Here is a 115,343-nt window from a genome sequence, read left to right as displayed (position 1 = left end):
GTACATTTTGCTATAGTACATGTCTTTTTCTTATTTCTTCAATTATTTCCTAGGCAATAATTGTCGATATTTGTAGTTATATGCACCAAAAAACGAACGATGCGTGATATCGTTCGTTTTTAATTTATACTTATTTATTTTATTAGTAAAATCGTTTGAAGCTAGAGAAATGCTTTTTCCAATATGAGTGATCTAGACTTACTACTTCTACTCCATTTGAACCAGCATGAATAAATTGATTATCCCCAATATAAATGCCTAAATGAGAAATACCTTCTTTATATGTTCCTTCAAAAAATACTAAATCGCCTACTTTAGGATTGTTTACATAGAATGAACGATCATAATATCCCGCACTGGAAAAACGACCGATTTTCTTTCCTGCTTGGTTATAGACATAATGTATGTATCCACTGCAATCAAAGCCTTCTGGTGTATTACCACCCCATACATAGCTTGTTCCAACTAAACTTTTTGCTACATCAATTAACTTCTTCACATCATAATCAACAGAAGATGGTTCTTCATTTACTGTATTATTTGAATTAGATGGTGGTGTTGTCGTAACAGAATTATTAGAAGTGACCTTTAATTTCTGTCCAACATAAATCATATCAGAACTTAAATTATTCCATTTCTTCAAATTAGCCACTGACACTTTATACTTTGAACCAATACGAGATAGTGTATCACCTGCTTTTACTGTATAGACAGTTGTGTTCGTTGTTTGCTCATTCGTTGATGGTGTTGTGGAATTAGTATTAGAACTTGTCGAATTATTTGTTGTATTACTAGTTGTAGATTGTTTTACCGTTAATACATTTCCCGGAAAAATTAATGTTGTCTCTAATTTATTCCATTTCATCAAGTCAGCTAGTGATACTTTATGTTTATAAGCAATTCCACTTAATGTATCGCCACTTTTTACAGTATATTTTGTCGATGTAGTCGTCGTTGTTGGTTTTTTATCACTAGTTTGCGTTGTTGGCTGTTTAGTTGAACTTGTCGAATTGTTAGAAGTCCGTTCTGTAATTAGTACTTGATTTGGATAAATAATATCTGATTTTAGTTTATTCATCTCTTTTAATACTTGTACACTTACATTATACTCTTGCGCTATTTTCCACAATGAATCTCCGCTTTTTACTTTATGTGTTGATGCAAAAGCGTCATCAGCAAACATAACAGATGAAGCAATCGCTGCTCCCAATGTAACAGACATCATTACTTTCTTGTTCGCCATTCTACTCCCACTCTCCTATTATTCTTTTATCATATTATTTAGTTTTTAAGAAAGCTTTCTAAACTAGGCTAGGACATTTAGCAGTCATTTTTGTTGCAATATGTACAATATTACCTTAAAAAACTTTCTTATAAACTCACATTTAGTCATATTATAATACTATATGGAGAAAAATGATAGATACATTGTGGTTATGTTGTAGAAATTTAACATTTCTTTTTTCTCACTTATCATGACTTACTATCAAATAACTTAATAGATTAATAGGAGAATGTATCATGCGTAGGACAAAAGAGTTCTTTAATACGAAAATAATCCAAACGATTCGAAGTTATTTATCGAATCGTTTGGATGTTGACTTTATTTCATATCGCCTATGATTTTGTCTATTGACTATGGAGCATGATGAACAATAGCTATAACAATTCAAAATATAAGCACTTACAAACATTGTAGAACTTCATAGAGCGAAGGTGCCCACTCCTATGGGGTCCTTTTTCCTGAAAATCCACTTTTTCAAGTGGTTTGTGCTGGGAAAAGTTAGCTGAAGGAAAGAAGAGTGGGCAAGCTGAAGCAGGGAATATACACATCATTCAATTCACAATGAATAATTAGAGTAGTGGCATATCATTTTTTCATTGCTAAACCATAAATACGGCATCATTTGCACTTTGTATGAAGAACAATAATTATATCTCTTCCACTTTTGCCTATTTACTTTTAGACGCATGATTAATACAAAATCTAGTCGTTGGTAATGCAAGCAAGCGTTCTTCATCAATTTCTTTTCCACACTCTACACAATAAGCATATGTACCTTCATCAATTGCTTCAAGTGCTCGATTGATTTCTTCTAACTCTTGTTCACGATAGGAATCTAATGTCAAATCGCGTTCCCTCTCATATAATTCTGTTCCAATATCTGCTGGATGATTATTAAATGGGGTTAATTCCCCGGCTTCTTCACTAAATACTTCCACTACTTCTTCTGTTTGTTGAATGATTTCTTGCTTTCTATCTTCAAGCATTTGTTGACATTTTTCGATTGTCTCTTTGTTCATTATTCTGCCTCCTTAGTTGATTACGGTACAATTGTCCGCAATTCACAAGATATCTTCGCACATACTTGATATCTACTTTATTTATACCCAATGTCATGATGATAAAACATCGCGATAAGCGGAGAAACAGAACATCGCATACGTACATCAACATATTACGTCTGTGTTTTACGATAAGCAGTTGCTGTCATATCCATTGTTTTCTTAAATGCTTTTGAAAATACGAGTGCATCTTTATAGCCACATGATTCAGCTATTTGTTCTACTGTAAGATTTGTTATTTTTAATAATTCAGAAGCTCTCGTCATCCGAAATTTTGTTAGATATTCTTGAATCGTCATCCCTGTTGATTGTTGGAAAATAGATGATAAATAACTTCGATTTAAATTGACATATGTCGCCATATCTTGAACCTTAATTGGCTGATGATAATGCAATTGAATAAAATCACATACTTTTTGCACATAGTCATTATCATTGGATATACTTTTATTCTCAATTGGCGTATTATTCTTTGCAATGGTAGAAAAAAATAGATAGAGCAATCCTTGTAATCGAAACTCGTCTGCTGTACTAATTGTTTGGCTTTTTAGCATATCTAATACAAGGTATTTTAGCTCTTCACCATTCTCTGTTTGAAAAAGTAATGTGTGTGCATCAATTCCAATGTCACGAAGGAATTGTTCGCATTTTTCTCCTGAAAACCCCACCCAAACATATGTCCATGGATTTTCTTGATCTGCTTCGTATCATGTTAGCACATTCGGTTTAATTAAAAATCCCATACCTTTTGTAATAGTTCGTTTTTAAAGATAAAAAAATAAAGCAGCTATTAACTAACTACTTTATTTACTACATTTACTCCACCTGTCACAGGGATGATACTACCTGTAATCATATCAGAATCTTCTTCACATAGAAATGTAATCAATCTAGCAATATCTTGACCACATCCCGGACGACCAATTGGTGTTTTTCCATCATCCATTTGACGCATCTCATCAATATCTAGTTCTTTTTTATCCCCAGTTATATCCCCAGGACTGACCATATTTGCTGTAATACCATATTCCGCTTCTTCTAATGCGATGGTTTTGGTTAATGACGCCAAGCCTACTTTAGCTGCTCCATATGCAGCACGATAGACCCAACCAGGGGAATGATCCGCATCTTGGAATCCATATGTAATAATTCGGCCAAACTTTTGTTTACGCATGACTGGTATCGTATGTTTCAAAAAGTGAAATACTGAACTTAAATTACCTTCTACCATCTCATACCATTCATCATCTGAATAATCAATTAATTTCTTTCTATCAAAAATGTATGGACCTGCATTGTTAATCAAATAATCAATCCGACCAAATTTGTTCATTGCTTCATTAAATATTTTTTGAATGTCTTCTTTTTTCGTTACGTCACCTTGAACAAACTGAACATGATCTGCATATTGTTGCCATTCTTCTTTCAACTCTACAATCTTATTTACATCACTTCGATAGTTCACTGTCACAGAGCAACCTTTCTTTAGAAATTCCTCTGTGACCTTTTTCCCTATCCCTTTTGAACCCGCTGTAACAATTGCATGTCTCAACTATTTCACCTTCTTTTTTTAGTATCTCATGCGATTTATCGATTTAATAATGTCAAAAATTCCATTCGAGCATCTGCTTGTTCTGTAAATATGCCTCTAACAGCTTTTGTTGTTGTTACGGCGTCTTTCTTTTGAATACCTCGCCCACACATACACATATGTTTTGCTTCTATGACAACCATCGTACCTTGTGGTTCTAATATTTCTTCCATTGCATCAGCAATTTGACTCGTTAAATTTTCTTGTACTTGAAACCTTTTGGCATAACCTTCTACAAGTCTTGCAATTTTAGATAATCCTGTTATTTTCTTGTCCGGAATATACCCAACATGTGCAACACCAAAGAAAGGAGCAAAATGATGTTCACATGTTGAATAAAATTCAATATCTTTCACTAAAACTAACTCACGATGCTTTACATCAAATTGTTTCATTAAATGTTCTTTTGGGTCTTCTCGATACCCCTCTGTGTACTCAAGAAATGCTTTTACAACTCGCTCTGGTGTTTCTTGTAATCCTTCTCGATCTGGGTCATCTCCACATAATTCAATTAGTTCACGTAACGCACGCATAACCTTATGTGCTTGTTCTGATTTACCTTGATCTTTATTTAAAAGAATCGATATTTTTTCATTTAATTTTGAATCACTTATCGTCATTATTCTTTAACCCCATTCCCATTTGTTGAGACTTCATGTAAAAAGTCTTTCTACATTCAATCAAATTAGTTTTTTTCTATTATTTTCTATCTTTATATTTTCATACTTCTTCTATATAAAATATATCTTGGTGTCTTATTATGATACTTATGTTAGCATTGAAATTAAAAAAATGCTAGTTAAAAGAACGAATATAATTTAATAATTATTATTGTTAAATAAGTGGTGAATAAAGAAAAGCCAGAATTCCCTAATCTTATAATAGGTGAATTCCGGCTTTTTATAATTATTGGGTTACATCATAACCTTGTTCTTCTATCGCTTCAACCATCGCATCAGAGGAAACAGCTTCTTCATTGTATGTTACTGTCACTGTTCCTTCTTCTAGACTAACTTCTGCCTTTGTCACACCTGATAATTCTTGTAGTGCTTCTTCCACAGACATTTTGCAATGCCCACAAGTCATCCCTTGTACATGTAATGTTTTTTCCATTATCATTCACTCCTCGTATATTATATTTAAAAGTTAATTTTAAAAAATAACTTTTCTCACTATTATAATTTTACTCGTTTTAAACGAAGTGCGTTTGTTACCACACTAACAGAACTGAGTGCCATCGCTGCACCTGCAATCCATGGCGCAAGTAGACCAAGTGCTGCAATTGGTATTCCGGCAGTGTTATAACCGAATGCCCAAAACAGATTTTGGCGAATATTCTTCATTGTCAACTGACTGATTTTAATTGCTTTCGGAATGAGTAACAATTCCCCACCAAGTATGGTCACATCTGCTGCTTCAATCGCTACTTCTGTTCCAGTTCCAATTGCAATTCCAATATCTGCAACAGCTAACGCAGGTGCATCATTAACACCATCACCAACCATAGCTACTTTCTTACCTGTTGCCTGGATTTCTTTTACTTTAGCAGCTTTTTCTTCAGGTAATACTTGGGCAATGACGTGGCGAATTCCAACTTGTTTCGCAATTGCATGTGCTGTTCTTTCATTGTCACCTGTTAGCATCACTACGTCTAATCCTGCATTTTCTAATTCTTTAATTGCTTTTGCTGCTGTTTCTTTTACCGTATCTGCAACAGCTACAATTCCACGATATTCTCCATTTATTGCTATTAACATCGCTGTCTTACCTTCTACTTCATATGCTACCATTTCTTCTTCTGCAGAACGAACATTTACATTTGATTCTTGCATTAATTTACGTGTCCCTACAAGAACATTATTATGATTAATCGTCGCTTTAATACCATGCCCTGGTATTGCTTCAAATGTGTCGACATTCTTCCATTCAATTGCTTGCTCCGTAGCATATGTTACGATTGCTTCTGCCAAAGGATGCTCTGAGCCTTTTTCTGCACTTGCCAGATATTGCAATGCTTCTGAATCTCCAGTAAAGTTTGTCACTTCTGGCTTCCCTTTTGTAATGGTGCCCGTTTTATCTAAGACAATTGCTTCTAATTGATGTGTTTTCTCCAAATGTTCTCCACCTTTAAACAAGATGCCATTTTCTGCAGCTTTCCCAGTTCCGACCATAATAGATGTCGGTGTAGCTAACCCAAGTGCACATGGACATGCAATCACAAGTACTGCAATAGAAGCAATTAACGCTTGTTCAAATTGACCTGGTGCAACAAATGCAATCCAAATGATAAACGTTAAAATACTGATTCCGACAACAATAGGAACAAAATATCCTGATATCACATCTGCTAATCGTTGGATTGGTGCTTTAGAACCTTGTGCTTCCTCTACAACCTTCACAATCGATGCTAATGCTGTATCTTTCCCTACTTTTACTGCTTCTATTTCAATGACACCATTCTTATTCAATGTGGAACCAATTACTGTATCTCCTTTGTCCTTTTCCATCGGGATGGATTCACCTGTAAGCATGGATTCATCTACAGAAGTTCTTCCTTTTGTTATCGTTCCATCCACAGGTATCTTTTCGCCTGGTTTTACGATAAGTGTATCCCCAACTGCCACATCTTCAATCGGAATCATGACTTCTTTTCCATCTCTCAAGACACGTGCTTCTTTCGCTTGCAATTGTAATAACGATGAAATGGCATTTGTTGTTTGACTTTTTGCTCTTGCTTCTAAATATTTACCAAATAGAATCAATGTGATAAGCACTGCACTTGTTTCAAAATATAAATGCGGCATATAAGATGGATTTCCTATTGTTTTAATTGCTTCATATACACTATAGAAATAAGCGGCACTTGTACCTAATGCAACAAGGACATCCATATTCGCTCCACCATTGCGAAGATTTTTATACGCCCCAACATAAAATTGCCATCCAATAATAAATTGTACAGGTGTAGCTAAAATAAATTGGAATAACGGATCCATAAAGATTGCCGGAATCGTTAACTGAAATAAATGCACGAACATAGTTACTAATAATGGTGCAGATAACAATGCCGAGATAATTAATTTCAATCGCATTTGTTTACGTTCTTTTTCTTTATGTGATTGTTTTTCAGTCGTATCAGCTTTTGGCTTTGCGTCATATCCTAATTTCTTGATTTTATTTATAAGATCGTCTGTTTGAATCATACTTGGATTAAATTCTATTTGGGCACTTTCCGTTGTTAAATTCACACTTGCCGTAGCAACACCTGCTTGCTTGTTCAGTACCTTCTCAATACGCGTGGAACAGGCTGCACATGTCATCCCAAACACATCGAGTTCCGCTTTTTCCGATATAACCCCATAACCTACTTTTTTGATTTTCTCAGTTATATCATCAATCGACGCTTTATCTGTATCGAACGCGACCGTTGCCTTTTCTGTAGTCAAATTCACTTGTGCGTCCACACCATCCATTTTGTTTAACACTTTCTCTACACGACTACTACAAGAAGCACATGTCATTCCAGTTACACCTAATGTTACTTTTTTTGTTGCACCCATTTATTCTCCTCCTTACTTATATCATCATTTACATGCATATAATTGAAAAAAGGCACCTACATATTTGTCTACTTTATTCTACCCACTAGCGAATGCCTATATAAAAAGTAGTTCAATTAAGTTTATGATTATACTATACCCATATATGGTATAATAGTCAAGAAAGAAAAATCCTTTTAGATAACTAAAAGGGGACAAACATTCATTTGACATGTATTTAGAACAATAAAATATAGAAAACACTACATCCCTTATTTGCCAAACTGCTTCATCACTTGCATTAATTCATCAATAATTTCTTCTCCATCACCTTGTTCCACTGCATGCTTTACACAGTGATTAATATGTCTTTCTGTAACAGAAAAACCTACATTCTTTAGCGCAGATTGAATTGCACTTATCTGAACTAAAATATCGACACAGTAACGATCTTCTTCGACCATTTTTTGAATACCTCGTACTTGACCTTCGATTCGTTTCAGACGATTCATGACTTTTTGTTTCTCATTTTCTGATCTAGGTTTAATTGGCTGTTCGTGTAAGAATTCTTCCACTAAACACACATCCCTTCTTATACTCATTATACTACACCCCCACAGGGTGTCTTCATACCCTCAATTTTACTGTTATATCAATATTTTTGAAAATAGTTGTACCAAATTTGTACCAAAATGATTTTATCTTTGAGGATTGTTTTAATAGTATAACATTAGATATTTCAAATGCCATATAAAAATGTCTCAAAATTATGAAGTTGACAAGCACGTAAAATTTCAGTATCTTCAATATAGGACATACTCAAAGAAGCAATCGCATGCTTTATTTAAAAAGCACTTATCACATTTGTGGTAGGCGCTTTTTAAATGCAAAAAAATAAGGAGCACTTTTCCACGGTGCTCCCCAAGTAATCAATATATAGTTTGCAATTATTACTAACGAATCACTGCACCTGTAGATGGTGCAACATAAATATTAACCTTACCAAAATCACTTGTTTCAATTGTTACGACATCTTTTTGTGGTTTTGCAATTACCTCGTAAGACAATCCACCAAACTTAGCAGGATTTAAAAACCCTTTTTCGTTACCTTTAACAGGTGTTTTATTCGTTGGGTAAACTCTCCAAGATGATGCACTTTTAGGCAAGTATAACGTTTGTTTATTGCTAACTTTGCCTTTAACCTTTAACTTTTGCCCTACACTAATCACATTTACATTTTTGATGTTGTTTAATGCAGCTAACTCTTTTACGGTGGAACCGAACCGATTAGCTATCTCTGACAACGTGTCTCCTGCCTTGACTGTGTATGTGCTTGCAGTTGAGATAGTTTTGTCTAAATAATTTAACGGATCTACTGCATTAGACTTTTGATAATTCCATTTACCTCTATGCAACTCTAAATGCAGATGTTGGCCACTTGATTGTCCTGTATTGCCCATCACACCTATTTGTTGCCCTTGCTTAACTGTTTGGCCAGTTAAATAAGCACGAGATCCACTACGCATATGCGCATAAACAGATTCCCATACTTGTCCATTAATTTTGTGTTCGACAAACACCACTTCACCGTAACTAGCAGATAAGTATGAGCGTGTTACTACACCATCTGCAATGGCATAGATTGGTCTAGCTCCCGCATCTGCAATGTCTACACCATTATGATTAGGTCTATGCTTCGTGCGAAATTTACTTGTTATACGTTTTGTATTTGTTGGCCATATAAATGTTGTCATTATTCTTCATCCTTTGTAAGCTGTTTATAAAACTGATTACCTAATACTGCTGCACCACTCACAAGTACACCTTGTAAAAATGCATCTACAGATAATCCAAGTAACAATAAAGCTAATACAACCCCAATTGCAGTTAATGCATAAGGGATTAACCAATCTTTAAAGCTAGGTGTATTTTTAAATAAATACCCTAAAAATAATAAAGCTGGCACAATGATTAATGCATCCTCAATTAAATATTGTCTGATTAATTCTTCCACTAGTCTCACCTCCTTTAAAATTTAGCTAAAAATAAAGCAATCAACCCGCCAATTAATCCTGTGATAATGGCAGATACGATTGCTTTTGTTATCATTCTTCTAATCCACTTGGTGTCCTCTTTAATGTCTGATAGAGATTCTTTTAATGCGCTGATTTCATTGTTTTGTGTCACGTCTGATAGTTGTAACATGTGGATATCATCTTTCATCTTATTACGATCCGATTTTAACTCTTGTATGTCCTGTTGTATGCCATTTTTCCACACATCCATGTCGTCCATCTCCTCTTCTGCTTTCATCTACTCGCACCCCCTGTTATCTATTTATAAGTAATAAAAAAGCACCCATAATGGATGCTAAGATACTAAAAATCTTTTATGTGCTTGTTTCTTTCTCTCTTCGGACACATGCGAATACACTAAAGTTGTACTTGGATTGTCATGTCCTAAGATATGTTGCACATCTGCTAATTCTGCGCCATTCTCCATCATGTGTGTTGCCATGGTGTGTCTAAATATATGTGGATGTATATTCTTCTTGATTGATGTTCTAGCACTAATCTTATTGATTAGCCTTTCAATGCTTCTGCCGGTGACTTTGTTGTAAGGGTGCCTGATGCTGCAGAAAACATATTCGCTATTACCTTTTCTTTCGTTGATGTACTTCTTTAGATGGTACATTGACTTAAATGTAAAATATACGACTCTTTCTTTATTACCTTTACCAATTATTTTTGCGCTATTTTCATTAAAATTAATATCTGTTATTTTCATATTAACTAACTCTGCTAATCGACAACCAGTAGCATATAATGTTTCAATCAATGCTCTTTCTCGATTATCAACACAGGATTCTCTTAAAATTTCCATTTCTTCTATACCTAATCCTTTTGGTAATCTTTTAGGCTGTTTAGGTGATTTTACTTTTGAAGCAGGATTTTTCAAAATAATCTCTTCATTCATCAACCATCCAAAGAATGTTTTTAATACAGACAACTTTTTGTCTATAGTTCCAGGAGACCATTCAGAATTGCTAGACAAGTATTTACGTATATCTACCGTATTAATTTGCACAGTAGCTTTCCTAAGAAATTTGTGGAACATGTTTAACTCAATCCAATATCCTTGTAGTGTTAGATTACTTAATCCTTCTAATCTTTTAGCATCAATGAACAGTTCAACTTTTTCTGGTAAATCCTCTTCTAATTCCAATTCTGTTTTTCTCTTGATATCGTAATTGCTTAAAATTTCTTCTAGTCGTAACATTAGTTTTGTCTCGTCCACGTCTTTTACAAGGATGCTTGCTACCGTCGATACTTCATTCATTAATTTTGAATTATCGTTCTGCATGTATACAACTCCTTTTTTGATACGATAAACGTATTGATATTTATAGTATAATATAATACGATAAACGTATCAATAGTAAAAAAGGAGGATTTTATGAGAATACGAATTAATTTAGATCACATATTGTCAAAAAAGAATATGTCTCAACACGAACTATCCAGATTAACGGGTATTAGACAAGCCTCAATCAATGAAATGTGCAGAAATCAAACTATCAGATTGCCGTTACCTAATCTAGCTAAAATTTGCGAAGTACTTAGTTGTGAAATATCGGATATATTAGAATTAGAAAAAGAGCAATCAGAATAATGTCTGGTTGCTTTTTTTACTTTACTTTTAAATTGTCACTATGTCGCAGTAGATTCCAAAGATGTATTAATTGTTATTGTCAATTATTTCTTCTTCATCCTTCTTCCTGTGTATTATTTTTCCGACAAATATTCCAACCAGAACCCAGTAGAATGAAGCTTGAATCGTTACAAGAAATACTTCGTGGGTTATACTCATAATTAAAAACCCACATGTGCTTAAGATCAAAAATAACGATTCTCCATAAAAGGATTTCATATTTTTGAAAGCAAAAATTAGTAACGATAAAATTATAAAAAGAAATAATGCAGAACCAATATAACCTAACTCTAAAATGTTTCTGATATATTGGCTGTCCGCCGAAAGGGTCAGCCCTCCTGTTATAGTTTGAACAAATCCTCTACCTTCCCCAAAAATTGCACCTATATCAGAACTAAAAGAAAGTAAATAATCCCATTTAGCGGTTCTTGTATTTGCCCCTTCATCCATTCTCCCTAACCTTTCAGAGATAGATGGTAAATAATCCTTAATAACTAAATAGATTAAAGGTGCTGCCATTAATGTGACGTACACCCAAATAAGAACTCTTCTTACAGACATTCTAAAAAGCATAAAGAATAAATAAACAACGTAAGTAAGAACAAATGCAAGGATTGCAGTCCTTGAAATTGTAGCAAAGAGCAATCCTGATGAAGACATGAACAAAATGAAGTAGAAAACTCTTCGTCGAAGGGTTTTTTCAGTGTTAATAAGATATAAAGAAAATATACTTATCAAAAAATAAACTCCACCCGTTTGGCTTGATGCTGTTACACTGACAAGTCCAATCCCATAATAACCAACACTAGCATCAAAAAGTAATTGATAAAATCCCCATCCCATTGATAACAGTATTAAGAACAAAAGTATATTTTTAAATTTCTTTCTAAACCATTTGTTTTTCATAACATACACAAAAGCGAAAAAATAAATGAAATACTGGACTTCTTTAATGAAATAAAACATGTAAATAAGGGATAAATTGTTCAATATAATATTTATAAGCGTTATAGACATCACATAAATACAGTATATAATTATCCATTTGTTTATAGGCGTTTGTATATTTTGTGATTCTTTAATAAACATAACTATCACAAGCATCGCTAAGCATATTACGATTGCATCATCTAATCTAACGCCAATACCAGCAACAGAGAATCCAGGAATTAAAAATAGACTTATCAGCAATAAGGTTACTAAAAACACCATTGTATTCTCGGTTTTTGTAATCATTAAAATAACTAAAAAAGCAGCTATTATAGTTAATATTGCTAAGAAAAAAAATGACGTTGAATAAATACTAGCAGATACTCCGATAGTAAGAGCAATTGCAACTAAGGCTATAATACCAATTATATTTATTCTACGTTGTCTAAAACTAAAAGAACTCAAATTTATATCCCTCCAAAGAAACCCAACTATATTACAATAATAAGTATAAAGTAACATAGAATGGACTTCAATAGAAAGATACAATATTTTACAAAGTTCTTTCTTTCGGAAATATGGTGATTTTTATTTCCTAGCCAAAAAAACTGCTATTGTAGCATCTGAATTCGGCTTACCACACTTATTCCCCCGCATAATACTCAACGGAAATTCTGTCCCTATCAACAATAGGAAAATGTGCTAGATTCAGTGTAGTCTAACGTTTTTACATGTTGAAGGATCAACTGTATCGGTGTCAATAATAGTTTTGTTTGTACTTAGTGCTCATTAATTAAATTCAAGTGAATTAATGATATTTCTTGAAATAACCTCATACCCAAGATCGTTAGGATGTAATCCATCTGTAGTATAAACAGTGGGTGAAATATTACCAAATATAGAATAGTTATCTATAAAATCAAGAGCATTTTCTTTCGCTAATCTATACACAACGTTTCTTGCATCTTGCATTGTGAAAGAAAAGGAAGCAGGATCTTCGTTTGCGACTGGATTGGCAACCATCATAATAACTTCCCCGAATGTTTCCAGTTCATTAACTAATGCTTTAAGGTTCTTTTTAAACTCATTCGACCCCTTTGCATAAGTCGTTTCAATCATTCTGTCATTTGAACCTAACTGACAAAAAATATAGTTGTCTTTACTAGTTACAGCAACACCATCACCGCTTGTATTTCCGGTCATATTGCGTTGTTTGTAGTAGATTGCTTTTGTTCCGATAATTCCTTGATTGGTGATCCTGATTGTTTTGTTGATAATAATTCCACCAATTCTCAATGATTGTACTCCTGTATAACTACTTTTTACAGTTTTAATTTGAACGGTTTTATTTCTAACATATGGAAAAGTATGTGTTCTTCGGTTATCATATCCCGCAACTATTCCATCTACGCCTGGTTGGGTAGTAAAAATACCTTGACTTACTCCGTCAACTATTACTTCATAACTCATGTGATTGTTTACAGAATCAATAGAAAGTGTAAATTCTTCACCAGTGAAAGGAAAACCAATTATAGCCTCGCCCATTACTCCCGATTCAATATTTGTTATAAGTTGCCAACCTGAAAGCGAACCAGATGAAGCTTGGGAAATCGTAGAGAATATTGTCCCTGTTTCTGAATAAGAAAAATCTCCAGCGTAAGGGTATAAAATATGCTGTTTTGAATATGTGGCTATCGCTTCCCCCGCTGTGGAATATTCCCAGTTACTTATATCTGGTGTAGCACCTCCCATGTATTTAGAACCGATATAACGCTTAAAGTTGTTTACAAAAGACAGAGAAGCGAAGTTGTCTCTTATATCAGATAACGTACCATCACGACCTGTATTATAATCAGCAGGATTTCCTGTTGCCCCTAACCCCCACACAATAGAATCACCAGGAAATACAACCCCTGTGAATTGTTCAAGTGGATTAGAAAGGGAATACTTTAGTTTTTCAAGTTGCCCACCGAAAATATATCGTTTTGGCACGAGTTGTTGAGTTAATCTATCTACCTCTGATTTTGACGATTTTTGTGCCAACTTCGACGTAATGTTATCCATTCTAGCGCCCAAATTAGCCTCTTCACCACGAGCAGTTGTTACTTCATTTTCAATAGCTGTAAGAGTAGGTGCATAATCTTGTTCGAGTTGATTTAACTTATTTTCTATTTCAGTGGATAGTAATCCTTCATCAAACGTTCCATCAATAATCCCTTGTGCTACTTCTCTTGACCATTCCGCAACTTCTGCTGTTGCTTCCATTGATTGAGCGATGGACTCTCGGACATTTTCGCCGTATATTTCATTTCTCACTTTATCTGCTAGTTGTTGTATGTTAGCTGGTACTGTCATCCTCGTCACTCCTTGTTGTCCATTTTTCCTTTACTTGTTCGGCTTTTTCTTTCACAATTGCTGCTTCTTCTGCTAATAACCTTGCTCTTGATTTATGGGTTTTCAAGTGCGCTCACCCTCTGTTCTAAATTGTCTAAATCGATAGCGTTAACTACTGTTATTAAGTCTAATTTAGCCTTTAAATCATCTAAATTAATGGCATTTAATACAGTGATTAAATCTAATTTAGATTTATCCTCTTTGGCCATTAATCCATCTGTAGTTATCGTTGCATTACTGTAATTTTGTAATCCATCTAATTTGGCTTTGTCTGTTGCGCTCATCAAACCATCTGTAGTTGGTGTCGCAACATTATAATCTGGTATAGTGTCTACTGCATCTGTTAAATCGCTAACTGCTTGATTAAGGTTAGCTATGGCATCTTCTAGTGCAGGTAGGTCTGCATCACTAATCGCTTGATTGACATCTTCGACTGCTTGGTCTACTGTGTCTAACTCTTGCTGTATGCTTGCTAATCGTTGTGATTGGCTATTAAGAGTATTACGTAAATTAACAATTTCAATTTCTTGTTTATTTGCGTCTGCTTGATAATCTGTTAATGTTTTAAATTTGTCTCCAAATGTTAAACTATCTCCTTCTGGTTTTAAAATATCGATGGTTTTGCCGACAATACGCAAGCGTTCATCAATATTCATTATTGGATTAATAATAGGATGGTCATTTCCTAACTGAAAAGACTCTGGGTCTAATCCAATTAAAAAAAGATCAGCAGCACTGATCTTGTGTTGATATAAAGCTATCTTTTGATTGTTAATCCAATCTTGTCCTCTTGTAAGTAGATTGTTAGGGTCAGTAATATCATCCCAAGTTTGAAAGCCGCCTTGATACCCAAATTCATCAATTAAATCTTGCCTGTCTATATAAGGTACTCCATTATTGACGGATTCAATTGTTAAACGTGCTTGTGCAGCATCAATAGCACCTTCTGTTTCTATCCTAGTTCCGAGTGGTGTCAACCTAGTAACAATACTAGTTGGATTTACACTTCTAGTGAGTGTTCTAAGGTTTTTCGCTATTTTAATTTCAGTTTGTTTTGATTCTCCAATACGTTCTACTAAATCAAGATAACTAACACCATTCTCTTTTCTTACTTGTAATTCCCCACCTAATCTATCAATCAATTCCTCTTCTATTGTGCTAAAAGTGTCTTTTTCAGGGCTTAAATAGCAATATAGATAGTTAGTGGAATTAGTTACCTCAATGACTCCTGGTTGATATTGTTTGTGTGCTTCTACTTGCGTATTATGATAATTTATTATGGATATCCAAAGTTCTTCAGGGGTGCCTTGAAACTCCAAATGCCGTTGTTGAGAGTCTTCTAGAAATGCTAATTCACCTTCACATACATAAGAAAATGTGTGTAAACCGTCACTATCCATATCTTCTTCAGGCTCTAACACTCTTCCTGCAAACTCGTATTTCTGCTCTTTTATATTAAATACATTAACCAATGTCTTTAATGGCTTCATTTTTCCATAAGCAGGATTATTCAAATGAAAAGTTAGATTAAATGCATCTACTTTGTTTATTTCCTTCTTAATTTTACCTTCCATCAACTTTAATCCATTTACTAGTGGGTTGTGTATGACAACTTCTTCTTGGTCATTGATGATTGTAACTCTATACATTAGATCAACTCCTTATAAAATTCAAAAGAGATAGATCCATTGCCATAGATAATTAGATGATTTTCGCCTGGCTTCAATATAAAATTATAATCTTTTGTTTCCCCTGCATTAAGATTGTAAGTAACACCATCTTTTTCAATCGTCATAGAACTTGATGATACTATATTAGGAATTACATCAGGTGTCCCAACGTTGTATAACGTTACCTCAATCTCTTCAACAACTTCAAAATCAACTGTTTGTGCAACATCTAAATCAAAATTGAATTCATCCCATATATCGTGACCTTCTTTAAGCTCTGAAATCATAAATGGGTATGCAGTAAACTCTACATTTAACACGCCTGTATCATAATCTTCCGAAAAAGAATTACTTCCTTCTACTTCAGCTAGAAAATAATAACCAGGATAAGCATCATCATACAACTTTTGCTTTCCGTTGCTATTCATCAACCAATTTATAATTTGTGTCTTTTTTGAATTCATAGGTTGTTTTCCTGATGCAGGCCTATATATATTAAATGAATATGATAATGTCCTTGGTTCATATGCTTGAGAACCATAGACTTCACTAAAATCATATTCGATATTGGAAAAAGGAACTGCTACTTTAATTTTCTTTTTATTTGGAATGCCTATTTCTTTACCTTTTCCCATAGTCACGCCGTAATCATAAAAAGAATGCTTTCCTAAATATTTAATTCCTAACATTAGGTAGCTAGCCTCCTTCCTGCATGTCTTACTGTTTTCCCATCATACTCTGATCTAGCTTCTGCAGTTTCTTTTGCTAATACTTTGTCATTTAAGATAATTTCTTTTCCTTCTCTTACTGCTTTAATCAGTTCAATCAATAGTTTTTCTAAAATTGATGTGTCAAATTTAATATTTTCTCGATCACTAATATAGCTACTATTATTATCATCCTTCATAATAGTATTTCTAGCGTTTGACTCAATACTTTCAAATTTAGGTACTTTAAGTAGCCTTTCCATTTTCCCTTGGATTCCTTCTTCGGAATGATCTATCGAATCCGCAATCGGCCCCTCGAAATCCAACTTATCCAAATCAGACAACGGACCAACCTTTGCAGGAGAGAATGGTAAGAAATCACGTACTTTACCTGCAACATTAGAAATCGTATCAGTAACCAAAGAAATAGAGTTCTTTACACCCTTAACCATTTGCTCAATTAATCCCTTACCAGCTTTGAGAAATGAACCGCCTAAACCAGTTATAAAAGATAAAATATTGTTAAAGGTATTCTTGATAGACGAAAATAATCCCGTTACCGTATTAGTAGCGCCTGTTTTCATGCTAGTAAAGAAATTAAGAATTTTCTTAATAAAATTTGATACAATATTGACCGCACTAGAACCTAAGTTCCTAAATATATTTATTGCGCCTGTACCTAAATTTCTAAATAAATTTACAGCCATAGATGCAAAGTTCTTGATTAATCCTAAACCTCTACCGATTAAAGTTAGATTGATGAAATTCCAAATAAACTCAAGTGCGCCTTTAAATATCTGCTTTATGCCTTCCCACATCTTAGAAAAATCGCCAGTAAAAAGGCCAGAGAAAACTTTAATTAATCCCATGATTATATTTAGTGCGCCATTGATTACACCTTTAATAGATTCCCATGCTACCTTTATGATTGCTAAGACAATCGGCATAATTACTTTGATGATATTTTCTATAAATTTAAAGGCATTTTGCACAGCTTGCATAATTTGTTGGCCGTTTTCTTGCCAAAATTGTTGCAATAATGCTAGTTTTTCTTGGATAAATGGTAAAACTAAAGATAAAATTTCTTGAATGATGGTAAAAATCGCACCGAATACAGTGGAAACAACGGATTGAATAGCACCGAATATATTTTTCGCACTATCAATTATTAGTTGACCATTTTCTTGCCAAAATAATAGCAATGCTTCAAAGAATGTTGCTATATACGGAAGGATAAAATTGACAAATTCTTGAATTGTAGATTGAATGTTTGTGAATATACTCTTCCAGTATTCTAAGATGAATCCTAAATAAACTTGAAATGATTCCCACAACAATTGTAATGTTTCTTGGTTGCTTTCGTAATAGGATCTAAACTTATCGTACAAGCCTTGTATACCATTTGCTAGATTGGAAATGACACCACTAATTTTGTCAAAAGCAAATGTAGTGACACTTTGGATGGTAGGCATTGCGCTTTCAAACCATGAAAACATGGTAGACAATATAGGCATCAAACTCATACCAATTTGCATGCCGAAAAACTTTACCTTTTCTGTCATTTGGTCATACATCATTCTAAATTCATTTGCTTTAACAAGGTCCTCATCACTAAAAACATTCGCATTGTCTTTGGCGTTCTTCATTGCTTCGGCACCTAAGTCTATTACAGGCGCTAAGTCTTTCCATGATCCACCAAATAAATCTGTACCCAAACGTGCTCTCTCTGTCTTATCTTCCACACCTGTTAAGGCTTCTGTGAGCACGTTCATTCTTTCATCGGCACTCATATTTTCGACTTCGTTAAAGGATAATCCTAATTTTTTTAACGCTTCATTTCCTTTGTTCGATTCTTCACTCATTGCATCTAAACTTTTTGTAAATTTAGCAGATGCATTTGCTACCGCATCTGTACTGGTACCAGCTTCTTCTGTTGCTTTTCTCCAACGTTGTATTTCTTCTGTTGTCATACCAGTAACTGCAGCAATGTCTAATAATTCATCTGCAGCTCGTCCTACTTTAAGTGCTAATGCGGTCATTCCAGTTGCAGCAACACCAGCTCCAGTAACAATTGCAGCTCCCCATTTAGCAGCTGTCTTGATTGTGCCTTTTAATCTATCGCCTAGATTTTTTGATTGCTTATCTGTTTTGGATAAACTACTTTGTGCTTCTTTGTCATCAATCAATATAGAGCCGAATAACTTAAATATTTGCACATGCTCACCTTCTTTCTATAAAAGGCCACTATTTAACCGATAGATCGGAGATGTGTGGATCACCTTACCTTTCTGGCGTGTCTATAAAACCTTTATCTTGTAAATATTTTGTTTCCGCCTCGAGCACTGCTTTCACATCGTTGTACGTTAGTTCTCTATTCTTGTTATTCACAATAATAAAATAAATTAAGTCATCTTCATCAATCTCTTCGTGCACAACAGGTTTTTCTTCTGGCATGCCGTCATATCTAATCATTTCAATCCTCCTGGCTTTAACTTATTGTATTGCTCACTGATAGTGCCACTTGATTCTTTTGCTTGCATAACAATAGTTGTTGCATTTAATCTTGCATAAAAATCTTCAAAAGAAATAAAGGTAGATTGGTCCATTTTAGGATATTTAGATAACCACATTTCCCATGCTTTATCCTTTTCTTTCTTTTTGTGCGCATCTGATATTAATTTGGTTATATGCACTATTTTTAAATTACGCACGTAACTAAAATCATAATAGCTATGCAATAAATATAAGGCTTCGCTGTAACCTCCTATTGCATAGCATCTTTGAAAAAAGTAGTTAATTCTTCGTTTGTAAAAATCGCCTTGAATGTTGCAATTGTTTTGAAAAATGATTGATTTCTTACAACTTCTAAATCCTTCTTTTCTGCAATTGCAATTACTTGAAAAATTTCCTCTTTTACATTTTTTGAATTTTTTAAAATATATTTAACTGCGTCTACTGCAGCATCTACTGCGTCTACCTTCTTCTTCTTTTTGTACTCTTCTTGTAACTTCTTTCTATAGTTGTCAAAGTCTAATTTTTCGTAGATTTCTACTGCGTATGGCAACATGTCAAATACTTGGTCATTTGTTAATTCCATTATTTTTCCCTCCTAAATAAAAAAGAGTAGCAAAATCGCTACTCTTATACTGCAGGTTCTAAGTCATATTCGATTACATACGTTGGTACTGTATCTAAATCATTTGGATCAAAATGAGCAGTGAAAGTAGTTTCAGGTACGATTTCGCTCTTGTCCTCAAATGCTGCAGATAATGCACCATCACCTAGAACATTTTCAATCACATACGCTACTGTATTTCCCGCATGTGTTTTTGTAATATACGCTAGATTGTTAATATAATCAGATTCTTGATAATCTGCGTTCGGTCTATATTTTTTATAATTTGGAGTATCTACTGCATCATTCTTCTCTTCAATCGTTCCTGGCATTACTTTTTTCAGTAAATCCAAGTCCAACTCTAATGCATTGGCTGTAATTTGGATAACCCATTCTGTTTTTCGCTTTAATCCTTTGGTGTGCTCCCCTTTGTCACCATCAAATCGGATTGGAGCATTTGTTGGTTCAACATTATAGTTTCCACCACCACGAGTTGCACCAAATGGGATTGATGCAGGATCATCCCAATCATCTGGATTAAAATTAAAGACTAATACACCTTCGCCTAGTTTTACTTTTTCTGGTTTTGGTACTGCAGGTCTTTGTATCATTACATTCCAACTCCCATCACTCTAATTTGATATAGTATTTGCCGTCTTCTTAATCGTTTGTCGGGATCACTGACAGGCACTCGCCTATCTCTATAAATGCTAAAAAACACACCATCAGATTGGTGTGTAGATCGGTGTAATCTGTTATCTATTTGCCCAATTAATGTTGCTAATGGGGTGGAGTCTCCATTGATAGGATTATGCCATCCATTTACTTCAAGCTCCATGTCTTCTAACGAGCCATCATCTATTGAGTCACCTAATACATAAACTATATATGGCTCATCAATGCCTACTGGCGCATTTTCGTAATAGATGTGAGTAGTGACATCGGACAAATATGCTTCGATTGTCTTTCTAATGACTAACTCACGAATCACTTCTGTCATCTCCACCCTCCTCATTAGGCTTAATCAAACTTAATGCTTTACTTTCATTTTCTACTGCAGATAAATATTGAGCTTGAATCTTTCTTATATCTGCAAGATTTTCCATAGTAGTTCCTTTGATGATAGATCTGTTAGGTTGGTTATTCGTTCCGAGTTCTTGACCTTCACCATACCAAGTTCTATGTTTCGAGCCGATTATTAAATCCGTTTCTTTTCGTCTACACCAATATTGAAATGCTGATAAAGGCCTTTTTGACCTGCGCATTCCTGGTTGTTTTTTGGCTTTCGGTAGCATTCTTCTCCTAAGCAATCTACCAGTATCTAACAATGCAGCTCTGCTCAATTCGTGGATGGTGTATTGTGCACGGTCTACTTTAGACACAATTTCAACACCATCTTTTTTAATTTTAACCGCTTTGGGTAGTGCCATTATCATCACTTACTTTTTTAGATTTAGATTGTGGCTTCTCCAAATACCCTTTTTTCTGTAATTCCTCAATCCGCTTTTTATCTAAACTTTCGTAAATGTCTTTGGTAGTATAATACCTATTTCGGTTTTTGCAAAGGAAGTTTTTAATTACTTTTGCCTGCATAAATAACACCTCTATCCTTGATTTGTTAGTCCTGTACATATTAATTCAATCTCTAAATCACCTGGGTCATATGTCCGCATGATTTTGTACATTACATCGTTAAATTTCAAATAATTTTCGCCTTTATATTCTCTTGACCATACAGTGAAACTCAATTCTGGTTTAAGATTATTTATATTGGCTTGATAAAACTCTGTTCGTGTAATAGATTTCTTTGTTGCAAACAATTTGCGTGGTGTAGATGTCGTTTGAATTGGATCACCATACTCATTTTTGGTAGTAAATACTTTATCAATTAGATAAATTACCTTGTCTCGTCTCACCATAGAATCACCCCGATGCTAATTGTATTGCTAACGTATTAAAAACAGGGGAGAACTTAATCTCCCCAGAACGTAAATCCCATAAATCTGTTACACCTATCGTGATTACTCCAATAACATCATCTGTCGTAAACGCCTCTTCTTTGACACCAGCCCCTTTTAAAAAAGCCTTCACAATCAAGATTTTTTGATCGATTATTTTTTCTAGATCTGGGTCTGTGTTATCTAAAGAAAAGTTTAATGCTTTTTTACACTCGTCCGTAAGATTCATTCGTAATCACCTTATTCTTTATTAGACTGCTGCTACTTTTTTGATTCTTGTGAATCCTTTGTACATAGAAACGTTACCACCAGTCCAAACAGCACCACGGAAAGCGATTTGACCTGAACGGAATTTAAAATCACGAGATTCTTCTACTTCGATTGGAGAGAAAATCGGCATTTCGTATGCTTGTACCATGCCATACGCCATGCAATACGTATCTGCAACTGTTCCATCAGCAGATAATGCTGGACATGCGCTATTAATAATGAATGGCACTTCAAAGCTATCATCTGATGAGATAGTGCCTTCATTTCCGTTTTTCTTAATTTTGTATAATTTTTTACCATCTGTACTGCGAACACTAGCAAATGCAGCAAGATCTTGTTTATTTAAAATTAAATATGCGCCGCCTTCAATGTCTTCGTCTCCACCAAACCCAAATACAATTTTGTCTAATGTATCTGCATCAATTTCACTGATTAAAATGTCACCTTCTGTAGGCATAACATTTGTAGGAGCATTAAAAATACCAGTAAGTGCATTTGCACCACCAGCACCTACAATGATTTGTTTCGTCACTTTCTTTCTAAGTGCTTTACCGATGTTAGTACGCACTAGAGATTGATAGTTTATATTAGGCAATTTAAGCGATTCATCTGTCATTTCCGCATATGCAGTAATTTTTGCTTTTTGAATCGTTACATAATCTGTAGTTGGTTCTGCTTCTGCATAATCGCCTGTTTCTGTTGTATAATCACCTTCACCAGAACTAATTTCAAAACCTTTCGTGTAACTTTCCCCACCGATTAAAGGAATAGCATTCACTTTGTCAACTAGAGAAGACACTTCGTTAAAAGTAGGGCTTAACGTGTTGCTATATTTCTTTTGCACTACTAAATTTCCGCCACCTAAGGATACTGTACGAAATTCTGGCATTTCATCGATATCAAATGTGACAGAACGTTTTTCTTTTAATTGTGCTCCACGAGTTTCATATAATTTTGTTAATTCTTCATCAGATCGTGCTTCTTGGTCGTTTGATTGTCCCATGACGTATGTGCCGATTGGATTCAATTGGCCTTGTGGTGTGCTTCTTTGTTCTTGGTTGTCATCACCTTGTTCACCACGTTTGTCTTCTTCTGATTGCGTATTGATTTTTGCTAATTGAGCTTTAATATTTTCGATTTCTCCATTGACACTTTCAACTTGTTCACCAATGCTGCGTACTTCTTCGACACTATTGCTATTTTTACCCTTTTCCTTTAAAGCAGTTCTTTCTTCCTCTTTTTTCTTTAATAAATCTTTTAACCATTTTTCCATAATTTTTCACTCTACCCTTCTTATAATATTTCTAATTTGATTTTTTCTAACTCTAATTGCTCGTCATCAGAACTATCCAATTCTGTTGCTCTAGCATTATCCAATGCTAGTTTATCCTCACTATCCAGTGATTCGCTTCGAGCATTTATATTTGTACCCTCGTATTGAGGTGAATACAACGCAGATATTTCATACACTTTTTCAAACTTGTGTATTTCTCTTGTGGGTAATGGACTACCCAACTCAATCCACTTTTCATCTTTCGCACGAAATGAAAAACTCATGCCAGTAATGTCTTTCCGCTTAATAGCAGAATATAATGCCTTAGCTTCCGAATTATTTTCCACGTCTAACTCTGCCCGAAAAAATAATCCTTTCTCATCTACAGTTAATTGCATTGTAGAATTACCATTGTTGTTTCTACTTCTCGCCAAAGGGATTTTCCTTTGATTATGATGAATAAAAAGAGGCACGTCTTTCAGGTCTGCACCATCCAACGCCCCTCTTTTTATGATTTCTTTAAACCAACCACCTACATTGGTTACTTGCTCATACACAATCGCATAACCTTCTACAATGTGACCAGTATCTTCTGTTGGTTCCAGTGCTCTAAATTCTTCAATCTCATTGAAACGAATAATCTTTAATCCCATTACTTTCACCCTTTCTATTGCATTTTCCCTCGTTTTAACTGATATTCATCAATAATATCTCTGTTAATATAATTAAGGCTCTGTGTACGTCTTTCTCCGCCTTCGATAGGACTGTAGCCTAGTATTTTCAACTTTTCATTGTCTGATAAAATGCCTTGTTCTCCTGCAATTTTTATAATTTCCAATTTGTTACTCATACTCAAATATGTCATGTCTTTTTGATAAAAAACTATTTCATTTCCAACATCTAGCTCTCTATCTGTAAATATACATTTCGAAAATGCTTGGCCAAGACTTATAACGATACTTTCCAACGTGCGTTCGTAAAATGCTTGATATTGTTCGTCTGTGAAATCGCCTGTTAGTATTGGCAAAGAGACTCCATAATTCTTTAATACTTTGGTGTCTAAAAAATCTAGCGTGTCTTTGTCTACTAGCTTAGGGTCTACTTTTATGTCGTAATATTCGCCTTTTAAATCCATTGGCAAAATACCACTCTCATTATTCTTTAGTTTTGCTTCAAATTTCTCTCTTTCGGCTTGTTGTTTTTCATCATCCATCATTGTATTTATTTTTAAAATGCCTCTTATAGCCATACTAGATTTAACCGACTTTTCCAGTCCTTGCAATAAGCTATCGTTAATTTGCAGTACTTTTAATAGTGCTGCATTGTCTGGTTGTCCATTTACACCACCACCCATTACGTCATTGACACTAAATTGTTTTCGCAAATGAATAATGTCTTTATATGGATGCGTATATTCTATGCCGGATTGAAATGAAAATTTAACAAACAATTTACCAGTAGAGTCTTGTAAAAATTCAACTTGAGAAGGATTTAATGGATAAAAACCCGTGTACTCTTTTCGCTTATTACCATTACTATCTGTAATAATGTCGTAGGTTGGATATATAAATGCGTTAAGGTTAAGAAAAAGCATCCATATTGTTTTTTCAAGAAAATCTCTTGTTGTCATCAGTTCATTCGGACTAAATTTAAACAAACGATTGAAGCTACTTTTCACGATTGTCTGTACTTCTTCTTGATCTGTTCTTATATGCCTTGGTCTTAGTTTTGATATTTCTGTTGCAATAACATTAATACATGCCTGTACAACATCAGATGCATATATATCCTCGCCAAATTGACTAAAGATAGGCAAGGATCCATTTATCATTTGTGCATGCCTAAATGCATGATTATCCTTTGTATTCTTGTTAACCAAATTTCGTAATAGCAAATTTCATCACCTTCTTTGCGCAAAAAAATAAGCTAATGCTATAAAGCATAAGCCTGACACTATATATCCTAATGGTTCATATATTTTAAAAAATCCAAAAGACACCAATAACATGCCTATCATCAAAAAAATATCGTCTGTAACAAGTAAAATCTTTGTTAGTAATTTTCTTTTCAATACATTACCTCCTTGCCAGTTGCATAAATTCATTACGATTATCTATATATACTTTATAAGCAATAATATTGGTTACAGCACCATCAATTTTCTTGTTATCTTGTCCTTGTACTTTGATTGGGCGCATTTCCATTTTTGAGTTCATCTCAAGTGCAGTATTTTCAAAACAATACTTATCAACTGGATTATCATTGTAAACAAGTAAATTACTCTTTAGATCTGCTTCAACTAATCGCATTGCTTCACTCATGCTGCCATACTCTTGTGACACCTTTTGACATTCAAAACCGAACTCTTCCATTTCTTTTACCCAATACAATGCTGACCATTTATCGTAACCAACCTTATAAGGACGTATGCCGTAATTTTTGTACAAATCTAAGTAAAATTTAGTTACAAGGCTAAAATCATTTTCATTTCCTGGAGACACTTCCATAAATCCTTCTCTAATCCATTCTTTGTATTTGTTTAAATCCTCTTTTGTCAATGTCTCTAGTTTGGATTCGGGAATAAAATATTTTTGAATTGTATATTTTTTGTTTGTATCAGGGTCCAAAAGAATCATACGAGCGCTAGCTAAGTCTCCTGTCTTGGACAAATCGACTCCACCAATACCAAACTTATTTCGAAACATTTCAATGTCGAATGTTTCTTCATTTTTGATGTCATCAGGTGTTAACCAAGCAGTTGCATTATTTTGTTTAATGTTAAAGTCTTTGGACATGACATATACTCGCATAGACTTACTCGTTTGCGCTTCTTCAATCATTTTTCGCAAAAAGCTCTTTTTCTTTATCGTTCCCATTCCTGGATTAGATTTGTGCCATGATTTTTCGTCTTGCCAAACCTCTGATTCACTATCTTGCGTGTACATCCATATTAACCAACGTGGTCTATCAATTTCGCCATGTAATGCTTGTCTTGCTTCTTTCAAACGACCATCCAGATAACCATCATTTACAACACCTTCTGTTGTCAATTCGATAAATAATGGCTCGTCTTGAGTAGATAATGCTTGCCTAATCGGCATGATAGATGTATTGTCTGCTAACTCGTGTACCTCATCTACCGCACCAACCTTAATATTTTTTCCTTCTTTAGCACCAGTCTTAGCAGATATTTTTTTAATATGTCCTTTATTTTGGTAACTAAATTTCCCTCGTTTTTTCGGTTTTTTAGGATTGCCAAAGAATATGCCTTTAATATTACTTCTTGTTACTTTGGATAATGTCTTACTTTCTTCTCGCATGGCATTGATGGCTTCTAGCATTAATCCTGCTTGCTCATAATCATTGCTAGAACATAATATTTTCGTTCCCATCTCACCACAAAACCACTCTGACAAACAGATTGCACTAATCAATGGTGTCTTTCCATTTTTACGAGCAACCAAGAACAATACATCTTGATGTAATCTAACATACCTTCCTGCTTCATCATCATAGATTTTGAAAATATATATTGCTTCGATGAATGCTTTTTGAAATAAATCTAATAAAAAAGGCTGCCCAGAAAAGGGAGCCTCGAAGTGCCTACATTCGTTTTCAATGAAGTGCATTCTTTTTTGCGCATCATCAAATTCAATTTTTATTTCGTCATCTTCAAAGTAATCCAATAACTTATCCAATTGAATCTTCAATTCATGGCCAATAATAATTTCGCCTTTTTTACATTTATCCATATATTCTAGCAAAAAAGAATGATTACCTTGATATTCATATGGATTAGTAAGAACATTTTGATGTGATTGAATCATTCGTACACACCTAATTCGTCATCATCATCTAATATATTTTTACTCAATACCCCATTTAATGTTTTTATCACAGTAGCATACGTGTTTACATTTTTTAAATACTGATCTGCAGCAGGTGTCTTCTTTTGCAAACTATTGTCTGTCGGATGAAATTTAACCATGCCTGTTTTATCTAACACTTCTTTTAATGCATGATTCTCGCTTTTTAAAAAGGCTGCATCTTCAATTAAACCTTCTACTAATTCACGTTTAGATTTCTCGACTTCTCGAAAGATTTCGCTTAACTTCTCGTATTCTCGTTCATACTCGGCGCTTTTAGGCATGGCGTTTTCACCTCCGACGAATTTTCAAAATTTTAGCCGTGTGTAAAAAAAGCGTCCCCCCTTCGGTACCCAGGGTTTTTATATATTTAATTAATCGGGGGGGTGTTCTCTTCTATTCTTTACAAGATTTGTATGAATATTATTGCCAATGTACCAAGCCTTTGGATAACCTGCTTGTGCAAGTGTTGGTGTGTGTATGTCCATCAATCCCATTAAGAACATATAAAGCATTATAACCTCTCCCCTTCATATTCTTTATTCAATTCTAATTCAATGAGAAGCATAACCTTTTCTATACTTGTCTTTACATTCAATGGGTCACCTTGGAAGTATGATTGACTTAGTAGTTTGAAGTATTTAAATAGCTTATCAAGATTATGATTATCAATCTGAACACGCTTCTGATTACTTTCCACTTCACTTAATAAGTTCTTCAAATCATCCTCTTGTATTACTCTCCACCAAAGGTCTTGTTTAATTCTTTCAAGCACTTCTTTTTTAGTTGGCATTTAATATAGACCTCCCTCATTTTGTATAAGATTCAAACCATTTATCAATGTACCCCAGCCATTCATCCTGTCTATACTGTCTGTCCTCATCCTGTTTTAATCTACTCAAACAATCTTCTTTACTCACATCTAAAAAGATTAACTCTGCTCCTAAACTGTCAGCTAGCCTCTCACGCTTATACTTATCTGCATAACCACCTATAACCCATGCGTTATGCCACTTGCCATAACGTGTCCTGATATTATCTAACAAAGTATTTTGTATTTGTATAACGTTTGAATATAGGTTGTCTGGCTTGTCGTAACTAGGTAGCATAGATACTGCAGTATATAATCTATCCATATCAACCACTATATCTCCACGCCCCATCTGTTGCTTAACAAATGTAGACTTGCCACTTAAAGGTGGTCCATATACTAGATAGACTTCCTTCAATCCTTGATACCCAAATCTCCTATGGTCTTTGTTGTGGCAATCAAAACAAACTAATTCTATTAATTTAGGATTCAAGCTAATGTTATAATCATGTACATTTTCAGAAGTTAATTCTATCTTATGGTGTCCGATAATATCTTTTGCCCTTGCTATTCTTTCTCCACAACGCTCGCATATGTTGCCACGTTCTATGATTAAATTAAGCCTAAACCCTCTCCATGGTTCGGATGTATAAAAACTATGCAATACTGCATGCCTTGCCATATAATCACCATGCCTTTGTTTTTGCTATTTCTATATCTGCTCTCATTTTTTGCGCTCTTAATCTATGTTCTTCTTTTATTTCGTTCGGTGGTAGAGTTCTTAATAATTCCTCATATTGTTTCACTTTTCTGCTAATAGCATTCATTGCTGCTGCTTGTGCTTTTAATGCGTTCGCTTGTTTATCCCAGGCATGTTGAATATCGTATTCTCTTTCACTTTCTGTTTCCGCATATACTTCTACTTTCTCACCATCTTCATTAATAGCACCCATTTTTTCTCTAGTTACTCGTTCTTTTTTTATTACTCTTGTCATATCATTTTGATCTTTAACATACATAATCTTTTGTGCTCTAATAAAGTTAGTAAACATCACTAGTATTTCTTCATAAAGAATATCCAACGTGTTCATACCTTCTCTTGTAGCATCATAAATTTCTTGTAGTTCATCATCGTTTGGCAACCACTTTTTAAACATGCCGTGTTTCAAAGCATTTAAGTTTCCTTCTGGAGCTCCACCTTTATTACCAACTGCATTCTTATTTCTGTAAGGAGCACCACGTTTATTTGGGACTGTTTGTGGAATATCATCCCACTTATCAATGCTTTTCCATTTCCTTATCTGTCCAGCACTAACCTCTAATTCTTCTGCTATATCTTTCAATTTTTTCTTGCGATTACTTTTTAACCAAATTTGTAATGCTTTCATTCTTTTAGGACTCATTTGTCTCGACACAGCAAATAACCCACCTCCTGGAATGAATTGAGTTGTTTTCACACTTTTATATTAGCTAATTTTAAAGTTGTTCTATGGCTCTTAAAATCACTCTCAAACACATTGAATTTTATTCAAATTTATTAATATGATTTCTTGTTGATTTATCCTAATATATGGATTGTGAGTAACCCATAATATATATTGTGTTGCACTGTTATAAATCTGTTTTTCTATTGATTTATCTATACTTTCTTCACTTTTAAAAACTCACTGCGACAACGTTACCTTTTGTGTTGCACTTAAACATCACGCTAGTTGCATAATTGCCGCATCCATCATGTCTTGATTTACTCCAATATAACGTAATGTTGTCACTTGCTCCGTATGATTGAACATTTCCATTAGTAACGCTAGATTGTGTGGATTTTGTTTATACAGGTGATAACCCCATGTCTTTCTCATAGTGTGTGTACCTATTTCACTCAACCCAAATTCCTTAGCTGCATTATTTAACATCTTGTATGCTGTTGATCTGTCGAATGGTTGATTCCTTAATCTACTTTTCCTTTTTATTTGACGACTAGGGAATAAAAACTCGTTATCATCTTTACCAGCTATAAATCTATTTAAGTCATTCCTAATGGATGGATGTATAATAAACTTCTTTTTCTTCTTTGTTTTTTGCTCAAGTATTGTTATATGAGTTCCTCTAACCATACCAACCCTCAAATTTAATAAATCACTTACTCGTAAACCACTGTAGATCCCCATGCAAAAAAACAGATAATTACGTAGGCTTCTTAATCTTAAATATTCTTTTATCCCTTCAATAACCTCTGGGTCTCGTATTGGTTGTACTACATTCAATTGGTTCACCTCTTTTATTAAAAAGTAAAAAAGCACAACGATATACGCTGCGCTTTTTCGAATAGGGAGGAATAATGTATGGCAAATCTTGCCTACTACAAGAATAACATGTTTTATTGTTTTTAATCTGCCTATATTCTGCCTTATTTCTGCCACTTTTATATTGCTTCTTTTTCTTCTTTGTAGACTTCGATTCTCATTATAAAAGCTAATCTTAGTAGTGCCTTTGGTTTTACTCTATAATACGTACGTTCACTCAATCCTAAATCATTATATGTTTCATAATCATAGATTTCTTCTGCATTCAAATATCTTTTGACTATGATAGATCGCTCTTGGTGTGGTAATCGATTCACACATGTTTGGACCCACTTCAAAAACTTTCTTCTTTGGTTTTCCATATCTATTTTTTTTACTACGATTTCCTCTGTGTTTGAATGGAATTGATTATTATAAGTTGGTGGAACAATCGAAAAGGATGCCGTTATCTTCGGTTGGTACTCAATAGGTTCCATAAGCAAATAAATCTTATATTTCTCTAGTGCAGCTTCTACTTCTGACTTTGTTAATTCTCTATCTACTTCTGGTAGCCTTAAACTCATTTGCATATGACCATCTCCTTATAATTTTATAATAAAAAGGACACTAACAAGAACCCTTTTCATGCTCTTGTTAATGCCTTCCGTTGTTCGGTCAGACCTTTTATTTAAATTGTTTGTGCATTGTTTTAATATCCTGTGTTCTGTCTTTCGTGGTTGATTTTGTTTTTTTCTAGATATGCTTGGACTATTTGCTCAATAGTAAATTCAAAATACTTTTCTCCTAATCCGATAAAGCAAGCAAACATACAACCATATTCATCTTGTATTTCCTCTTTGCTTATTGATGCTGGTAGATTTGCATCCAAGTAAGTGTTTAAAGCACTTGCATAAGAAAATAATTGATTAAATGTTCCTGTTTCTGTTTCCTCCGTATAATCTCCTAGTTCTCCCACATCAACTTCTTTGATTTCTAAATCATTTCCAATACTAAAAATAAAATGTAGACAATCAACGTATTCTTCTAGCAAAGGATTATGAAAATGAACTCCACAACCATCACAATCCTCACATTGTCCTATAATTTTATTGTTTTTTTTGAATATAGGTTGGCCTTTGCATGATTCACATATATCTTTTTCATTCGGATACCAAGTCCTTGGTTCTTGATCATTACTCCAAAACTTAAACCCCCTCCACTCATTAGCAAGCTCACCTAATTCCACTTGTAACGCTAATATCTTTTTGTCTAGCAAATCCTGCCCTTGTAATCCTTTTTCTTGTATGATGTGTTCGTCTAATCCTGCTTGTATTTCAAATAGTTTTTCAAAGTTCATATCCTCCAACCTCTCTATTTGTAATTATGAGTCCTTTTCTAGAATGTACTCCGTTCCTTCTTGTCCGTTACCACAATCAAAACTATTTGACATGACTACTATCCAACCATCAGCTAAAGCTTTATTTAATGCAGTCGTGGGATTAGTGAAATTATTTGGATATGTTCGAACAGTTTTTTGTTGTTTCAATCTATTCACCTCTCTATTTGTTTTGTAATGCTTGACGCGCTACATCTTGCATTGCGTGCATTCTTTTTAATATATCTCCTTTAAAACATTCGTCACTTATTAAAATGTCTTTCAGTGCTTTCTTATACTGTTTGTTTTGCTTTTTTAGCTTTTCATAATCACATTTGTGACCAAAACTTGCCGGAAACGTTTCTCCGCAATATGCACATTGTAAATCTGAAAAATTACTACTCATGTAATCACTCCTTTATGGCTCTAATATAAAAGTCAAAATCCATAATATAAATATCACAGAAAATAATAAATTAAATAACCAATCCGAAAACTTGTTATTTCCCATCAAACGCACCACCATTGATTAATTTAATTAATCTCTCACAATGCCACACGATAGCCTTGTCACGATCATTTGCACCCATAAAAGATGTTTCTATTTCTTTATTAAGATGATTTATAAGTTTTTCTTTGTTTATCATGTCATCACCTTTGTGTCTATTTATATTCGGACTACGAATTAATGTAGCACTTGCTTATAGTTAAAATTTCACCTTGATAATCAGCTATAATCTTATCTACCCAATAACTCAAATCAGCCTCACTTACTATTTGTTGTCTAAATAAGCAAGCTGAATTTTGATAGATGATTAAGTATTTATCTTTCATATTAACGCTCCTTTCTTATGTCGCATTATTCGTTCATTTTCCTAAATCAAAACTCCTACCAATGTAAAGCACGTTCTCTGTTGGAAAAAATATTCTATATCCGTTTTTCGTAACAATAAAGCAATCATCATCTTTTGAATAACCACTTACACTTTCGATGACCTTTTCTGTGTTATCTTTGAGTTTGATAATTACATCAAAAGTTTTCATTCTTTCAACTCCTTTGTGTCGCAATTTGTGTCTACTCCGTCATCCTTTGTTGTCACGCTTTTTATCCCTCTTGTTTGTATACTGCACTTCATCTGACACAATTTCTCCATTTTGCCAATTGATTATGTTACGCCCATAACCAGCAAGTGGCTTGTCTAATACAGTTGGTTGTCCTTTACTTATGATAATTACTTTATCCTTCAAATCATTGACTGGAATTTTAAATTGTTCTGACATAATGGCCTCCTAAATTGATTTATACTAGTCTTTTAATCCACCCTATAACTAACCTCGCAAAGATGATAAAGGTGAGATATATATTCAAAACTGCAATGCTTATACTTTTCTAAAATAATTGCTTGTACACGTTCTAAAGCAATAGAATTGGCATCACTATAATTCCTATTTTCGGTAGCTACTTTTGCCTTTACCTCATGTCTTGCTTGAGTAGTATTGCTTATCACAGATGCCCTAACTTCCCACACATGCAATGTTTTAATCATTTACTCACCCTCACTTCCTGGAAATAAACAACCGATAGCTCGTGTAATTTTTCCTTGTCTAGCCTGATGAAATAAAGCAATAAATACTTCGTCTGGATCTCTATTGATTGCATTTGCGATTGTATGGACTTGATATCCTTCCTCGTGTAAATCAGTAATAGCTTCTAACAAGTGACTAGAGAACACTTCATCCATGTCCTGTAGGCAATAAATAATATTGTCTCTACTTCGACACTCTTTCATTCTGCGCTTGATTTTCCTTGCTAGATTCATAGAGATTCACCTTGATTCTGTAAATAATCCTGCATAATTTTATTGAATTCTTGGTCATCTATTTTATCTTGCTTATTGTTTTGTTTTTCTAACATCTCACGCTCTTTTTTGCTTTTTTCATACCAGTCTGGAACAATATCTTTTTTAGTTGATGCATTGTTATAATTATTTTTTTTACGAAAGGGTACTGTATTTTTACTCGTTTTAAATTGTTGTTGATAACGATCTGCATCCTGTTTTGTTTTAACACCTGCTTCTCTCCACTTTTTCAAGACACCCTCAACATATTTGACACCTTTTACTTCTGCATTTGCAGCAATCTCCATTGCAGATAACAAAAGTTCACTTCCAAATTCTGAATACCATTGATTAATCAATTCGTAATTGAATGGTGATTCTGTAACACCTCTTTGCAAATTATCTCTGTAAAAATTCATAACATCGGCAAATCGATTGTCAATAATACTACTACTACATTGTTTTATGTCTTTAATTATTAATGTCTTTAATAATGTCTTTAAGGAGCCTGTATCGCTTATCACAACTGAATTTGAACTACTTGACGGTAAGTATTTTACTAACTTCAAAGTAAGTGTTTTACTTACCTGTTTTCTTGATTTAGTAAGTAATTTACTTACTTTGATATTTTTCGTGGTAAGTGTTTTACTTACTCTTTTCTCGTTGTTAGTAAGTGTTTCACTTACACTTTTTCGCTTAATATTTTCATAAATTAGGCTGTTAAATTTGTCATTATCCCAATTTTTGTTAGGTGTAATTTGCCATTCATTGTAATTTTTATTTATACTGAATAGCATAGAATTTTCATCCCAATTTAAAACATGACATTCTCTCAAGAATTTAAGTTCTTTTTTTACATCTTGTTTGTACATTCCTGCTAATTCTAGTAAGTTAAATTTGTCGATTATACAGTCTTTTCTTCCTGTACCATAGGACAATCGCCATATAAATAAGATTAAATTTAATTGCCTTTTGCTAAATGACCTTCTTAGTATTTCGTTCCAGAGATCGTTAGCAATCCTGATGTAACCTTTTTCAATTTGAGGATTCGCCATACTATTCCCTCCAATCTACGTAGCTTGCCTCGATTGACCATTTAATAATCTACGTGCAATCACAAGTGCCTTATCTAACTGATTGCTTTGTAATAAAAATTCTGGGATTGTTAGTTTGTTGGTGTTAAATCGTGCCTTGTGTAGCTCCATATCTGCTTTTAAATCAACTTGGTAAGTCATGTTATAAAGCAATACAAAGTCTTTATAGCCTGTCCGAAAATCAAGATTGTTTTCGACTGTATAGCGCCTAATTGTTTTATTAAAGTGTGTTTTTTTATTCTCATCATCATCTTGACTTTCTTTTTTTTCGCCTATTATGTCGCTATCAATCCATTTTAGAAATGCTTGAGATTGATTTGATGCGCTTAATTTGCACAGTTGTCTTAAACCATCCTCATCCACTACAGCGTCAAATTTTTTCCGCCTTTGGTCTAAGTACGTGATGTCTTTCCTTTCTGTCTCCAATTGCTTTAATGCAGTTGGTGTATGCTCGTATGCTAAGATGTGGCAAATATCCTTTGCTAAAAACCACAACTTATTTCTTTTAACTTCGATGCGTACTATATAATCATTAAATTTTCGTTGTATTAGCAAAAGATTCACCCCCATCTCATCAACTATCTAATAAAATAGACAACCTTCCAAAGGTGCCGTAAACAAATGCGATTAATAACAAAACCAGTAGAACCCAATGCATATAGTTTTTCGGAAAATTCAATTTATCACCTTCTTAAAAAATGTGTTATAATAGATTCATTCAATAAATTCCGAAATAAGGAACTTGCGGTGTTCCTTGTTTGCTAAGATCTCCTTACCTATTTTGTTGCATTCCTTCAGATTATCTGCTGCAACAAGATGCGATTCTATCGGTAAGAGATCTTTTTTTGTGTCATCATATATGGTGATTTCATAAACCATTTACACCCTCCTATCTGTTGGATATAGTCGCATCTTGGTAATTACAATAGCACTGTTTATAATCACCAAGACAGGACCATATTGGCACTGTCTTTTTCAAAATAAATATGTTATATTGGTAATAGATAATTATTTTGCGCTAAGTATTGGTTTGGTCGCCTGCTTAGCTTTTTTATATGTTTGAAATAAGTGATAGGTAAAGAAAAAGTAAACTACCAATGAAAGACCCTCCAAAAAACAACTTATAATATACTTCTTTCATCTGCTTCGCCTCACAACATCACAAAGGATTCCTGCTTCTCTTAACTGATTAACAACGCTATGTAATTCAGCATTATTTTTCTTGTATTCTGCCATTCTGCTAATCTCTCTTAATGACGCAAAAGCATCTCTCCAAAAAGATTCGGCTTCACCTAGTTTCCCTTTAGTTGCTCTATTAATTGCTTGGGCTGCACAATAGTTGTATGCTGCTATTTCTTTTGCTACATTTTTGTGATCTCTTTCTAAGAAATTTTGTTCAAGTTCTTTGTTATTAATTGTGTATGTCATCATTCATCACCTCTAAAAATAGTATTGAAATGCTTGTCCAAAAAATGAGCCATCTGTTTTGCCTGAAAGGTCCAATTTTGTCCTCTCGTTTCTGGATAATAAACAAAGCCACCATTGTTAATGTCTAAAACTTTTCTAAAACGACTTGGATATAAGATATTTTCTTTAATCCAATCTTGCTTTCTACCAACACGTTTTTCTAAATCTTTCATGCTCCAGTAGACACCTAATAGTTGTTGGTCCTTTAATTCTTGTAATTCAATTTTTGAAATTAGAACTTTGTCATTTGGAATTGGAATAACTAAATTGACATCAAGTTGTTGTATCATGATTTATCCTCCTAGAATAAAAATGTGATAATTCCGAAATTCACTATGTCTGTTAACTGTTGCATGATGGATAGTCCATCTACACCACAACAAAATGCAACAACTACTTCTTGGGCTTGAGTATTACATGCCCATTGTTGGAATAGCGACATAGTAGGTTCTTTCGTGTCGTTCTCGTACTTAGAAATGTCTGATTGGTTAATGTGTAATCTATGCGCTAATTCTTCTTGACTATATCCAGCACGAGTACGACAAGCTCTTAAAATCGCACCGTACTTCACCTTCTCACCTCTTTTCGCTTCGTTCTAATCTATTAACCTAACTTCTTAACTCGACAGTAAAGACCTGCATATAATGGCCATCCATCCGTACTCATTACACTCATTGCGTCGTTTAGTGTAATTGGATAATACGTGCCATCACTGTATACCTCAATTTGATAAGAATCATCTAAATCTGTAGACTTATTCATTCCTTGGTGCAACCACACATGATTCTGTTCGACAATCAATGTGCCAACTTGAAAACCATCCATTCTATCGATTAAATCTTTATAGTCCAACATACAAAATCCTCCTTATTCTGATTTGGAATATTAATTTTTTAATTGAGAACTTAAAATAATCTTATAAACTTTAAGAAGCGCTAATATTTTTAGTGTGAGAATCTTGTACTTTATTTCCGAATAAAAACTTAATATCTTTTTCTAAGACTTCACTTAATCTTATTGCCGTTTCTAAAGTGGGATTTGAATATCCATTTTCCCAATTAGCAACAGACTGTTTGCCACTAAAACCTAAAATTTCAGCTAATTCAGTTTGATTTAGGTTTTTGTTTTTTCTTGCTTCAATTAACCTAGTATTTTTCATTTCTTCATCTCCTTCATTGTTTGAATATCTTGTACATTTTTATTATAAGCACAATTTTCTTGTACGTCAATACAAAAGTACAATTTTTTCATACTTTTATTTTTAAAACAACATTATAATACAAAGATTACTTATATTGTTGTACAATATATTTGTACCATTAAAAGAGAGGGATACTGCTATGCTTTCGAAAAGACTTAAGTTTGCTAGAAAACGAAAGAAATTATCACAAGAGGAACTTGCTAAAATTGTAAATACCACTAAAGGTACTATTAGTAATTACGAAAATGAGTACAGCACACCATCAAATGAAATGTTAAAAGAACTCGCAACTGTACTAGATGTAACTACAGACTTTTTATTAGGTAGAACGGACAATTTTACAACAGAAGATTTTGAACCAATGTCAGAAATTAATAGATTGTTAAAGGAATTTGGCATAGAACAATCCGGTTTTCATGATATTGATAGATGGAAAGCTATGGGTCCAGAAGAGATAAAAGAGTTAGAGAAATATTTTAAATACATCACAGATATGGCTAAAAGAAAAAATGAAGAAGATGAGGATGATTAAATTAATTATCCTTTTTGTTTATTTTATTTATAGGTAATACGCATTATAAAACTATATTCCTAATAGCGTTTATGTGCTTTTTATTTTTTTATTCTTGTGTGAAAAATTTGTCTTTTTTGATAATAAATTCTTAGAATGGATGTGAATGTATTGAATTATGTAGCAATTGATTTTGAAACTGCGAATCAAGATAGATTTAGCCCATGTGCTGTAGGACTTGTTGTCTTTAATAAAGAAGGTGTGGTGAATGAATACTATTCATTAATTAATCCTAACATGGAATTTGATTCTTATAATTCTATGATTCATGGTATTACGGAAGAAGATGTACTTGGTGCTCCAACTTTTACTGATATATGGGATGAATTAAGTGAATATTTAACGCATCATATATGTATTGCTCATAATGCTAGTTTTGATATGAGTGTACTCAGACATACTCTTGATCATTTTAATATCACTCATCCAGAAATAGATTATTTATGTACTCGAATCATTTCTAAATTGGTTTGGCCAGGATTGTTTAACTATAAGTTAAATACTATCGCCGACTTTAAAAAAATTTCTTTTAATCATCATAATGCATTAGAAGATGCAAAAGCAGCTGCAGAGTTATTTAGATTAGCAATTATTGAAAGTGAAGTAGAAGATGGTTATGAATTAATAGATAAGTACAAGTTAATACAAGGTAAGATATTTGAAGGTGGGTATATCGGTGCTCGTACCCCTAGATTAAACCGAAAGTCATCGAAGGGAAAATCATTGAAGGTTAGTGATTTAAAGCCAGAAACTAAGGAATTCGATGAAAGTCACTTATTTTTTAGTAAAACTGTTATCTTCACTGGAACTCTTCAATCCATGACAAGAAAAGAAGCAATGCAAAAAGTAATTAATGTTGGTGGAAAGTGCTCGAATTCTTTATTAAAAACTACTAATTATTTGGTTATCGGTGATTTAGATTTTACTAGATTAAAAGATGGGAAAAAGAGTTCTAAAATGATTAAAGCTGAGGAAATGATTAATGGTGGACAAGATCTAGAAATCATTTCTGAAGAGGAATTTATTTCATTCTTGTAATTTTTCAAAATAAAAAAGAAGATACTCATATGAAAAACATATTAATTAATTTGCCTCTAGTTGGATAACAAGCCTTTAGAGGCTTATTTTTTTGTTGATTAATAGAACAAATGTTCTTATAATGTATTCAAGGAGTGGTGATATGAACTTATACAATTACACAACAACAGCACTTGAAGACTGGGTAACTGATTTGTATTTGCGTAGGAAAATAGTTTTACCAAGAGATATTAATCCAGAAAAGATTGGAATAATTTTCGGCATTTACATTCATTACAAACCATTACCAACTAGATATGACATATTCGGCCGATACAAAGCGATTAACATTAACAAGCACCAAGAATCGAATTTACAGAAAGAAGAGTTTCTCCACGAGCTAGGACACATTTTAAGACACTCTGGACACCAAACTATGATGTCGGATGCTTTTCGTGAATTACAGGAATGGGATGCTAGAAATTTTACGCTATATGCTGCACTCCCTCATCACATGATTAAAAATTATAATCTAGACGATCCATACATCATAGATCAACTAAGTTATGATTTTTGTGTCACACCAACATTGTGTAAGACTAGATTAGACAAGATAAAAAGTAATATAATAATCTCACAATCTACTAAAAATAACAGTAAAAGAGGGATGAGAAATGACAGGAGGAAAATAATGTATGGCTAGCTTTTTAAAAAGAGGGAAAACATGGAGATATAAAATTAGTGCAAAGCCAAAAGATATAACTAAGTCTGGCTTTAAAACAAAAAAAGAAGCACAAATTGCAGCTGCAGAAATGGAAAGTAAACTAAATCAAGGAATATTGCCTCACTTGAAACCAAAGCAATTTGACGAGTACTTTGAAAATTGGATTGAAGTATATAAAAAGAATGTCTCTGAATTGACAAAACTACATTATCAAGACAGTTTAACTGCAGTTAGAGAATATTTTGGTAGTAGGCATATACAAGGCATTACTAAGAGTGATTATCAAAAGTTTATTAATGATTTTGGGGCAAAACGCGCGAAGGAAACTGTAACTAAACTTAATCGGCATGTTAGAGCATGTGTTAGAGATGCTGTTGATGAAAGGATTATTCCTTTCGATTTCACGAGAAATGTAACAATAACCTATACGGTAAAAGCTAAATCTCCCGAAGACAAGCATCTCAATTATATTGATAGCCAAAAATTACAGAGAGAAGTTTATAATAGATTAGATAAAGGATTAGTGCACTATCTGATTTTATTGGCTATTAACAGTGGTATGAGATATAGTGAAATGGTAGGACTCACAAGAAATGATTTTGATTTTAAAAACAATACTATCACGATTAACAAAACATGGTACTACAAACCAAATGTTAGTCCTGGTTTTGGTCCTACTAAAAACTTTGAAAATAGAACGATTAAAATGAATAAAAAAGTAATGACACTATTTAATGAATTATTCGATACATTACCATCTAATATCCACAAACTTGTATTTTATAGCCCTAAATCGAAAAATAAAGTAATAAGTAACAGATATGCTAATGACGTATTAAGAGGAATGCTAGATGATTTAAAAATTAATAGGATAACTATGCATGGATTAAGGCATACACATGCAAGTGTGTTAATCTATAAAAAAATTTCTATTAATTATGTCAGTGAAAGATTGGGCCACAAAGATATTAATACAACATTGGGAATTTACACTCATATTTTAAAAGAGATGAGACAAGAAGATGAAGAGAATACAATTAAACTTCTTGATAATATGGTTGGATAATCTGTACCAAATTTGTACCAAAATATTTGTGAAAGTAACTTATTTCAATGGATTCTAAAAAAATATAAAAACCTTATAATTATTGATATAACGGTAATTATAAGGTTAAGTAGATTGTATCATCTTAACACAATTTAACCTATATACACCCCCACAGGGTATGGCGCAACAAATATTACTTCTATTGTTATGTCGTTTCTCCTTTAACCAATTCCACGTCAAACACATTGTTGTTTACTTGTTTCACAGACTTTCCTTCTATTTGTTCGATTAAAGAATGGCATAGCATTTTTCCCATACTTTCAATTGGTTGCTTAATTGTTGTAAGTAATGGTTGCTTCAGCATTCTTGTAAAACTATGATAATCATATCCAATTATTTTCACTTGTTCTGGTACTTGAATGCCTTTTTCAGTTGCATACATATATAACGTGTATGCCATAATATCATTACTGCAAAAGATTCCATCATAATCCTCAAGATACGCACCAATTTCTTTATCAATATAGCTCCAGTTGTCTTCAAATGTCGCTTTAATATGCGCACCCTCTAGTATCTTCCATTCCACATTCGATTTCATACATTTCAACTGGAAAGCATCGCCACGACGATTTGCTAATAAGTCATTATCTAATGGACCAGAAATGTATAATAATTTTTTACATCCTTGATCAATGAGGTGTTGTGTCGCCATCTCCCCACCTCTAAAATTATCACTTGCAACATAAGGAATCGTTGGAGATAAGATTCTGTCAAAGGACACAAGCGGCATGCCAACATTACGATATGCCTCTACTTCTTGAGAATGACTACACATAATAATACCATCTACTCTATTTTGTTTAAGCATTGTAATATAATTCGCTTCTTTTTCGGCCTCTTGTAATGAATTACACACTAACAATTTTAAATGATGTCTACTTGCTGTCGATTCAATCCAATTAATTAATTCAGCAAAAAATGGATGACTTAAATCAGGCACAATCACACCAATGACAGATGATTGATTTTTCAATAACGCTCTTGCGATTTGATTTGGTTGATAATCTAATGTTTTCATTGCTTCTTCCACTTTTTGACGTGTTTCTTTACCAATATATCCTCTATTATTTAACACGCGTGATACTGTCGTAACAGATACACCAGCATGTTTTGCAACATCTTTAATGCTTGCCATAATCTATTCTCCGTTCTATTTGGAAACTACACATTACTATCGAAATCATTATAACATACGACAGATTATGTCTTTCACATTTTACATGTCAAACGTTACCATACAGAAATTAATATTTCAAGTACAATCAATGCTTTTATATCAACAAACAAGCTTTATTAAAGAAAAATATATGACGTGTTTATATGAAAACGATTGACATATATTTTTCCGCCTATTATACTTTAAATTGCAAAAAGCATTCTATGTGCTGAATAAACTTTGAAATCGATTTCCTATACTAGAAGGAAATCGATTAGATTTCAACATACTACTTAGGAGGATGTACATGCCTATTTTATACAACGAATTAGACCGTACGTTTCATTTACAAACAAATAAAACGAGTTATGTGATGCAAGTAGTGAATGATGGTTACTTAGCACATATCTATTGGGGAAAGAAAGTTAGACAAACACGAATTCCAACAACACTTCGCTACCGTGATAGAGGATTCTCACCAAATCCAAATAAGGAAGACCGTGCTTTCTCATTAGATACATTACCACAGGAGTTACCTGCATATGGGAACACTGATTTTCGTAACCCTGCGATTCAATTAGTTTGTGAAGACGGCTCAAGAATTACTGATTTTCGTTATACAAGCCATCAAATTACTGAAGGAAAACCTAAATTAGATGGACTTCCTGCAACATATGTTGAAGAAAGTAATGAAGCAGAAACAGTAACAATCACATTAACTGACAAGACAATTGATGTAGATGTACATCTACAATACACGATCTATCCAGCGCTAGATGTACTGACACGATCTGTACAAATAGTGAATAAAGGTAACGAAGCTGTTAGTATCTCAAAAATCGCTTCCATGAATATAGATATACGTGATACAAAATTCGAAATGATTAATTTACCTGGTGCTCATGTAAGAGAACGTGATATTGAGCGTCTTCCGATAAGACGTGGCACACAATCTGTAAGTAGTAGACGTGGCTCAAGTAGTCATCACCAAAATCCATTTATCGCATTAGTCCGTCCAGATACAACAGAAGAAACTGGAGAAGCATACGGATTTAGTTTTGTTTATAGTGGTAACTTCGATGCAACGGTAGAAGTGGACCAAACAATGATGACACGTGTCAATATGGGGATTAATAGTTTTGATTTTTCTTGGCTACTCGAACACGGCGAATCGTTCCAAACACCAGAAGTAGTGATGATATATAGCGGAAACGGGATTGGAGATATGTCACGTACGTATCATACGTTATACCGTGAGCGTCTTTGCAGAGGGGATTACCGCGATAAAGAACGTCCTATTTTAATTAACAACTGGGAAGCGACTTATTTTGACTTTAATGAACAATCTATTTTAGATATTGCCGAAAAAGCAAAACAAACAGGAATAGAATTGTTTGTACTAGATGATGGTTGGTTTGGTAAACGGGATGATGATACGTCTTCTCTAGGTGATTGGATTGTCGACACAAATAAATTACCAAATGGTCTCGCTTCACTGGCAGAGGAAGTGAGAAAGAAAGAGATGCAGTTCGGACTATGGTTTGAGCCAGAAATGGTATCACCTGATAGTGAACTTTATCGTACACATCCAGATTGGTGTATCCATGTACCAAATCGTCGTCGTTCTGAAAGTAGAAATCAATTAGTACTTGACTTTTCTAGAGAAGATGTCTGTAAAGAGATCACCAAACGAATTTCTGCCATTTTAGAAAGCGCACCAATTAGTTATGTGAAATGGGATATGAACAGAAATATTACTGAGATGGGATCCGCTCTTCTTCCAAAACATCGCCAAAAAGAAATGGCACATCGATACATGCTTGGTTTGTATGCTGTAATGGAAGAGTTAACTACAAAGTTCCCGAACATTCTATTCGAGAGTTGTTCAGGTGGTGGCGGTAGATTCGATCCAGGTATGCTCTATTACATGCCACAAACATGGACAAGTGATAATACGGATGCGATTTCTCGTTTACGTATTCAGTATGGTACATCACTTGTATACCCAGTAAGTTCTATGGCAGCACATGTATCTGTCGTACCAAATCACCAAGTTGGACGAGTGACACCTCTTCAAACAAGAGGAGATGTCGCAATGGATGGAAACTTAGGATATGAACTTGATGTAACCAAGCTTACGGATGATGAATTAGACATCATTAGCCAACAAGTCAGCTTATATAAATCGATACGCAAAACTGTTCAATTTGGAGATTTATATCGATTAGTCAATCCATTTGAAGAGCAAAACTACGGTACCATCCATGTAAATAAAGACAAATCAGAAGCTGTATTTATCTATGTACACGTTCTAGCAGAAGCAAATGGACCATTTCATTCTGTCAAATTAGCTGGACTCGATCCTAATAAAGACTATCAAATTATAGAGACTGGTGAAGTTTACGGCGGAGATGAGTTAATGCATATGGGACTAAATGTGCCTTATCCAGAAGAAGATTTCACAAGTATTCTTTGGCGTTTAAAAGAACATGCATAATTAAAATCAATAGGTGTCTGAATCGTGAATCAGACACCTTACATCATTGAGAAAGCCATATGGAATGAGGGATAAGAATGAAGAAAATAACCAAAATGACTACAATTATTTTGTTAAGTGCTAGCTTACTCATCGGTTGTAATAGTGAGGAAAATGACGATAAAGTAACATTGGAATTTTTCTCAAATAAACCAGAGAGCATGGATTTCTATGAATCACTAATTGAAGAATTTGAAGAAGAACACCCGAAAATTAATATTGAATTCGAAGTACCACCAGAACCTGTTACTGTCATGCGCACAAAACTAACTAGAAATAAATTACCTGATATTATGTCTATTTCAGGTGACTCCTTATACGGTGAAATGGGGCGCGAAGGATTTCTTTATGACTTCTCTGATTCAGATTTACTTACTACTATTCAACCAACCTATTTAGATATGTTGTCACGTTTAGTTGGAGAAGAGGTAGATGGCAATTACGGGATACCGTATGCAACAAATGCTGTTAGTGTCATCTACAATAAAGATAAATTAACAAAGTACAATTTAGAAGTTCCAACAACATGGGATGAATTTATCCAAGTATTACAAACAGTAAAAGACAATGGTGAAATTCCAATTTATTACACACTACAAGATGCATGGACCGCAATGCCGTCATGGAATGCGATTGCAAGTAATCTTGTACCAAAAGACTTTAATGTAATGAAAACAAACGGCGAAACGACCTTTCAAGAGTCCTATCAAGAAGTAGCTGAAAAAGCTGCCACTTTAACAGAATATGGGCAACGCGACATTATCGGTGTAGGATACGATGATGGAAACCGTGCATTTGCAAATGGGGAAGGTGTTTTCTACATTCAAGGTAATTGGGTCGTTCCTGAATTACTCAGAATCAATAGCGAGTTAGAGCTTGGCACATTCGCTTTACCTGCAACAAATAATCCTAAAGAAAATAAACTCATATCAGGTGTTGATGCAACACTCGCGATAAGTGAAGCAACAGAACATAAAGAAGAGGCATTACAATTCATTGAATTTATGCTTCGAGAGGATATTGCCAAACGATATACAGAAGATCAAAAAGCATTCTCTGCGATAAAGGGCATTGTTCAAGAGGATGAAGCATTTGAAGGAATCAAACATCATTTTGAGAATGGCTCTATTACAAGCTTTGTTGATCATTATTACCCTAATGGACTAGGACAAGAAGGTATTGTTCAAGAATTCTATATTAATAACGACATAGAACAAGCATTGAAGAAATTTGACAGCGAGTGGAATAAAGTAATTGATCGTTAATAATTGCTTATTCCCAAGAATCAACATGCAGAATTAGAAGGAGAGAATAAATAATGCAAGCAAAAAAAGACCGTGCTTTTCTTTGGATGGTAGTTCCAGCATTTATTTTGTTTTTTGCTTTTCATACCTTCCCTGTGTTACAAGGTGTTTTCTTTAGTTTTACTGATTACAAAGGGTATGGATCATGGGATTTTACCGGTTTGAAGAATTATTTCAACGTATTTCAAGACACTCGTGCATTAAGTGCATATGGATTCACATTCCAATTCGCGATTATAGCGACAATCCTTGTGAACATCATTAGTATTTTTATTGCACTTGGTTTAAATGCAAATATCAAATTCAGAAAGACATTACGTGCAACATACTTCATTCCATACATTTTAAGTGTACTAATCGTAAGTTATATCTTTCGATTTATTTTCACACATGTATTACCAGACATAGGTAGTTCTCTAGGTATTGAAGCAATCTCTACAAATATTCTTGGAAATCCAGATTTAGCTTGGATTGGAATTGTTATATTAGCAGTATGGCAAGCAGCTGCATTTAACACATTACTCTATTTAGCTGGTTTAGCTACAATTGATCAGCAAGTGTATGAAGCAGCATCCATTGACGGTGCGAATGCATGGCAAACGTTTTGGAAAGTTACATTCCCACTTGTTGCACCTTTCTTCACAATTAATATGGTTGTTGCAATGAAAAACTTCCTAATGGCATTTGATCAAATTGTCGGTCTAACTGGCGGTGGACCAGGTACAAGTACAGAATCGATATCTTTACTCATCTATACAAGCGGATTAGGTGGCGGACAATTTGCCTACCAATCAGCAAATGCTGTTATTTATTTCATTGTCATTGTCGTAATTTCTGTATTCCAGCTAAGAGTACTTGAGAGAAAAGAGGCGAAATAACGATGTCAGGACTTAAGATTAATTGGAAAATCACAACATTATTAATTCTCGGAACACTATTTATACTATTTCCATTATATTTAACGATTGTGATTGCATTTAAAACCCCTGAAGAAATGGGTGGAAATCTGTTAGCATTGCCGGAAAGTTGGTCATTCGACAATTTCCTTACAGCAATAGAAGTAACAAATTTCTACCAATCCTTTTTAAATAGTCTTATCGTAACAGTCGCAAGTGTCGTAATGGCAATTCTTGTTCATTCACTTGTTGCATACGCGATTGCTCGTAACATGCACAAAAAATTCTATAAATTTCTTTATATTTATTTTATTAGTGCAATGTTTGTTCCATTCCCAATCATCATGTTACCTATCGTTAAACAAACAAGTTTTCTTGGAATGGATAATCTATTAGGTCTTGCCTTCTTAACAATCGTTATGCATTTAGCTTTAAATGTATTTATCTATGTAGGTTATGTGAAAACCATTCCTATTGCATTAGAGGAAGCAGCTACCATTGACGGTGCAAGTACATGGACAACATTTTGGAAAGTCATCTTTCCATTAATGACGCCAATGCACGCAACAGTTGGAATCCTTACAGCACTTGCTGCATGGAACGACTTCATGCTTCCACTTATTGTGTTAAGTGATGAAAGTCAATATACATTGCCACTTGTGCAGTACGCATTCCAAGGTCAATTTAGCACAAATTATAATTTAGCTTTTGCATCCTATTTACTAGCAATCCTTCCAATGATTATTGTCTATATATTTGCACAGAAATGGATTATTGGTGGTGTCATGCGAGGATCTGTTAAATAAATTTGATTTTAATCACATAGGAGGGTATGCCATGTTGCATTTTGAAGACACACTAACATTCCAGAATAAACCGATTGATCTTGTGACAATCGGTGAACTACTTATCGATATGATACCAGAACAATATGGTGACCAATTTGAAGCAACATCTTTTCGAAAGTATTTTGGTGGATCACCATCTAATATCGCGATGAATGTCAAACAATTAGGATTGCAACCAGTTGTTGCTTCCGCTGTTGGAAATGATGGGTTAGGGAAATTCCTAATTCATCATTTACAACAGGCGAATATGGACACCTCACACGTGCAACAAGTCAATCAATCGACAAGCATTGTTGTCGTATCCAAAAGTACAAGTAGTCCTGTTCCTATCTTTTATCGAGATGCAGATTATCATTTAAATTATACGAATCAGCTTGAAAAAACACTTTCTCAAACCAAAATGATTCATTTTTCTTGTTGGCCCATTTCCATGGAACCATCACGCCAAACAATAGAGAAAGTTCTGTCGAAAGCAAAAGAAGAAGAAGTCCTTATATGCTTTGATCCAAATTATCATCCAATGATTTGGGAAAAAGGCGAATATGCAATTCCTTATATCAAATCCATCATCAGTCAAGTGGATATCATCAAACCATCAGAAGATGATGCGGAACGATTATTCGGTAAAGACACACCAAAAAACCAATTAGCTAAATTCCTTGAACTTGGTGCTAAATTTGTTATTTTAACATTAGGAAAAGACGGTGCTATTGCTTCAAACGGAGAAGAAACAATCACTTTCTCTACATTAGCAGATAAAGTTGTAGATACAACAGGCGCTGGTGATGCATTTTGGTCAGGCTTATATACAGGATTGGTGCAAGGCCAAACAGTAAAAGAAGCGATTCAATTAGGATTTGCAGTAAGTGCATATAAATTGCGATACACTGGTGCTGTCGTGTCATTACCTACAGTTGCTAAATTAAAAGAAATGTATCATGTATAGGAGGATGAGCATATGTCATTAAAAAACAAAGTACAGCTTATAACGTATCCAGATTCTTTAGGTGGCGACTTACCTACATTGAACACTATTTTACACCGTCATTTTAAAGATACATTCGCCGGTGGTGTACACATCTTACCACCTTTCCCCTCATCTGGTGATCGAGGATTTGCTCCATTAACTTATTTAGAAATCGAACCATCTTTCGGTACATGGGAAGATATTAAAGAAATCGGAGAAGACTTTGACATATTAGTAGACTTGATGGTAAATCATATTTCTCAACAATCACCATATTTTCAAGACTTCTTGAAAAAGGGACGCCATTCAGAATACGCGGATCTATTTATTACATTAGATAAAGTATGGGCTGATGGTAATCCAGTTCAAGAAGATATTGACAAGATGTTCTTACGTCGTGAAGTACCATATTCCACTTTTACGATTGAAGAGACAGGTGAAACAGAGAAAGTTTGGACAACATTTGGTAAAACAAATCCATCTGAACAAATTGATTTTGATGTGCATTCTGAAAAAGTAAAAGCACTGTTCACAGAATTTTTTATGAATTTCAAAAAACAAAATATTAAAATTGTTCGACTAGATGCTGTTGGTTATGTAATCAAAAAGTTGGGGACAAGTTGCTTCTTCGTGGAACCTGATATATACGCATTTATTGATTGGATTAAAGAATTAGCTGATTCGTTAGATATCGTGTTATTACCTGAAGTACATGCACATTATAAAACACAGTATAAACTAGCAGAACATGGTTGTTGGATATATGATTTCATTCTTCCATATCGAGTATTAGAAGCAATCGAAACAACTTCTAGTAAACAGTTGAATGATTACTTAAACAATCGCCCTGAGAAACAATTTACGATGTTAGATTGTCATGATGGTGTACCTGTAAAACCAGATTTAGATGATTTGATTGATACAAAAGAAGCAAAGCAATTAATCAATCATCTTGTCTCTGATCGCGGAGCGAATTTAAGTCTAATTTTGTCTGATGAACATAAATCAGAAGATGGCTTTGATGTACACCAAATTCGTGGGACATATTATTCCTTGTTAAATTGCGATGATGATGCTTACATCGCTGCAAGAGCGATTCAATATTTCACACCTGGTATCCCACAAGTGTATTATGTTGGTATGCTTGCAGGTGAAAATGATGTAGAGAAAATAAAAGAGACTGGCGATGGACGTGAAATTAATCGACATAACTATACGGTTGAAGAAATTGAACAAGCGTTAGAAAAAGATGTAGTAAAACGATTAATGAAACTTACTCATTTCAGAAACACGTATGATGCATTTAATGGTAAATTTTCTGTCATAGATACGCCAAATCACGAAATACGCTTAGTTTGGACAAAAGATACACATACATGTACTCTTTTCATTGATTTAAAAACAAAACAAACCATCATTGAATATGTGAACGATAACGGCGAAACGATTCGCTATGATGTGTAAGCTGCATGTGTGAAAAACTTGCCAATAGTGTAGAAAATACAAAAGGATTTTGACAAAAGAATGTATAACCTAAAAAGTCCAAACGATTCGACAGTTATTAATCGAATCGTTTGGACTTTGTCCGTATTAGAAGTGAGATATAACTTTGAAATTCGATATGTTTTATGCAACCGGCAACCGCTCCGGCTTGTCCGTTTCCCTTTCCGTGTTTTTCCCCCGTAGTCGCGGAAACGGATACCTACACTTTTTTGTACTCTACAATTATAGTAATCATAAAAATATTAGCTTTACTTCATATCGACCACGATGAACAAAATAAGCGCCTATCTGTAACAATCCAAAATGTCAGCACTTCCAAACATTGTAGAGCTTCACTAAGCGCAGGCGCCCACTCCAACTCCTATGGGATCCTTTTTCCTGAAAATCCACTTTTTCATGCGGTTTGTGCGTGAAAAAGTTAGTTGAAGGAAAAAGCCCATGGAAAGGGGAGTGGGCAAGCCGGAGCGAGGTATACGCACACCATTCATTTCACAATTACTCATTGGAGTGACGCCGCATCGTCTTTCTATCTCAAAACCATACATTTTTTTAGGAACAGTATAAATATCCTAATTCTTCTTTTTTAATATGGATAATCTATAACTTCTAGTATATTGATTTAAATCTATTCATCATGAACAACAAATTGAAAGATTTCCTCTTCTATCTTCGCTTCATCTTCTGATACATCAATAATTTTGACATTCCCTTCTTTCCATGTCGCATTATTAATCGATTTCGATTCTCGTAAGTAATATGCTTTCATGTCTTCTAATGCCTTACGATGACTCTCATCTTGATAGGTTTGTAACTGTGTTGACGGTACATCTAACAATACTTCATAATCTGGTTGGCGAATATACTTTTGTAAGACATTCACAAAATGCGTATCAAATCCATTTACCGCAGCATATGCTTCTTGCCATAAAGTATAGCGATTAATCACAACATAATCGACTCCATTACTCTCCCACTCTTCCAATTGCGCTTGCTTGTTTTGAATATCTGCTGCAATTAGAAATTGAATTGAGGCAATATCTTTTAAAGGTTGTTTAAAATATGTATGATGGCATATATCATTTTGTAACGCATTATTACGATCGAATGTAGTTGTCTCGACTTTGTATCCTTTTGCTTTCAGTTGATTTGTTAAAATAACCGCATACTTCTCTGTATCCTTCGTTTGAATACCTTCCATTGCTACAATCTTCACGTAAAACACCTCTTTCTTATTTTATACTGAGCATACCAATATTTAAGATTGATAGCAATATCTAAATAATCGAATCACAATTTTGATTGAATTAACTGTTCACTAACATTAAAATAGATAGTATTACATAATAAATTATTGTCGAAGGAGATAGAGAGATGACGAAAAAGATTAAGCTTGGTATTGTAGGTTATGGTAATCTTGGCAAAGGTGCTGTAGAAGCCATCAATCAAACAGACGATATGGAACTTGTAGCAATATTCACAAGAAGAGATCCAAAAGATTTACATGTAAGTAGTGATAATGTAAAAGCTATACATATTTCAGATGCAGAAAAATACAAAGATGAAATTGATGTAATGTTATTGTGTGGTGGTTCAGCAACCGATTTACCTGAACAAACACCAGAACTTGCTCGTATGTTTAACACAGTGGATAGTTATGACACACATGCGAAAATCCCTGAATTCTATGCATCTGTTCATCAAGCAGCAACAAAAGGAAACACAACTGCGATCATCTCTGTTGGATGGGATCCAGGACTATTCTCCATCAACCGTGTGATGGCAGATGCGATTTTACCCAATGGTAGTACGTATACATTCTGGGGTAAGGGATTAAGCCAAGGGCACTCTGATGCGATTAGAAGAGTAAATGGTGTGAAGTATGGTGTACAATATACGATTCCAACAGAAGCGGCTATCCAGCGAGTAAGAAATGGAGAAAATCCTGAACTTTCTAATGCCGATAAACATAAGCGTGTATGTTATGTCGTAGCAGAAAATGATGCAAACAAAGAAGAAATAGTAGAAACAATCACAACAATGCCAAACTATTTTGCAGATTATACAACAGAAGTCCATTTCATTACAGAAGAAGAATTACAAAGAGATCATTCAAAAGCACCACATGGTGGATTTGTGATTCATAGTGGAAACACTGGGGATAACCATAACCAAATCTATGAATTTTCTCTTAAATTAGATAGCAACCCTGAATTTACAGCTAGTGTATTAGTTGCATATGCAAGAGCTGCTTATCGATTAAATAAAGAAAACCAATACGGTGCAAAAACAGTCTATGATATTGCACCAAGTTATATCTCACAACGCTCAAACGAAGAATTAAGAAGAGATTTTTTATAATTTCTTCTATAACTACAAAAGACTAGCGAATTTCCCGCTAGTCTTTTTCGTTAAAAAAATTAATGTCCTGCCACATCTCGTTTGTTAAAAGACAACCATGATACAGCTAGGAATAATACAAAGTATACGATTAATACAACAACAGAGAAGCCTAATGTCATATCATCAAATAGTAAATGACCTGTTTCATATTGTTTTAGATTTGTATTTGCAAATAAGATATATTTAGCAAATTTGTAATCAGAGAATGCTGCAACAATCATATTCCCACTGAACATTAAGAAGATCGCTAAACCAATAGCAAGTGAACTATTTCTAAATATCGTAGAAATCATAAAGGCAAATGCTGTCATCATTACTAGTGTAACCATGCTATATCCATATGTTTGGAAGACTTCTGCAATTAATGATACATATTCAAATCCATTGACTGTTTCAAGTACAAAATACGGATTGATTCCTTCAAATCCAAAGAAAATAGAACCGACAATTAAGGATAGAAGTATCGTAAAGACAAGTGTTGCAAAAGCAAATAATAATACAGTGAGAAATTTTGTAAATAAAATCGTCGTTCGTGATATCGGGCGAATTAGTAATAACTTGATTGTTCCCCATTTAAATTCACTCGAGACAATTCCTGCACCAATAATAATGGTGAATAAACTAATGAGTGATGCTAACATCGCATTATCTAAAGTAAATTGCCATGCTTTGTATCCTGTTGGTTGAATATCATTCTCTAGATAATAATTATTTTTTGCAATGTCAGATGCATACATATCTTCAAAGCCAAATTCCTCTGCATCTTTAATGTATTGTTCATTTTCTTGCGTTAACTCTTCTCTCCAGTTATCTGAATAATCTGTTGTAATGACATCATCGAATACGGCTGTTAATACAGCAGAGCCTATAATTAATGCTAAAATCACTCCATACATGACCCATGTTGATTTTCTTATATATGTTTTTAACAATTCATTTTTTAATAAACCAAACACATTACCCAATGACATTCCCTCCCGTCAGTTCCAAGAATTGCTCTTCTAGTGTCACTTTCACCGGTGTGATTCCGTATATTTCTATTCCTTCATCCACAAGTTGCTTTACAATTACAGGGATTTCTTGTCGTTCTAATTCTAGCATGAGCTTACCTGCCTCTGTTTTGACAATATACCCTCGACCTTTTAACAATGTTTCTGTTCGTTCACTTTCTTGGACGTCTATAAGCACTTTCAGTTTCAATGCTTCTGAGTCGTCTACATGAACAGAACTTTCTTTGATTAATTGACCTTGTTGAATAATCCCAATTCGATCACACATTAATTCAATTTCAGATAATAAATGACTGGAAATCATGACAGCTACATTTTCTTTCTTTGCTAAATCACGAATATAATCTCTAATTTCTCGAATTCCAGCAGGATCTAATCCATTCGTTGGCTCATCCAAAATGAGTACTGCTGGTTTATGTAAAATCGCTTGAGCAATACCGAGTCGCTGTCTCATTCCTAATGAATATTTTCCAACTTTATCATGGATTGCTCTATCTAATCCGACAAGTGATACCACTTCTTTGATTCGTTCATTCGAGATGCCATCATACATCCGTGCATAATGCTTTAAATTCTTCCAACCAGTAAGGAAAGGATAAAGCTCTGGATTCTCTACGATTGCGCCAATATTCCTTGCTGCACTTTTGTATTCTGTTTGTATACTTTTACCAAGAATTTTCACATCGCCACTTGTTAGCTTCATCAAGCCTACAATCATTCGAATGGTTGTTGTTTTACCTGCCCCATTCGGACCAATAAAGCCATATACCTCTCCTTTGTTAATAGATAGGTCAAGTCCTTTAATAATCTCCTTCTTGCCTATCTTCTTCTTCACACTTGAAAGTTCTAATGCAACTTCACTCAATAAAAACATCCCCCTTTTACCTGATTCGTAGTAACATGTACGAATAAAAGGGGGAGTATGTTTCATTATTTTTCCACATTATTATTTTTTTATTGAATTATACTTAATTTACCTCTTCTTTACTTTTCTCAACAAATTCATCCAGCATTTGACGTACTTCATCTGTAGATTTCGAACGCATCAGACCATTTCTTAATGAACTAGCTCCTTTAAATCCTTTTACGTAAATTTTGAAGAACCGATGTAATGCACTGAATGGTCGTGTCTCTAGTTCTTCTGAGTATTTATCGTAAAGGTCTAAATGAAGTCGAAGTAAATCAAGTAATTCTTCACTACTATGCGCTTTCTTTTCCTTCTCAAATGCGAAAGGATTCTTAAAAATTCCTCTCCCTATCATCACACCATCAAATCCATACTTTTCAACAAGCTCCATACCCATTTGATAATCTAGAATATCTCCATTCATTGTTAATAATGTATCTGGTGCAATCTCATCACGAAGCTTCTTAATCTCAGGGATTAGTTCCCAATGCGCATCTACAAGACTCATTTCTTTTCTTGTTCGTAGATGAATAGATAAATTAGCGATGTCTTGTTTTAATAAATGGGTTAACCAATTCATCCATTCATCGATTTCTGTATAGCCAAGTCTTGTTTTTACGCTAACAGGTAATCCTCCTGCTTTGGCTGCTTGTATAATTTCCTCTGCAACTTCCGGACGCAAAATAAGTCCGCTCCCCTTCCCTCTTGTCGCAACATTTGGTACAGGACAGCCCATATTAATATCGATACCACTAAAACCCATTTCTGCCATACCTAAGCTCATCTCACGAAAATAATCTGGTTTATCTCCCCATATATGCGCAACAATTGGTTGTTCATCTTCTGTAAATGTTAACCTACCTCGCACACTACTACGTCCGTCTGGATGACAATAACTCTCTGTATTTGTGAACTCTGTAAAAAAAACATCTGGTCTTGCTGCTTCACTAACTACATGACGAAAAACAACATCTGTCACTTCTTCCATTGGTGCAAGTATAAAAAATGGCTTAGGTAATTCACGCCAAAAATTTTTCTTCATTATTATAACTCCTCATTCTAATGTTGAATCATGAAAACATACGTTTATCCTATACACTTATAGCATATGTGTTAATAGTTATCAAATCTTTTTTCTTAAATAACGTTACCCTACATGTATTCACTGCATCAATTGAAAGCGTATTCCTTTACTTCGAATAGATACCTCACGTAAACTGGGGAAAAGATTAAATAATTGCAAAGGGTGATTACTATGCATCAAATTCCATTCTACAAAATGATTGATGGAAATGAAATACCTGCTATTGGCTTTGGAACTGTTGGATTAAGAGGAAACGCTGGCACAAGAGCGATTATGAGTGCTATCGATCACGGCTATCGTTTAATAGATAGTGCCTATAATTATGAGAATGAGGGTACGGTAGGAGAAGCCATTCGAAAAACATCTGTCCCTCGCCAAGAACTTTTTATCACTTCTAAATTACCTGGTCGTTATCATGGTTATGAGGATGCAGTAAAGACAATACAAGAATCTTTATATCGTGCAAATTTAGATTATTATGATTTATATATCATCCATTGGCCTAATCCAATACAAGGAAAGTATGTAGAAGCATGGCAAGCATTAATTGATGCACAAAAATGGGGATTCATTCGTTCTATTGGTGTAAGTAACTTTCTTCCAGAACATATTGATACGATTTATAATCAAACAGGTGTACTTCCTGCACTTAACCAAATCGAACTACACCCGTTCTTTAACCAAGAAAAACAACGTCAGTATCATAAAGAACATGCTATTATTACAGAATCATGGAGTCCATTAGCGCGGGCTAAAGATATATTGGAAAATAAAACACTACAATCCATTGCAAAAAAATATAATAAGTCAACTGGACAGATTATATTAAGATGGCATTATCAACTAGAATCTATCTCAATTCCACGTTCCAGTTCACCGATACACCAGAAAGAAAATATAGCTATTTTTGATTTTCATTTAGCTGACGAAGATATGCAACAAATAAATCGGTTAACAACTGCTAACGGACGCCTGAATAATCAGAATCCAGCAGAATATGAAGAATTCTAATACAACGTACGACGTTTAGACTTGGCACAAACAATGGATGTGACAAGTCTTTTTTGACGGAAAGTTTTAATTCTACTAATATGAAACTATAGAAATGAACGATGAGGAGTAAATGATGAAACTATTATTAGTAGAAGATGATCGAACAATTGCATCTGGATTAGATTCTTCATTAAAACAAGAAGCATTTGAGACAGTGGTTTGTCATGATGCTACTACTGCTATGGAATTAATTGATCAACAATTAGATTCAATTGATATGTGTTTATTTGATCTTCAATTACCTGATGGGAGTGGCTATGACTTATGTGCATATGTAAAAAAACAAAAAGATATTCCTATCATTTTTTTAACTGCATATGATGATGAAGTAAATGTCGTGATGGGGCTTGATATGGGTGCAGATGATTATATTACCAAACCATTTCGTCTACGTGAACTTATTTCACGTATTAAATCCGTTCTGCGTCGCTATCATCGACCAATACAATCTCAAAACCTGCTTACAATTGGAGATGTACATATCCATCCAATTCAAGGGAAAGTATACAAAAATGGGAAGGAAGTTTTATTAACCACTCTAGAATACCGCTTATTACTTATCTTTGCGAATCATATCGGACAAGTGCTAACTCGCGCACAATTGCTTGATCGGATTTGGGATATGGCTGGCGACTTTGTTAATGACAATACACTCACTGTTTACATCAAGCGATTACGAGAAAAATTAGAAGATGATCCCCAACGACCTACTCTCATTAAAACAGTACGTGGTATGGGGTATAAAGTAGGTGATTAGTATGCTACGAAATCGTGAGATTTTCTATTTCATTCTATCCCTTTGTTTCATCAGTATCCTAAGTGCAATAATTGCTCTTATCACAATGAATTTACAGGCAGCTGTCTTTGTGTTCATTGTCTCTATCCTATTGATTGCTTGCTTTCTCTTATTCACCAAGTGGCGTTATCGCGAACTAGAGAAATTATCTGGATATTTACATCAAATAAGTAATGGCGATTTTCGATTAGATGTAAGAGACAACAAAGAAGGCGAACTGAGTCTATTAAAAAATAATATCTACAAAGTTACAATCATGCTTTCTGAACAAAGTACTCTATTACAAGAAGAGAAGAATAAACTCACATCTGCCATTTCAGATATATCCCATCAGTTAAAAACCCCGTTGACTTCCTTAATGGTAATGGCAGACTTATTAAGTTCAACACAATTAAGTGAGGAAAAACGAGTAGAATTTATTAAAACGATTCAAAATCAATTAGAGCGAATGGACTGGCTTGTCTCTTCTTTATTAAAGCTTTCCAAAATAGACGCTGGAACCGTTACATTCAAAAAAGAACCAATCCGTCTCACTACACTTATACAATCAGCAATGAAGCCTCTACTTGTCCCATTGGAAATCAAAATGCAGACATATTCCATTACTGGTGACAACACATTAACAGTAATGGCCGATAAGAATTGGACTGTAGAAGCATTTACGAATATTTTGAAGAACTGTGTGGAACATACCGACGAACATGGTAAGATTTCTATCCACTTCACAGAAAATGTACTCTATACCGAAATACACATATCAGATAATGGAAAAGGTATACCAAGAGATGAACTGCCACATATTTTCAAACGTTTTTACAAAGGGAAACAAGCAAGTGATGACAGTGTCGGCATAGGACTTGCGATGGCACATTCTATTATTACAAGCCAAGATGGAAATATAAAAGTGACCAGTACCCTGCATGAAGGCACTACATTTCATATTAAATTTTACAAACAGGCGATTTAATACAATCATCACCTGTTTTTTTGTTCACCTTACTGTATGTGAATAAACTGTCACTTTAGAGTCACGCTATAGTCATTTTACTTGGTTAAACTTAGAAGTATCACAAAAAGGTATGGAGGATTATGCATGAATATACTAGAAGTAAAAGATTTAACGAAAACGTACGGAACGGGAGAAACAGCCGTCCAAGCACTTGATCATGTCTCTTTTTCTATTAACAAAGGGGATTTCGTCTGTATTATCGGACCATCTGGTTCAGGTAAGTCCACACTTCTGCACTTGCTAGGTGGTGTAGATCGTCCTACAAGCGGGAAAGTATTAATTGATCAAACAGATATATATGACTTAAATGAAACACAATTAGCTATATTTCGTCGACGTCAAATCGGGCTTATCTATCAATTCTATAATTTAATTCCTATTTTAACTGTAAAGGAAAACATACAATTACCAATGCTCCTAGATGAACAAAAAGTAGATGAGAAACAATTCAAAAAAATAACAGAAATTTTGGGTTTAACTAGTCGCCTACATCATTTACCTAATCAGCTATCAGGAGGACAACAGCAACGCGTCTCTATCGGTAGAGCTTTAATTAGCAATCCTGCAATCATGCTCGCAGATGAACCAACAGGGAATCTTGATAGCAAAAATAGTGAAGAAATCATTGAATTATTAAAAATGTTTAATAAGACATTCAATCAGACATTAATTGTCATCACGCATGATGAGCGTATCGCATTACAAGCAGATCGAATTATCTCCATTGAAGATGGCAAAATCTCGAAAGATGAGGTTATCCGCCAATGAATATCGTCAATAAAGTAACGATTAGACATCTGAAAAAGAACAAGCGTCGCACACTTGTCACAATTATTGGTGTCATTATATCTGTTGCGATGATTACAGCTGTCGCAACACTTTGGGTTTCTTTCTTAGATTTAATGATTCGACAACATATCTCACAGTACGGAGAATGGCACGTTCATTATAAAGATGTAACAACTGAACAAATCGAGGAAATTCAACAAGATAGTGAAACGAACAAACTAGTTCTAGCAAGTGATGGATATGCAACATTAGAGCATTCCAAAAATAAAAGTAAGCCATATTTATTTATTCAAAACTATAACGACATAGGTATGGAGCAATTTCCTATCGAGATTGTGGAAGGAAGGCTTCCGCAAAACGAGAATGAAGTCGCCATTTCAGAAGCAATCATAGGAAATGCAAATATAGACTACCAAATCGGTGATCAGCTCACAATGGCCGTCGGAGAAAGATTTCATCAGACGGAGAACAAAATACTTGATCAAACCACGCCATTACAGCGAAACAATCAAGAGATTGCTGAAGAATTACGCGTTCATACAACGAAGCAAGTTCAAATTGTTGGAAAAATAAAGAGTCCATCATGGGAACCAGCATGGGCACCTGGCTATACTGTTATTGGATATGTCGATCGGAATCATTTACCACCTAAAGACAGAGTGGATGCTTATGTCACAGTAAAAGAAATAGATGGCTCGATTTTCACACATGCAAAGAAACTGAGTACATCTTTAGGTCTAGAGAAACCAGACTTTAATAGTGATTTGTTACGTCTATATGGTGTTACTGCAAATGACCAATTGCGTGCAACTTTATATTCCTTAGCTGGAATTATTATTAGTATCATCATTATTGGCTCTATTGCATTGATTTATAACGCATTTGCAATCAGCGTATCTGAACGCTCTAGGCATTTAGGTATGTTATCCAGTATTGGTGCAACAAAAAAACAAAAACGTAATTCGGTCTTTTTTGAAGGTGCGGTTATCGGAGCAATCAGTATCCCTATCGGCATTCTTGCAGGTATAACAGGGATATGGATAACCTTCAAGTATATTAATACATTTATAGAAGATGCTTTAAGTGTATCTGTTGGCATTGTGTTGACAATCACACCTTTATCGATTATGGCTGCGATTCTCATCTCCATTGCTACCATTTTTCTTTCTGTATATCTACCTGCAATGAAAGCGTCAAAAACTTCTGCAATTGATGCGATTAGACAGACAAATGATATTAAAATAACAACAAAAACTGTATCCACTTCAAGGTTCATTCAAAAATTATTTGGAATAGAAGCAGAAATTGGGATTAAGAATGTAAAAAGACATAAATTGCGTTATCTAGCTACATTATTTTCATTAATAATAAGTATTGTGTTATTTTTGTCTGTTACATTTTTTACCGATAATTTAAAGAAATCACTCTTATTGTCCCAAAGTGATATACAATATGATATCACTTTATATGGAGAGAATTTGGCATTAGACGAGATAAAGAACTTCGCTAATCTAAAACATGTCACAAAAGCAATTATTTCAGAACAAGTCAGTGTTCATGTACAAACACCTGTCGATCAAAAGCATTTATCTCCTCAAATGAAGGAACTATTGGATGAGGGGATACTAGCACTTCAAGACGGACAATACCCTTATTATGTAGTTTTGCAAAGTTTGGATGATGCTAGCTTCACTGCTTTTGCAAAAGAAATAGGTGCAAATGCACAAGAATATATGAATACAGAGCAGCCAACAGCAATTGTGATTGATCAGATCACATATGAAGATGGAATGACAGGAAAAATCATCGAAACAAAGGCATTAGAAGCAGAAGTAGGCCAAGTATTAGACTTATACCAGTCATTAATCACGGAAGAGGATAATAGTGAAGCAAAATTTGAAAAATTCCAGTCCATTAAAATAGGTGCATTGACGGATAAGCTACCAATTGGAGTTGAATCTGCAAGCTTAGGGGGCGTAAACATGATTGTGTCCCAATCCGTAATGGATACATTCACAATCGGCAAAACACAACATATGTATATAAATAGTAGTGATCCAATCGAAACACAAGCAGCGATTGATTATCAAAATGATGGGACGATGCAAGTCTATAATGTGCACAAGCAAAGAGAACAAGAGGAACAAACTCTTTTATTAATGTCGGTATTCACTTATGGGTTTATCACGCTCATTACTTTGATTTCTGTTGCTAATATATTTAATACTATTTCAACTAGTATCAGCTTACGAAAACGAGAATTCGCCATGTTACGTTCAGTAGGAATGACACCAAAAGGATTTAGGAAGATGCTTCATTTTGAAACCATTTATTATGGATTCAATGCATTAGTTTATGGCATCTCGATAAGCATCCTTGTCATGCTAGCTATCCACAAATCTGTTGGGAGTACATTTGAATACGGATTCCAAATTCCTTGGTTAAATATCTGTATCGTTATTTGCGCCATCCTTCTGATTGTAGGTACTGCGATGATATATGCTACATCTAGAATTAGAAAAGAAAATATTATCGATGGTTTGAAGCAAGAGAATATATAAATGGCGAAAAGAGACGGAGACGAAAGAATTACTTAATCTGAAAAAATCCAAGCGATTCGGAAGCTATTTATCGAATCGTTTGGATTTTATGCGTATTAGAAGATAACTCTATTTGGTAATTTTGAAATTCAATATGTGCTTGGAAAAGTTAGCTGAAGAAAAAAACATGGAAAACGAATTGGACAATCCAGAGCGGTTTCTACACACACCCTTCTGTTAATATTCTAGAATTCAGTTCGATTCACTTCCATTACCTCTAACATTCGCACTGGATTAAATCCAATAATCCATTCACCATACATATTTACTTGCGGAACAGAGAACCTTTTAGTTTTTCCTATTAGTTTCATCAATTCAATTGGATGGATATCTACATTGATTTCTTTAAATTCGATATCCATACTTATTAAAAATTCTCTAACCATATGACATACAGAACACATAGTAGTGGTATATATAACAACTTTACTCTCTATTTTTTAATACCCCCATCTTCTCTATTTTTATTAGTGTTCGTTCTTCCATTGATGTTAATTAGACAAAATACACTGAATTTAATTCTATGAGTAATTTGTCAATAATTCTTTTTCACTTACGTGAGACTTTGCTATATTCTTTCTATTCATTACTTCGGCAAACAAAACCAAAAAGTATGTACATGCTCATCTGAAACAACGCCAATCTTTCCATAGTGTTGTTCAATGATTTCTTTAGAGATAGCAAGACCTAAACCTGAACCACCAAACTCACGTGAGCGAGAATAGTCTACACGATAAAACCTTTCAAAGATTTTTTCTTGTTCTGCTAATGGAATACGCTTCCCCTTAGCAGTAATACTAAATTTATACTCTGATTGAAAATCTCTTCCCTTTATTTTTATTGTCTCCATACCTTCATAATATCGAATGGCATTATCTAATAAATTGTTGATAACTTGCGAAATTCCGCTACTATTCAACTTTATAACACATGGTTCTACTTCTAAATGAAATTTAATATTTGCTTTTGTAATAGACCAACGAAACATCTCCATTGATTGATCTACTATATCTTTCATTTGAACAGACGATTTTTCTATCAAATGCTTAGTTGATACAGAATCCCATTCTTTTAGTTGTTCCATTTGCTCAATTAAATGTATCAGTTGTTTCGACTCCTTGTATAAAGATAGATAGAGTTTCTTATCACCTTCAATCACACCTTGATGTAATGCTTGTAAATAACCACTTAAATTAGATAATGGTGTACGAAATTCATGAGATAAATCAGATACTACTTTTCGTCGATATTGCTCATTTTCTTTTAATTGTAAAACTAAATCATTAAAATGACTGGTTAATTCTCCTATTTCTCCATCTGTATTGACTTGAATAGGGTTTGGGTATTCACCTTGCTTGATTGTCTTAGCAGAAACAATCAATTTCCTTAATGGATTTGTCACTTTTTTCGTTAAATAAAAGTGTGAGATACTCCCAATAATTACCGCAGATATACTAAAAATCCATAAGTATTGAAATAATGATGCTTCAAAGTGCACTTGTTTTTGTTGTTCCACAGAAACTAAACCATTAGCAAGCATACATGCAGTATTATATAATGCCCAACTACTCAAACCTACAAAAGCGGCAATAATTAGTATATTTACAAATGTTAATTGGAATAATAATTGTTTCGGATGAAGCATATTCCATATTTTATTCCGTAACAAATTTATACCCCATTCCTCTTACTGTGATAATCCATTTCGGTACTGCAGGATCCTTTTCAATTTTTTTTCGTAATTTTTTTATATGTGCATCAATAGTTCGATCTAACACTGATTTATCCGCATATGGATACAATTGATTCATAAGCGCTTCTCGAGAAATGACCATATTGGGATTCTCCATAAAGTAATACAATAAATTGAATTCATGCTTTGTTAATTTAATATCCTTATCGTAAAGTAATACTTCGCCTTTCCTTGGTTTTATACAAAGTCCATCATAAGTAATCTTCTGACAGAATTGTCCTGTCCTACGTAATACTGCTTCAATATGAGCAAGTAGTTCTTCTAAATCGAAAGGCTTCACTATATAATCGTCTGCACCTAGTTTTAGACCTTTTATTTTGTCTTCCGTACGCGATTTAGCTGATAGCATAATAATGGACACTTCATTACGTTCTTGTGCTCGAATCCATTTACAAAAATCTTCTCCACTTAGCTTTGGTAACATTAAATCAAGTATAATTAGGCAAGGATGTTTGGTTAGAAAAATTTCTTTAGCAACCTCTCCATCTCCCGCTTCGACTACATCATACCCAGCTTTTGTTAAATAAATATGGATGAGTTCACGAATCATTTTATCGTCTTCTACTACTAATATGGTTTGTTTCATCGAATCACCTCTTTTGCCACATTATACTATAGAATTCAATCAATCCATTCTCTCATACTCTTGAATCATTAAATCATAGTTTAATGCACCAAAGGCTATATTGTTTATACGTCCATTAGAATCAATCATATAGGATGTTGGTAATGGACGAACCGCATAAAGTGTAGAGACTTCCATATCTGTATCAAGTAAAATAGGAAATGTTAAGTTATACTCTTCTGAAAAATCTTTTACATTCTGAAGACTATTCTCCGTATCTACTAGGTTAATTGCTAGAATAACGACATCTTTATCTTGATAGAATTTTTCCATATCAGGCATTTCTGCTCTACATGGCGGACACCATGTTGCCCAGAAATTAATCATCACTCGACTACCTCGATAGTCTGATAGACGTGCCTCTTCTCCACTTAATGTCTGAAGTTGAAAGTCTGGTGCCATATCACCTACTTCCAAACCCGTAGCAATACCTTCCTCCGATTCTTCTTGTACTATTTCTGTATTTATTTCTTGTTTCTCTACTTTCTCTCCTGCTTGTTCTTTTGATTCATCATCTGAATTTAAGAATTCTATCACTGCCCAGCCAAACATGCCAAAGACAACTAAAATTAAAATCGACCTTTTCATTGAAAAAACAGCTCCTTTTTATCCTAATCTTGACAACCAAGTATCTTGAATAAGATCCAACAAAAAGCCAGATATACTCGGCATCCATCCAAAAAATAATACAAGTCCCATAAGTATCATCAACACAGCTCCAACTCGCATTATTACGCCACTATAACGTGTAATCCATCTTGTTTTTCCGATAAAAAATGTTAATAATAGAAATGGCAAGGCGAATCCTACAACATACATAACTGTATAAAATATTCCTTGTGCTGGATCAATAGCCGCTAATAACAAAATAGAGCCAAAAATTGGTCCAATACATGGTGTCCAACCTGCAGCAAATCCGAGCCCTACTAAGAATGTGCCTAAATAACCAGCAGGCTTCTTAGAGTAATGAAATCGACGTTCTTTCATAAGAAACGGAATATGTATCCAACCACCAATAAATAATCCCATCACAATAATAAAAATACCTGCAATCCGCTGAATAAATAAACCCGAATCTCCAATTAATAGTTGTTGAACCCATTGTCCCATAAAGGATGCACTTGCTCCTAAACTGATAAATACTAGCGAAATCGCAAGCAAAAAAAAGAAAGCATGTATAAACAATTGACGAATTATTTTATTGCTTTTGTTGTCTTGAAGTTCCTTTATACTGATTCCAGTTATATATGACATATAAGCTGGGAATATAGGCAACACACATGGTGACAAGAAAGATAGCGCACCTGCTCCAATTGCAGTTATTACTCCCATCAAAAGTATTGTATCAGCTTCAATTAAACCCATTTGACATCTTCCTTTCCTAAATGTTAATTTTTTCAAACAAAACAACATGGATTCTTATGTAATGAAGTTTGTTGATATCCTTAATCATATGTATGTGAAAAGCACCTCCTTCTATAAGTGCTTTTACACGTATATCAAATTTTCTATTTTGGATAAGCAAAGATCACATAGCGATCTGGTGCATCTCCAATATAAGAAAATGGATAACAAGTGGATACCGTCAATACTTCATCTTGTCGATTATAGTCAATAACCGTTGTGTCATCTGCTGCAACAATTTTGTGATTGCGAATTTCATAAATAAATGTGCCATGTGGCATTTTCACATGAAATTCATCACCATCTTCTAGTTCTCCAAATTGCCGAAATACAGTATCTCGATGACCAGACAATACTATTTGTTTATTTTCACCTGGAAAACCGGTCCCAGTATAATGCCCTACACCTTGAGCTAATTCTTCTTCATCTGTTCCCTCGATGATAGGTATTTCTCTATCAAGTCGAGGAATGTAAAAGATACCAATGCTATCCCCTTCTCTAATTGCATCGTAATTAAATATCGTAACATCATCTATTGTTGTTATTACTTCATCTGAAACCTCTTTGCTTATTTCTTCCAACCGCTTACTCTCCATCACACTAGAATAATAAAATTGATACCCTCCATATGTAAGGAATACAACGCCAACAAGAATGAACAGATATGATAACTTTTTTAACATCCAAATCTCCTCTACAATCTCTAATATCTCTCACATACCTTAGTTAGCTTACAAAAGTTATGTGAAAATTTGATGAAAATAACAACATAAGCAGAAATGTAAATGTTGAAGGATATCAAAGAGAGAAACCTTGTTGGGCTTGAAAATCAGTGTTGACTTTATTTCTGTTTGATTCTTTAAATCTTGTATTCTCTGATAGTTCGAGTTTTCAATGATAACTTCAATACATCTATAATTACTAATTTTCATAGCTATAAAATAGGTCTATCTCCCTCTATGGAGTCATATATTTATGTGGTAATATATGTATAATATTACTCATTATTAAAAAAAGAGGTAAAACATGTCAACTATCATTCAATCAAACTTGTTGTGTAAAGAATACAAGAAAAATAAAGCTCTAAAGGAAGTGAATATAGAAATAGAAGCAGGCCAAGTTGTTGGTCTGTTAGGGAAGAATGGCGCTGGGAAAACCACACTAAATAAAATCATCACAGGTTTAACTTTTCCATCAGCAGGGAGTATCGAAGTATTTGGTAAAGAACCTGTTGGTGGGGATAAACGAATTGGCTTTTTGTCTGAAAATATTGCATTATATCCACATCTTAGCGCAAAAGAGAATTTAGAGATTAGTCTTTTGCAAAATGGTCATTCTCCTAATCGAAAACAAATCAATCATATATTAGATACTGTCTCCATTGACAATACTAGAAAGAAGGCAAAAGATTTTTCTCTAGGTATGAAAAGGAGATTGCAGGTAGCTATGACCATATTAACAAGTGAGAGAGATCTCCTTATTTTAGATGAACCAACAAATGGACTTGATTTAGATGGTGTTATGTGGTTAAAGAAAATGGTTTCAGAATGTAAAGCGCAAGGAAAAACAATATTATTATCGAGCCATTCTATTGAACAAATGGAGGATATCTTAACAGATTATTTCATTTTACATAAAGGAAATGTTGTAGATACTGGTAAAGTAGATATCCATAACAATGATCTGATTACATTGGAGCTCAAAAAAGAAGATCTCTCGCTCGCAATACAATTATTAGATACTACAAATAGCACGTACATACAAGAAAATACCGACCTTCATATCGTATTGCATCACGAATATATGTATTATTTACAGATTCTAAATTCAAATGGAATCTATCCAATAGCATATAATTTAAAGAGAAAAACACTTGTAGATCGTTTCCATCAATTTACTGGTGGTGAAAAGGGTGCTTAGAAAACAATTAAAAGCTGAAGTAAAGAAAATCCAAAAATCACCTGGAGTTATAATTGTTACTCTTATATGTTTTCTATTTTTTGTGATGCTATATTACCAAAAAGCAATCAACATCCATTCAGGTTTTTTTACACCAGATTTATTAACTATCGAATATATGAGTTCATTTAATTTGCTATTATTGTCGCTCGTTGGGTTTATACCTATATCAATAGTTGGTGCATATATCGGTGGAATTGATTATGTGTTTAATACAAATGTATACACTATTGGCACAAATGGACGATTAAAATCTACAATCGTAAAGATGATTACACTATTTATTATTATACTTACCTTTATATGTTTTACTGTAATTCTAGGTGTAGTTGAAAGTATCATGTTGAATCGAATTAAATTACAAAATGTTGATTATAATCTACTAATCAAACAAGTATTCAGTTGTTATATCATACTATCATTATCTGGTTTATTAGGTTTCTTTGGAGCAACAATAACAAAAAGAGTATACGGTGGAATTATGATTGGCACTGTTTTTCCAATTATTTTCGGACAAATGGTACGGTACACTCCATTCTTGCATCCATTAACAATAGAAAGCTATACTTCATCTATTGTCTATCACTCTTTTCATAACTTGTCTAATGATCCGCAAATACAAATTCAGATTGTTCATCGACTGACATATGAAACAAGTCTCTTCATCATTTTTGCACTCATCATATTGTTTTGTTTTATAACTACTATTATGGTATCTAGAAGAAATTTTAATGCATAGGAGATAAATCATTGAAAAAATATACATGGTATTTAGTAGGAATTGCGATTATTTTAATTATTTTTATTGTCTTATCTAATACAAATCTGTTTCAAGACAAAGCAATCTCATCTGATGGATTACAAACAAATATAACGTATATGGATGGATCCACAGAATTAGTGAGAGATATTACCATTGAGGGGAATTTGATTAAGAAAAAGAATGTAAGCTTTCCAACACTTCTTGAAGAAGAAAATACGATTGTGTTTAAGCAAGATGTTCCAAGTGATGTAGAGTTGGTTATTACAGATTCTCACGGAAAAGAGATTTTTGCAAAAAAGATAGGAACAAGTGAGGAATATTCATTTTCTGCTACAACTGAGAAAGGTACCATTGTAGTCAAAATGGAAAGCGGAGATCATCATTATTTCTTTAGTATAAACGAAAGGAACTAGTAGTATGAGTTATTGGATACTTGCAGAAACAAAAAAGATAGTAAAAAATAGAACTTTAACAATAACACTTCTATTGTCTTTTGCATTTATGATCTATATTCTATTCGATCCATTTCCTTACAAGGATTTGCACATATCAACATACATAAGCTCTGTTTTTCTATTATCTCTTACTATATTCGGTGCGCTACCAATGATAGTAATGGGTGCTTTCTTAAGTTATCAAGAATATTCATGGAATACGTTTCAATATTTAGCCAATACTTATTCACGTACCAAACTATATTTGATTAAATCTAGTTTTCTATTCATTGCAAGCTTTATCTTGCCTGCATTAACCGTAATTTTTGCTGTTGTCATCCATTTTTTCATTGGTGTGTCAGGTAATAGTTTGAGCTTTCAAGTGCTTATGCAGTATTTTACTGTAAGTTTGTTTTGCTTTTTCTGGGGCTACAGTGCGTTTATCCTTTCCCTACTAACGAAAAGCGCTGCATTTAGTATTGTCGCACTATTTCTATTAAGTTTCTTTGAACCTGCATTTTATATGCATATGCAACCAGATACTCTTTCATATCTTATTTTATTCAACCAAAAAGGGCTGTTAGCTTCTAGTTTTTCCAATCTAATTGAAGGAAGTTATCTAATAGTACCCGAATTTGATTATCCTTCTACACTTTGGAGTGCTAGTTATAACATTGGTATTGTGTTATTTGTTAGTTTACTAGGGTTTATTTATATTAGACGTACTTCTATTCCAAGTTGAAGTCGTCTTCAAAAAGATTACTAGATTTCGTTATTTCCGTTCTTGCTTACTTCCACAACTATTATTGTTATGAAAAATAGAAAGAGAGGCTGTTTTCCTCTTCTGAAAACAGCCTCTCTTATTCAAATGGTAATATGCACTGCTTTTTCTTGTGCTTTTAAACAAAGTTCTGCAGCCTTAAATGCATGTGCTTGCGTCATAGCATTTTCTGTTCGATTCATACAGTCTTTAATTAATTCTCCAAAGAAGGGACAGCCTACTTTTCCATTTAAATCAAAATGTTGTTCCCCTTTTTGATTGACTAAATATAATTGATTTCCGCCTTTGTCTGTTGCTAAGTCTACATATTTGCGAATTTCAATCGTACCTTCCGTGCCAATAATAAATGTGCGTCCATCTCCCCAAGTGCTTAATCCATCTGGCGTGAACCAATCCACACGGAAGTATTGTGTTGCGCCATTGTCACCTAATAATGTACAATCACCATAATCCTCAAGTTCAGGATAGTTAGGGTTATGATAGTTGGCTACTTTGCTATGCAAAATCTCTGCATCAGAACAACCAGTATAGTACAAAAATTGTTCAATTTGATGACTTCCGATGTCACACAGAATTCCTCCATACTTTTCTTTTTCAAAGAACCATTCAGGCCGACTAGGTGCGTTCAATCGATGTGGTCCAAATCCCGTTACTTGAATCACACGTCCAATGGCTCCTTCTTTTATTAATTCCCCTGCAAAAACAGCACTTTCTACATGTAGACGTTCACTGAAATAAACCATGTATTTTTGTTTTGTTTCAGCTACTACCTTTTTCGTTTCCTCTAACTGAGCTAATGTGGTAAAAGGGGTTTTATCAGTAAAATAATCCTTACCTGAATGTAACACTTTATTTCCTAAAGCACTACGCATGCTTGGTATAGCAGCTGCAGCTACAAGCGCAACTTCTTCATCTGCTAAAATTTGTTCTAGTGATTCCGCTCGTTTAGCTTGTGGAAATTGTTCGATAAAGCTATCCACCTTGCTTTGATCTGGATCATAGACCCATTTTAATGTTGCGCCTGCTTCGACTAACCCATTACATTGTCCATAAATATGACCATGATCTAATGCTACAGCCGCAAAAATAAATTCGCCTTTCTTAACTACAGGTTTCGGTTTCCCTTTTGGTGCATAGTTCATTCCATCCGCTTTACTCATACAATTTCACTCCCTCATCTTTTTTTTAAGCTCTTGTCATGATTTTCATTGTAATATAGGATTTAAAACCAATCCGAATAGCCCATTCTTCTTAGATTTGTTGCTGATATTTCTAAGCAGTCAAATGGATCACGTCCATACGTATCATCTTGTTCAATGAAGAAATACTTTGCCCCAGCCTCTAGACTGGCATCCATAATTGCTGGAATGTTCAAATTACCTTCCCCCACTTCAGCAAATTCAATAAGGTTCATAAATTTTTTAAAAAATTGACCATTCTCTTTAAAGTCTTCCTCTGTCACCTTCAATTCACCAATTCGATAATCTTTCAAATGTATTAATGCTACACGACCTTTATATTCTTTAATGAAATCGACTGGATTGACCCCAGCACGTTGCATCCAATGAATATCTAATTCAAAGCCTAATTCCTTTGTGTTTTCTTTCATCATATCTAACAAGTATTTCCCATCAAAACGCTGAAACTCAATATGATGTGTATGATAATATAATTTAATACCTTCACTCGCTAATTTAATCGCGATTTCCTCTGCATGATTAATAAAATCTAATATTTTATCCTTATCTCCCATTAGTGTTAGAGGAAGCATACCAATTCTGATGAATTCACAATCTAATGTTTTGCAATCTTGAACAATTTTTTCGTAATCATTTATTAAATTTTCTTGCGTCATTCCTGGCATCATTGGTTCAAGTGGTGCTGAAATAGCTGTAATGTCTAAATTAAATGCATCACTCGCTCGTTTCATTGCTTGTACATTTTCTTCTGTCATCGGAATTTGTGATACTTCAACAGAGCGAAATCCTAATTCATGAATTTCTTTCATAGTTTCATATGCTCCGATTTCTTCCACCTTGTTCTTTAACATCATCATTTGTACACCAATTGTACCTTTTGTCATGCCAAGACCTCCATTTTTAATGTTTGTTTACATTCAGAAGATTTTCGGATCAGTTCAATCATTTGCATAGAAGTATGTGTATCTCTTACATGGATGTAATTCGTTCCATCATTCCATATTTCTTGATAAAATGTATGGATTAATTTTTGATGACTTGCACCATAGTAAAATTTAGATCCTGTGAGTTTTTCATCTTCTGTAATTTTACTCTTCGCCCCATTTTCAGTAGCAATCGTTAATTGGCTATCTTTAATCGTAAATTTTGCCTTCTCGTATACAATTTGAAATTCGACGGAAGAATTCTGAGCATTCGATATTGTTGCAAAAAATAAGCCTGTCGCACCATTTTTGTATTGAATATGTGCTGTCGCAGTATCTTCCACGTCATAACCATAGTCCAATAAACAATCAATTGATCCTCTTATAGAATCTATCTCTCCTCCAAATAGCTGTAATAAATCAAGTGTGTGAATCGATTGATTAATCATGACACCTCCACCAGCTGTTTTCATCTGACCGCGCCACGGTTTCACATCATAGTAAGCTTTTGGTCGATGCCATGTTACAATCCCTTTCAAACCAATTAATTCTCCATATTGACCTTGATTGATATATTGTTGTAACGTTTCTACTGTTTGATTAAGTCGATTTTGTAAGGATACGCAAATTTTTACATTCGGGTATTTTTCCTCGAGTTCCACCATTGCACGACTATCTTCGATTGTATGTGCCAGAGGTTTTTCTAATATGACATGAATGCCTCGTTCTACAACTGCTTTTGTGACAGAATAGTGTAGATGATGTGGTAAGCATATGTGTACACAATCAAGATTTACTTCATTTAACATATGAAGATAATCGGTATAAAATGGAATGTCATTCACTTTATCGGCACACTTCGGATCATGATCACAAACTGCTACTAATTGTGCGTACTTACTATTACGTATTGCTGGAATATGGATATTGGATATATCTCCTAAACCGATTACTGCAATTTTTAACACCATCTCACATCCTTACCTGTTTATTTTTCTTCCGCTCTACGTTTATTTAATTCCTCTAAATACTTGTCTTCATCGATTGGTAGTGTCACTTCTTCATTTAGCCAACTAGATAGATGCATGGCATTTGCAAGTTCTACACCGTTAATACCATCAGATCCAGGTGCAATAAGTGGCGTACCATCTATAATGTTCGCAGCAAAATTCTCAAGCACCGCTACGTGTTGTCCACCCCACACACTTTCAAATTCTAATACTTCCTCTTTATAGATAGACTCAGGGCCAGCACCTTGGAATAATTTCATGACATCAGACATATCCATCTTGCTACTCATTTCCGCTTCAGGTGTGTGGAGTCGTTTGATCGTTACTCTCTTGCTATCATCTACTATGATTTTACCTTTGTCCCCATGGATTTCTAATCGATCTGTCCCCATAATATCGTGCGTACATGTTACAAAAACACCAGTTGCGCCATTGCCATAATCGAGTATTGTCGTCACGTCATCTTCCACTGGTATAGTACGCTGATAACCATATTGCGCTTTCGTATACACCTTTTTTGGCATACCACAGATCCATTGTAATAAATCGATTTGGTGTGGGGCTTGGTTTACGAGTACTCCTCCACCTTCACCATCCCATGTCGCACGCCAAGAACCTGCATCATAATATCCTTGTGGACGCCACCATGTTGTAATAATCCAATTCGTTCTTCTGATTTTTCCAATCTCGTTATTTTCAATCATTTCCTTAACCTTCTTGTAAAGCTTATTTGTACGTTGGTTGAACATAATTGCATAGGTTAGATTTGGTTTTGTCGATGCAAATTCGTTGATTTCTTTCACTTGCTTTGTATAAACACCTGCTGGTTTCTCTAGTAATGCGTGTACATTACGTTTCAATGCTTCGATACCCATTTCAGGATGTAAATAATGTGGTACGCATGTCACAATCGCGTCTATGTTACCGCTTTCAATCATTTCGATATAATCAGAATAAAATGGAACGTTTGGAAATGCATCTTCTACACGCTTCTTTTTATCTGGATCTATATCACAAATCGCACCAATTTCCATATTACGTATCTGACCTTCTTTTATAAAATTCGCATATGCGCCACCTTGTTGGCCTAACCCAATAATTCCTAATCTTACTTTATTCATTTTCTTATTCACTCCTTTTATATATTTCAAGTCGCCTCCGCTGATATTCTTTTGCTGTTATGCCTACATGTTCTTTAAAAAATCGGCTAAAATGAGAAGCGCTTTCAAATCCGCATTCATCAGATAATTGTTGTAATGTTTTATCTTCTTCGATTTCGAGCAAGAATTTGACTTGTTGCAGTCTTGTCGCCATGACATATTCCATAATCGTATAGCCAGTCATTTCTTTAAATACACGTGATACATACGATTTACTAATATTCAATTCAGCGGAGATACTATCAATTGAAATCTTATTATGATAATTTTTTTGAATATATGTTGCTATATTCTCTGCATGTTGCATTTTAGAAAATTTTGCTTTAGATGTTTTTTGGGATGATGGTTGACTTAACCTATTGATAATAATCAACACCTGAATTAATAATGTTTTTAGCTCCCACTCTTTTTCAAGAGTAGAAAGTGTTGCATGATTGATTATCTCATTCATTTGTTTGATGATTTGTTCTACTTGCTTGATGTCTTGTTCATGCTCAGACCGTATTAAACAATGATGAATGTGATCAAAAATGTCTAAAAGATTCGTTGCACCCATCACATCTAAAATCGGGCGAATAGTTGTTGGAGAGAAATGTATATGACTTCTTACATACTCACTATCTTTTGGTAGATTCGGTTTGTGTAATGCTAGCCCATCCATGATTAATATATCTCCAGGCGATAAATCATAAATCTGATTACTAATTAAGTAGCGACAAGTGCCTTTATGAAATAAATATATTTCATACTCTTGATGTGAGTGTGCTTTAAATTCTTGATATTGTCCTTCTAGTCTGTATGAGATTAAAAATTGTGAATTCATATTATCCTCACCTTTTTCTTTCTTGTTTAATTGTATTGTAAATGCTTAGATAATAAAATAACTCTAATTGTTCATTTTATGTATTTTCTTTACTGATAGTGAACTAATAATAAATCTTATATGTACTGTTTTAAAATTTTAAAAATAATTCTTACAAATTAGAGAGCAAAAACTACAGTTGCATTTTTGCTCTCTCATTTTTCACATCTATTAAAATCTTATATCTCAATTTCTTTTATGATTTTCGCTGGATTCCCACCTACTACGACATTATCCGGTACATCTTTTGTCACAACAGCACCTGATGCAATCACAACATTATCCCCTACGTTTACTCCTGGATTGATAATAGCACTACCACCAATCCATACATTATTACCAAATTTGATTGGCTTTGCATATTCTCTGCCTGAATTGCGTTCTGTTGGATGAAGTGGATGTGTCGCTGTATAAATTTGTACCCCTGGTGCAAGCATACAGTTATCACCAAATCGTACTTCGCAAACATCTAGTATCGTACAATCAAAATTTGCAAAAAAGTTCTCTCCAACATGTGTATTATATCCATAATCGAAGCGAATGTTTGGTTCCATGTAGAGATTCTCTCCAGTTGAACCTAGCAAATCCTTTAAAAGTTCTATACGTTTGTCTACTTCTGTTTCTGTCGTAGCGTTGTATATTCTAACCTTTCTTCTCGCTTCCTCTCTATCTTTCATTAATTCAGGATCAGCAGGATTATACATCTCACCTGCTAGCATAATTTCTTTTTCTGTTCTCATAGACTAGCACCTCGTTTTTGATTTTCACAAATGATCTTAGAACTTTGTATGTTTCTTATCGTTCTTACTTCTACATTAAGTTCATCGATCATTACGTATATTATCTAATCATACAACACGGTACACATTGGAAACAAACAATCCCAACATAATTCAATTTTGTACGTACAAGATGAGTAAATAAAAGTATAAATATATAAGAAACATTTTTAAATAAAAAAATGTTGTACTTACCTATTTTTAATATTATAATTATTATCGAATATTGTCCGTATATATTAAATTGTATTCGCTTACAATAATTGGTTAAGATGATACTTATATGCCAGAAAGGTGGTTCTTTTTGTAAGCGTTTAATAATTCATACGGATAATACTAAAAATGGGAGGTTACATGATTTGAAACGCTATCTATCCATATTTTTAATTTTGCTATTGTTATTACCTACAACACCCCTTTCCGTTTTTGCTAATACAACTGACGAATCCCAACAAATAGAAGCAACTAGTGAAGCTACGGAAACACCTGTTACTGAAAAAGTAAATCAAGAACAGAATCAAGCTATATCTAATGAAACGATTGTAAATAATTCAATTCCTAGCTTACCAGAGAAACCAGAAGTGCCTGCATTAACTAATGTAAGCGTACACGACCCGTCTATTATTGCTGCTGATGGGAAGTTCTATGCTTTTGGTACACATATTGATGCAGCAAAATCAGATGATTTAATCCATTGGGAAACATTCACTAATGGGTATACTACACCTGGTAATGCACTATATGGAGACCTATCGGCAAACTTGTCTGAAGCATTTGAGTGGGCTGGAGAAGATGACTCTGACAGCAAAGATGGTTATGCTGTTTGGGCACCAGAAATCTTCTTTAATCCTGATTACAAATGGGAAGATGGAACAACTGGTGCATATCTGATTTATTATAGTGCATCCTCTACTTATATTCGCTCAGTCATTGGCTTTGCTGCAGCAAAAGAGATTGAAGGGCCATATGAACATGTAGATACACTTATCTATTCTGGTTTTACGAATAAAGAAGCTTATGATCAGGATAGCACTGTGAATAAGCATTGGGAGAACACCAATATCAAACAATTAATTGATGATGGTGTGTTAGAAGATATACGTTCAGGTTGGTTCAATAATAGTGAGGATTATAACAATTCCACTTTTACTAATGCAATTGATGCCAATCTTTTTTATGACGAAAATGGCAAACTGTGGATGACTTATGGTTCATGGTCTGGCGGAATTTTTATTCTAGAAGTAGATAAGGAAACTGGACGTGTAATTTATCCAGGTCAAGATGGTAAAACAGAAGATGGTCGATTGATTGATCGCTACTTTGGTACGAAAATATCAGGAGGGTATACGAAGTCTGGGGAAGGCCCATATGTCGAATACAATCCAGAAGATGGCTACTACTATCTGTATGTGACATATGGTTGGTTAGGCGCAGATGGTGCCTATCATATGAGACAATTCCGTTCTGAGAGTCCAGATGGTCCATACTTGGATCGCGCTGGGAATCCAGCTGTCTTACCCGGAAATGAATCCAATGCATCATACGGAAACAAATTAGCTGGAAACTTTTTGTTTAAACGTGAACCAGGTGATCCTGGTACTGGAGAAGGCTATGGATATGTATCACCAGGTCATAACTCCATTTATACAGATAAAGAAACAAATCAACAATTTAATGTGTTCCATACAAGATTCCCAAATCGTGGCGAAGTTCATGAATTAAGAGTGCATCAAATGTTTACAAATCAAGATGGGTGGCGCATTATGGCACCACTCCGTTATGCAGGCGAAACATTAGATGCATCCATTACAGATGATGCCATAATAGGATCCTATAAATATATTAACCACGGCAAAAATAATTCTGTAGATATTGTAGAATCTGAATTAATCAACTTAAATCAGGACGGAACCATATCAGGTGCCGTTAATGGAACATGGGAACATGATGGCTACTACGCTACACTCACGGTCAACAACGAGACATATGATGGTGTCTTTGTTGAAATGTGGGATGAAGTAAGTCAAATGTGGTTAATGACATTCACTGCACTTTCTGATCAAGGTATTTCTATCTGGGGTGTACAACATCCTATGAAAGCTTCTTCGGATGAAGAAATTATCCAAATGGTAGCAGATGAAGTGAATTTACCTACATCTACTTATGCAAATTTAACTTTACCGACAAAGGGAACAAAGGGAACGAGCATTAATTGGACCTCTTCTAATCCTGACGTTATTAGTGCAACAGGTATTGTAACAAGACCAGAAGTAGGTGCATCTGCAGAAGTTGTTACATTAACCGCTACTTTTACTTTAAATGAAACAACTATAACAAAAAGTTTTGATGTAACAGTTACGCCATATCAAAAGCCAGAACTTCGTGCACACTATCGTTTTGATGGCAATCTATCAGATGATACAGGACAATTTGAAGATGCGACTCTAGTTGGTGATAAGCCTAATAAAATTGGTGAAGGAAACTTATTATTTGAAGAAGGTCGATTTGGTGAAGCACTCTATTTAGATGGAGCTTCGGGTGCTTTACTTCCAAAAGACATTTTGAAAGAAAATCATTTTTCAATTGGTTTCTGGTTTAATCCAGAAGAATTACAACAATTCACTCCATCTTTATTTGTTATGCAAGATGAAAACAATTGGTTCACAGTAAATCCAAAAGGATGGAATAACGAAATCTTATTATGGTCTAGAATAATGAATCCTAATGAAAAGTATTTCGACGGTATTACAGGTATAGAAGCGACTGTTGGAGAATGGCAGCATGTTGTGATGACAAATGAATATGGACGACTTAGACTCTATCTAAACGGCGAACGCGTAGCTACAGCAAGTAATTTTAATGAAGTCATTAATGGGGCTGACTTAACAGTCGCATTAGGTGTCAATCCGTTCGATTCTGCTTTTAAAGGATACTTCGATGAATTAGTGATCTATCAAGCTCACACACTTTCAAGTGAAGATGTAAGTGATTTATATGAAGGGACAATTCCTGAAATCAAAGAACAGGAACAAGAAAAAGTAAGTGCACATTTTACTTTTGACAAAGATTTAAGTGATGCAACGAGTAACCACCCAAGTGCAACAGTTACTGGTGATCGAATAGATAATACGGGTAGAAATGTCGAGTTTAATCAATCTGGTATCGACCACTCTATTTATCTTGATGGTGAATCAGGAGTTCATTTAGGTAAAGGTCTCATTACCGGTCATGAATACAGTGTCTCCTTTTGGCTAAAGCCTGAAGAATTACTTGATTTCACCACAACTTTCTTTGGTGCTCAATCAGGTACAAGCTGGACAAGCTTTTTACCTGGTGGTTCACACGGTGGTGGTGTAACGAAATTATGGTCTGGTGAAAGCTGGTATGATGCAAATCTTGACTTTATGATTGACTTAAATAAATGGTCACACATTACTTACACTGTGGATAATGGTGCTCTTCATATCTATGTGAATGGTGAACTTGCTTTCAGTGGTGAGAACTTCCCTAATGTGTTTATAAATGATGAAGCAGTATTTAGTTTAGGTGTCAATTTCTGGGATGTCCCTTATAAAGGGTATGTGGACGATCTCATAATTTACGACACACATGTATTATCAGCAGAGGATGTGAAAGATTATTATACGAAGACACTGCCATTAATCGACCAACCAACAAATCCTGATGATACACCAGAAGAAGAGGTTATTATTGAAGACATTGAGACAGATTTCACAGTAAAATCAGGGCCAAATGGTGAGAAAATATATGTTGTGAAGACACCTGCAAATGTGTTTGAATTAAAAACAGATATATTTGCTCAATTGGAAGAAACAGATCAAGTTGAAGTAACAGATAACAATGTACGTGTAAGAATTCCAGCGGCACTATTCAGTCAAGTTGACTCATCCATTATTCGTTTCAAAATGGACAATGTTACCGAAACTTTAGCGACTAGTGTGAATGCTGATAAAGAAAAGCTCTTAAGTCAGCTCATTCGTTTCTCACTAACAGACGAAAATGGGAATAGTATTGACTTTAGTGATAATTACATGGATTTATACTTTACTATTGATCTAGAACAAGTCGAGGACATCGGTAATCTAAAGGTTGTTTACTTCAATAATGAAGGTACAGAAGTTACGGATCATAATGCCGAAATATTAGAAGTAACGGAATCAGGAGTAGTCATCGTTCGTGTGAATCACTTCAGCACATACGGAATTGTTGAAGTACTTAATGATTCAGAATCAGGGACAGGTACTGATACTCCAAATGTACCAGATTCTGATGAGAATAATGATACAGACGAAGAGGCAGGTTCTGGTGATGGGACGAATACAGATTCCATTCAAACTGATGATGATGCTACTAATGAAGAAACTGATTCTGACAAAGAGAATGAAAGTACAACGGATGTAAATAGTACAGACAGTGATGATGAAGAGAATCAAACATTACCAGAAACAGCAACAAATACGTATAATCTTATTTTAGTTGGTATACTGTTTATTTTTGCTGCAGGTGCGATGATGCTCTTTCAAAGAAAACGAAGAAATTAATAGGTAAATTGATTGTTACATGTTCATATTGAATATGTATGCATACACACGCTTCATTGTAGGAAGTCTTACAACGGAGCGTGTTTTTATCTTTACTTTTTTAAGAATTGAAAAGATAAATTGCATTATTTAACAAATTACTATACTTTTTACAGTTAATACTATAGAAAATTATGTAAATTTATTCTTAATCTGTGCTATTCTTTGGAAGAACCAAATGGAAGGGGTTGGTACTTTGGGACCATAATTATGTAAGCGTTTTACTGTTTAGGTGTGAATTTAAAAAATTTAATAGGAGGTTTTGGAGAATGAGAAAATTAAGTAGAATGACTCTTGTTGTACTTATGGTATGCTTTGCTTTAGCGTTTTCCCAAAATAATAAGGTCTCAGCAGGGATCACAGACGAAAAATTCCTCGGAAATATAATCAGTCATTATGTACCGTCTGACTTTGGAACATATTGGAATCAAGTCACACCTGAGAACTCAACCAAATGGGGTAGTGTAGAATCGACTAGAGATAGTATGAACTGGACAAATGCAGATATAAGTTACAATTTCGCCAAAAACAATGGTTATGAATTTAAATTTCACACATTAGTATGGGGTAGTCAAGAACCAAGTTGGATTAGTAATCTACCAGCTTCAGAGCAACGAGCTGAAGTAATAGAATGGATTCAAGCATCTGCACAAAGATATGGAAACTCAGACTATATTGATGTAGTGAACGAACCATTACATGCACCTCCTTCATACAAGAATGCTATAGGTGGAGATGGTGTAACAGGTTGGGATTGGATTATATGGTCTTTTGAACAAGCTCGAAACGCATTTCCAAATGCAGAATTACATTTAAATGAGTATGGTATCATTAGTAATCCAAATGCCGCTATGCAATATGTTGAGATAATAAATTTATTGAAAGAACGCAATTTAATTGATGGTATTGGGATTCAATCACATCATTTTAATATGAATAATGTAAGTGTTAGTACGATGAACCAAGTATTAGATATGCTTGCTGCTACGGGAGTTCCTATATATGTATCTGAATTGGATATGAGTGGTGACGATCAAACCCAACTAGCAAGATATCAAGAAAAATTCCCAGTTCTTTGGGAACATCCAGCTGTAAAAGGTATTACATTATGGGGATACAAAGAAGGAGAAACTTGGGCTGAAAATACACATTTAATTACTAGTTCAGGTGTAGAACGTCCTGCTCTTCAATGGCTTAAGCAATATTTTAACTCTCCTCCTAGTTCTGGTACTAGTGCATATGCCAATTTCGAATCAGGCCTAGACGGTTGGTTTGGGACAAACTTACATGCTGGACCATGGTCAACAGATGCATGGAGTGCTAAAGATTTACGTTCTTTACAAGGTGATATTAGCATGTCTAGTGGAACCGCACATTATTTATCAAAAACAGGCAATTTCTCCTTCGCAGCAAATGAGTTAAAAGCAACTGTGAAAGGGGCTGTTTGGGGTAATTATGGAAATGGTCTTGGGGTCAAATTATTTGTCAAACACGGCCCGAACTACAATTGGAAAGCAAGCGAATGGCAAACCATTAGTGCAGGTGAAGAAATTAACTTAACATTAGATTTATCAGGAGTTAACAAATCAGATATTCGAGAATATGGTATACAATTTATCGATGGAGCTAACTCTTCAGGTGTAACATCTGTGTATGTTGACAATGTATATCTCTGGAATTAAACGTATACTCAGTTTTTTGTTCCTTCCAATGTAAAAGATGATGAATGTAACAGTATGACAGAAATACTGGAATCAAGATTTTTTAATATTTAATTTATTGGAAAGAGTCTGGGTCTAGAGTTTAATTGTATAGGAGAAATGACATGATACATGATTGTTTGTACATCCCTATCACTTTAACATCTTATTATTCTATTAATTTCAATAACATACAATTAATGAATATGAAATGGTGACCCAGATACTTTCCTTTTAAAAAATTAACAGTATTAATAGTATTGCTCCCAAGGATTACTTTTTAGTCTCCCATATGCTTCACCAACATTCCCTCCCTCTAATAGGAGAGTTTTGATCCTTTTCTGTAATGATGTATGCTCAGGTAATTCATGCACAGGAATATCTGTCCTTCCATATACCCATCTAATACCACTGTCTCCTTCTTGTTTCACCTTAGTAATGTCAAATGCCTCTTGAAATATAACTATATTGGAGTTTTCTGGAAGCAAGTTTCTAAGCGTAGGAGAAAGTAACCAAGAGTCACATACCATATCAGATTGCTCATATTCAGGAAAAAATTCAGAGAAAAAGCTTCTTGCTTCCACATATGACTGTTGCAAGCTCTTAATATCCATGTCTGCATCAGCTGGGATATGTATATTGATTAACTTCTTTCCTTCTTGTTCAATCATTTCATATTCAAGCGCACCAATTCTGAATTCTTGAAGAGCAATTTGTCGTGGAAACCACCATCCCCACACAAATGCATAACTTCCATGAATTTCATAGTGTTCCTCAATAAATCTAGTACAAAACTTCATTGTATCCTTAAAAATGGTGTTACTAATTCCTCTTTTTTGATATTCCTTGTACGATTCTATTGTACGCAATAACATCACAGTGAGCATTTTACTTCCCTCAGGGTCTTCTCCTAGGACTCCGGCTATTTGTTTCACTGCTTTATCCCTGAGTACTGGATTGTACATCTCAATATACCAAGGTTCTAGAGTTTTTTCATCTATTTCTTTTTCATGGTTCAGAACTTTTCTTTTCATTTGGCTTTGCAAACAAATACTTTCACATATTTCTTCTAATGTCATTTTTTACACCGTCCAATAATTAATAATTGCCCGTCATATTCGTTTATAAGTATATCTTATTCTAGTAAAGTTCAAAACTAGATATTTATGATTTCTTTCATCATTATATATTCAGCTTAATACTTGCTTTTATATATAAATTATATTATCTTTAAATAAGAACACACATTCGCCTTAAATCATCATTACTATGAAAAGGAGGAGAAAAAATTTCATCCTTAGATTAGCCTCAGAAAACTTCTTAGCTTCCTACTAAATAGAATATTTTGTATGTACTATCTTTCCATCCTGTGTATCATTATCAACTCATTATGCTAGAATTAAAAATATCATTTTAAGGAGATGCTATACGATGTCGGATAAACTTTTTATTGCAGGTTTTGGATGAAATCAAAGTAATAAAGGATGAACAGACAAAAACAAATCAACGACTAGATGCAATTCAGGAACAAACAACTAAAATAAGTGAATTTCATGCAGAAATTACCGAAAAATCAAGCAATAAAGCAACAAAGAATGATTTTGAGTATCTCAAACAGATGATATTTAGACATGATGAAGAAATTCACAAAATTAAATCTCAACTCCTAAGGGTTAATAAAAATTAAGTTTATACATTATATTATCAACAGGTGGCTAATACCACCTGTCGAATTTTAATTTAATTAAGATTAAACCATTCTTTAAAGTCAATGTATTGCATTTTACAACTCTCTCAATCGCTCTTTTGCCTGAACATCACCTTTTAAAGCAGCTTTTTGGTACCACAACTTCGCTTTTTTCAAATTGACTGATGTTCCAATCCCATTCTCATAACAAAGTCCAAGGTTATACTCTCCATATAAATCTCCTCTATCTGCAGCCATTTGGTACCAATATATCGCTTCATCCCCTCTATCTTCTTCCACCGCTTCATGACCTAATCGATTTGCTGCAAACACATCTCCATGAAGGGCGGATTCTTTAAACCATCGCTTAGATTCTTCCATATCTACTTCTGTCCCCACACCATTTTCATACATATAGCCAAGTGTGTACATTGCTTCTGGTACACCTTTATCTGCAGATATCTTGAATAGTTCTAGCGCTCTTTCTTCATTTTTCTCGACATACTCCCCACGCAAGTACATATCCGCATAGTTGTTCAAAGCATCCCCATGCCCCATTTCCGCAGCTTCTTTGTAACAAAAATACGTTTTTTCTAAATTATGTTCCACAACTTTCCCGACAAAGTATGCATTACCTAGCCAATATAGCGCATCCGCACTACCTGCCTCAGCCGCTACTTTGAACCAATCAAATGCCCAATCATCACGGTCTATTGACTTATAAAAATGACAAAGTTCTAGTTGCATGTCTGCATCGCCTTTTACAGCTTGTTGATACAATGAGATCATTTCCTCTTCTTCTTTTTCATCCATAACAATTTCCACTGAATCATCTGTTGGGTTCATGATTTCAGACAATATCGTTTCTAAATCGCGTAACAGGATAGTTTTATAATTCTCCTGAAAGGCCGTTACGTGCACCAACTGTGTATGTAAAATACGAACATCATCAGGAAGTTTAGTTTGGGATGATCCACATTCTTTTAAAATCACAGAAAGTTCTTCTATAAAATGATTACTTGTATGAAGATTTCCAAATAATTCAGCAGCTATCGTATAACCATTCTTAGATAATTCTTGTTGTACACCCACTAAAAAACACCTTTCTATTATCTAGTATATAGATTATTTCATAATTATTATAAATCATATCCTCCTACTTTGACTAATTAACACTTTTCACTTTGAATTTTTGACCTATAACCTAATAGTTTTTATTTAATTGTTTCAGGGTAAAAGAAATTAACAAACCAAATTATTCGAATACAGAAATAATGAGGAGGCAAAAGGAAATGAAGGATACTATTAAAAAAGGAATCATATTAGGATTAGGTCTTGCCACAGCGAGTAAAGAACATACAGAAAAAGTGATAGACGAATTAATGAAAAAAGGAGAGTTAAACAAGGAAGAATCTGATGATCTTTTCAGTGAAATCAGAAAAAAAGGAGAAGAAAGTCAAAGCCAAATCGATCAAAAAATTAATCAGAAATTAAAGAAGAAATTGGAGGAATTAGATGTAGTGACAAAAGATGACTTAAGGGCGATTGAACAGCGTTTAGACTATTTAGAAAAACAAGTAAAAAGTGATAGATAAAAAATATAATAGGATGATTAAGGGGGGATTTTCATTTTAAGAGCAAGAATGAGGCATATGCAGCGATACCGTGAAATAGCAGTAGCTTTCTCTAGAAATGGCTTTGGGTATGTAGTAAAGGAATTAGGACTTGATCAGCTTTTTCCATTACCAAAAAGAATCTTAATGAATAAAGAACAACATAAAAATCAGAAAACATTAGGAGAAAGAATTCGATTCATCCTAGAAGAACTCGGTCCTACTTTTATAAAGATGGGACAAATGGCAAGCATGCGTCCTGATGTTTTTCCAAAAGATGTGATAAAGGAATTAGAGCTCCTTCAAGATCAGCTTGCTCCGTTTTCCTATTCAGAAGTAGAAGCTATGTTAGAACAAGAATTAGGAGCACCTATAGAAGAATTGTTTCAATCGTTTAATCCTGAACCAATAGGTGTGGCATCGATTGGACAAGTGCATGAAGCAGTTCTATATAGTGGCGAAAAAGTTGCGGTGAAAATTCAACGTCCAAATATTAGAAAGCAAATTCAAACAGATTTAGAAATCCTACATGAATTAACAGATCGAGCATCATATCGTTTAAAAAGTTTAAAAAAATACCAGCTAAAAAATGTTGTGGAAGAATTTCAAAAGGCAATTCTAAATGAGTTAGATTTCGTGAATGAAGGTAGAAATGCGGATATCATGGCTAAACAATTTAAAGAGAACAAGCATCTGATTGTTCCAAAAATATACTGGAATTATACCTCTAAAAAAGTGTTAACAATGGAGCATATCGACGGCATAAAAATAAATAATAGTAATGAGCTAGATGAGCGAGGTTATGATAAAGAAATCATTGCAGAACGCTTTAGTAATGCAATCCTTTCGCAAATATTTGAAGATGGCTTTTTCCACGCGGATCCGCACATGGGAAATTTACTTGCCCTGCCTGGAGAAAAACTCGCATTATTAGATTTTGGAATGGTAGGAAGGCTATCATCTGAAATGCAAACACATTTTGCTTCTCTTATTGTTGCGATGATTAGACAAAAGCCAGAAGCAATTATTAAGTCAATAAAGAAAATGGGTGTCGTACCAGAAGGTGTTAACGAACATGAACTACATGGCGATATTGAGCAATTCATGATTAAATACTACGGTGTTGAGTTAAGTGAAGTGAGCTTAGGTGAATCTGTGACGGATTTATTCTCTATTGCACATGAACATGACATCCTTATTCCAACAGACTTAACCTTAGTAGGAAAAGCGTTATTGACGGTGGAAGGTGTCATCGAACCACTTCACGCTAATTTGAGTGTCATGAAAGCAGCAGAACCTTTTGGAAGAGAACTTATTCGTAATCGATATCATCCAAAGCATATAGCGGAGAATATTTTTGATCAGTTAGATGATTATGGTGATGTGCTTCATGATATGCCAGAATTAATTCAAGAATTATCCTCTATTGTAAAAAAAAGAAAAGTACCAATCGAAATATCGATACCAGCAGCAGATTCTTTTTTTACAAAGCTAGATCGTGTCAGCAATCGTATTTCTTTTAGTATTGTATTACTTTCTTTTAGTCTAATTATGGTCGGTTTAATCATCGGTTCTGCACTTGGAAGACAAACTTCTTTACTGTGGAATATACCTGCAATTGAAATAGGCTTTGTCATTGCAATGTTACTATTTGCATGGATGATGTACTCGATATTTAGATCTGGGCGCTTTTAAGTCAAAGCTACCCTGTTTGAATATTGATGAAAAAAATGTTTGTGTCATTAATAAACGGGAAGACTGGTACTACATCAATATTATATTGGAAAGGATGGAAAATCCCTATGAGTAAACAACATAATGAGAATGAAGCCAATCGTAAAAAAGAGCAATTGGAACAATTCACAACTGATGATCGCGGCAAAAAATTGACAACAAATCAAGGATTAAAAGTATCTGAGGATGAGTTTTCATTAAAAGCAGGCGAACGCGGTCCAACTTTAATGGAGGATTTCCACTTTCGCGAAAAAATGACTCATTTTGACCATGAACGCATCCCCGAAAGAGTGGTACATGCTAGAGGATTTGCTGCTCATGGGGAATTCGAAGTTTATGAGTCAATGAAACCATATACTAAAGCAGGTTTTTTACAAAATCCATCTCAAAAAACGCCGGTATTTGTAAGATTTTCTACAGTAGCAGGCAGTAGAGGCTCTGGTGAATTAGCAAGAGATGCCCGTGGCTTTGCGACTAAATTCTACACAGAAGAAGGAAATTATGACCTCGTTGGAAATAATATACCTGTCTTTTTCATTCAAGATGCGATGAAATTTCCTGATTTAGTCCACGCATTAAAACCTGAACCACATAACGAGATGCCACAAGCTGCCTCTGCACATGACACGTTTTGGGATTTTGTAGCTAATAATCAAGAATCCGCTCATATGGTAATGTGGGCAATGTCAGATCGAGCGATTCCGAGAAGTTTTCGAATGATGGAAGGGTTTGGAGTACATACTTTCCGTTTTATCAATGAAGAAGGAAAATCACATTTTGTGAAATTTCACTGGAAGCCAGTACTTGGAACACATTCTGTTGTTTGGGATGAAGCACAAAAGATTAACGGTAAGGATCCAGATTTCCATCGCCGAGATTTATGGGAATCGATTGAGAACGGAGACTACCCGGAATATGAGTTAGGCGTTCAAATTGTGCCCGAAGAAGATGAGTTTAATTTTGAATTCGATATTTTGGATCCAACGAAACTATGGCCTGAAGAAGATATTCCGGTAAAAATAATTGGTAAGATGACTTTAAATAGAAATGTAGACAATGTTTTTGCTGAAACGGAACAGGTAGCCTTCCACCCAGGCCATGTAGTTCCAGGAATAGACTTTACGAATGATCCATTACTACAAGGTAGATTATTCTCTTATACAGATACGCAATTAATACGGTTAGGTGGACCTAATTTCCATGAACTCCCGATTAATCGTCCAGTTTGTCCGTTTCATAATAATCAGCGTGACGGATACGGCAGACAAACAATTAATCGTGGTCCTGTGAGCTATCATAAGAATTCGCTTGCTGAAAATACCCCAGCAACATCCACCGAAAAAGAGGGTGGCTATACGCATTATCACGAAAAAATTGATGCACACAAAGTTAGGGCGAGAAGTGAAAGTTTCAAAGATCACTTTTCTCAAGCAACTCTATTCTGGAATAGTATGAGTGCTGCTGAAAAAGAACATATAATGAATGCTTTTAGTTTTGAACTAGGAAAAGTAAAAAATAAATCGGTACAAAAGCAAGTTGTAGACATGTTTGCAAATGTTAGTCATGAATTAGCAACAATATTTGCAGATGCAATTGGTGTAACGCCACCAGCCGAACGTAAAAATAGTGTAACGAAAAGCTCGCCAGCATTGAGCCAAGAGAATACCGTGAAGTCTCCTAAAACGAGAAAATTAGCTGTAATTATAGGACAACAATTTGATGGCATAGAAGTGACAAGCGTCCTAAATGCCCTTACTAAAGATGGCGTACAAGCAGAGATTATCAGTGATAAATTAGGAACCGTACATGGTTCAAATGGTACGGAGCTAGAGGTAGATCACACTTTCTTAACAGCTGATTCGGTATTATTTGATGCGGTGTATGCAGTTGGTGGAAGCAATGAAGATAAAGCTTTCTATAAAAAAGCTGCATTGTTTATATATGAAGCCTATTCCCATTACAAACCGATTGGTGCAACAGCAGAAGGTATAAAATTACTTCAAATAGAAGGTATGGAAAATGACCCAGGTGTTATATATGGAGGAGATTCTATTAGTTTTCCGAGTAAATTTATAGAAGCTATTGCTGCACATCGATTTTGGGGACGGGAAGTTGTATAAGTAATGGAAAGAGAGCCAACTTTGGTGAAGTTGGCTCTCTTTCTTTTGTTCCTTTAATGTTCTTGAATCAACCTCTTAATCGTTTGATCAATACGTTCAATTTCTCCATAAGGATCCTTCCACCAATTGCGACTCCAAATTCGATCTATCTTCCAGCCTTTTTGCTCTAAAAATCGTTGTCTGTAAATATCACGTTCTCTCGCTACAGATGAACTATGATACATCGCTCCGTCACATTCTATACCTAATACATATTTGCTTGAATCATTTGGATTTACTATGGCCAAATCTATGCGGTAACCAGACATGCCTACTTGTGTATCCACAACGTATCCAATTTCCGTTAATTTTGCATATACTTCTTCTTCAAATGGAGAATCGAATTGTAAACTACTTTCTTGTTTTGTCGTATTGACTTCTCCACTTAAATTCGTCAAAGTGGCTTCTATTTTATCCTTTTTAAGTTCAGAAACAAATTTGGCATATTCCATATATGATTTTAATAATTTCGGTCCTATATTCTTGGCATTTGTGACATTTAATTCATGTGGTTCAATACTTGCGACTAAATGAATTTCTTGTTTTGCGCGTGTAATCGCAACATTTAAACGATTTTCGCCACCTTCATGTCCAAGTGTACCAAAACGATTATACACTTTACCTTCCTTATTTTTTGCATAAGCAATGGAGAATATAATGATATCTCGTTCATCACCTTGGACATTTTCAATATTCTTCACAAAAATGCGCTCATCTAAATCCCGACTCATTACCTGGTCGTATATAACTCCGAATTCAGCATCTTCTTCACAAAAGTGATCAATTGCATCTTCAATGGCTGCTTGTTGTTTCGCATTAAATGTAATAATTCCGATTGTTTTTGATGCATCCTCGATTAATTTTTGCCTCAATAATTTCACTACATCTTCCGCTTCCACCGCATTTTGCTGATTGATCCATCGCCCATTTGATTTATGCCATTGAATTGCTGCTGGATTCTGTAGATGATTAACATTAGGAGCAATCTGCATATGCCCGTGATAAAATGCATGATTAGAAAAATTAATCAACTCTTCAGATTTCGATCTGTAGTGCCATTCTAATAAACTACTTGGTAATATACGTTTAGCTAAATTAAGTAAGCTCTGTGACTCTTCAAATTCCTCTTGTTCGTCATCTTCATCCTCTTCCATTGCCCCTTTAAATAAAGACGAAGGTGGCAATTGTTGCTCATCACCCGCTACTACGACTTTATTTCCTCTGTAAATAGATGGTATGCCATTTTCTACTGTACATTGTGACGCTTCATCAAAAATGACCAAATCAAATATTTTTTCTTCTAATGGAAATATAGCTGAAACGATCTCTGGAGATACTAACCATACAGGGATGACATCTAATAATCCTTTTAAAGCAAATTCATTAACCAAACGGCGAACTGACCAAAGTTGGCGCTTCTTACCAGTTTGATAAATGATATCTTTTACAGCCTTCGGATTATCCGATTTTACCTTTTCTATCATTTGATGCATCTGATTTTGTAATAAATGAATGGTCAAGGCTTGTTTTTTCTGTAACAATTCTTTCAATTCTTCCGTTAAATGTTGGAAATTACCTGTACCTATCATGTCCAACTCAGGATGTTCCCTTTCGATCTTATCTATCCAGTGAATGTATGCAGATTGTTTCGCTACTTCCACCCATTCTTCAGATAAATTATTTACTTCTGATAAATTCCGTTCGATTAAACGATCAATGATCTGCTGCACTTCCTTCGAGCTGTGATCATATAAACGATCCATTTCACGCAATTCTTCAAAGTATTCCTTTATATATGCTTGTTTCTTTTTTAACATTTCCAAAGGTATGTCACCCTTTGAGATACGTGCTTTTAGTTTTTTAATAGAATCTTCTTTAAAATAAGCTTCTACAGATTCTAATTGTTTGAATAATCCTTCTGTGACTTGAGATAAGTCATAAAGAATCGTTAAACTCTCTTTTAATTTGGGCCATTCTTTAGAAGATAATCCACTAAATTTCTCACCATCTAATAATTCCTCAATAATAGTTTTTCCAGTGAAAGTCGTCCATAACCATATTCGTAATTTTTGCAGAGTTTTCTTGTCTTCAACATTTAAATCATCATATATTTTTCCAAGTTTATTATCAATTTGACGACTGTATGCTGGCGTTATATCTTCATCATCGAAATGCTCTAAGTATCTGATACTTTGTTCCGATTCATTAATAGCCTTACCCAAAGTTTCTATGATTGTAATGCGATCCTTCAGTTCCAAATCAGTAAAAGACTTACGATCATGTACCGGATTATCATTTCCAAATACATCGTAGTATCTGCCATATGTACCAACTTTTCGTAAGATATCGGCTAAGTTATGTTTATTCAAGTTATCTAATATACCTTGTAATTGAATTATTTTATCTTGCTCTTTTGCAGTTTTACTAAGACCAAATAAATCATATGCACGAAAACCATGGGATTGCACTTCAAATAAAGCGTGGGCTACTTTGTCCAATTTTTCTTCTGTTCTAATAATTTTCTCAGACAATTGATCGAATTCCTTCTGTGTATCTTGATAGGAATGAGCTTTGTTCAATTGCGCATTTAATTTTTGATAAAAGGTTTTGCGATCATTCTTCTCATCATGTAATAGTGCTACATTTGATGAGAGATTGAGTGCATCCAAACGTTGGTAAACGACATCTAATGCAGCACGTTTCTGTGTAACAAGCATCACTCGTTGTCCTTTTGCCATTGCATTGGATATCATATTGACAATGACTTGTGATTTCCCTGTTCCTGGTGGGCCATGGACAACCATTCCTTTTTCGTGATCAAGTGCATCCAATATTTTTTCTTGCGATGCATCCGTATCAAGTACGTAGCATTTATTTTTCTCTTTTGCTAGTTTCTCTTGATAGGATTGATCTTTATTAGAAGGTAGATTGTCTACATCTTCATTTACCTCTTGAACATTTACATCAAGAAATTCTGATACTATACCTAAATCCTCCTGACCTTGTTCCAGCATCTCGGCAAATTTTTCATAATCTTGTAAAATAGCTGAATTTCCTTGTGGAAAATGTCCGATTACTGCTTGTTGATTCAGATGGAAAGACCCATTATTAAATGTGGGTATTGTTTCTTTAGTAAACTCCTGTACTGCTTGTAATTGCTCAGATTTATTTGCAGATACGGTAAAGTTATGCTCAGTTAACCATTGGCTCCACCCTTCTATATCAGGCGATAATGCTTTCGTTTCTGCTTCTTCATACAAAGATTCTGGTACGTGAATATTGCTTAATTTTTGTAATGCTAGAAATAACGTTCGATTCAATTGTGGTGCTTCATCGCTAATCGGGTTAACATGCCATTCTACACCAATTATCTTCTTTCTTTCTAGCCGAACCGGATATAAAAACAAAGGAGCTCTAACAAATGTACCATCTGACATTGCTCCTTCTATAAGAGGATATCCTATATACAAATCATAAAGACCCGTTTCTTCTTCGATTGAATGAATATTTCGATATAAAGTAGTTAACTTTCGCGATATAGATAATGCAACATGATTATCTGCCTTCTCTTTTGTCAAAAGTTTAGATGTATTATTTATTAACCCTAATAACACATCCATCGGATTCTTTTCTATTTTACTTAGTTCACTTAGATCAAATGTCCATTTGTTATACAATTTCAGCAAACGTATCGAACGATTGCTTCTACTTATATCATTTAACCGATCACTTAATACTTGTAATTTCCCCTTCATTTATACCACCCATTTTTTACATGTTAGATGGTTTTATTATACATTAGGAGGTGAGGAGAATAAAGTCGCTGTTAGGTGAGGATTATTAGATATGGTAGCGATTGGAAGTGATTGGGCCTTTTTATGTTGATTTAAGTGGTGTGTGAGTGCTTATTTGTGAAGGTTTTCGCAGATAATATAGCTAAGAATATTTTTGATTAATTAGATGATTATGGAGATGTTTTTCATGATATGCCAGAATTGATACAAGAGCTATTAGGTTTTGGAAAAGAAAAAGCTAGCAATCAATAGTGTGAAGAGAAGTTCCGCAACATTAAGTTAAGAAAATAGCGTGAATTCTACTAAAACGAGAAAACTAACGGTATGTTAAGAAAACAATTTAATTATAAAATAGTGACAATCATTCTTAATATTCATACTTAAGAAGGAATACATGCAGAGATTATTAGTGACATGTTAGGTATGGTATGCATTTCTACAAAAGCACGTAAAATCATGCTTATCTTGTCATTTATATTACGCTACTTTTTTATATTTGTTTTGTTTTTTAGACATAGACATTCTTCTCTTCGGCTTCAATTCTCCTATTACTTTTCCATTAAATGTTGCCATCCAGCATTTAATTGGGCTTCATGCGGTTTTATCTATTATTTATTATTAAAATGACCATTAGTAAGATTACTTTAATTTAAGTAAGTATTCAACGTTATCGTCTCCAATAAATTGAATTGCTTTTATATAAGATTTGTGATTCGATAATTCCTCTTTTGATAGTCCTGCAACATTATAAGTGATTTCTCCAGAGACTATTAGTTCTTCTTCTTTATACTCTAAACTCTGATTACTAACGTTAATAATAGTCCCATTAAAGATCATGGAAGGAATTACATGTATCGAATCTACAACACTTATTTCTTTACTATTATTTAGTTTAAAAGAGTAAACAATCTTTTCTGTATTTTCATTTGTAGTGTTTTCAAGAGATATATTACTTTGAATTATTTGTAAACGATTTTCAGGAGAAGCGGAACAACTACTTAACTCAACTTTCGCAGCTAGAAAAACACGTTAAGGATAACTAGCTGTAAAGCGTGTCACTATTCAAATATGGTCATTGACAATAGAAATAGGTATAAAAAAACACCTCAACATTTAGTATAGTGTAATTGACTAGAAAACACTACCAGTACAGAAGAGGTGTCTCCTATATGATAGCGAATAATGACCAAAATAATCAACTGCCAAATGAACTTTCTTCCACCTTTAAAGAATTAAACGTGTTTAAACATCTTAGAAAAGCTGGTATTACAAAGTCTGTCGGTTTTACTTGTGCCTATCTTTTTCAATTGATTTTTTGTTTAATCTTTGAAAATAAGAACTGGTATCAAGTACTTCAAAGTAACAAAGCAAATGATTGTCCAGAGAAGGATGCGGTTTATCGCTTTTTAAACAAACCTACCTTTGCATGGAGATGGTTTTTACTATTTCTAAGCACTCATACCATTGAAAAAGTAACGAACTTAACGAGTCAGGATCGACCGAAAGTATGGATTGTCGACGATTCTTCGTATGATCGTAATCGTAGTAAATCGGTTGAATTATTAGCTCGCTGTTTTGACCATGCATCCCAAAAGATGCGCTTTTATAAAGTGTTCCGTATGCTCACGCTTGGTTGGTCAGATGGTGCCACATTCATTCCAATGGACTTTTCTTTATTAAGCTCGAAGAAAAGCCAAATTAATGGCCTATCATCAAAAGTTGATAAACGTAGTTCCGGTTATAAACGCAGAGTAGAAGCATTACAAACCGCACCTGAGCAACTACCAGGTATGGTGGAACGCGCGATGAATGCTGGTATCGATGCTTCCTATGTGCTGATGTACTCTTGGTTCACGTATCAGCCTCTCGTTAAGGAGATAAAAGAACAAGGGTTGGACGTCATTGGCATGGTAAAGAACTTGAAACAGCGTTACCTTGTGAATGGCCAACGTGTAAGCTTAAAAGAACTTTATCGTTTTGCGAAACCAACAGATGGAAAGAAAGGCATTCTTCGTTCGATTCATACCACACAAGCGAATGGCGTTCCTATTAAAGTTGTCTTTGTTCGTAATCGAAATAAAAAGAGTGAATGGTTAGCTATTCTAAGCACCGATTGTACACTTAGTGATCAAGAAATCATTCGTATTTATGGGATGCGATGGGACATTGAAGTTTTTTTCAAAACAACAAAATCTCTTTTAAAACTTCAAAAAGAGTTCCAAAGTCGTTCGTATGACGGCTTAATTAGTCATACGACCATCGTATTCACACGATATATTGTTCTCTCGTGGCAAAACCGATGTAGCACAGATGAGAGAACTCTTGGCGGCATGTTCTATGAAATATGTGATGAAGTTAGTGATCTCGATTGGGCTGTGGCACTTCAGCAGTTGATCGAGCTTCTTGAAGATGCCTTGAAAATGAGCAACAAAAAGATACAAAAATTAATCAAAAATCAATTCCAACACTGGATCGCAGGCTTACCCAACTATATCAGGGCTTACCTGCCTATTTCAGTGTGCGAAAGTTGAGTTCTAATAATAGAGTCAATTTCATAATTACCTTAAACAGACATCCATCGCGTCAGTTCAAGGTAGGTCATAGTAAAATGCACAAAGCTGAAAATGGTGTTGTTCATGAATGGCGATCAATTGGATAGCTTGGATAAGATTTGGATGATGTGCAACCGGATCCGGATAGCGAATATGTCCTGCTACATCATCTTCTATAGCAGAAACCAACTGTTCTAGTCGTTTGGTTTCCTCATCCAGTTCACGAGTAAGGGTAGCAAAAGAAATAGTGCTTTCTATATCCTTTGGCGGAACTAAAATAGATGGAGCTTTCATCGGTTTCTTTTTCTTCTGCTTATATTCTTTATAAATATCTTCTATTTCGGTCTTATATGAAGCTTTCCTTCTTCGACTTGCGATTTGCTTGGCGACCGGCAAATAAAAGTTATTTAACTGCCGAAATCTTTTTACCATAAGATAAAGATGATAGTAAGTTTCCCCGAAGGACCACTTATCCTCCCGCGGCCTTACCCATGGACGCTCCCGATAATTTTCCATCCTCATAGAGAAGCTTGTTCGTTGCATATATATCTTGTCAAAATACAGCCCTATATAATAACTTTTCATACTTTTCCTCCAGTATGTACTTGCCTTACTTTTTCCACTAGCTCCTGATTGGTGACTATTTTCTTGTTATAGTGAGAAAAATCTGCTTTACACATCACACACCAGCTATAACTGTCCATTGTTCCACACACATAATATAGCTTTTCCTTATTAATCTTCACTGCTTGTTTTACTTCATACAATCTTTCGAAAGGAGCTATTAATTGCTGCTTCACATTAAAAATGCTTTTTCCAATTGTTTTGACATAGCATTCTTTAAATGTCCATGTATCGATATAATAGATTTGCTGTGAAATAGGGGAAAGCTTAGTAGCGTATTTTACCTCTTCTTTTGTGAAAAAGTAGTCTGCTAAGTTATGATTGAAATAACGGTAGCTTTCGATGTCTGCTCCTACCTCAGCCGAATGGTACACACAAAGAATCCATTCACCACTATGTGAAAGGTTAAAATATCCACCCGTGATAAATGGTTTTCCCCATTGATTAGTTCGTATATTAAATGGGGGATTGTGTCCTTTTTCAAGCAAAACATATTGTATGAATAGATCTCCATAGATCACATGCAACCTTTTCAATGGATGGCTTATCTTTTTCAACCGGTTCACTGCTCGCGTTGACAGTAATCCTCGACAAACTTTCCGTAAATTTGGATCGATCTTCAAAAAGTATAAATTCACTGGCTACCCCTCATAGTTCGTCAATACGAGTGAGGCATTTTGGCCACCGAACGCAAAGGAATTCGTTACGATTTTGCCACCATGATAGGCTACTTTTTTCTCCAGCAGTAAATTAATAGCGATCTCTTCATCCACATCAGCCGGCTTCACATTAATAGTTGGAATGAGCTGCTTATTTTTTATCATCAACGAACAAAGAGCTGCTTCCATCGCACCTGCAGCACCTAGTGCATGACCATGGAGTGATTTTGTTGACGAGACGTATGGATTATGTGGGAACAACTGCTTTATTGCAGTAGATTCCGTAATATCGTTTAGCTTGGTCGATGTACCATGTGCATTTATGTACTCAATTTCACTTCCGTCCACACCTGCATCAACTAAAGCATTTTTCATACAAGCTGTCACTCCACTTACATCTGGTGCAAGTAAGGACATAGCATCCGAAGAGCTACCATAGCCTACTATCTCACTATATATGGTTGCTCCTCTTTGCTTTGCATACTCTAGCTCCTCCAGCATTAAAAATACGGCACCCTCACTCATTACAAAACCTGAGCGATTCTTTGAAAAAGGAATACTTGCTTGTTCCGTTGTTTTGCCATTTGTCAAAGCACGGAGCTTCCGAAAGGCTTCAATAACCTCTGGCAATACACAGGCCTCAGCACCACCTGCAAGTATCGCCTTTTTTGAACCACTTTGAATTTTTTTATACGCTTCACCTATTGCGACTGTACCAGATGCACAGGCAAGAGAATATGCTAGCGTGTCTCCTTTAATACCTAAATCGATACTAATGTTTGCCGTTATCATATTAATTAGATTTCTAGGAATCACTAGCATCGTCATTTTGTCGACACCATGAACAGCCGCCGCCCCGAACTCATCAACAAGTGCGCTTATGCCACCTACTGCACTTCCTGCATAAGCAGATATATGGTGACAATTGTCCTCATTTATTTCTAGGCCAGCATCATCAACCGCTTCCCTTGAAGCTACAACCGCCATTTGTGCGCACCGATCCATATAACGTATTTCTTTTGATGTTAATGAATCATGAAAAGCGTCATCGACCTTAGCTATATATTTAGTATTGCTAATTGGAGATGGAGTAATACTACTTTCTAAATTTGTGATACTATCCCACGTACTTTCCCGCGTTATTCCGTTCGGTGTAACCATGCCAATTCCTGTAATCACTACTCTGTTCAATGTACTCCCCTCCTCGGTTTTTAAAGCATATTTATTTTCCTTCTGTTCTTTAAGAGAAAGAAACTGAAAATCGCAATAATAAGCCCATTACTTATTAGAATAATCGCTACACTTTCCGTTACTCTTACAAAGTTAACAAAGTCAAACATAATTTGATCTAAAAAGACCCGTACAACTAGCCTAGATAACAAATACGATCCCACAATAAATACAATCGCAATTGGTAGGCTAAAAGCAAAGTGCATCTTCATTAATTCCGGTAATGAGTATCCTTGTAGCTTTAATGTTTCGATTGATTTCCGGCTATTTTGAAAGCTAAATTCTAATAGGGAATAAAGTAAAGCCACTAACAAAACAACTGCCAAGGAAAGTATTAGCGTAATTTGTTTGTTAATCACATCTAAAATATTTTCCCCCGAATTAATAATTTCGTCTCGCTCTAATTTTGCTTCTATATATGGGGCATTGGAATTTTCATAAGAATCAGCCATCGCAACAGCAGGAGTTGCAAATGTTTCCTCATTCATTAGTTGCCCATTTTTAGAAACAAGATAAATCGTGCTTACCGTTGATACAGAATTGATTTTATTAATATCAAAATGGTATTTCTTCTCATTTGCTATGTCGGTTAATTCTAAAGAATCCCCAACCGATTTGTCGTACTTTTTAGCAAATGCTTCTGTAATGATGACATCTCCATCCTTAAGTGGAAGGTCATAATGAAAAAAGTCCGAGTCTGGTGAAATCACATAAACACTTTGTGAGACACCTGCTTGATCATGTAGATTGTAAATCTTAAATGATTCTCCACTTACCTTAGCCTCTGCCTGAGGTGAGTAAAATAAAATTTCCTCAAATGTATTTTCCACACCTAAATCATGGACATATTGTGTTACAGAATCCTTTAATAAAAAGGAGAAGTTCATAAGTAATCCTACAAAGAAGACAAGAATAACAAACAATGCCATTTCTTTTTTATTACGAGTTATTCGCTTTAGACGGTATCGATATGCGAATGGAATGACACTACTATTTCGCTGTTTTCTTCCAGGTTTTATCTTACTGCTACGTCCATTTTGTTGTTTTATGTAAAACTGATAAACTAGCAACAGATTCATACTAAGGATAAACAGGAGTGAAACGATCACACAAAATCCTAGGAGTAGATAATTAATTTCTAGTATTGGGTAATTATAAATTTTTTGATTCATTTGCATAATCGTTTCAATTGAAAAAATACCGATTATTCCTCCAATGAACCAGGCAAGAGCTAGCGTTACATTCGTTTCCATCATATAATGCTTGAAAAGTGTTGCTTTACTAACTCCAAGCTTATGAAAGGTATCTAGATTATTTTTTTCCTTTTTTGAAACCTCAAAATGATAGACACTTAACAAAACTAAAACAATTAAGTAAAGTAATACTGCAAGTAACAGTGCTAAATCTCTTGGTGCTTTTGCGTCACCTATCACTTGTTGGATTCGTGTATTATTTCTCGAATCATTTATGTATAGTGGATCAACTAATTTAGAAATCTCTTCAACACTGGAGGCACTTCTGTAAGCATAATAGGTAGCATAATTCTCATTAAATAGAGATGCGAAGGCAGCATTATTTACAAATGCTATCCCAAACACCTTTGCATTAGCTTGTAAAACTAGATTACTATTTTTCGTTGTAATATAGTCTGGCGAAATAGCTGTGCCGACAATCGTAAAATTGTTTCCATTCAGCTCTATATTTTCTCCAATTTTAAGTCCATTTGCTTCCATGAAATTGTTATCGAGCAGTATTTCCGTATCACTTTTTATATCCTTACCATTCGTTACTTGATATCTATTTATTTCCTCCCGCGCCTGAAAGACACGGATAGTGTTACCATCCTGCCTTATCTCACCATATTTCATCTGTTCATATTGAATAGTAGGGATCGACTTATCCAACTCTTTTGTCGTTTGAAATACACCATCCTCTACCTTATAGGAATCATTGAACTGATTCACTGACTGCAATACACTACTCGTGCCAACGAAAAAGCTTATAAAAATGGCAGTGGTCGAAAAAACAACTAGAAACAGCACAAATAGCTTTAATTTATATGCAGCAAATCTTCTAAGGACCCGCTTTCCTAGTCTCTTTTTCACGTTGTCCTTTACCATTCTAAATTCCTCGCAAGCTTCACTTCCGTGTTGATATCATCACTTACTTTTTCGCCATCATGTATCGTAATAACACGATTAGATATTTGGGTAATTTGTTCATTATGTGTGATTAGTAGAATAGTAGTTTGATGACTTTCCTGGATCTCCTGCAAAACAGACAAGACCTCTTTAGAAGACTTTCCATCTAAAGCACCTGTCGGCTCATCGCAAAAGAGAATACGCACCTGTTTCACTAACGCACGTAGAATTGCTGCCTTTTGTTGTTGCCCGCCAGAGCACTGGTTAGGGAAAAGGTGGATCGCTTTCCGGATATCCCACACATCTATTAAATGCTCGATCTCATCTGATGGTTGATGCTCCAAATAAATATTTTCGTGTAAGGTAAGGTCATCGATTAAATTATATTCCTGAAAAACAAAGGCAATATCATTCCTTCTAAAAGCATTCATTTGCTTTTTAGAGAAATTTAAAATGTCTTGCTGCTTCACTTTAATAACACCAGATGTGACACTTTCAAGGCCTGATAAGCATTTTAGTAAAGTAGTTTTTCCAGATCCAGACTTGCCAATAATGGTACAAAATTCCCCCTCTCTAATATCTAAATTTATCCCCTTTAAAACAGCCAATTCATTTTGTTTATTCGGGTTATACACCTTTTTAATCTCGGTAGCCTTTATCATCTGAACCCCCACTTTTGTGTTTTATCGTAATAAAATAGGAGTAGTAGGTTTCATCTGCCGGAACAATTTCCTCGACTTCAAACCCACAGCTCTCTATTAATTGTAAAAACGGTTCCCATTCCTCAGCCTGTGCAAAATCTACTAACATGTTATTGAGGACAACTTCTGCCGCTAGAATGCTATTACATATATCAAATTTATACCGGTTCATCAGACCCCATTTACCGTTATACCTTGCAATTAACTCTTGATAGACTTCAAAATCCGGATAATATTGGCAAATAACAATGATACCATTCTTACCCAAAATCTTTTTCAATTTATTAAATAGTGCTTCCTTTTCCTCCACCGTTAAATAAAAAAGCATATAGCTCATATTGATCATGTCAAATTCCTGATTAAACTCAATATCTAAAATATCCTCTTGAAACAGCTGTATGTGAGGATAATCCCGATACTTTTGCTGTAGCTTTTCATACACCTTTTCCTGTCTTTCCACCCCAACAATATGTGCTGAATGATTGATGTGAATATCAATATAATTACCATTTCCACAGCCAATATCTAATATGGAAGCAAATTGCTTTTGTGAAATATATTGCTGATAATTTTCCTTCGTATAAATGTTAAAGGCTAGTTCACCAAGATCGGTGTAGAAGTCCTCTGTAAAGCTCGGAGTAATTTGTTCAAAAAAGTTTAGCTGATTGATTTCCTGCAAATAGGTGAGAACCTCTTTCATATAGATGTATGCTTGTTGGTTCATTATCCTACCCAATTTAGAACTAGGCTTTGCTTCGATCGCCTCTGTTACGAAAAGATAATCCTCTAATATCGAAGCAACGGTATTGGAATAGTTACTAGATTCCATCCTTACGAGCCTAGATACCATATCTTCTTCCACCATATACGATTCCCTAAGTCGGTAGAGATGACTTTCTTGTTCAACCATCTCTAATTGAACACCTAAATTCATAAAGGAATGAAAAATGTTTGGATGCATGAACCCGACAGTCATATTACGGACATCTTCAAAATTTTTATAAATTTGTCTAAGTGTGATAAATCGGATATAATTTTTAATTTTCGAAAACAGAAGCAATTGAAATAATGGCGTATCGCGGATACCAATAGTGCTGGCAAGCCCCTTTAACATCGTCATTCTTCTTGATTGTTCTGCGCTCCTATTCTGATTTTGTGTATAATGGTTTTCGTATTGCTCCTTCAATAAGCTATACTGCATCAATTATCACCTCGTATAGGAATGTTTGGTTGGTTTTTATAGGACAGCCTCAACGGTATGCTCCTGTTCCATCTGCTTTTTATGCTCCTTGATGACCTTTAATGTAAAATCAAGATCTTCCTTTGTATGGGCAGCAGAAATAAAAAATCTTATTCTAGCTTCACTTTCCTTTACTGCCGGATACACGATTGGCATAGCGTTTATTCCATTTTCATAAAGCAACTCGGAAAATGTAAGGGCTTGGTCGGAATCACCAATAATCATTGGAATAACAGGCGTATCATTACTATCTCCCGTATCTATTCCAAGCTCTTTCATTTGCTCAAGGAAGTACCGATGATTTTCTCTTAGGCGATTAAACAACATCCCTTCTCTCTCACATATTTCAATAGAGGCCAAAGCTGCAGCCGTATTTGCAGGTGTCATGCCAACACTAAATATGAACCCAGGTGAATTATATTTTAAAAAGCTTATAAAGCTGGAACTACCGGCAATATACCCTCCACAGCTATTCAGTGATTTACTTAATGTTCCCATTAAAATGTCCACCTTATGTGGATCGATAGAGAAGTAACTGGTGACACCACGTCCATTTTCACCAATAGTCCCGATGGAATGTGCTTCGTCCACCATTAAAATCGCATCATATTGCTGCTTTAATTGGATTAGTTTAGGCAGCTTACAAATATCCCCGTCCATGCTATACACACCTTCTACAACAATCAAAACACGACGGAATTTAGAACGTAATTTCCGTAGCTCACTTTCTAAATGCTCCATATCATTATGTTTAAACGGCTTTCTTTTTGCTCTCGAAAGCATTGCACCTTGTATAATACTGTTGTGTGCTAACGCATCATGAAGGATTAAATCTTCTTCGTTCACCAAATTACCGATTGTATTTACGTTTGTGCTATGACCGCCTACTTGAACAATCGCATCGTCAACACCTATAAAACTAGCAATTCTTTGTTCTAACTGTTGATGCAGCTCAATTTCCCCACTTAGAAGCCTGCTTCCGGAAACACTTGTGCCATATTGATTAATGGCCTCTATGACTTTTTCATTGATTTCAGGAAAACCATTAATCCCAAGATAGTTATAAGTAGAAAAGTTAATCTTTTCCTCTCCATCTAACACAATCCGATTAGATGCAATTCCGCTATTGGTTCGAAAGTATGGAATGTGCTTTCTAGCTGCTAAATAAGTATGAAATCCTTTTACTTCATCAAGCTCATCTAACAATGTTTGTTTGCTTTGGCGACAATCGATACCAAGCTCCTGCTTGATTAACAACACAATATGTTCTACCGTTGTATCTTCCTGTTGAAAAACAGTCTCCAAGTCTATTTTCTTCACTTCTGGAAAATCCATTAGCATTAAACGGTGCAAATCCATTACCATCATCGAATCAAGACCTAAGTCATTGACTAGTGCGTCCTCTAAACTAATCTCCTCTTGATCATATCCTGTGATTTCAGCTAAATGTTTTACGATATTTTCTTCTACAAGGTTAATCATAATCATCCTCCATAAGTGAACCTTCCAAAAAGATGAGCCATGTAGGTTTCAATGAAACTCATACTTAACTAGGTACACTATTTTTATTAGTTAGATTTTTGATAAGAAATTGTGCTGCATTGGACGGGCCATCTACTCCTGACATCAGCTTCTGCATTGATTTTGCCTTTTGTTGCATCTCATCATCATGCAAGGCAGACTCAATGAGAGAGAGTAAGACTTTCTTAGATAAGTCCTTTTTTCTTAACTGTATGGCGTTACCATATAGGACACACTCATTGATATTGGCAACCTGTTCCTGCTGTAGACCCATTCCGATAAAAGGCTTACCTGTTAAACAAGCTGTTTGTACTGTTCCTTCTCCCCCATGTATGATAGACAAATCAATTTTCCCAGCAAGCTTATGTGCTGGAAGCAAATCACAAATATATATGTTTTCGTGCTGAGAAAAGATCGCTGCACTGGAACCCAATGTTCGTTTCATCGGACATACAACGGTTAACGGAAGCGCGGCTAAAATATGTAGCATTTTTAGAACGATTTCCTTCCCCCCAGAGCTTCCCATCGCAAAATAGACAATTGGTAATTTTCTTGGAAGCTCATCAAACCAACTCGGAAGCTCACCCTCTAATTTCGCGTAGATCGGCCCTACATACGTGTAGTTACTAGGTAAATTTGAAATCCCACTTATTTCTGGCAACGTTGTAATGAGATTATGGTCTGCATCTAAGGCGTCAATCGTTAATTTCGGAAGTTGCACACCATACTCTTTCGCTAATTGTTGAAAGGCCTTTGGCTTATATGTAATGCTTGTAGCTATTTTTCTATAAAGCTTCTTTATTATGTCCACAGGTAAAAACTTTTGACTTAGAATGGGTGGTAAGGCAAGATGTCCTTTTAAAAAATATATTTTTGTGTAGGTTAATGGCTTGATGTAAAATAATGGGGTTTGACAAGCTCTGGCTGAAATAAACAAACTTAATGTTGTTCCAATAACAACAGCAACAGGCTGATACAGATGAATAATCCTTTGTTCACTTTCTATACGGTGTTTCAGCATCTTATACGTAAATGGATGCTTGATGCCCTTCATCTGATCTACCTTCATAATTTGCACAACATCTTTTTCGGTAAGATGTGGTTCAAGATGAATAAAAGTGAAATTTGCCTCTTCAATCAAATAAGCATATTTTGTAGAGTAACCGATAAAGATGCACGTAAAAGTATTGCAGCATTTTTTTGCCACCTCAATTGATCGAGTTGTTTCAGCTAAATTAAATGTTTCTGGAGCAAACAATAAAACCTTATTTAATGTTCTCACCCTTTCGCTATGTCTTGTTATGTCAGGGTTAGTTTAGCACACCCCCTAACTAGACTCAAATTAATTTTACATAAAAAACGAAAGTCAGTACATTTTCACTATTTATTTCATCTAGATAATCGTTACCGATACTATGGTCATACAGTAATTTAGTCAGGCAGTTAAGCACTTGAAAACAAGGAAGGACATTGGTTTATTCGTGCGTATCACTAGCAATTTTAATGGTTCATTTTAACTAGTTATACTTACTCAAAAAACCAAACTATAGTCTTAGCGCTAATCAAAGTACCAACTGATTTTCGTATTTTTTTGTAAAATTATTTTTACAATGTGAATAGAGGGACGTTTCTGATCCATTTTTACAATAGATCAGGAAAACCGCACCCTTGCTGCTTATCTTTACTTTTAATCCTATTTTATTCCTTCAAAAATGGGGGTATCCATAAATAATTTCTTTAACTCAGTTGAATAGGCCAAAAGATGCTTTTAGTCTTAATTTACCTATGTAAATTCTTTTATATGGTAAAATATTGTTATTATTTCAATTTATTTGGAAAGGTTATTTACTACTTTTTTACGACTTTAAACGTGATGTAGATGGTATACCTTGTTGTGAACTTTATACTTAGAAATGTTTCTTATTCACCTAACCATTTGTTTAATAAGCAATCACAAAAGGAATGAGCATTTACTGCTAGACATAATAATGTCTAATGAAAAAGTAAGGCAATAAGTTGGGATGAAGCACATCGGTTTTGTTCACAGGACTTAAAAAATTTGGAGGGGTATAGTTATGTGGGTAATATTAGGGGTTATTGCTATAGTAGTAACTTTTATAAATCTTTATATGTATGCAGCAGGAAAGGATTATAAGCTTGCTATGGCGATGGGATTATCATTTACAGCATTAACCCTTTGTGCAGAATACAGTCTTGTATCAGAGTGGGTAGAAGTGGAAGATTGGGCAGCTTTAGAGGATGTAGTTCCTGGTATGGAAAGGCTTTATGGTTTTTGACAATTGTTTCTATCTTACTAAATATAGCACCTATACTTTTTGAACGAAAAGGTAAGAAATAATTACTTATTGTCACTTCATTTAACAGCCAAGGGCACTTTACGAAGTAGCGGTACATTGGATGCAAAATCAAACCTCACAACCAGAAGATTGTCTAGAGGAAATGCTTGATATCTTAGTATTGGATAAAGTAATGTAAATTTTGTATAGACTCCGACGTAATTCCTTTTATTTTCTTTACAAGATAGCGAGTATGCGATCGCTTCAGAAGAATACTTCGCTTTCACCACAGGCACAAGTGCGACATCCGTTCATAAAGCCCATTCACGGTGTCTTCTATGCCGTGGGCACGAGGGAAAATCCAAGCCCTTGGGATTTTCCTTACCTTAGCCTCCTCGCTCGCACAGACCGCTCCCTGTGGGGTCTTCGGCTCGCGCTGTTCCCACAGGAGTCTTCGTATTCTTCCTACGCTAAGCAAGACTCTCAGGCAAGTTTTACAGAAAAAGGGCATTAAACACAGATGAAATAACGGATCTGATGTCCGCGCAATTAAAGGGCAATGCGCTAGCCGGACATTGGATCCGTTATTTTGGTCAAAAAGCAGTGATTGTCGGTCTAGACGGACATGAGGGCCCTTATTTTCCTAAAATCCAGCAGAAAAGGCCTGTTTGAAGCTGAATAGCGGATCTGATGTCCGTGAAAATGAAAAATCAAGTCAAGTCCTTATTTATGTGTAAATTAATAATACAAGTTTTAACCACTCATTTAATTATTAATTGTATTTTATTTGGTAGGGAGGGGGGTACCCCCCTCCCTACCAAATAAATTTTCGCGCCGGAATCCCATCATTTCAAGTTAAATTTTTCCATTCTTTTTTTTCTAGTTCTGTGTACGATAAAAAAACTTCTTTCCACCTGCGTCCATTGCTTCTTCACAATCCATTAGTACAGATCCTATTAATCGAAAGGCAGAGTCCATATTCGGGAAAATTCGAATGACACTTTCTCTCTTTCTCACTTCAGAATTTAGTCGTTCTAAGACATTGGAAGTGCGGATGTGAACATGTGTATCTTTATCCTCTGCATAGAATTGAATGGCATCTTCGTAGCCTTCATCTAACGTCTGGATGGCTTTTTCAAATTTTGAGTCTTGTCCAAATTTCTCGATAAATTCCTCTTTTAACATTCTTGATATTTGTAGATTGGATGCTTTGAAAATCTCTTTTAAATGTTCTCTTGCTTCTTTTGACCCTTTCTTTGGTATTTTCGTAATAATATTTCTTAAGAAGTGCACTGTACAACGCTGCCAACTTGTATTTAAGAACTTCTCCTTAATCGCTGATTTCAATCCTTCATGCGCATCTGATATGATGATTTTCGGGTTCTGTAAGCCTCTTGCTTTTAAAGAATCAAAGAAGGCAGTCCAAGTTTCTTTAGACTCACTATTCGCTATTTTAAATCCTAAAATTTCTCTTTTATCTTCGCTATTTACACCTAGAGCGATATATACTGCTTTTGATACCACTCTATGGTATTCACGCACTTTGATATACATTGCATCTACATAAACGTAGTTAAAGTATTGGTGATTCAAAGGTTTTTGTGCCCACTCTTTTACGATAGGATCTAGACTTTTTGTTAACTCAGAAACCATGGACTTTGATACTTTTTCACCACAAAGTTGTTCTACAATTTTCGTTACTTTACGCGTTGATACACCATTAATGACCATTTCTATCATCGAAAGCAAAAATGCTTTATCACAACGCTTATATTTCTCAAAAACACTAGTGGAGAATTCTCCACTACGAGTACGTGGAACTTTTAATTTTACTTTTCCAATACTCAGCATTAAATCTCTTTCATAATAGCCATTTCTGTAATCCTGTCTATCTTCCTTACGTTCATAAGAAGCAGCATTCAAGTGCTTATCTCTTTCCATTTCCATATATTGATTGAATAATATCACAATGGATGATTTCACCACATCATTCAAATCAGATGCATTACTTCTCCTTTAATTTTTTCAAAATCTAGGTTAAAATGTAATTGGGTCATTATTAATTCCTCCTACTTTGTGTTCGTGGTTGAAAACATTGTATCATAAGGAATTAATATGGCCTCTTTTTTTAATTCACCTTTTTACACAATTATACGGACTTAATCCGTCATTGGCATGGTAAAGAACTTGAAACAGCGTTACCTTGTGAATGGCCAACGTGTAAGCTTAAAAGAACTTTATCGGTTTGCGAAACCAACAGATGGAAAAAAAGGCATTCTTCGTTCGATTCATACGACACAAGCGAATGGCGTTCCTATTAAAGTTGTCTTTGTTCGTAATCGGAATAAAAAGAGCGAATGGTTAGCTATTCTAAGCACCGATTGTACACTAAGTGATCATGAAATCATTCGTATTTATGGGATGCGATGGGACATTGAAGTTTTTTTCAAGACAACAAAATCTCTTTTGAAACTCCAAAAAGAGTTCCAAAGTCGTTCGTATGACGGCTTAATTAGTCATACGACCATCGTATTCGCACGATATATTGTTCTCTCGTGGCAAAACCGATGTAGCACAGACGAGCGAACACTTGGCGGCATGTTTTATGAATTATGTGATGAAGTTCATGATCTCGATTGGGCTGTGGCATTTCAGCAGTTGATCGAGCTTCTTGAAGATACCTTGAAAATGAGCAACAAAAAGGTACAAAAATTAATCAAAAGTCAAGTCCAACAATGGATTGCAGGCTTACCCAGCTATATCAGGGCTTACCTGCCTATTTCAGTGTGCGAAAGTTGAGTAATTAGTAAAAGGTAAAAATCTTGTTCCATAGCCTCCAGCGCATATAATTGCTGTTTTTACTATTTTCTTAGCCATTTTCACCAGAATAAATTACTTTCATAATTTTTTTTAAAATATTTTTCGGCCGCAATGAAGAGCCGAAGAAAAATTTGGTCAGTCTTTAAGTAATTTGGTACAAAGTCTTCAATACTTAAGTTGAGTTTTTTTTCAATTTCTTTATTATTCAGAAAAAATATGCCCTTTGCCTCTATATTATTTATTTTACCTGTTAATAGATCAATACCTTGACTTACTGGTACTTTTACTACCCCAGAAACTTCATCTCCTGAAAGTTGATATGAATCCAAAGGTGCTTTGTACTCCAATAGATGTATATGCTGGAATTCCTTGTTTATATAATTTGAAGCGAGAGTCACTACAGTTTGTCGAATTCCCAAAGGGACTAATTTATCATATGATACTTCTATTCCTAATTCTTCCTTAATCTCTCTAACCCCATCTTCAATGGCTTCACCTGCTTTGTAATGGCCTCCTACTGATATATCCAAGTAATCCGGCCTTTCGAAGTTATAGCGATTAGGTGTTTTCTTTTGTAGCACTATTGTTTCATCTTGAGGGTCTACAATTATACAAGTAAATACTCTGTGCCATTCCCCTTTTGCGTGTGCTTCTTTCTTTGTTGATGTTCCTAGGTACTCATATTTATCGTTGAAAATATCTATATATTCATTCATAGTTAATTTACCTCTTTATTTGTAATTATTATTTTAATTGAGATTTATAGAGCAAAATATTTGTAATTTGCGGTGTTATGAAAAATTCCGCAATTCAAGTCCTATACATGTATACCTTTTCAGTTCTGAATAAAGTTATAATCTATCATTAACTAATTTCTGAGTTAAATAAAGAGAGTTTTCCATTAATTTCTTTGAGGCGATCATTTTGAAACATGATTGAGGCGGATCTCAAATCCCTAAGGGTCCTTTCAAAATTATTGTCTTCAGTTTGTTGGTACCCATAATACATGCCCGCTATCTCAACTATAATATTTATAGCCTTGTAAAGATTTTCAGAAGAAAGTAACTTTAAATTGTTTATATGAATACTAAATTTATCCCAATCTACTTCCTTTTTGTCTTCTCCAAGATGTTGTGTATATTGTTCAATAATTGATTTTAGATATACATCAACTGTATCTATTAAGAGGCGTGTTTCTGATATCTTACTTAGCACTATTTCTGAACTTCTTTTTTGCTTATTTTTTCTGATTATTTGAATGATCTGTTTAAATGCTGCTTTTATTGAACCTAACCAACTAGATGCCCACATAATATGACCTATTGGAATCATATAAATTTTTGCAGTATTCTTGAAAGAACTCGCGTTTAAAATCCTGTCTTTATTTAGCACTCCCTTGAATTCCATTGGTATACTTTGGGTGCCCCGCATACCTAAAGGAGACCATTTTCCTTTAACGCTGCTTTGAATTTCTTCTTTAAAAGCGAAGACCATTGCTACATCATCTTTATTAGAATCTGAGGATCTTTTCATAGTAAATAAATATCCTTCAGCATACTGTCCTCCAGTTACTACTGGAGCTTTTCTATTAAGAATAAAATTCCAATCATTGGTGTAATCTATTTCGCTATCAGAAATCAGTAGATGTCCCCCTTTATCATATTCTGATGTGACCGAAGCGAGATAATTTTGATTATCACAAATCTTCTTTAATATCATATCTTTTGCCATTGACTCTTCGAGATTTAGAAGTGTAAACAATTGCTGGCAGTGCATTCCATAAATCATAGAAGTTGATAAACAGTGTTTACCTATTTCTTGTACTAAGTCAGAACTGATACTATGTCAAGAAATTGGACAAATTAAATTGAGATTTTCCAAAATCTTTGATATGAAACTACCGCGCTTCGCTTGCTGACCTTATCATAAGTGAACAGAGTTTTACTCTATTCACTTATGATAAGGCTAAGGTAGACTCCTTTAATTCTCTAAAGCGTTGAATAGTATGCTTGTTCCTTCTCTAATGGCGATCTATAATTATTGTTTGAATGAATTCGTTCATAGTTATAAAAAGATTCGATGTATTCAACAATGTCATCGACAGCCTTTTGTCTCGTAAGATACTTTACACGGTATATTAATTCTCGTTTAATAATGCCGTGAAACGATTCAATACAGGCGTTATCATAACAATTCCCTTTACGGCTCATACTTGTAATAATGCCGTGTTTACACAAGATCTCTTGGTATTCATGTGATGCATATTGACTACCACGATCTGAATGATGAATAAGTCCTTCTGTTGGTTTTTGTCTACCAATGGCACGTTTTAGTGCACGAATGACTAACTCTTTTGTCATTCGATGACTCATATGCCAACCCAGTATTCTACGGGAATATAAGTCCATGATGGTTGCTAAGTATAGCCATCATCCTTCACTCGTGTGAATATACGTAATGTCAGCGACCCAAACCATTCCAGGAGCATCTACTTGAAACTCTTGATTTAATAAATTTGGATAAACTGGTAATGAGTGCTTGGAATTCGTTGTCGCCTTATATTTTTTTACTGTCTTGGAGCGAATTCCTTCTGCTTTCATAATACGTGTCACTGTTTTTTGAGACACTTTTATTCCCTTTTGATTTAATTTTTTTGTAATTTTTGGACTACCATAAATGGATCGCGAGCTGATATAAACTTGTTTCACATGACGGGTTAGTTTTTCACGTCGTCGTTGTTGGTTACTTTTTTTACGTTTGCGCCAGTGATAATAGCCACTTTTTGAAGCACCTAAAACTCGGCACATCTTCACAACACGGAATTCGTGTCGGTGCTTTTCTATGAAGTCATAAATCACTTCTGGTTTTTGGCGAAGATGCCCATAGCCTTTTTTAAAATTGCGTTTTCTTCTTCAAGATCGCGCAATTTCTTTTGGAGGTCCTGCATGGCTTTGTCTTCTGGCGCGCTGTTTCCACTACCAATAAAGTTCGAACCATCTTCATTTCCTTTATATTTCTTTACCCAATTATGAAGCGTTTGTTCGGATACATCTAACTCTCTGGCTACTTGTGCAATAGTTTTCCCAGTTTGAATGACCAACTTTGCTGCGTGTATTTTAAATTCCTTATCGTATTGTTTTCTCATATTTTTACACTCCATCCGTTCAATTGGTTTATGTTTAGTATACATCAAACTCCCAATTTAACGTGTCCCATATTTAGACTAACATCAGTGTATCGACAAAAGAGAGTTGTTGATTGTTCATCATATCAATGGTTTCATCTAAATGTGTCATCATTTGTGTTAACTTGAGGTATTCTAAATGATGAATCAATTTTGTATAACTACTATTCACCACTATACACCTCATCTATCGCAGCTAAGTTTTTTAATGCCAATTTTTCTATATCCTCATCATCCTTATAAGGAAGTTGGTTGACCAACGTTTGTTGATAATGTTTTTGCTTATAGTTCAGCTTCTTATTTCGTATTTCGTGGCGAACAAGTAATTTCATGTTATAATACACGTGAATGTAAGTATCATATACTTGTAAACTCACCATTTTTCCAATGTATCCTGCTGGTACAGAATACTGATTGGATTTGTACGTAATCATGTTGGATGGGTTTACTTTTGCGAGTGTATGATTCAGTTTATAGGTCTCTCTTATCTGCTTATTTGGAAGTGGCAATAAGAGAGCTCTTTCTTTTTGGAATTGCAGTATAGGAATCCCTCCTGTTCCTTGATGATAGGCGTGATTTACGCGATTACATAATTCTTCTATAAAATGATTCAACTCCTCATAATCCATTTTTCCTTGATAGGCATGGATTTCATCTAGTATTTTCATGGGTGCTTCCACTTTTGCTTTGGTTTGTGGTCTACCGGCCAAACATGGCCGAATTTCAAAACCAAAATCCTTTGAAAATTGATCCAATCGATGATTGACTTTTCCTTTCTGATAGTTTGTACGTGGTTGATCCATAATGGTTTTCATGTTATCGACTAATAGTGTTTTTGGCACCCCTCCAATCCTTTCAAAGGATTCTACTAAGAAGGAAAGTAATATGCTTTGTGACTTCGAAATAGTTAATAGAAACACTCTAAATCGTGAATAAGATAAGAGTAGTACGAAAACATTCACGTATAGAACTTCTCCGTCTTTCGTGATAAATTTTATGTTTTCCTTCCAGTCTAATTGGGCTTGTTCCCCTGGTGGCGTCTCAAATCGGACGATTTCCTTCGTGCAGCGTCTCCCTCGCTTTCCATCAAAGTATCGCTGAAATTAAGGCTTTTTGGAGACATACGCTCGGAAATTGGAAAGCGAACAATGTAGTCCATGGTTATCCTTTAAATACTGCCACAATATTCGTTTGTAATAAAAGGTTTGTAATGATTCATCAGATAATAACTCTTGAATAATCTCATAATATGCATCGACTTTTGATGCCTTATTTCTTGTGTTTTTCTTCCTGTAACCATCTAAATATTTGTCTACCGTTCTACGGATCCACCCCTAACTCTCTAGCTAATTGACTCTTGTTAATTTTCATATTTGAACTCTCCAATAACAACTTTAATTTTGGCAAGTCCGTAAGACAATTAATTTCTACATCTGCATGTATGTTTAGTTGTATATGCATAATATTCACCCCAGAATATTATGCGATAGTTAATCCAAACTGTACATTCTTATTTAATTGTTTTTGTACATTTCTACATTATCATTTATAACCTACCAATCCAGTCATTTCTAGTGTCATGCGAACGAGTCTAAAAACGTTACGGAAACACGCACCATACATTAAAAACAGTTTCCTCTATCCGTTTAGCAATGGTCGTATAGAAGGCATCAACAATAAAATCAAAGTACTCAATCGTGTCGCATATGGCTATCGTAACTTTTATCATTACAAACATCGGATTCTCTTACATTTTAAGTTCAAAGCAGTAGAACAAAAACAACAAAAGAAAACACACGTTCCAGCTGCTTAAATAAGCAGAAAGCGTGTGAATATATCTTAAATAAATATGTGGGTAAAAATTCTCACCAACACTATTTGACAAAGAGCCTTAATTATGAGACAACAAAAAAACGTATCCAAGGCAATTATTTACCCTAGATACAGTTCTTAATTTTTCTTATTCAATACGATACCGAAGGTGGGACTTGAACCCACACGCCCGTGAAGGCATCGGATTTTGAGTCCGACGTGTCTGCCATTCCACCACTTCGGCATAAGTAATAAAATGGAGGCGGCAACCGGATTTGAACCGGTGATAAAGGTTTTGCAGACCTCTGCCTTACCACTTGGCTATGCCGCCTCGAGAAAATATAATATTATGGAGCGGAAGACGGGATTCGAACCCGCGACCCCCACCTTGGCAAGGTGGTGTTCTACCACTGAACTACTTCCGCGAAATGGCTGGGCTAGCTGGATTCGAACCAACGCATGACGGAACCAAAAACCGTTGCCTTACCGCTTGGCTATAGCCCAATAAATTAAAAAAATAACTAAAAATGGGGCGACCAGTGGGGATCGAACCCACGTATGCCGGAACCACAATCCGGTGCGTTAACCACTTCGCCATGACCGCCATTATTAGAAAGGAAAACAGGGGTAGTAGGAATCGAACCCACACCGGAGGTTTTGGAGACCTCTGTTCTACCGTTAAACTATACCCCTATAATAATATTATTAAATGAAATTTTAAATGAAAATGGTGGAGGGAGTAGGACTCGAACCTACGAACCCGATGGGAACGGATTTACAGTCCGTCGCGTTTGGCCAACTTCGCTATCCCTCCATATTAAATTAACTAAGAAAATAAAAAAGTGGTGGCTCGGGACGGAATCGAACCGCCGACACACGGATTTTCAGTCCGTTGCTCTACCGACTGAGCTACCGAGCCATAAATGAGAAATAATGATATGTTAAAAATCAAGTGGCGGTCCGGACGGGACTCGAACCCGCGACCTCCTGCGTGACAGGCAGGCATTCTAACCAACTGAACTACCGGACCATTTTTTGGTTGCGGGGACAGGATTTGAACCTATGACCTTCGGGTTATGAGCCCGACGAGCTACCAGACTGCTCCACCCCGCGATGATATAAAGTTGTATAATGGTGGAGGATGCAGGGCTCGAACCTGCGACCCCTTGCTTGTAAGGCAAGTGCTCTCCCAGCTGAGCTAATCCTCCGCCTTGATATAAGTAAATGGTGACCCGTACGGGATTCGAACCCGTGTTACCGCCGTGAAAGGGCGGTGTCTTAACCGCTTGACCAACGGGCCATATATTAAAAGTGGCGGAGAGCGAGGGATTCGAACCCTCGGTACGGCGTTGACCGCACACACGATTTCCAATCGTGCTCCTTCGACCACTCGGACAGCTCTCCATTGGCTCCACAGGTAGGATTCGAACCTACGACCGATCGGTTAACAGCCGATAGCTCTACCACTGAGCTACTGTGGAATGGAAATAAAATGCTTGGCGACGTCCTACTCTCGCAAGGGCAAGGCCCTAACTACCATGGGCGCAGGAGAACTTAACTGCTGTGTTCGGCATGGGAACAGGTGTGACCTCTCCGCTATCGCCACCAAACATATGGTTAAAGATTTACTATCAACTTGACCTATTAAATCAGTCAGTGACAAAGAATATTATACTATGTATCACTCTCTAAGTCAACTATTTTTACGAAGTTTTGCAACTTCAAAACTAGATAAGAAGAAAAACAAGATCAAACAATGAAAAGTTAGTTAAGTCCTCGATCGATTAGTATTCGTCAGCTACACATATTACTATGCTTCCACCTCGAACCTATCTACCTCATCGTCTCTGAGGGATCTTACTCACTTACATGATGAGAAGTCTCATCTTGAGGGGGGCTTCATGCT

Annotated in this window: 113 protein-coding genes, 14 tRNA genes, 2 rRNA genes and 9 pseudogenes; 32 read left to right on the top strand and 106 right to left on the bottom strand. The window is 34.8% G+C overall.

The window, feature by feature from the left end; translation table 11 throughout:
- Nucleotides 1-142: 142 nt before the first annotated feature.
- The 12 genes and pseudogenes from ACFOZ1_RS15390 to xerA form a co-directional block, all read right to left on the bottom strand.
- Nucleotides 143-1,243 carry a C40 family peptidase gene (locus tag ACFOZ1_RS15390; RefSeq protein WP_390200702.1) on the bottom strand — a complete coding sequence of 367 codons (1,101 nt, stop codon included), beginning with the start codon at nucleotides 1,241-1,243 and terminating at the stop codon, nucleotides 143-145.
- A 710-nt stretch (nucleotides 1,244-1,953) separates the two neighbouring features.
- Nucleotides 1,954-2,304, bottom strand: a complete 351-nt coding sequence (locus tag ACFOZ1_RS15385; RefSeq protein ID WP_390200700.1) for a TraR/DksA C4-type zinc finger protein — start codon at nucleotides 2,302-2,304, stop codon at nucleotides 1,954-1,956.
- A gap of 155 nt (nucleotides 2,305-2,459) precedes the next feature.
- Nucleotides 2,460-3,041: pseudogene (locus ACFOZ1_RS15380) on the bottom strand (AraC family transcriptional regulator); the annotation flags it as partial.
- A gap of 95 nt (nucleotides 3,042-3,136) precedes the next feature.
- Complete coding sequence (locus ACFOZ1_RS15375) at nucleotides 3,137-3,898, bottom strand: SDR family oxidoreductase (protein WP_390200698.1); 762 nt, start codon at nucleotides 3,896-3,898, stop codon at nucleotides 3,137-3,139.
- Nucleotides 3,899-3,933: 35 nt separating this feature from the next.
- Nucleotides 3,934-4,557, bottom strand: coding sequence for a GTP cyclohydrolase I FolE (gene folE, locus ACFOZ1_RS15370; protein WP_390200696.1), 624 nt, complete (start codon nucleotides 4,555-4,557; stop codon nucleotides 3,934-3,936).
- Between the two features lie 286 nt (nucleotides 4,558-4,843).
- The gene (copZ, locus tag ACFOZ1_RS15365; protein WP_390200694.1) at nucleotides 4,844-5,050 is read right to left on the bottom strand and encodes a copper chaperone CopZ; all 207 of its coding nucleotides are present in this window, start codon (nucleotides 5,048-5,050) and stop codon (nucleotides 4,844-4,846) included.
- 62 nt (nucleotides 5,051-5,112) lie between these two features.
- The gene (locus tag ACFOZ1_RS15360) at nucleotides 5,113-7,497 is read right to left on the bottom strand and encodes a heavy metal translocating P-type ATPase (protein ID WP_390200693.1); all 2,385 of its coding nucleotides are present in this window, start codon (nucleotides 7,495-7,497) and stop codon (nucleotides 5,113-5,115) included.
- A gap of 251 nt (nucleotides 7,498-7,748) precedes the next feature.
- Entirely contained in the window at nucleotides 7,749-8,051 is a 303-nt protein-coding gene (locus ACFOZ1_RS15355) for a metal-sensing transcriptional repressor (RefSeq protein WP_390200740.1), read from the bottom strand.
- Between the two features lie 378 nt (nucleotides 8,052-8,429).
- Nucleotides 8,430-9,230 (bottom strand): peptidoglycan DD-metalloendopeptidase family protein, encoded by an 801-nt coding sequence (locus ACFOZ1_RS15350; RefSeq protein WP_390200692.1) that lies wholly within the window; start codon nucleotides 9,228-9,230, stop codon nucleotides 8,430-8,432.
- A complete protein-coding gene (locus ACFOZ1_RS15345) occupies nucleotides 9,230-9,490 on the bottom strand; it encodes a phage holin family protein (protein ID WP_390200690.1) in 261 nt (86 codons plus the stop codon). Before ACFOZ1_RS15345 ends, ACFOZ1_RS15350 begins: the two co-directional genes overlap by 1 nt.
- Before the next feature lie 14 nt (nucleotides 9,491-9,504).
- Entirely contained in the window at nucleotides 9,505-9,789 is a 285-nt protein-coding gene (locus ACFOZ1_RS15340; RefSeq protein WP_390200688.1) for a hemolysin XhlA family protein, read from the bottom strand.
- A 57-nt stretch (nucleotides 9,790-9,846) separates the two neighbouring features.
- Nucleotides 9,847-10,839 (bottom strand): site-specific tyrosine recombinase/integron integrase, encoded by a 993-nt coding sequence (xerA, locus tag ACFOZ1_RS15335; protein WP_390200687.1) that lies wholly within the window; start codon nucleotides 10,837-10,839, stop codon nucleotides 9,847-9,849.
- Nucleotides 10,840-10,932: 93 nt separating this feature from the next.
- On the opposite strand from xerA, the gene ACFOZ1_RS15330 reads away from it, so the two are divergent.
- The gene (locus tag ACFOZ1_RS15330) at nucleotides 10,933-11,148 is read left to right on the top strand and encodes a helix-turn-helix domain-containing protein (protein ID WP_390200685.1); all 216 of its coding nucleotides are present in this window, start codon (nucleotides 10,933-10,935) and stop codon (nucleotides 11,146-11,148) included.
- A gap of 66 nt (nucleotides 11,149-11,214) precedes the next feature.
- Here the strand turns inward: ACFOZ1_RS15330 and ACFOZ1_RS15325 are convergent, their stop codons facing one another.
- From ACFOZ1_RS15325 to ACFOZ1_RS15115, 43 genes are all read right to left on the bottom strand, one after another.
- Nucleotides 11,215-12,582, bottom strand: a complete 1,368-nt coding sequence (locus ACFOZ1_RS15325; protein ID WP_390200684.1) for an O-antigen ligase family protein — start codon at nucleotides 12,580-12,582, stop codon at nucleotides 11,215-11,217.
- Between the two features lie 324 nt (nucleotides 12,583-12,906).
- Nucleotides 12,907-14,472 carry an SGNH/GDSL hydrolase family protein gene (locus ACFOZ1_RS15320; protein WP_390200682.1) on the bottom strand — a complete coding sequence of 522 codons (1,566 nt, stop codon included), beginning with the start codon at nucleotides 14,470-14,472 and terminating at the stop codon, nucleotides 12,907-12,909.
- Nucleotides 14,456-14,578, bottom strand: a complete 123-nt coding sequence (locus ACFOZ1_RS15315) for a hypothetical protein (RefSeq protein WP_390200680.1) — start codon at nucleotides 14,576-14,578, stop codon at nucleotides 14,456-14,458. The genes ACFOZ1_RS15320 and ACFOZ1_RS15315 overlap by 17 nt, the downstream gene beginning before the upstream one ends.
- Nucleotides 14,565-16,160 carry a phage tail spike protein gene (locus tag ACFOZ1_RS15310; RefSeq protein WP_390200678.1) on the bottom strand — a complete coding sequence of 532 codons (1,596 nt, stop codon included), beginning with the start codon at nucleotides 16,158-16,160 and terminating at the stop codon, nucleotides 14,565-14,567. The genes ACFOZ1_RS15315 and ACFOZ1_RS15310 overlap by 14 nt, the downstream gene beginning before the upstream one ends.
- The gene (locus ACFOZ1_RS15305) at nucleotides 16,160-16,870 is read right to left on the bottom strand and encodes a phage tail protein (protein ID WP_390200676.1); all 711 of its coding nucleotides are present in this window, start codon (nucleotides 16,868-16,870) and stop codon (nucleotides 16,160-16,162) included. The genes ACFOZ1_RS15310 and ACFOZ1_RS15305 overlap by 1 nt, the downstream gene beginning before the upstream one ends.
- Complete coding sequence (locus ACFOZ1_RS15300) at nucleotides 16,870-19,104, bottom strand: phage tail protein (RefSeq protein ID WP_390200674.1); 2,235 nt, start codon at nucleotides 19,102-19,104, stop codon at nucleotides 16,870-16,872. Before ACFOZ1_RS15300 ends, ACFOZ1_RS15305 begins: the two co-directional genes overlap by 1 nt.
- Nucleotides 19,105-19,168: 64 nt before the next feature.
- Nucleotides 19,169-19,360, bottom strand: a complete 192-nt coding sequence (locus ACFOZ1_RS15295; protein ID WP_390200673.1) for a hypothetical protein — start codon at nucleotides 19,358-19,360, stop codon at nucleotides 19,169-19,171.
- The gene (locus tag ACFOZ1_RS15290) at nucleotides 19,357-19,599 is read right to left on the bottom strand and encodes a hypothetical protein (protein WP_390200671.1); all 243 of its coding nucleotides are present in this window, start codon (nucleotides 19,597-19,599) and stop codon (nucleotides 19,357-19,359) included. Before ACFOZ1_RS15290 ends, ACFOZ1_RS15295 begins: the two co-directional genes overlap by 4 nt.
- Before the next feature lie 53 nt (nucleotides 19,600-19,652).
- Nucleotides 19,653-19,985: a hypothetical protein gene (locus tag ACFOZ1_RS15285; protein WP_390200669.1), complete on the bottom strand. Its 333-nt coding sequence runs from the start codon at nucleotides 19,983-19,985 to the stop codon at nucleotides 19,653-19,655.
- 44 nt (nucleotides 19,986-20,029) lie between these two features.
- Complete coding sequence (locus ACFOZ1_RS15280) at nucleotides 20,030-20,614, bottom strand: hypothetical protein (RefSeq protein ID WP_390200667.1); 585 nt, start codon at nucleotides 20,612-20,614, stop codon at nucleotides 20,030-20,032.
- Nucleotides 20,614-21,003, bottom strand: coding sequence for a hypothetical protein (locus tag ACFOZ1_RS15275; protein ID WP_390200666.1), 390 nt, complete (start codon nucleotides 21,001-21,003; stop codon nucleotides 20,614-20,616). Before ACFOZ1_RS15275 ends, ACFOZ1_RS15280 begins: the two co-directional genes overlap by 1 nt.
- Entirely contained in the window at nucleotides 20,984-21,433 is a 450-nt protein-coding gene (locus ACFOZ1_RS15270; protein WP_390200665.1) for an HK97-gp10 family putative phage morphogenesis protein, read from the bottom strand. The genes ACFOZ1_RS15275 and ACFOZ1_RS15270 overlap by 20 nt, the downstream gene beginning before the upstream one ends.
- Nucleotides 21,411-21,596, bottom strand: a complete 186-nt coding sequence (locus ACFOZ1_RS15265) for a hypothetical protein (RefSeq protein WP_390200663.1) — start codon at nucleotides 21,594-21,596, stop codon at nucleotides 21,411-21,413. Before ACFOZ1_RS15265 ends, ACFOZ1_RS15270 begins: the two co-directional genes overlap by 23 nt.
- Nucleotides 21,597-21,607: 11 nt before the next feature.
- Nucleotides 21,608-21,919 carry a phage head closure protein gene (locus tag ACFOZ1_RS15260; RefSeq protein ID WP_390200661.1) on the bottom strand — a complete coding sequence of 104 codons (312 nt, stop codon included), beginning with the start codon at nucleotides 21,917-21,919 and terminating at the stop codon, nucleotides 21,608-21,610.
- A 7-nt stretch (nucleotides 21,920-21,926) separates the two neighbouring features.
- Complete coding sequence (locus ACFOZ1_RS15255) at nucleotides 21,927-22,190, bottom strand: hypothetical protein (RefSeq protein WP_390200659.1); 264 nt, start codon at nucleotides 22,188-22,190, stop codon at nucleotides 21,927-21,929.
- 21 nt (nucleotides 22,191-22,211) lie between these two features.
- Nucleotides 22,212-23,504 (bottom strand): phage major capsid protein, encoded by a 1,293-nt coding sequence (locus ACFOZ1_RS15250; protein WP_390200657.1) that lies wholly within the window; start codon nucleotides 23,502-23,504, stop codon nucleotides 22,212-22,214.
- Nucleotides 23,505-23,524: 20 nt separating this feature from the next.
- Nucleotides 23,525-24,157 (bottom strand): HK97 family phage prohead protease, encoded by a 633-nt coding sequence (locus ACFOZ1_RS15245; protein WP_390200655.1) that lies wholly within the window; start codon nucleotides 24,155-24,157, stop codon nucleotides 23,525-23,527.
- A 14-nt stretch (nucleotides 24,158-24,171) separates the two neighbouring features.
- Nucleotides 24,172-25,398 carry a phage portal protein gene (locus ACFOZ1_RS15240; protein WP_390200653.1) on the bottom strand — a complete coding sequence of 409 codons (1,227 nt, stop codon included), beginning with the start codon at nucleotides 25,396-25,398 and terminating at the stop codon, nucleotides 24,172-24,174.
- 6 nt (nucleotides 25,399-25,404) lie between these two features.
- Complete coding sequence (locus ACFOZ1_RS15235) at nucleotides 25,405-25,575, bottom strand: hypothetical protein (RefSeq protein WP_390200651.1); 171 nt, start codon at nucleotides 25,573-25,575, stop codon at nucleotides 25,405-25,407.
- A 4-nt stretch (nucleotides 25,576-25,579) separates the two neighbouring features.
- Nucleotides 25,580-27,331 carry a terminase large subunit gene (locus ACFOZ1_RS15230; RefSeq protein WP_390200650.1) on the bottom strand — a complete coding sequence of 584 codons (1,752 nt, stop codon included), beginning with the start codon at nucleotides 27,329-27,331 and terminating at the stop codon, nucleotides 25,580-25,582.
- Entirely contained in the window at nucleotides 27,328-27,654 is a 327-nt protein-coding gene (locus ACFOZ1_RS16490; protein ID WP_465253842.1) for a hypothetical protein, read from the bottom strand. Before ACFOZ1_RS16490 ends, ACFOZ1_RS15230 begins: the two co-directional genes overlap by 4 nt.
- Nucleotides 27,655-27,744: 90 nt before the next feature.
- On the bottom strand, nucleotides 27,745-27,885 hold the full coding sequence (locus ACFOZ1_RS15220) for a hypothetical protein (protein ID WP_390200648.1): 141 nt from the start codon (nucleotides 27,883-27,885) through the stop codon (nucleotides 27,745-27,747).
- A complete protein-coding gene (locus ACFOZ1_RS15215) occupies nucleotides 27,885-28,163 on the bottom strand; it encodes a hypothetical protein (protein ID WP_390200646.1) in 279 nt (92 codons plus the stop codon). The genes ACFOZ1_RS15220 and ACFOZ1_RS15215 overlap by 1 nt, the downstream gene beginning before the upstream one ends.
- Before the next feature lie 16 nt (nucleotides 28,164-28,179).
- Nucleotides 28,180-28,863, bottom strand: coding sequence for a hypothetical protein (locus ACFOZ1_RS15210; protein WP_390200644.1), 684 nt, complete (start codon nucleotides 28,861-28,863; stop codon nucleotides 28,180-28,182).
- Between the two features lie 4 nt (nucleotides 28,864-28,867).
- Entirely contained in the window at nucleotides 28,868-29,596 is a 729-nt protein-coding gene (terS, locus tag ACFOZ1_RS15205) for a phage terminase small subunit (protein WP_390200643.1), read from the bottom strand.
- 288 nt (nucleotides 29,597-29,884) lie between these two features.
- Entirely contained in the window at nucleotides 29,885-30,445 is a 561-nt protein-coding gene (locus tag ACFOZ1_RS15200; protein ID WP_390200641.1) for a tyrosine-type recombinase/integrase, read from the bottom strand.
- A 158-nt stretch (nucleotides 30,446-30,603) separates the two neighbouring features.
- Nucleotides 30,604-31,053 carry an ArpU family phage packaging/lysis transcriptional regulator gene (locus tag ACFOZ1_RS15195; protein WP_390200639.1) on the bottom strand — a complete coding sequence of 150 codons (450 nt, stop codon included), beginning with the start codon at nucleotides 31,051-31,053 and terminating at the stop codon, nucleotides 30,604-30,606.
- Nucleotides 31,054-31,172: 119 nt separating this feature from the next.
- Nucleotides 31,173-31,820: a dUTP diphosphatase gene (locus ACFOZ1_RS15190; RefSeq protein ID WP_390200637.1), complete on the bottom strand. Its 648-nt coding sequence runs from the start codon at nucleotides 31,818-31,820 to the stop codon at nucleotides 31,173-31,175.
- A gap of 24 nt (nucleotides 31,821-31,844) precedes the next feature.
- Nucleotides 31,845-32,009, bottom strand: a complete 165-nt coding sequence (locus tag ACFOZ1_RS15185; RefSeq protein ID WP_390200636.1) for a hypothetical protein — start codon at nucleotides 32,007-32,009, stop codon at nucleotides 31,845-31,847.
- 13 nt (nucleotides 32,010-32,022) lie between these two features.
- The gene (locus ACFOZ1_RS15180) at nucleotides 32,023-32,244 is read right to left on the bottom strand and encodes a hypothetical protein (protein WP_390200634.1); all 222 of its coding nucleotides are present in this window, start codon (nucleotides 32,242-32,244) and stop codon (nucleotides 32,023-32,025) included.
- Nucleotides 32,245-32,338: 94 nt separating this feature from the next.
- The gene (locus tag ACFOZ1_RS15175) at nucleotides 32,339-32,485 is read right to left on the bottom strand and encodes a hypothetical protein (RefSeq protein ID WP_390200632.1); all 147 of its coding nucleotides are present in this window, start codon (nucleotides 32,483-32,485) and stop codon (nucleotides 32,339-32,341) included.
- Nucleotides 32,486-32,705: 220 nt separating this feature from the next.
- Nucleotides 32,706-32,882, bottom strand: coding sequence for a hypothetical protein (locus tag ACFOZ1_RS15170; protein ID WP_390200630.1), 177 nt, complete (start codon nucleotides 32,880-32,882; stop codon nucleotides 32,706-32,708).
- Between the two features lie 39 nt (nucleotides 32,883-32,921).
- The gene (locus ACFOZ1_RS15165) at nucleotides 32,922-33,119 is read right to left on the bottom strand and encodes a DUF3954 domain-containing protein (RefSeq protein WP_390200629.1); all 198 of its coding nucleotides are present in this window, start codon (nucleotides 33,117-33,119) and stop codon (nucleotides 32,922-32,924) included.
- A gap of 32 nt (nucleotides 33,120-33,151) precedes the next feature.
- On the bottom strand, nucleotides 33,152-33,385 hold the full coding sequence (locus ACFOZ1_RS15160; protein WP_390200627.1) for a hypothetical protein: 234 nt from the start codon (nucleotides 33,383-33,385) through the stop codon (nucleotides 33,152-33,154).
- Complete coding sequence (locus ACFOZ1_RS15155; RefSeq protein WP_390200626.1) at nucleotides 33,386-33,658, bottom strand: hypothetical protein; 273 nt, start codon at nucleotides 33,656-33,658, stop codon at nucleotides 33,386-33,388.
- Entirely contained in the window at nucleotides 33,655-34,731 is a 1,077-nt protein-coding gene (locus ACFOZ1_RS15150; RefSeq protein ID WP_390200624.1) for a replication protein, read from the bottom strand. Before ACFOZ1_RS15150 ends, ACFOZ1_RS15155 begins: the two co-directional genes overlap by 4 nt.
- Before the next feature lie 15 nt (nucleotides 34,732-34,746).
- Entirely contained in the window at nucleotides 34,747-35,325 is a 579-nt protein-coding gene (locus ACFOZ1_RS15145) for a BRO family protein (RefSeq protein ID WP_390200623.1), read from the bottom strand.
- Nucleotides 35,326-35,484: 159 nt separating this feature from the next.
- Nucleotides 35,485-35,649: a hypothetical protein gene (locus tag ACFOZ1_RS15140; protein WP_390200621.1), complete on the bottom strand. Its 165-nt coding sequence runs from the start codon at nucleotides 35,647-35,649 to the stop codon at nucleotides 35,485-35,487.
- Between the two features lie 258 nt (nucleotides 35,650-35,907).
- Entirely contained in the window at nucleotides 35,908-36,198 is a 291-nt protein-coding gene (locus ACFOZ1_RS15135; RefSeq protein ID WP_390200619.1) for a hypothetical protein, read from the bottom strand.
- Complete coding sequence (locus ACFOZ1_RS15130) at nucleotides 36,198-36,527, bottom strand: DUF771 domain-containing protein (RefSeq protein WP_390200618.1); 330 nt, start codon at nucleotides 36,525-36,527, stop codon at nucleotides 36,198-36,200. Before ACFOZ1_RS15130 ends, ACFOZ1_RS15135 begins: the two co-directional genes overlap by 1 nt.
- A gap of 11 nt (nucleotides 36,528-36,538) precedes the next feature.
- Nucleotides 36,539-36,808 (bottom strand): helix-turn-helix domain-containing protein, encoded by a 270-nt coding sequence (locus ACFOZ1_RS15125; RefSeq protein ID WP_390200616.1) that lies wholly within the window; start codon nucleotides 36,806-36,808, stop codon nucleotides 36,539-36,541.
- A gap of 32 nt (nucleotides 36,809-36,840) precedes the next feature.
- Nucleotides 36,841-37,092: a hypothetical protein gene (locus tag ACFOZ1_RS15120; protein WP_390200615.1), complete on the bottom strand. Its 252-nt coding sequence runs from the start codon at nucleotides 37,090-37,092 to the stop codon at nucleotides 36,841-36,843.
- Between the two features lie 70 nt (nucleotides 37,093-37,162).
- Nucleotides 37,163-37,396 (bottom strand): helix-turn-helix transcriptional regulator, encoded by a 234-nt coding sequence (locus ACFOZ1_RS15115; protein ID WP_390200613.1) that lies wholly within the window; start codon nucleotides 37,394-37,396, stop codon nucleotides 37,163-37,165.
- Between the two features lie 181 nt (nucleotides 37,397-37,577).
- On the opposite strand from ACFOZ1_RS15115, the gene ACFOZ1_RS15110 reads away from it, so the two are divergent.
- From ACFOZ1_RS15110 to ACFOZ1_RS15095, 4 genes are all read left to right on the top strand, one after another.
- Nucleotides 37,578-37,970 carry a helix-turn-helix domain-containing protein gene (locus tag ACFOZ1_RS15110; protein WP_390200612.1) on the top strand — a complete coding sequence of 131 codons (393 nt, stop codon included), beginning with the start codon at nucleotides 37,578-37,580 and terminating at the stop codon, nucleotides 37,968-37,970.
- A 150-nt stretch (nucleotides 37,971-38,120) separates the two neighbouring features.
- Nucleotides 38,121-39,047 carry an exonuclease domain-containing protein gene (locus ACFOZ1_RS15105; protein ID WP_390200611.1) on the top strand — a complete coding sequence of 309 codons (927 nt, stop codon included), beginning with the start codon at nucleotides 38,121-38,123 and terminating at the stop codon, nucleotides 39,045-39,047.
- 142 nt (nucleotides 39,048-39,189) lie between these two features.
- Nucleotides 39,190-39,729 (top strand): ImmA/IrrE family metallo-endopeptidase, encoded by a 540-nt coding sequence (locus tag ACFOZ1_RS15100; protein ID WP_390200609.1) that lies wholly within the window; start codon nucleotides 39,190-39,192, stop codon nucleotides 39,727-39,729.
- A complete protein-coding gene (locus tag ACFOZ1_RS15095; RefSeq protein WP_390200608.1) occupies nucleotides 39,722-40,816 on the top strand; it encodes a site-specific integrase in 1,095 nt (364 codons plus the stop codon). The genes ACFOZ1_RS15100 and ACFOZ1_RS15095 overlap by 8 nt, the downstream gene beginning before the upstream one ends.
- Before the next feature lie 187 nt (nucleotides 40,817-41,003).
- Here ACFOZ1_RS15095 and ACFOZ1_RS15090 read toward each other — a convergent pair whose 3' ends face one another.
- Nucleotides 41,004-41,993, bottom strand: a complete 990-nt coding sequence (locus ACFOZ1_RS15090) for a LacI family DNA-binding transcriptional regulator (protein WP_390200606.1) — start codon at nucleotides 41,991-41,993, stop codon at nucleotides 41,004-41,006.
- Between the two features lie 328 nt (nucleotides 41,994-42,321).
- On the opposite strand from ACFOZ1_RS15090, the gene ACFOZ1_RS15085 reads away from it, so the two are divergent.
- From ACFOZ1_RS15085 to gtfA, 6 genes are all read left to right on the top strand, one after another.
- A complete protein-coding gene (locus ACFOZ1_RS15085) occupies nucleotides 42,322-44,511 on the top strand; it encodes an alpha-galactosidase (protein ID WP_390200604.1) in 2,190 nt (729 codons plus the stop codon).
- Nucleotides 44,512-44,588: 77 nt separating this feature from the next.
- Nucleotides 44,589-45,815, top strand: a complete 1,227-nt coding sequence (locus ACFOZ1_RS15080; protein WP_390200600.1) for an ABC transporter substrate-binding protein — start codon at nucleotides 44,589-44,591, stop codon at nucleotides 45,813-45,815.
- Nucleotides 45,816-45,868: 53 nt separating this feature from the next.
- Nucleotides 45,869-46,732, top strand: a complete 864-nt coding sequence (locus ACFOZ1_RS15075) for a carbohydrate ABC transporter permease (RefSeq protein ID WP_390200598.1) — start codon at nucleotides 45,869-45,871, stop codon at nucleotides 46,730-46,732.
- Between the two features lie 2 nt (nucleotides 46,733-46,734).
- Complete coding sequence (locus ACFOZ1_RS15070) at nucleotides 46,735-47,556, top strand: carbohydrate ABC transporter permease (RefSeq protein WP_390200596.1); 822 nt, start codon at nucleotides 46,735-46,737, stop codon at nucleotides 47,554-47,556.
- 31 nt (nucleotides 47,557-47,587) lie between these two features.
- Nucleotides 47,588-48,544, top strand: a complete 957-nt coding sequence (locus ACFOZ1_RS15065; protein ID WP_390200595.1) for a carbohydrate kinase family protein — start codon at nucleotides 47,588-47,590, stop codon at nucleotides 48,542-48,544.
- A 12-nt stretch (nucleotides 48,545-48,556) separates the two neighbouring features.
- Nucleotides 48,557-50,029: a sucrose phosphorylase gene (gene gtfA / locus ACFOZ1_RS15060; protein ID WP_390200594.1), complete on the top strand. Its 1,473-nt coding sequence runs from the start codon at nucleotides 48,557-48,559 to the stop codon at nucleotides 50,027-50,029.
- A 664-nt stretch (nucleotides 50,030-50,693) separates the two neighbouring features.
- Here gtfA and ACFOZ1_RS15055 read toward each other — a convergent pair.
- A complete protein-coding gene (locus tag ACFOZ1_RS15055) occupies nucleotides 50,694-51,281 on the bottom strand; it encodes a hypothetical protein (protein WP_390200592.1) in 588 nt (195 codons plus the stop codon).
- A 158-nt stretch (nucleotides 51,282-51,439) separates the two neighbouring features.
- Here ACFOZ1_RS15055 and ACFOZ1_RS15050 point away from each other — a divergent pair, with 158 nt between their 5' ends.
- Nucleotides 51,440-52,426 carry a diaminopimelate dehydrogenase gene (locus ACFOZ1_RS15050; RefSeq protein ID WP_390200590.1) on the top strand — a complete coding sequence of 329 codons (987 nt, stop codon included), beginning with the start codon at nucleotides 51,440-51,442 and terminating at the stop codon, nucleotides 52,424-52,426.
- 59 nt (nucleotides 52,427-52,485) lie between these two features.
- Here ACFOZ1_RS15050 and ACFOZ1_RS15045 read toward each other — a convergent pair whose 3' ends face one another.
- The 3 genes from ACFOZ1_RS15045 to ACFOZ1_RS15035 all read right to left on the bottom strand — a co-directional run bounded on the left by ACFOZ1_RS15045 (nucleotide 52,486) and on the right by ACFOZ1_RS15035 (nucleotide 55,427).
- The gene (locus ACFOZ1_RS15045) at nucleotides 52,486-53,439 is read right to left on the bottom strand and encodes an ABC transporter permease (protein WP_390200588.1); all 954 of its coding nucleotides are present in this window, start codon (nucleotides 53,437-53,439) and stop codon (nucleotides 52,486-52,488) included.
- The gene (locus tag ACFOZ1_RS15040) at nucleotides 53,426-54,352 is read right to left on the bottom strand and encodes an ABC transporter ATP-binding protein (protein ID WP_390200737.1); all 927 of its coding nucleotides are present in this window, start codon (nucleotides 54,350-54,352) and stop codon (nucleotides 53,426-53,428) included. Before ACFOZ1_RS15040 ends, ACFOZ1_RS15045 begins: the two co-directional genes overlap by 14 nt.
- A 94-nt stretch (nucleotides 54,353-54,446) precedes the next feature.
- Nucleotides 54,447-55,427, bottom strand: a complete 981-nt coding sequence (locus ACFOZ1_RS15035) for a tRNA dihydrouridine synthase (protein ID WP_390200586.1) — start codon at nucleotides 55,425-55,427, stop codon at nucleotides 54,447-54,449.
- 213 nt (nucleotides 55,428-55,640) lie between these two features.
- On the opposite strand from ACFOZ1_RS15035, the gene ACFOZ1_RS15030 reads away from it, so the two are divergent.
- The 5 genes from ACFOZ1_RS15030 to ACFOZ1_RS15010 all read left to right on the top strand — a co-directional run bounded on the left by ACFOZ1_RS15030 (nucleotide 55,641) and on the right by ACFOZ1_RS15010 (nucleotide 61,677).
- Nucleotides 55,641-56,480 (top strand): aldo/keto reductase, encoded by an 840-nt coding sequence (locus ACFOZ1_RS15030; protein WP_390200585.1) that lies wholly within the window; start codon nucleotides 55,641-55,643, stop codon nucleotides 56,478-56,480.
- 115 nt (nucleotides 56,481-56,595) lie between these two features.
- A complete protein-coding gene (locus ACFOZ1_RS15025) occupies nucleotides 56,596-57,279 on the top strand; it encodes a response regulator transcription factor (RefSeq protein WP_390200583.1) in 684 nt (227 codons plus the stop codon).
- A gap of 1 nt (nucleotide 57,280) precedes the next feature.
- Nucleotides 57,281-58,285: a sensor histidine kinase gene (locus tag ACFOZ1_RS15020; RefSeq protein WP_390200582.1), complete on the top strand. Its 1,005-nt coding sequence runs from the start codon at nucleotides 57,281-57,283 to the stop codon at nucleotides 58,283-58,285.
- A 126-nt stretch (nucleotides 58,286-58,411) separates the two neighbouring features.
- Nucleotides 58,412-59,095: an ABC transporter ATP-binding protein gene (locus tag ACFOZ1_RS15015; RefSeq protein WP_390200580.1), complete on the top strand. Its 684-nt coding sequence runs from the start codon at nucleotides 58,412-58,414 to the stop codon at nucleotides 59,093-59,095.
- Complete coding sequence (locus tag ACFOZ1_RS15010; protein WP_390200577.1) at nucleotides 59,092-61,677, top strand: ABC transporter permease; 2,586 nt, start codon at nucleotides 59,092-59,094, stop codon at nucleotides 61,675-61,677. Before ACFOZ1_RS15015 ends, ACFOZ1_RS15010 begins: the two co-directional genes overlap by 4 nt.
- 224 nt (nucleotides 61,678-61,901) lie before the next feature.
- On the opposite strand, the gene ACFOZ1_RS15005 is transcribed toward ACFOZ1_RS15010, so the two are convergent.
- The 6 genes from ACFOZ1_RS15005 to ACFOZ1_RS14980 all read right to left on the bottom strand — a co-directional run bounded on the left by ACFOZ1_RS15005 (nucleotide 61,902) and on the right by ACFOZ1_RS14980 (nucleotide 66,181).
- Nucleotides 61,902-62,135 carry a glutaredoxin family protein gene (locus ACFOZ1_RS15005; protein WP_390200736.1) on the bottom strand — a complete coding sequence of 78 codons (234 nt, stop codon included), beginning with the start codon at nucleotides 62,133-62,135 and terminating at the stop codon, nucleotides 61,902-61,904.
- A gap of 167 nt (nucleotides 62,136-62,302) precedes the next feature.
- A complete protein-coding gene (locus ACFOZ1_RS15000) occupies nucleotides 62,303-63,385 on the bottom strand; it encodes a sensor histidine kinase (protein WP_390200576.1) in 1,083 nt (360 codons plus the stop codon).
- On the bottom strand, nucleotides 63,372-64,055 hold the full coding sequence (locus tag ACFOZ1_RS14995; protein ID WP_390200574.1) for a response regulator transcription factor: 684 nt from the start codon (nucleotides 64,053-64,055) through the stop codon (nucleotides 63,372-63,374). The genes ACFOZ1_RS15000 and ACFOZ1_RS14995 overlap by 14 nt, the downstream gene beginning before the upstream one ends.
- Nucleotides 64,056-64,094: 39 nt before the next feature.
- Nucleotides 64,095-64,682 carry a redoxin domain-containing protein gene (locus ACFOZ1_RS14990; RefSeq protein WP_390200572.1) on the bottom strand — a complete coding sequence of 196 codons (588 nt, stop codon included), beginning with the start codon at nucleotides 64,680-64,682 and terminating at the stop codon, nucleotides 64,095-64,097.
- Nucleotides 64,683-64,700: 18 nt separating this feature from the next.
- Nucleotides 64,701-65,459 carry a cytochrome c biogenesis CcdA family protein gene (locus ACFOZ1_RS14985; protein ID WP_390200570.1) on the bottom strand — a complete coding sequence of 253 codons (759 nt, stop codon included), beginning with the start codon at nucleotides 65,457-65,459 and terminating at the stop codon, nucleotides 64,701-64,703.
- A gap of 143 nt (nucleotides 65,460-65,602) precedes the next feature.
- Complete coding sequence (locus ACFOZ1_RS14980; protein WP_390200568.1) at nucleotides 65,603-66,181, bottom strand: class D sortase; 579 nt, start codon at nucleotides 66,179-66,181, stop codon at nucleotides 65,603-65,605.
- Nucleotides 66,182-66,524: 343 nt separating this feature from the next.
- Here ACFOZ1_RS14980 and ACFOZ1_RS14975 point away from each other — a divergent pair, with 343 nt between their 5' ends.
- Genes ACFOZ1_RS14975 through ACFOZ1_RS14960 form a run of 4 tightly spaced genes read left to right on the top strand, consistent with a single transcriptional unit; the run spans nucleotide 66,525 to nucleotide 69,396 of the window.
- Nucleotides 66,525-67,418 (top strand): ABC transporter ATP-binding protein, encoded by an 894-nt coding sequence (locus ACFOZ1_RS14975; RefSeq protein ID WP_390200566.1) that lies wholly within the window; start codon nucleotides 66,525-66,527, stop codon nucleotides 67,416-67,418.
- Nucleotides 67,411-68,196: a hypothetical protein gene (locus tag ACFOZ1_RS14970; RefSeq protein ID WP_390200565.1), complete on the top strand. Its 786-nt coding sequence runs from the start codon at nucleotides 67,411-67,413 to the stop codon at nucleotides 68,194-68,196. The genes ACFOZ1_RS14975 and ACFOZ1_RS14970 overlap by 8 nt, the downstream gene beginning before the upstream one ends.
- Nucleotides 68,197-68,207: 11 nt before the next feature.
- Nucleotides 68,208-68,633, top strand: coding sequence for a hypothetical protein (locus ACFOZ1_RS14965; protein WP_390200563.1), 426 nt, complete (start codon nucleotides 68,208-68,210; stop codon nucleotides 68,631-68,633).
- Nucleotides 68,634-68,637: 4 nt separating this feature from the next.
- Nucleotides 68,638-69,396, top strand: a complete 759-nt coding sequence (locus ACFOZ1_RS14960; RefSeq protein WP_390200561.1) for an ABC transporter permease — start codon at nucleotides 68,638-68,640, stop codon at nucleotides 69,394-69,396.
- A 122-nt stretch (nucleotides 69,397-69,518) separates the two neighbouring features.
- Here ACFOZ1_RS14960 and ACFOZ1_RS14955 read toward each other — a convergent pair whose 3' ends face one another.
- From ACFOZ1_RS14955 to ACFOZ1_RS14930, 6 genes are all read right to left on the bottom strand, one after another.
- Complete coding sequence (locus tag ACFOZ1_RS14955; RefSeq protein WP_390200560.1) at nucleotides 69,519-70,595, bottom strand: Gfo/Idh/MocA family protein; 1,077 nt, start codon at nucleotides 70,593-70,595, stop codon at nucleotides 69,519-69,521.
- Between the two features lie 62 nt (nucleotides 70,596-70,657).
- Entirely contained in the window at nucleotides 70,658-71,518 is an 861-nt protein-coding gene (locus tag ACFOZ1_RS14950) for a sugar phosphate isomerase/epimerase family protein (protein ID WP_390200559.1), read from the bottom strand.
- Nucleotides 71,515-72,525, bottom strand: a complete 1,011-nt coding sequence (locus ACFOZ1_RS14945) for a Gfo/Idh/MocA family protein (RefSeq protein WP_390200558.1) — start codon at nucleotides 72,523-72,525, stop codon at nucleotides 71,515-71,517. Before ACFOZ1_RS14945 ends, ACFOZ1_RS14950 begins: the two co-directional genes overlap by 4 nt.
- 20 nt (nucleotides 72,526-72,545) lie before the next feature.
- A complete protein-coding gene (locus ACFOZ1_RS14940; RefSeq protein WP_390200556.1) occupies nucleotides 72,546-73,688 on the bottom strand; it encodes a Gfo/Idh/MocA family protein in 1,143 nt (380 codons plus the stop codon).
- A gap of 4 nt (nucleotides 73,689-73,692) precedes the next feature.
- The gene (locus tag ACFOZ1_RS14935; protein WP_390200555.1) at nucleotides 73,693-74,550 is read right to left on the bottom strand and encodes an AraC family transcriptional regulator; all 858 of its coding nucleotides are present in this window, start codon (nucleotides 74,548-74,550) and stop codon (nucleotides 73,693-73,695) included.
- A gap of 218 nt (nucleotides 74,551-74,768) precedes the next feature.
- Nucleotides 74,769-75,329, bottom strand: a complete 561-nt coding sequence (locus ACFOZ1_RS14930) for a sugar O-acetyltransferase (protein ID WP_390200553.1) — start codon at nucleotides 75,327-75,329, stop codon at nucleotides 74,769-74,771.
- Nucleotides 75,330-75,727: 398 nt separating this feature from the next.
- Here ACFOZ1_RS14930 and ACFOZ1_RS14925 point away from each other — a divergent pair, with 398 nt between their 5' ends.
- The 3 genes and pseudogenes from ACFOZ1_RS14925 to ACFOZ1_RS14915 form a co-directional block, all read left to right on the top strand.
- Complete coding sequence (locus ACFOZ1_RS14925) at nucleotides 75,728-79,930, top strand: LamG-like jellyroll fold domain-containing protein (protein WP_390200551.1); 4,203 nt, start codon at nucleotides 75,728-75,730, stop codon at nucleotides 79,928-79,930.
- A 344-nt stretch (nucleotides 79,931-80,274) separates the two neighbouring features.
- A pseudogene (locus ACFOZ1_RS14920) lies at nucleotides 80,275-81,183 on the top strand (endo-1,4-beta-xylanase); the annotation flags it as partial.
- 42 nt (nucleotides 81,184-81,225) lie between these two features.
- A pseudogene (locus ACFOZ1_RS14915) lies at nucleotides 81,226-81,651 on the top strand (glycoside hydrolase family 5 protein); the annotation flags it as partial.
- 269 nt (nucleotides 81,652-81,920) lie between these two features.
- Here the strand turns inward: ACFOZ1_RS14915 and ACFOZ1_RS14910 are convergent.
- Nucleotides 81,921-82,748 (bottom strand): acyltransferase domain-containing protein, encoded by an 828-nt coding sequence (locus tag ACFOZ1_RS14910; protein WP_390200549.1) that lies wholly within the window; start codon nucleotides 82,746-82,748, stop codon nucleotides 81,921-81,923.
- Between the two features lie 380 nt (nucleotides 82,749-83,128).
- Between ACFOZ1_RS14910 and ACFOZ1_RS14905 the strand changes: the two genes are divergently transcribed.
- Nucleotides 83,129-83,356, top strand: a complete 228-nt coding sequence (locus tag ACFOZ1_RS14905; RefSeq protein WP_390200548.1) for a hypothetical protein — start codon at nucleotides 83,129-83,131, stop codon at nucleotides 83,354-83,356.
- 96 nt (nucleotides 83,357-83,452) lie between these two features.
- Here the strand turns inward: ACFOZ1_RS14905 and ACFOZ1_RS14900 are convergent, their stop codons facing one another.
- Nucleotides 83,453-84,448, bottom strand: a complete 996-nt coding sequence (locus ACFOZ1_RS14900; RefSeq protein WP_390200547.1) for a tetratricopeptide repeat protein — start codon at nucleotides 84,446-84,448, stop codon at nucleotides 83,453-83,455.
- A 200-nt stretch (nucleotides 84,449-84,648) separates the two neighbouring features.
- Between ACFOZ1_RS14900 and ACFOZ1_RS14895 the strand changes: the two genes are divergently transcribed.
- The 3 genes from ACFOZ1_RS14895 (at nucleotide 84,649) to ACFOZ1_RS14885 (ending at nucleotide 88,823) form a co-directional block, all read left to right on the top strand.
- Nucleotides 84,649-84,951, top strand: coding sequence for a phasin family protein (locus tag ACFOZ1_RS14895; protein ID WP_390200546.1), 303 nt, complete (start codon nucleotides 84,649-84,651; stop codon nucleotides 84,949-84,951).
- 57 nt (nucleotides 84,952-85,008) lie between these two features.
- Nucleotides 85,009-86,664 carry an ABC1 kinase family protein gene (locus ACFOZ1_RS14890; RefSeq protein WP_390200545.1) on the top strand — a complete coding sequence of 552 codons (1,656 nt, stop codon included), beginning with the start codon at nucleotides 85,009-85,011 and terminating at the stop codon, nucleotides 86,662-86,664.
- Between the two features lie 107 nt (nucleotides 86,665-86,771).
- Entirely contained in the window at nucleotides 86,772-88,823 is a 2,052-nt protein-coding gene (locus tag ACFOZ1_RS14885; RefSeq protein WP_390200544.1) for a catalase, read from the top strand.
- Between the two features lie 53 nt (nucleotides 88,824-88,876).
- Here ACFOZ1_RS14885 and ACFOZ1_RS14880 read toward each other — a convergent pair whose 3' ends face one another.
- Together ACFOZ1_RS14880 and ACFOZ1_RS14875 are read right to left on the bottom strand one after the other, a co-directional pair.
- Nucleotides 88,877-92,617 carry an AAA domain-containing protein gene (locus ACFOZ1_RS14880; protein ID WP_390200542.1) on the bottom strand — a complete coding sequence of 1,247 codons (3,741 nt, stop codon included), beginning with the start codon at nucleotides 92,615-92,617 and terminating at the stop codon, nucleotides 88,877-88,879.
- A gap of 678 nt (nucleotides 92,618-93,295) precedes the next feature.
- Nucleotides 93,296-93,493, bottom strand: coding sequence for a hypothetical protein (locus tag ACFOZ1_RS14875; protein ID WP_390200540.1), 198 nt, complete (start codon nucleotides 93,491-93,493; stop codon nucleotides 93,296-93,298).
- Between the two features lie 332 nt (nucleotides 93,494-93,825).
- Between ACFOZ1_RS14875 and ACFOZ1_RS14870 the strand changes: the two genes are divergently transcribed.
- Nucleotides 93,826-95,187: an IS4 family transposase gene (locus ACFOZ1_RS14870; RefSeq protein WP_390200538.1), complete on the top strand. Its 1,362-nt coding sequence runs from the start codon at nucleotides 93,826-93,828 to the stop codon at nucleotides 95,185-95,187.
- A gap of 57 nt (nucleotides 95,188-95,244) precedes the next feature.
- Here ACFOZ1_RS14870 and ACFOZ1_RS14865 read toward each other — a convergent pair whose 3' ends face one another.
- The 8 genes from ACFOZ1_RS14865 to ACFOZ1_RS14830 all read right to left on the bottom strand — a co-directional run bounded on the left by ACFOZ1_RS14865 (nucleotide 95,245) and on the right by ACFOZ1_RS14830 (nucleotide 104,606).
- Nucleotides 95,245-95,793, bottom strand: a complete 549-nt coding sequence (locus tag ACFOZ1_RS14865; RefSeq protein ID WP_390200537.1) for a DinB family protein — start codon at nucleotides 95,791-95,793, stop codon at nucleotides 95,245-95,247.
- On the bottom strand, nucleotides 95,790-96,470 hold the full coding sequence (locus ACFOZ1_RS14860; RefSeq protein WP_390200535.1) for a 4'-phosphopantetheinyl transferase family protein: 681 nt from the start codon (nucleotides 96,468-96,470) through the stop codon (nucleotides 95,790-95,792). The genes ACFOZ1_RS14865 and ACFOZ1_RS14860 overlap by 4 nt, the downstream gene beginning before the upstream one ends.
- A 3-nt stretch (nucleotides 96,471-96,473) precedes the next feature.
- Nucleotides 96,474-97,682, bottom strand: a complete 1,209-nt coding sequence (locus tag ACFOZ1_RS14855; RefSeq protein WP_390200533.1) for a beta-ketoacyl-[acyl-carrier-protein] synthase family protein — start codon at nucleotides 97,680-97,682, stop codon at nucleotides 96,474-96,476.
- A gap of 20 nt (nucleotides 97,683-97,702) precedes the next feature.
- Complete coding sequence (locus tag ACFOZ1_RS14850; RefSeq protein ID WP_390200531.1) at nucleotides 97,703-99,841, bottom strand: FtsX-like permease family protein; 2,139 nt, start codon at nucleotides 99,839-99,841, stop codon at nucleotides 97,703-97,705.
- A complete protein-coding gene (locus tag ACFOZ1_RS14845) occupies nucleotides 99,835-100,524 on the bottom strand; it encodes an ABC transporter ATP-binding protein (RefSeq protein WP_390200530.1) in 690 nt (229 codons plus the stop codon). Before ACFOZ1_RS14845 ends, ACFOZ1_RS14850 begins: the two co-directional genes overlap by 7 nt.
- Entirely contained in the window at nucleotides 100,502-101,764 is a 1,263-nt protein-coding gene (locus ACFOZ1_RS14840) for a class I SAM-dependent methyltransferase (RefSeq protein ID WP_390200528.1), read from the bottom strand. Before ACFOZ1_RS14840 ends, ACFOZ1_RS14845 begins: the two co-directional genes overlap by 23 nt.
- Before the next feature lie 36 nt (nucleotides 101,765-101,800).
- Complete coding sequence (locus ACFOZ1_RS14835) at nucleotides 101,801-103,285, bottom strand: aminotransferase class I/II-fold pyridoxal phosphate-dependent enzyme (RefSeq protein WP_390200527.1); 1,485 nt, start codon at nucleotides 103,283-103,285, stop codon at nucleotides 101,801-101,803.
- Between the two features lie 64 nt (nucleotides 103,286-103,349).
- Nucleotides 103,350-104,606: a glycosyltransferase gene (locus ACFOZ1_RS14830; protein ID WP_390200525.1), complete on the bottom strand. Its 1,257-nt coding sequence runs from the start codon at nucleotides 104,604-104,606 to the stop codon at nucleotides 103,350-103,352.
- A 793-nt stretch (nucleotides 104,607-105,399) separates the two neighbouring features.
- Between ACFOZ1_RS14830 and ACFOZ1_RS14825 the strand changes: the two are divergent.
- Nucleotides 105,400-105,683: pseudogene (locus ACFOZ1_RS14825) on the top strand (hypothetical protein).
- An 817-nt stretch (nucleotides 105,684-106,500) separates the two neighbouring features.
- Here the strand turns inward: ACFOZ1_RS14825 and ACFOZ1_RS14820 are convergent.
- A pseudogene (locus ACFOZ1_RS14820) lies at nucleotides 106,501-107,678 on the bottom strand (IS256 family transposase).
- Nucleotides 107,679-107,787: 109 nt separating this feature from the next.
- Between ACFOZ1_RS14820 and ACFOZ1_RS14815 the strand changes: the two are divergent.
- Nucleotides 107,788-108,420 (top strand): annotated as a pseudogene (locus ACFOZ1_RS14815) (IS4 family transposase); the annotation flags it as partial.
- 80 nt (nucleotides 108,421-108,500) lie between these two features.
- Here the strand turns inward: ACFOZ1_RS14815 and ACFOZ1_RS14810 are convergent.
- The 5 genes and pseudogenes from ACFOZ1_RS14810 to istA all read right to left on the bottom strand — a co-directional run bounded on the left by ACFOZ1_RS14810 (nucleotide 108,501) and on the right by istA (nucleotide 113,086).
- The gene (locus ACFOZ1_RS14810) at nucleotides 108,501-109,157 is read right to left on the bottom strand and encodes an NUDIX hydrolase (RefSeq protein ID WP_390200523.1); all 657 of its coding nucleotides are present in this window, start codon (nucleotides 109,155-109,157) and stop codon (nucleotides 108,501-108,503) included.
- Between the two features lie 148 nt (nucleotides 109,158-109,305).
- The gene (locus ACFOZ1_RS14805; protein ID WP_390200521.1) at nucleotides 109,306-110,172 is read right to left on the bottom strand and encodes an acyl-CoA dehydrogenase family protein; all 867 of its coding nucleotides are present in this window, start codon (nucleotides 110,170-110,172) and stop codon (nucleotides 109,306-109,308) included.
- Between the two features lie 257 nt (nucleotides 110,173-110,429).
- A pseudogene (locus tag ACFOZ1_RS14800) lies at nucleotides 110,430-111,586 on the bottom strand (IS3 family transposase).
- A 73-nt stretch (nucleotides 111,587-111,659) separates the two neighbouring features.
- Complete coding sequence (locus tag ACFOZ1_RS14795; protein WP_390200519.1) at nucleotides 111,660-111,797, bottom strand: hypothetical protein; 138 nt, start codon at nucleotides 111,795-111,797, stop codon at nucleotides 111,660-111,662.
- A pseudogene (istA, locus tag ACFOZ1_RS14790) lies at nucleotides 111,790-113,086 on the bottom strand (IS21 family transposase). Before istA ends, ACFOZ1_RS14795 begins: the two are co-directional and overlap by 8 nt.
- Nucleotides 113,087-113,192: 106 nt before the next feature.
- On the opposite strand from istA, the pseudogene ACFOZ1_RS14785 reads away from it, so the two are divergent.
- Nucleotides 113,193-113,438: pseudogene (locus ACFOZ1_RS14785) on the top strand (transposase); the annotation flags it as partial.
- Nucleotides 113,439-113,598: 160 nt separating this feature from the next.
- On the opposite strand, the gene ACFOZ1_RS14780 reads toward ACFOZ1_RS14785, so the two are convergent.
- The 16 genes from ACFOZ1_RS14780 to ACFOZ1_RS14705 form a co-directional block, all read right to left on the bottom strand.
- Nucleotides 113,599-113,681 (bottom strand) — tRNA-Leu (locus ACFOZ1_RS14780).
- Nucleotides 113,682-113,694: 13 nt separating this feature from the next.
- A tRNA-Cys gene (locus tag ACFOZ1_RS14775) sits at nucleotides 113,695-113,768 on the bottom strand.
- 19 nt (nucleotides 113,769-113,787) lie between these two features.
- Nucleotides 113,788-113,862, bottom strand: a tRNA-Gly gene (locus ACFOZ1_RS14770).
- A gap of 4 nt (nucleotides 113,863-113,866) precedes the next feature.
- Nucleotides 113,867-113,941 (bottom strand) — tRNA-Gln (locus ACFOZ1_RS14765).
- A gap of 24 nt (nucleotides 113,942-113,965) precedes the next feature.
- Nucleotides 113,966-114,041: transfer RNA gene (locus ACFOZ1_RS14760), tRNA-His, on the bottom strand.
- An 18-nt stretch (nucleotides 114,042-114,059) separates the two neighbouring features.
- Nucleotides 114,060-114,130: transfer RNA gene (locus ACFOZ1_RS14755), tRNA-Trp, on the bottom strand.
- 35 nt (nucleotides 114,131-114,165) lie between these two features.
- Nucleotides 114,166-114,251, bottom strand: a tRNA-Tyr gene (locus ACFOZ1_RS14750).
- A 29-nt stretch (nucleotides 114,252-114,280) separates the two neighbouring features.
- Nucleotides 114,281-114,356: transfer RNA gene (locus ACFOZ1_RS14745), tRNA-Phe, on the bottom strand.
- A gap of 34 nt (nucleotides 114,357-114,390) precedes the next feature.
- Nucleotides 114,391-114,467 (bottom strand) — tRNA-Asp (locus tag ACFOZ1_RS14740).
- Nucleotides 114,468-114,473: 6 nt separating this feature from the next.
- Nucleotides 114,474-114,550: transfer RNA gene (locus tag ACFOZ1_RS14735), tRNA-Met, on the bottom strand.
- A 19-nt stretch (nucleotides 114,551-114,569) separates the two neighbouring features.
- Nucleotides 114,570-114,645 (bottom strand) — tRNA-Val (locus ACFOZ1_RS14730).
- A gap of 17 nt (nucleotides 114,646-114,662) precedes the next feature.
- Nucleotides 114,663-114,737, bottom strand: a tRNA-Glu gene (locus tag ACFOZ1_RS14725).
- Between the two features lie 12 nt (nucleotides 114,738-114,749).
- Nucleotides 114,750-114,841 (bottom strand) — tRNA-Ser (locus tag ACFOZ1_RS14720).
- A 2-nt stretch (nucleotides 114,842-114,843) separates the two neighbouring features.
- Nucleotides 114,844-114,918 (bottom strand) — tRNA-Asn (locus ACFOZ1_RS14715).
- Between the two features lie 13 nt (nucleotides 114,919-114,931).
- Nucleotides 114,932-115,047, bottom strand: a 5S ribosomal RNA gene (rrf, locus tag ACFOZ1_RS14710).
- Nucleotides 115,048-115,201: 154 nt separating this feature from the next.
- A 23S ribosomal RNA gene (locus ACFOZ1_RS14705) occupies nucleotides 115,202-115,343 on the bottom strand; the annotation flags it as partial.

This window comes from Gracilibacillus marinus (genome assembly GCF_042651725.1).
GTDB lineage: Bacteria > Bacillota > Bacilli > Bacillales > Amphibacillaceae > Gracilibacillus > Gracilibacillus marinus.
This window is presented reverse-complemented; position numbering and strand designations above follow the sequence as displayed.

Excerpts from the sequence above, each read along its gene's own strand:
- ACFOZ1_RS14910 (WP_390200549.1), bottom strand. The coding sequence starts at position 82,748 with ATGACATTAGAAGAAATATGTGAAAGTATTTGTTTGCAAAGCCAAATG.
- ACFOZ1_RS15040 (WP_390200737.1), bottom strand. The coding sequence starts at position 54,352 with ATGTTTTTATTGAGTGAAGTTGCATTAGAACTTTCAAGTGTGAAGAAG.
- ACFOZ1_RS15210 (WP_390200644.1), bottom strand. The coding sequence starts at position 28,863 with ATGGCAAGGCATGCAGTATTGCATAGTTTTTATACATCCGAACCATGG.
- ACFOZ1_RS14805 (WP_390200521.1), bottom strand. The coding sequence starts at position 110,172 with ATGGCAAAAGATATGATATTAAAGAAGATTTGTGATAATCAAAATTAT.
- ACFOZ1_RS16490 (WP_465253842.1), bottom strand. The coding sequence starts at position 27,654 with ATGCCTAAAAGCGCCGAGTATGAACGAGAATACGAGAAGTTAAGCGAA.
- ACFOZ1_RS14870 (WP_390200538.1), top strand. The coding sequence starts at position 93,826 with ATGATAGCGAATAATGACCAAAATAATCAACTGCCAAATGAACTTTCT.
- ACFOZ1_RS15180 (WP_390200634.1), bottom strand. The coding sequence starts at position 32,244 with ATGAGTAGTAATTTTTCAGATTTACAATGTGCATATTGCGGAGAAACG.
- ACFOZ1_RS15080 (WP_390200600.1), top strand. The coding sequence starts at position 44,589 with ATGAAGAAAATAACCAAAATGACTACAATTATTTTGTTAAGTGCTAGC.
- ACFOZ1_RS15220 (WP_390200648.1), bottom strand. The coding sequence starts at position 27,885 with ATGCTTTATATGTTCTTAATGGGATTGATGGACATACACACACCAACA.
- ACFOZ1_RS14930 (WP_390200553.1), bottom strand. The coding sequence starts at position 75,329 with ATGAGAACAGAAAAAGAAATTATGCTAGCAGGTGAGATGTATAATCCT.
- ACFOZ1_RS15100 (WP_390200609.1), top strand. The coding sequence starts at position 39,190 with ATGAACTTATACAATTACACAACAACAGCACTTGAAGACTGGGTAACT.
- ACFOZ1_RS14960 (WP_390200561.1), top strand. The coding sequence starts at position 68,638 with ATGAGTTATTGGATACTTGCAGAAACAAAAAAGATAGTAAAAAATAGA.
- ACFOZ1_RS15065 (WP_390200595.1), top strand. The coding sequence starts at position 47,588 with ATGTTGCATTTTGAAGACACACTAACATTCCAGAATAAACCGATTGAT.
- ACFOZ1_RS14885 (WP_390200544.1), top strand. The coding sequence starts at position 86,772 with ATGAGTAAACAACATAATGAGAATGAAGCCAATCGTAAAAAAGAGCAA.
- ACFOZ1_RS15155 (WP_390200626.1), bottom strand. The coding sequence starts at position 33,658 with ATGAATCTAGCAAGGAAAATCAAGCGCAGAATGAAAGAGTGTCGAAGT.
- ACFOZ1_RS14975 (WP_390200566.1), top strand. The coding sequence starts at position 66,525 with ATGTCAACTATCATTCAATCAAACTTGTTGTGTAAAGAATACAAGAAA.
- ACFOZ1_RS14985 (WP_390200570.1), bottom strand. The coding sequence starts at position 65,459 with ATGGGTTTAATTGAAGCTGATACAATACTTTTGATGGGAGTAATAACT.
- ACFOZ1_RS15250 (WP_390200657.1), bottom strand. The coding sequence starts at position 23,504 with ATGGAAAAATGGTTAAAAGATTTATTAAAGAAAAAAGAGGAAGAAAGA.
- ACFOZ1_RS15020 (WP_390200582.1), top strand. The coding sequence starts at position 57,281 with ATGCTACGAAATCGTGAGATTTTCTATTTCATTCTATCCCTTTGTTTC.
- ACFOZ1_RS15390 (WP_390200702.1), bottom strand. The coding sequence starts at position 1,243 with ATGGCGAACAAGAAAGTAATGATGTCTGTTACATTGGGAGCAGCGATT.
- ACFOZ1_RS15330 (WP_390200685.1), top strand. The coding sequence starts at position 10,933 with ATGAGAATACGAATTAATTTAGATCACATATTGTCAAAAAAGAATATG.
- ACFOZ1_RS15275 (WP_390200666.1), bottom strand. The coding sequence starts at position 21,003 with ATGACAGAAGTGATTCGTGAGTTAGTCATTAGAAAGACAATCGAAGCA.
- ACFOZ1_RS14845 (WP_390200530.1), bottom strand. The coding sequence starts at position 100,524 with ATGATAAAGGCTACCGAGATTAAAAAGGTGTATAACCCGAATAAACAA.
- ACFOZ1_RS15030 (WP_390200585.1), top strand. The coding sequence starts at position 55,641 with ATGCATCAAATTCCATTCTACAAAATGATTGATGGAAATGAAATACCT.
- ACFOZ1_RS15230 (WP_390200650.1), bottom strand. The coding sequence starts at position 27,331 with ATGATTCAATCACATCAAAATGTTCTTACTAATCCATATGAATATCAA.
- ACFOZ1_RS15255 (WP_390200659.1), bottom strand. The coding sequence starts at position 22,190 with ATGAATCTTACGGACGAGTGTAAAAAAGCATTAAACTTTTCTTTAGAT.
- ACFOZ1_RS15015 (WP_390200580.1), top strand. The coding sequence starts at position 58,412 with ATGAATATACTAGAAGTAAAAGATTTAACGAAAACGTACGGAACGGGA.
- ACFOZ1_RS15215 (WP_390200646.1), bottom strand. The coding sequence starts at position 28,163 with ATGCCAACTAAAAAAGAAGTGCTTGAAAGAATTAAACAAGACCTTTGG.
- ACFOZ1_RS14890 (WP_390200545.1), top strand. The coding sequence starts at position 85,009 with ATGCAGCGATACCGTGAAATAGCAGTAGCTTTCTCTAGAAATGGCTTT.
- ACFOZ1_RS15130 (WP_390200618.1), bottom strand. The coding sequence starts at position 36,527 with ATGATACAACAACTTGATGTCAATTTAGTTATTCCAATTCCAAATGAC.
- ACFOZ1_RS14880 (WP_390200542.1), bottom strand. The coding sequence starts at position 92,617 with ATGAAGGGGAAATTACAAGTATTAAGTGATCGGTTAAATGATATAAGT.
- ACFOZ1_RS15310 (WP_390200678.1), bottom strand. The coding sequence starts at position 16,160 with ATGTATAGAGTTACAATCATCAATGACCAAGAAGAAGTTGTCATACAC.
- ACFOZ1_RS15160 (WP_390200627.1), bottom strand. The coding sequence starts at position 33,385 with ATGATTAAAACATTGCATGTGTGGGAAGTTAGGGCATCTGTGATAAGC.
- ACFOZ1_RS15095 (WP_390200608.1), top strand. The coding sequence starts at position 39,722 with ATGGCTAGCTTTTTAAAAAGAGGGAAAACATGGAGATATAAAATTAGT.
- ACFOZ1_RS15305 (WP_390200676.1), bottom strand. The coding sequence starts at position 16,870 with ATGTTAGGAATTAAATATTTAGGAAAGCATTCTTTTTATGATTACGGC.
- ACFOZ1_RS15270 (WP_390200665.1), bottom strand. The coding sequence starts at position 21,433 with ATGGCACTACCCAAAGCGGTTAAAATTAAAAAAGATGGTGTTGAAATT.
- ACFOZ1_RS15280 (WP_390200667.1), bottom strand. The coding sequence starts at position 20,614 with ATGATACAAAGACCTGCAGTACCAAAACCAGAAAAAGTAAAACTAGGC.
- ACFOZ1_RS14990 (WP_390200572.1), bottom strand. The coding sequence starts at position 64,682 with ATGAAAAGGTCGATTTTAATTTTAGTTGTCTTTGGCATGTTTGGCTGG.
- ACFOZ1_RS15010 (WP_390200577.1), top strand. The coding sequence starts at position 59,092 with ATGAATATCGTCAATAAAGTAACGATTAGACATCTGAAAAAGAACAAG.
- ACFOZ1_RS15140 (WP_390200621.1), bottom strand. The coding sequence starts at position 35,649 with ATGGTTTATGAAATCACCATATATGATGACACAAAAAAAGATCTCTTA.
- ACFOZ1_RS15090 (WP_390200606.1), bottom strand. The coding sequence starts at position 41,993 with ATGGCAAGCATTAAAGATGTTGCAAAACATGCTGGTGTATCTGTTACG.
- ACFOZ1_RS15035 (WP_390200586.1), bottom strand. The coding sequence starts at position 55,427 with ATGAAGAAAAATTTTTGGCGTGAATTACCTAAGCCATTTTTTATACTT.
- folE (WP_390200696.1), bottom strand. The coding sequence starts at position 4,557 with ATGACGATAAGTGATTCAAAATTAAATGAAAAAATATCGATTCTTTTA.
- copZ (WP_390200694.1), bottom strand. The coding sequence starts at position 5,050 with ATGGAAAAAACATTACATGTACAAGGGATGACTTGTGGGCATTGCAAA.
- ACFOZ1_RS15150 (WP_390200624.1), bottom strand. The coding sequence starts at position 34,731 with ATGGCGAATCCTCAAATTGAAAAAGGTTACATCAGGATTGCTAACGAT.
- ACFOZ1_RS15120 (WP_390200615.1), bottom strand. The coding sequence starts at position 37,092 with ATGTTGGACTATAAAGATTTAATCGATAGAATGGATGGTTTTCAAGTT.
- ACFOZ1_RS14840 (WP_390200528.1), bottom strand. The coding sequence starts at position 101,764 with ATGCAGTATAGCTTATTGAAGGAGCAATACGAAAACCATTATACACAA.
- ACFOZ1_RS14955 (WP_390200560.1), bottom strand. The coding sequence starts at position 70,595 with ATGAGTAAAGCGGATGGAATGAACTATGCACCAAAAGGGAAACCGAAA.
- ACFOZ1_RS15245 (WP_390200655.1), bottom strand. The coding sequence starts at position 24,157 with ATGGGATTAAAGATTATTCGTTTCAATGAGATTGAAGAATTTAGAGCA.
- ACFOZ1_RS15265 (WP_390200663.1), bottom strand. The coding sequence starts at position 21,596 with ATGCAGGCAAAAGTAATTAAAAACTTCCTTTGCAAAAACCGAAATAGG.
- ACFOZ1_RS14810 (WP_390200523.1), bottom strand. The coding sequence starts at position 109,157 with ATGAATGAATATATAGATATTTTCAACGATAAATATGAGTACCTAGGA.
- ACFOZ1_RS14895 (WP_390200546.1), top strand. The coding sequence starts at position 84,649 with ATGAAGGATACTATTAAAAAAGGAATCATATTAGGATTAGGTCTTGCC.
- ACFOZ1_RS14865 (WP_390200537.1), bottom strand. The coding sequence starts at position 95,793 with ATGAAAAGTTATTATATAGGGCTGTATTTTGACAAGATATATATGCAA.
- ACFOZ1_RS15165 (WP_390200629.1), bottom strand. The coding sequence starts at position 33,119 with ATGTCAGAACAATTTAAAATTCCAGTCAATGATTTGAAGGATAAAGTA.
- ACFOZ1_RS15025 (WP_390200583.1), top strand. The coding sequence starts at position 56,596 with ATGAAACTATTATTAGTAGAAGATGATCGAACAATTGCATCTGGATTA.
- ACFOZ1_RS15045 (WP_390200588.1), bottom strand. The coding sequence starts at position 53,439 with ATGTCATTGGGTAATGTGTTTGGTTTATTAAAAAATGAATTGTTAAAA.
- ACFOZ1_RS14935 (WP_390200555.1), bottom strand. The coding sequence starts at position 74,550 with ATGAATTCACAATTTTTAATCTCATACAGACTAGAAGGACAATATCAA.
- ACFOZ1_RS14980 (WP_390200568.1), bottom strand. The coding sequence starts at position 66,181 with ATGTTAAAAAAGTTATCATATCTGTTCATTCTTGTTGGCGTTGTATTC.
- ACFOZ1_RS15075 (WP_390200598.1), top strand. The coding sequence starts at position 45,869 with ATGCAAGCAAAAAAAGACCGTGCTTTTCTTTGGATGGTAGTTCCAGCA.
- ACFOZ1_RS15175 (WP_390200632.1), bottom strand. The coding sequence starts at position 32,485 with ATGATAAACAAAGAAAAACTTATAAATCATCTTAATAAAGAAATAGAA.
- ACFOZ1_RS15360 (WP_390200693.1), bottom strand. The coding sequence starts at position 7,497 with ATGGGTGCAACAAAAAAAGTAACATTAGGTGTAACTGGAATGACATGT.
- ACFOZ1_RS15320 (WP_390200682.1), bottom strand. The coding sequence starts at position 14,472 with ATGACAGTACCAGCTAACATACAACAACTAGCAGATAAAGTGAGAAAT.
- ACFOZ1_RS15190 (WP_390200637.1), bottom strand. The coding sequence starts at position 31,820 with ATGAACTTTGAAAAACTATTTGAAATACAAGCAGGATTAGACGAACAC.
- ACFOZ1_RS14950 (WP_390200559.1), bottom strand. The coding sequence starts at position 71,518 with ATGACAAAAGGTACAATTGGTGTACAAATGATGATGTTAAAGAACAAG.
- ACFOZ1_RS15115 (WP_390200613.1), bottom strand. The coding sequence starts at position 37,396 with ATGAAAAATACTAGGTTAATTGAAGCAAGAAAAAACAAAAACCTAAAT.
- ACFOZ1_RS15170 (WP_390200630.1), bottom strand. The coding sequence starts at position 32,882 with ATGAAAACTTTTGATGTAATTATCAAACTCAAAGATAACACAGAAAAG.
- ACFOZ1_RS14875 (WP_390200540.1), bottom strand. The coding sequence starts at position 93,493 with ATGATCTTTAATGGGACTATTATTAACGTTAGTAATCAGAGTTTAGAG.
- ACFOZ1_RS15110 (WP_390200612.1), top strand. The coding sequence starts at position 37,578 with ATGCTTTCGAAAAGACTTAAGTTTGCTAGAAAACGAAAGAAATTATCA.
- ACFOZ1_RS15195 (WP_390200639.1), bottom strand. The coding sequence starts at position 31,053 with ATGCAAATGAGTTTAAGGCTACCAGAAGTAGATAGAGAATTAACAAAG.
- ACFOZ1_RS15285 (WP_390200669.1), bottom strand. The coding sequence starts at position 19,985 with ATGGAATTAACAAATGACCAAGTATTTGACATGTTGCCATACGCAGTA.
- ACFOZ1_RS15070 (WP_390200596.1), top strand. The coding sequence starts at position 46,735 with ATGTCAGGACTTAAGATTAATTGGAAAATCACAACATTATTAATTCTC.
- ACFOZ1_RS15350 (WP_390200692.1), bottom strand. The coding sequence starts at position 9,230 with ATGACAACATTTATATGGCCAACAAATACAAAACGTATAACAAGTAAA.
- ACFOZ1_RS15340 (WP_390200688.1), bottom strand. The coding sequence starts at position 9,789 with ATGAAAGCAGAAGAGGAGATGGACGACATGGATGTGTGGAAAAATGGC.
- ACFOZ1_RS15385 (WP_390200700.1), bottom strand. The coding sequence starts at position 2,304 with ATGAACAAAGAGACAATCGAAAAATGTCAACAAATGCTTGAAGATAGA.
- ACFOZ1_RS15295 (WP_390200673.1), bottom strand. The coding sequence starts at position 19,360 with ATGATTAGATATGACGGCATGCCAGAAGAAAAACCTGTTGTGCACGAA.
- ACFOZ1_RS14835 (WP_390200527.1), bottom strand. The coding sequence starts at position 103,285 with ATGATTAACCTTGTAGAAGAAAATATCGTAAAACATTTAGCTGAAATC.
- gtfA (WP_390200594.1), top strand. The coding sequence starts at position 48,557 with ATGTCATTAAAAAACAAAGTACAGCTTATAACGTATCCAGATTCTTTA.
- ACFOZ1_RS15085 (WP_390200604.1), top strand. The coding sequence starts at position 42,322 with ATGCCTATTTTATACAACGAATTAGACCGTACGTTTCATTTACAAACA.
- ACFOZ1_RS15050 (WP_390200590.1), top strand. The coding sequence starts at position 51,440 with ATGACGAAAAAGATTAAGCTTGGTATTGTAGGTTATGGTAATCTTGGC.
- ACFOZ1_RS14940 (WP_390200556.1), bottom strand. The coding sequence starts at position 73,688 with ATGAATAAAGTAAGATTAGGAATTATTGGGTTAGGCCAACAAGGTGGC.
- xerA (WP_390200687.1), bottom strand. The coding sequence starts at position 10,839 with ATGCAGAACGATAATTCAAAATTAATGAATGAAGTATCGACGGTAGCA.
- ACFOZ1_RS14995 (WP_390200574.1), bottom strand. The coding sequence starts at position 64,055 with ATGAAACAAACCATATTAGTAGTAGAAGACGATAAAATGATTCGTGAA.
- ACFOZ1_RS15135 (WP_390200619.1), bottom strand. The coding sequence starts at position 36,198 with ATGACATACACAATTAATAACAAAGAACTTGAACAAAATTTCTTAGAA.
- ACFOZ1_RS14850 (WP_390200531.1), bottom strand. The coding sequence starts at position 99,841 with ATGGTAAAGGACAACGTGAAAAAGAGACTAGGAAAGCGGGTCCTTAGA.